The organism is Cupriavidus sp. C3SS-1, from assembly GCF_057073755.1.
The window spans coordinates 960280-1074978 of the sequence record NZ_CP172699.1 but is presented as its reverse complement, the minus strand read 5'-3'; the positions used below and the strand labels follow the sequence as shown (position 1 = coordinate 1074978).

The 114699-nt window shown below is 63.1% G+C and carries 96 protein-coding genes, 4 tRNA genes, 1 pseudogene and 1 riboswitch (1 of these 102 only partly in view); of the genes and pseudogenes, 56 read left to right on the top strand and 45 right to left on the bottom strand.

Going from position 1 to position 114699, the window contains the following annotated elements; translation table 11 throughout:
• Positions 1-245: 245 nt before the first annotated feature.
• The 7 genes from ACIGJC_RS04975 to ACIGJC_RS04945 all read right to left on the bottom strand — a co-directional run bounded on the left by ACIGJC_RS04975 (position 246) and on the right by ACIGJC_RS04945 (position 7954).
• Positions 246-1787: a 2-isopropylmalate synthase gene (locus ACIGJC_RS04975; RefSeq protein WP_483710914.1), complete on the bottom strand. Its 1542-nt coding sequence runs from the start codon at positions 1785-1787 to the stop codon at positions 246-248.
• 315 nt (positions 1788-2102) lie between these two features.
• On the bottom strand, positions 2103-2606 hold the full coding sequence (gene lysM / locus ACIGJC_RS04970; protein ID WP_483710913.1) for a peptidoglycan-binding protein LysM: 504 nt from the start codon (positions 2604-2606) through the stop codon (positions 2103-2105).
• Between the two features lie 132 nt (positions 2607-2738).
• A complete protein-coding gene (gene pssA, locus ACIGJC_RS04965; protein ID WP_483710912.1) occupies positions 2739-3629 on the bottom strand; it encodes a CDP-diacylglycerol--serine O-phosphatidyltransferase in 891 nt (296 codons plus the stop codon).
• A 25-nt stretch (positions 3630-3654) separates the two neighbouring features.
• Positions 3655-4308, bottom strand: coding sequence for a phosphatidylserine decarboxylase (locus ACIGJC_RS04960; RefSeq protein WP_483710911.1), 654 nt, complete (start codon positions 4306-4308; stop codon positions 3655-3657).
• A 250-nt stretch (positions 4309-4558) separates the two neighbouring features.
• Positions 4559-5575, bottom strand: a complete 1017-nt coding sequence (ilvC, locus tag ACIGJC_RS04955; RefSeq protein WP_483710910.1) for a ketol-acid reductoisomerase — start codon at positions 5573-5575, stop codon at positions 4559-4561.
• Positions 5576-5699: 124 nt separating this feature from the next.
• Positions 5700-6191 carry an acetolactate synthase small subunit gene (gene ilvN, locus ACIGJC_RS04950; protein WP_483710909.1) on the bottom strand — a complete coding sequence of 164 codons (492 nt, stop codon included), beginning with the start codon at positions 6189-6191 and terminating at the stop codon, positions 5700-5702.
• Positions 6191-7954: an acetolactate synthase 3 catalytic subunit gene (locus ACIGJC_RS04945; RefSeq protein WP_483710908.1), complete on the bottom strand. Its 1764-nt coding sequence runs from the start codon at positions 7952-7954 to the stop codon at positions 6191-6193. Before ACIGJC_RS04945 ends, ilvN begins: the two co-directional genes overlap by 1 nt.
• A gap of 345 nt (positions 7955-8299) precedes the next feature.
• Between ACIGJC_RS04945 and ACIGJC_RS04940 the strand changes: the two genes are divergently transcribed.
• The 10 genes from ACIGJC_RS04940 (at position 8300) to ACIGJC_RS04895 (ending at position 15772) form a co-directional block, all read left to right on the top strand.
• Positions 8300-8866, top strand: a complete 567-nt coding sequence (locus ACIGJC_RS04940) for an RNA polymerase sigma factor (RefSeq protein WP_483710907.1) — start codon at positions 8300-8302, stop codon at positions 8864-8866.
• On the top strand, positions 8863-9300 hold the full coding sequence (locus tag ACIGJC_RS04935; protein ID WP_483710906.1) for a DUF3619 family protein: 438 nt from the start codon (positions 8863-8865) through the stop codon (positions 9298-9300). Before ACIGJC_RS04940 ends, ACIGJC_RS04935 begins: the two co-directional genes overlap by 4 nt.
• Before the next feature lie 2 nt (positions 9301-9302).
• A complete protein-coding gene (locus ACIGJC_RS04930; RefSeq protein ID WP_483710905.1) occupies positions 9303-10055 on the top strand; it encodes a DUF3106 domain-containing protein in 753 nt (250 codons plus the stop codon).
• Positions 10056-10160: 105 nt separating this feature from the next.
• The gene (locus tag ACIGJC_RS04925; RefSeq protein ID WP_483710904.1) at positions 10161-10697 is read left to right on the top strand and encodes an RDD family protein; all 537 of its coding nucleotides are present in this window, start codon (positions 10161-10163) and stop codon (positions 10695-10697) included.
• Entirely contained in the window at positions 10694-11677 is a 984-nt protein-coding gene (locus ACIGJC_RS04920) for an esterase/lipase family protein (protein WP_483710903.1), read from the top strand. The genes ACIGJC_RS04925 and ACIGJC_RS04920 overlap by 4 nt, the downstream gene beginning before the upstream one ends.
• Positions 11678-11793: 116 nt before the next feature.
• Positions 11794-12792, top strand: coding sequence for a UDP-2,3-diacylglucosamine diphosphatase (locus ACIGJC_RS04915; RefSeq protein WP_483710902.1), 999 nt, complete (start codon positions 11794-11796; stop codon positions 12790-12792).
• A 58-nt stretch (positions 12793-12850) separates the two neighbouring features.
• Positions 12851-13978: a glycosyltransferase family 4 protein gene (locus tag ACIGJC_RS04910; RefSeq protein ID WP_483710901.1), complete on the top strand. Its 1128-nt coding sequence runs from the start codon at positions 12851-12853 to the stop codon at positions 13976-13978.
• On the top strand, positions 13905-14390 hold the full coding sequence (locus ACIGJC_RS04905; RefSeq protein ID WP_483710900.1) for a diacylglycerol kinase: 486 nt from the start codon (positions 13905-13907) through the stop codon (positions 14388-14390). Before ACIGJC_RS04910 ends, ACIGJC_RS04905 begins: the two co-directional genes overlap by 74 nt.
• Positions 14391-14483: 93 nt before the next feature.
• Positions 14484-15191, top strand: coding sequence for a TetR/AcrR family transcriptional regulator (locus ACIGJC_RS04900; protein WP_483710899.1), 708 nt, complete (start codon positions 14484-14486; stop codon positions 15189-15191).
• On the top strand, positions 15188-15772 hold the full coding sequence (locus ACIGJC_RS04895) for an LOG family protein (RefSeq protein ID WP_483710898.1): 585 nt from the start codon (positions 15188-15190) through the stop codon (positions 15770-15772). The genes ACIGJC_RS04900 and ACIGJC_RS04895 overlap by 4 nt, the downstream gene beginning before the upstream one ends.
• 31 nt (positions 15773-15803) lie before the next feature.
• Here the strand turns inward: ACIGJC_RS04895 and ACIGJC_RS04890 are convergent, their stop codons facing one another.
• From ACIGJC_RS04890 to ACIGJC_RS04870, 5 genes are all read right to left on the bottom strand, one after another.
• Positions 15804-16409: a DUF924 family protein gene (locus tag ACIGJC_RS04890; RefSeq protein WP_483710897.1), complete on the bottom strand. Its 606-nt coding sequence runs from the start codon at positions 16407-16409 to the stop codon at positions 15804-15806.
• A 47-nt stretch (positions 16410-16456) separates the two neighbouring features.
• Positions 16457-16876: a group II truncated hemoglobin gene (locus ACIGJC_RS04885; protein WP_483710896.1), complete on the bottom strand. Its 420-nt coding sequence runs from the start codon at positions 16874-16876 to the stop codon at positions 16457-16459.
• 37 nt (positions 16877-16913) lie between these two features.
• Complete coding sequence (locus ACIGJC_RS04880) at positions 16914-19418, bottom strand: ABC transporter permease (RefSeq protein ID WP_483711463.1); 2505 nt, start codon at positions 19416-19418, stop codon at positions 16914-16916.
• 176 nt (positions 19419-19594) lie between these two features.
• Complete coding sequence (locus tag ACIGJC_RS04875; protein ID WP_483710895.1) at positions 19595-20206, bottom strand: DUF4126 domain-containing protein; 612 nt, start codon at positions 20204-20206, stop codon at positions 19595-19597.
• A gap of 93 nt (positions 20207-20299) precedes the next feature.
• Positions 20300-21397 carry a substrate-binding domain-containing protein gene (locus tag ACIGJC_RS04870; RefSeq protein WP_483710894.1) on the bottom strand — a complete coding sequence of 366 codons (1098 nt, stop codon included), beginning with the start codon at positions 21395-21397 and terminating at the stop codon, positions 20300-20302.
• Positions 21398-21539: 142 nt separating this feature from the next.
• Between ACIGJC_RS04870 and ACIGJC_RS04865 the strand changes: the two genes are divergently transcribed.
• Positions 21540-22373, top strand: coding sequence for an ABC transporter substrate-binding protein (locus ACIGJC_RS04865; RefSeq protein ID WP_483710893.1), 834 nt, complete (start codon positions 21540-21542; stop codon positions 22371-22373).
• Between the two features lie 58 nt (positions 22374-22431).
• Here the strand turns inward: ACIGJC_RS04865 and ACIGJC_RS04860 are convergent, their stop codons facing one another.
• Positions 22432-23379 carry a LysR substrate-binding domain-containing protein gene (locus ACIGJC_RS04860; protein WP_483710892.1) on the bottom strand — a complete coding sequence of 316 codons (948 nt, stop codon included), beginning with the start codon at positions 23377-23379 and terminating at the stop codon, positions 22432-22434.
• Between the two features lie 210 nt (positions 23380-23589).
• Here ACIGJC_RS04860 and xdhA point away from each other — a divergent pair, with 210 nt between their 5' ends.
• From xdhA to ACIGJC_RS04810, 10 genes are all read left to right on the top strand, one after another.
• Positions 23590-25092: a xanthine dehydrogenase small subunit gene (gene xdhA, locus ACIGJC_RS04855; RefSeq protein ID WP_483710891.1), complete on the top strand. Its 1503-nt coding sequence runs from the start codon at positions 23590-23592 to the stop codon at positions 25090-25092.
• Between the two features lie 12 nt (positions 25093-25104).
• Positions 25105-27468 (top strand): xanthine dehydrogenase molybdopterin binding subunit, encoded by a 2364-nt coding sequence (gene xdhB / locus ACIGJC_RS04850; protein WP_483710890.1) that lies wholly within the window; start codon positions 25105-25107, stop codon positions 27466-27468.
• Between the two features lie 167 nt (positions 27469-27635).
• Positions 27636-28628 carry a xanthine dehydrogenase accessory protein XdhC gene (xdhC, locus tag ACIGJC_RS04845; RefSeq protein ID WP_483710889.1) on the top strand — a complete coding sequence of 331 codons (993 nt, stop codon included), beginning with the start codon at positions 27636-27638 and terminating at the stop codon, positions 28626-28628.
• A 20-nt stretch (positions 28629-28648) separates the two neighbouring features.
• Positions 28649-29704 (top strand): adenosine deaminase, encoded by a 1056-nt coding sequence (locus ACIGJC_RS04840; protein WP_483710888.1) that lies wholly within the window; start codon positions 28649-28651, stop codon positions 29702-29704.
• Positions 29705-29767: 63 nt separating this feature from the next.
• A complete protein-coding gene (guaD, locus tag ACIGJC_RS04835) occupies positions 29768-31090 on the top strand; it encodes a guanine deaminase (protein ID WP_483710887.1) in 1323 nt (440 codons plus the stop codon).
• A gap of 171 nt (positions 31091-31261) precedes the next feature.
• The gene (locus ACIGJC_RS04830) at positions 31262-32404 is read left to right on the top strand and encodes a fatty acid desaturase (protein WP_483710886.1); all 1143 of its coding nucleotides are present in this window, start codon (positions 31262-31264) and stop codon (positions 32402-32404) included.
• Positions 32405-32455: 51 nt separating this feature from the next.
• Positions 32456-32678, top strand: a riboswitch (yybP-ykoY riboswitch).
• 30 nt (positions 32679-32708) lie between these two features.
• On the top strand, positions 32709-33284 hold the full coding sequence (locus tag ACIGJC_RS04825; RefSeq protein WP_483710885.1) for a TMEM165/GDT1 family protein: 576 nt from the start codon (positions 32709-32711) through the stop codon (positions 33282-33284).
• A 223-nt stretch (positions 33285-33507) separates the two neighbouring features.
• Entirely contained in the window at positions 33508-35367 is a 1860-nt protein-coding gene (gene ilvD / locus ACIGJC_RS04820; protein WP_483710884.1) for a dihydroxy-acid dehydratase, read from the top strand.
• 202 nt (positions 35368-35569) lie between these two features.
• Complete coding sequence (locus tag ACIGJC_RS04815; RefSeq protein WP_483710883.1) at positions 35570-35854, top strand: Bug family tripartite tricarboxylate transporter substrate binding protein; 285 nt, start codon at positions 35570-35572, stop codon at positions 35852-35854.
• 179 nt (positions 35855-36033) lie between these two features.
• Positions 36034-36165, top strand: a complete 132-nt coding sequence (locus ACIGJC_RS04810; RefSeq protein ID WP_483710882.1) for a hypothetical protein — start codon at positions 36034-36036, stop codon at positions 36163-36165.
• A 165-nt stretch (positions 36166-36330) separates the two neighbouring features.
• On the opposite strand, the gene ACIGJC_RS04805 is transcribed toward ACIGJC_RS04810, so the two are convergent.
• Complete coding sequence (locus tag ACIGJC_RS04805; RefSeq protein WP_483710881.1) at positions 36331-37542, bottom strand: urate hydroxylase PuuD; 1212 nt, start codon at positions 37540-37542, stop codon at positions 36331-36333.
• Between the two features lie 30 nt (positions 37543-37572).
• Entirely contained in the window at positions 37573-37926 is a 354-nt protein-coding gene (gene uraH / locus ACIGJC_RS04800; protein ID WP_483710880.1) for a hydroxyisourate hydrolase, read from the bottom strand.
• A 340-nt stretch (positions 37927-38266) separates the two neighbouring features.
• Here uraH and ACIGJC_RS04795 point away from each other — a divergent pair, with 340 nt between their 5' ends.
• The 6 genes from ACIGJC_RS04795 to ACIGJC_RS04770 all read left to right on the top strand — a co-directional run bounded on the left by ACIGJC_RS04795 (position 38267) and on the right by ACIGJC_RS04770 (position 43863).
• Positions 38267-39016, top strand: coding sequence for a GntR family transcriptional regulator (locus ACIGJC_RS04795; RefSeq protein WP_483710879.1), 750 nt, complete (start codon positions 38267-38269; stop codon positions 39014-39016).
• Positions 39017-39163: 147 nt separating this feature from the next.
• The gene (locus ACIGJC_RS04790) at positions 39164-40570 is read left to right on the top strand and encodes a nucleobase:cation symporter-2 family protein (protein ID WP_483710878.1); all 1407 of its coding nucleotides are present in this window, start codon (positions 39164-39166) and stop codon (positions 40568-40570) included.
• Positions 40571-40648: 78 nt separating this feature from the next.
• Positions 40649-41599 carry an allantoinase PuuE gene (gene puuE, locus ACIGJC_RS04785; RefSeq protein WP_483710877.1) on the top strand — a complete coding sequence of 317 codons (951 nt, stop codon included), beginning with the start codon at positions 40649-40651 and terminating at the stop codon, positions 41597-41599.
• Complete coding sequence (uraD, locus tag ACIGJC_RS04780) at positions 41596-42114, top strand: 2-oxo-4-hydroxy-4-carboxy-5-ureidoimidazoline decarboxylase (RefSeq protein WP_483710876.1); 519 nt, start codon at positions 41596-41598, stop codon at positions 42112-42114. Before puuE ends, uraD begins: the two co-directional genes overlap by 4 nt.
• A gap of 200 nt (positions 42115-42314) precedes the next feature.
• Positions 42315-43382 (top strand): porin, encoded by a 1068-nt coding sequence (locus tag ACIGJC_RS04775; RefSeq protein WP_483710875.1) that lies wholly within the window; start codon positions 42315-42317, stop codon positions 43380-43382.
• Positions 43383-43617: 235 nt separating this feature from the next.
• Positions 43618-43863, top strand: a complete 246-nt coding sequence (locus ACIGJC_RS04770) for a hypothetical protein (RefSeq protein ID WP_483710874.1) — start codon at positions 43618-43620, stop codon at positions 43861-43863.
• A 99-nt stretch (positions 43864-43962) separates the two neighbouring features.
• Here ACIGJC_RS04770 and ACIGJC_RS04765 read toward each other — a convergent pair whose 3' ends face one another.
• Both ACIGJC_RS04765 and ACIGJC_RS04760 read right to left on the bottom strand, forming a co-directional pair.
• Complete coding sequence (locus tag ACIGJC_RS04765; RefSeq protein WP_483710873.1) at positions 43963-46290, bottom strand: NADP-dependent malic enzyme; 2328 nt, start codon at positions 46288-46290, stop codon at positions 43963-43965.
• A 267-nt stretch (positions 46291-46557) separates the two neighbouring features.
• Positions 46558-47232 (bottom strand): DUF4136 domain-containing protein, encoded by a 675-nt coding sequence (locus ACIGJC_RS04760; RefSeq protein WP_483710872.1) that lies wholly within the window; start codon positions 47230-47232, stop codon positions 46558-46560.
• A gap of 226 nt (positions 47233-47458) precedes the next feature.
• On the opposite strand from ACIGJC_RS04760, the gene pepN reads away from it, so the two are divergent.
• The 4 genes from pepN (at position 47459) to ACIGJC_RS04740 (ending at position 53944) form a co-directional block, all read left to right on the top strand.
• On the top strand, positions 47459-50158 hold the full coding sequence (gene pepN, locus ACIGJC_RS04755) for an aminopeptidase N (RefSeq protein WP_483710871.1): 2700 nt from the start codon (positions 47459-47461) through the stop codon (positions 50156-50158).
• 77 nt (positions 50159-50235) lie between these two features.
• On the top strand, positions 50236-51261 hold the full coding sequence (locus tag ACIGJC_RS04750) for a class 1 fructose-bisphosphatase (protein WP_483710870.1): 1026 nt from the start codon (positions 50236-50238) through the stop codon (positions 51259-51261).
• A gap of 168 nt (positions 51262-51429) precedes the next feature.
• Positions 51430-51505, top strand: a tRNA-Thr gene (locus ACIGJC_RS04745).
• 231 nt (positions 51506-51736) lie between these two features.
• On the top strand, positions 51737-53944 hold the full coding sequence (locus ACIGJC_RS04740) for an OsmC domain/YcaO domain-containing protein (protein ID WP_483710869.1): 2208 nt from the start codon (positions 51737-51739) through the stop codon (positions 53942-53944).
• 54 nt (positions 53945-53998) lie between these two features.
• Here the strand turns inward: ACIGJC_RS04740 and ACIGJC_RS04735 are convergent, their stop codons facing one another.
• The 3 genes from ACIGJC_RS04735 to ACIGJC_RS04725 form a co-directional block, all read right to left on the bottom strand.
• Positions 53999-55555 (bottom strand): methyl-accepting chemotaxis protein, encoded by a 1557-nt coding sequence (locus ACIGJC_RS04735; protein WP_483710868.1) that lies wholly within the window; start codon positions 55553-55555, stop codon positions 53999-54001.
• Between the two features lie 319 nt (positions 55556-55874).
• The gene (locus ACIGJC_RS04730) at positions 55875-56348 is read right to left on the bottom strand and encodes an SRPBCC family protein (protein ID WP_483710867.1); all 474 of its coding nucleotides are present in this window, start codon (positions 56346-56348) and stop codon (positions 55875-55877) included.
• A gap of 238 nt (positions 56349-56586) precedes the next feature.
• Positions 56587-58209: a DUF342 domain-containing protein gene (locus ACIGJC_RS04725; protein WP_483710866.1), complete on the bottom strand. Its 1623-nt coding sequence runs from the start codon at positions 58207-58209 to the stop codon at positions 56587-56589.
• 254 nt (positions 58210-58463) lie between these two features.
• Between ACIGJC_RS04725 and ACIGJC_RS04720 the strand changes: the two genes are divergently transcribed.
• Positions 58464-59309 (top strand): class I SAM-dependent methyltransferase, encoded by an 846-nt coding sequence (locus ACIGJC_RS04720; protein WP_483710865.1) that lies wholly within the window; start codon positions 58464-58466, stop codon positions 59307-59309.
• Here ACIGJC_RS04720 and ACIGJC_RS04715 read toward each other — a convergent pair.
• Positions 59306-59905 carry a DUF1415 domain-containing protein gene (locus ACIGJC_RS04715; RefSeq protein WP_483710864.1) on the bottom strand — a complete coding sequence of 200 codons (600 nt, stop codon included), beginning with the start codon at positions 59903-59905 and terminating at the stop codon, positions 59306-59308. The two genes, ACIGJC_RS04720 and ACIGJC_RS04715, sit on opposite strands and share 4 nt — an antisense overlap.
• A gap of 94 nt (positions 59906-59999) precedes the next feature.
• On the opposite strand from ACIGJC_RS04715, the gene ACIGJC_RS04710 reads away from it, so the two are divergent.
• Positions 60000-61271, top strand: a complete 1272-nt coding sequence (locus tag ACIGJC_RS04710) for a TIGR03862 family flavoprotein (protein ID WP_483710863.1) — start codon at positions 60000-60002, stop codon at positions 61269-61271.
• Here the strand turns inward: ACIGJC_RS04710 and ACIGJC_RS04705 are convergent, their stop codons facing one another.
• Both ACIGJC_RS04705 and ACIGJC_RS04700 read right to left on the bottom strand, forming a co-directional pair.
• Positions 61272-62897, bottom strand: coding sequence for an NAD(P)/FAD-dependent oxidoreductase (locus tag ACIGJC_RS04705; protein ID WP_483710862.1), 1626 nt, complete (start codon positions 62895-62897; stop codon positions 61272-61274).
• A 122-nt stretch (positions 62898-63019) separates the two neighbouring features.
• Positions 63020-63385, bottom strand: coding sequence for a hypothetical protein (locus ACIGJC_RS04700; protein WP_483710861.1), 366 nt, complete (start codon positions 63383-63385; stop codon positions 63020-63022).
• A gap of 177 nt (positions 63386-63562) precedes the next feature.
• On the opposite strand from ACIGJC_RS04700, the gene ACIGJC_RS04695 reads away from it, so the two are divergent.
• On the top strand, positions 63563-64999 hold the full coding sequence (locus tag ACIGJC_RS04695; protein WP_483710860.1) for an aminotransferase-like domain-containing protein: 1437 nt from the start codon (positions 63563-63565) through the stop codon (positions 64997-64999).
• Between the two features lie 180 nt (positions 65000-65179).
• Complete coding sequence (locus tag ACIGJC_RS04690) at positions 65180-66649, top strand: sensor domain-containing diguanylate cyclase (protein ID WP_483710859.1); 1470 nt, start codon at positions 65180-65182, stop codon at positions 66647-66649.
• Positions 66650-66695: 46 nt separating this feature from the next.
• On the opposite strand, the gene lpxO is transcribed toward ACIGJC_RS04690, so the two are convergent.
• The 3 genes from lpxO to ACIGJC_RS04675 all read right to left on the bottom strand — a co-directional run bounded on the left by lpxO (position 66696) and on the right by ACIGJC_RS04675 (position 69501).
• A complete protein-coding gene (gene lpxO / locus ACIGJC_RS04685) occupies positions 66696-67598 on the bottom strand; it encodes a lipid A hydroxylase LpxO (protein ID WP_483710858.1) in 903 nt (300 codons plus the stop codon).
• Positions 67599-67746: 148 nt separating this feature from the next.
• Entirely contained in the window at positions 67747-68052 is a 306-nt protein-coding gene (locus ACIGJC_RS04680) for a hypothetical protein (protein ID WP_483710857.1), read from the bottom strand.
• A 36-nt stretch (positions 68053-68088) separates the two neighbouring features.
• On the bottom strand, positions 68089-69501 hold the full coding sequence (locus tag ACIGJC_RS04675) for a DUF2252 domain-containing protein (protein WP_483710856.1): 1413 nt from the start codon (positions 69499-69501) through the stop codon (positions 68089-68091).
• Positions 69502-69860: 359 nt separating this feature from the next.
• Between ACIGJC_RS04675 and ACIGJC_RS04670 the strand changes: the two genes are divergently transcribed.
• A complete protein-coding gene (locus tag ACIGJC_RS04670; protein WP_483710855.1) occupies positions 69861-70163 on the top strand; it encodes a hypothetical protein in 303 nt (100 codons plus the stop codon).
• 66 nt (positions 70164-70229) lie between these two features.
• Positions 70230-70499: a hypothetical protein gene (locus tag ACIGJC_RS04665; protein WP_483710854.1), complete on the top strand. Its 270-nt coding sequence runs from the start codon at positions 70230-70232 to the stop codon at positions 70497-70499.
• Between the two features lie 147 nt (positions 70500-70646).
• Here ACIGJC_RS04665 and ACIGJC_RS04660 read toward each other — a convergent pair.
• The 4 genes from ACIGJC_RS04660 to ACIGJC_RS04645 all read right to left on the bottom strand — a co-directional run bounded on the left by ACIGJC_RS04660 (position 70647) and on the right by ACIGJC_RS04645 (position 71909).
• A tRNA-Met gene (locus ACIGJC_RS04660) sits at positions 70647-70722 on the bottom strand.
• Between the two features lie 91 nt (positions 70723-70813).
• Entirely contained in the window at positions 70814-71053 is a 240-nt protein-coding gene (locus ACIGJC_RS04655; protein ID WP_483710853.1) for a hypothetical protein, read from the bottom strand.
• Between the two features lie 213 nt (positions 71054-71266).
• The gene (locus ACIGJC_RS04650) at positions 71267-71551 is read right to left on the bottom strand and encodes a hypothetical protein (RefSeq protein ID WP_483710852.1); all 285 of its coding nucleotides are present in this window, start codon (positions 71549-71551) and stop codon (positions 71267-71269) included.
• A 281-nt stretch (positions 71552-71832) separates the two neighbouring features.
• Positions 71833-71909 (bottom strand) — tRNA-Arg (locus tag ACIGJC_RS04645).
• Between the two features lie 132 nt (positions 71910-72041).
• On the opposite strand from ACIGJC_RS04645, the gene greB reads away from it, so the two are divergent.
• Positions 72042-72608: a transcription elongation factor GreB gene (greB, locus tag ACIGJC_RS04640; protein ID WP_483710851.1), complete on the top strand. Its 567-nt coding sequence runs from the start codon at positions 72042-72044 to the stop codon at positions 72606-72608.
• A 17-nt stretch (positions 72609-72625) separates the two neighbouring features.
• Here greB and ACIGJC_RS04635 read toward each other — a convergent pair whose 3' ends face one another.
• The 4 genes from ACIGJC_RS04635 to ACIGJC_RS04620 all read right to left on the bottom strand — a co-directional run bounded on the left by ACIGJC_RS04635 (position 72626) and on the right by ACIGJC_RS04620 (position 77206).
• Positions 72626-75052: a RelA/SpoT family protein gene (locus ACIGJC_RS04635; RefSeq protein WP_483711462.1), complete on the bottom strand. Its 2427-nt coding sequence runs from the start codon at positions 75050-75052 to the stop codon at positions 72626-72628.
• Between the two features lie 211 nt (positions 75053-75263).
• Positions 75264-75467: a DNA-directed RNA polymerase subunit omega gene (rpoZ, locus tag ACIGJC_RS04630; protein WP_006578656.1), complete on the bottom strand. Its 204-nt coding sequence runs from the start codon at positions 75465-75467 to the stop codon at positions 75264-75266.
• Between the two features lie 88 nt (positions 75468-75555).
• Positions 75556-76206 carry a guanylate kinase gene (gene gmk, locus ACIGJC_RS04625; protein WP_483710850.1) on the bottom strand — a complete coding sequence of 217 codons (651 nt, stop codon included), beginning with the start codon at positions 76204-76206 and terminating at the stop codon, positions 75556-75558.
• 64 nt (positions 76207-76270) lie between these two features.
• Positions 76271-77206 (bottom strand): YicC/YloC family endoribonuclease, encoded by a 936-nt coding sequence (locus ACIGJC_RS04620; protein ID WP_483710849.1) that lies wholly within the window; start codon positions 77204-77206, stop codon positions 76271-76273.
• A 158-nt stretch (positions 77207-77364) separates the two neighbouring features.
• Between ACIGJC_RS04620 and ACIGJC_RS04615 the strand changes: the two genes are divergently transcribed.
• From ACIGJC_RS04615 to hemW, 5 genes are all read left to right on the top strand, one after another.
• Positions 77365-78429 carry a serine/threonine protein kinase gene (locus tag ACIGJC_RS04615; protein ID WP_483710848.1) on the top strand — a complete coding sequence of 355 codons (1065 nt, stop codon included), beginning with the start codon at positions 77365-77367 and terminating at the stop codon, positions 78427-78429.
• A 50-nt stretch (positions 78430-78479) separates the two neighbouring features.
• The gene (locus tag ACIGJC_RS04610; RefSeq protein WP_483710847.1) at positions 78480-79394 is read left to right on the top strand and encodes a PP2C family protein-serine/threonine phosphatase; all 915 of its coding nucleotides are present in this window, start codon (positions 78480-78482) and stop codon (positions 79392-79394) included.
• A gap of 90 nt (positions 79395-79484) precedes the next feature.
• Positions 79485-80204 (top strand): ribonuclease PH, encoded by a 720-nt coding sequence (rph, locus tag ACIGJC_RS04605; RefSeq protein ID WP_483710846.1) that lies wholly within the window; start codon positions 79485-79487, stop codon positions 80202-80204.
• Between the two features lie 15 nt (positions 80205-80219).
• A complete protein-coding gene (gene rdgB / locus ACIGJC_RS04600; RefSeq protein WP_483710845.1) occupies positions 80220-80837 on the top strand; it encodes an RdgB/HAM1 family non-canonical purine NTP pyrophosphatase in 618 nt (205 codons plus the stop codon).
• The gene (gene hemW, locus ACIGJC_RS04595) at positions 80834-82075 is read left to right on the top strand and encodes a radical SAM family heme chaperone HemW (protein ID WP_483710844.1); all 1242 of its coding nucleotides are present in this window, start codon (positions 80834-80836) and stop codon (positions 82073-82075) included. Before rdgB ends, hemW begins: the two co-directional genes overlap by 4 nt.
• A 78-nt stretch (positions 82076-82153) precedes the next feature.
• Here the strand turns inward: hemW and ACIGJC_RS04590 are convergent, their stop codons facing one another.
• A complete protein-coding gene (locus ACIGJC_RS04590) occupies positions 82154-82663 on the bottom strand; it encodes an outer membrane lipoprotein (protein WP_483710843.1) in 510 nt (169 codons plus the stop codon).
• A gap of 235 nt (positions 82664-82898) precedes the next feature.
• Between ACIGJC_RS04590 and ACIGJC_RS04585 the strand changes: the two genes are divergently transcribed.
• Together ACIGJC_RS04585 and ACIGJC_RS04580 are read left to right on the top strand one after the other, a co-directional pair.
• Positions 82899-82988 (top strand) — tRNA-Ser (locus ACIGJC_RS04585).
• A 111-nt stretch (positions 82989-83099) separates the two neighbouring features.
• Positions 83100-84950, top strand: coding sequence for a DUF6538 domain-containing protein (locus tag ACIGJC_RS04580; protein ID WP_483710842.1), 1851 nt, complete (start codon positions 83100-83102; stop codon positions 84948-84950).
• A gap of 155 nt (positions 84951-85105) precedes the next feature.
• Here ACIGJC_RS04580 and ACIGJC_RS04575 read toward each other — a convergent pair whose 3' ends face one another.
• Both ACIGJC_RS04575 and ACIGJC_RS04570 read right to left on the bottom strand, forming a co-directional pair.
• Positions 85106-86482 carry a DNA-processing protein DprA gene (locus ACIGJC_RS04575; protein ID WP_483710841.1) on the bottom strand — a complete coding sequence of 459 codons (1377 nt, stop codon included), beginning with the start codon at positions 86480-86482 and terminating at the stop codon, positions 85106-85108.
• A 12-nt stretch (positions 86483-86494) separates the two neighbouring features.
• A complete protein-coding gene (locus ACIGJC_RS04570) occupies positions 86495-88594 on the bottom strand; it encodes a RecQ family ATP-dependent DNA helicase (protein WP_483710840.1) in 2100 nt (699 codons plus the stop codon).
• A 1203-nt stretch (positions 88595-89797) separates the two neighbouring features.
• On the opposite strand from ACIGJC_RS04570, the gene ACIGJC_RS04565 reads away from it, so the two are divergent.
• Positions 89798-90343, top strand: a complete 546-nt coding sequence (locus ACIGJC_RS04565) for a hypothetical protein (protein WP_483710839.1) — start codon at positions 89798-89800, stop codon at positions 90341-90343.
• Between the two features lie 796 nt (positions 90344-91139).
• Here the strand turns inward: ACIGJC_RS04565 and ACIGJC_RS04560 are convergent.
• From ACIGJC_RS04560 to ACIGJC_RS04550, 3 genes are all read right to left on the bottom strand, one after another.
• The gene (locus ACIGJC_RS04560; protein WP_483710838.1) at positions 91140-92804 is read right to left on the bottom strand and encodes a hypothetical protein; all 1665 of its coding nucleotides are present in this window, start codon (positions 92802-92804) and stop codon (positions 91140-91142) included.
• Between the two features lie 878 nt (positions 92805-93682).
• Positions 93683-95656, bottom strand: coding sequence for a site-specific integrase (locus tag ACIGJC_RS04555; protein ID WP_483710837.1), 1974 nt, complete (start codon positions 95654-95656; stop codon positions 93683-93685).
• Positions 95657-96347: 691 nt separating this feature from the next.
• Positions 96348-96797, bottom strand: coding sequence for a helix-turn-helix domain-containing protein (locus ACIGJC_RS04550; protein WP_483710836.1), 450 nt, complete (start codon positions 96795-96797; stop codon positions 96348-96350).
• A gap of 103 nt (positions 96798-96900) precedes the next feature.
• Between ACIGJC_RS04550 and ACIGJC_RS04545 the strand changes: the two genes are divergently transcribed.
• The 3 genes from ACIGJC_RS04545 to ACIGJC_RS04535 all read left to right on the top strand — a co-directional run bounded on the left by ACIGJC_RS04545 (position 96901) and on the right by ACIGJC_RS04535 (position 98439).
• Positions 96901-97230, top strand: a complete 330-nt coding sequence (locus ACIGJC_RS04545; RefSeq protein WP_483710835.1) for a hypothetical protein — start codon at positions 96901-96903, stop codon at positions 97228-97230.
• 44 nt (positions 97231-97274) lie between these two features.
• Positions 97275-97844 (top strand): transposase, encoded by a 570-nt coding sequence (locus ACIGJC_RS04540; RefSeq protein WP_483710834.1) that lies wholly within the window; start codon positions 97275-97277, stop codon positions 97842-97844.
• Positions 97845-97935: 91 nt separating this feature from the next.
• Positions 97936-98439 (top strand): helix-turn-helix domain-containing protein, encoded by a 504-nt coding sequence (locus tag ACIGJC_RS04535; RefSeq protein WP_483710833.1) that lies wholly within the window; start codon positions 97936-97938, stop codon positions 98437-98439.
• A 991-nt stretch (positions 98440-99430) separates the two neighbouring features.
• Here ACIGJC_RS04535 and ACIGJC_RS04530 read toward each other — a convergent pair.
• On the bottom strand, positions 99431-101752 hold the full coding sequence (locus ACIGJC_RS04530) for an AAA family ATPase (RefSeq protein ID WP_483710832.1): 2322 nt from the start codon (positions 101750-101752) through the stop codon (positions 99431-99433).
• Positions 101753-102043: 291 nt separating this feature from the next.
• Between ACIGJC_RS04530 and ACIGJC_RS04525 the strand changes: the two genes are divergently transcribed.
• Together ACIGJC_RS04525 and ACIGJC_RS04520 are read left to right on the top strand one after the other, a co-directional pair.
• On the top strand, positions 102044-102364 hold the full coding sequence (locus tag ACIGJC_RS04525) for a hypothetical protein (protein WP_483710831.1): 321 nt from the start codon (positions 102044-102046) through the stop codon (positions 102362-102364).
• A gap of 274 nt (positions 102365-102638) precedes the next feature.
• Positions 102639-103439 (top strand): NYN domain-containing protein, encoded by an 801-nt coding sequence (locus ACIGJC_RS04520; RefSeq protein ID WP_483710830.1) that lies wholly within the window; start codon positions 102639-102641, stop codon positions 103437-103439.
• Between the two features lie 96 nt (positions 103440-103535).
• On the opposite strand, the gene ACIGJC_RS04515 is transcribed toward ACIGJC_RS04520, so the two are convergent.
• Positions 103536-104381, bottom strand: coding sequence for a hypothetical protein (locus ACIGJC_RS04515; RefSeq protein ID WP_483710829.1), 846 nt, complete (start codon positions 104379-104381; stop codon positions 103536-103538).
• Positions 104382-104989: 608 nt separating this feature from the next.
• On the opposite strand from ACIGJC_RS04515, the gene ACIGJC_RS04510 reads away from it, so the two are divergent.
• Genes ACIGJC_RS04510 through ACIGJC_RS04495 form a run of 4 tightly spaced genes read left to right on the top strand, consistent with a single transcriptional unit; the run spans position 104990 to position 112285 of the window.
• On the top strand, positions 104990-106831 hold the full coding sequence (locus tag ACIGJC_RS04510) for a type I restriction-modification system subunit M (protein WP_483710828.1): 1842 nt from the start codon (positions 104990-104992) through the stop codon (positions 106829-106831).
• Positions 106828-108183: a restriction endonuclease subunit S gene (locus ACIGJC_RS04505; RefSeq protein WP_483710827.1), complete on the top strand. Its 1356-nt coding sequence runs from the start codon at positions 106828-106830 to the stop codon at positions 108181-108183. Before ACIGJC_RS04510 ends, ACIGJC_RS04505 begins: the two co-directional genes overlap by 4 nt.
• Positions 108180-109112: a DUF5655 domain-containing protein gene (locus ACIGJC_RS04500; RefSeq protein ID WP_483710826.1), complete on the top strand. Its 933-nt coding sequence runs from the start codon at positions 108180-108182 to the stop codon at positions 109110-109112. The genes ACIGJC_RS04505 and ACIGJC_RS04500 overlap by 4 nt, the downstream gene beginning before the upstream one ends.
• Positions 109113-109168: 56 nt before the next feature.
• Positions 109169-112285 carry a type I restriction endonuclease subunit R gene (locus tag ACIGJC_RS04495; RefSeq protein WP_483710825.1) on the top strand — a complete coding sequence of 1039 codons (3117 nt, stop codon included), beginning with the start codon at positions 109169-109171 and terminating at the stop codon, positions 112283-112285.
• Between the two features lie 273 nt (positions 112286-112558).
• Here ACIGJC_RS04495 and ACIGJC_RS04490 read toward each other — a convergent pair whose 3' ends face one another.
• The 3 genes and pseudogenes from ACIGJC_RS04490 to ACIGJC_RS04480 all read right to left on the bottom strand — a co-directional run bounded on the left by ACIGJC_RS04490 (position 112559) and on the right by ACIGJC_RS04480 (position 114256).
• A complete protein-coding gene (locus ACIGJC_RS04490) occupies positions 112559-112984 on the bottom strand; it encodes an NUDIX domain-containing protein (RefSeq protein ID WP_483710824.1) in 426 nt (141 codons plus the stop codon).
• 194 nt (positions 112985-113178) lie between these two features.
• Positions 113179-113285, bottom strand: a pseudogene (locus ACIGJC_RS04485) (H-NS family nucleoid-associated regulatory protein); the annotation flags it as partial.
• Positions 113286-113437: 152 nt separating this feature from the next.
• Positions 113438-114256, bottom strand: a complete 819-nt coding sequence (locus ACIGJC_RS04480) for a hypothetical protein (RefSeq protein ID WP_483710823.1) — start codon at positions 114254-114256, stop codon at positions 113438-113440.
• A 243-nt stretch (positions 114257-114499) separates the two neighbouring features.
• Here ACIGJC_RS04480 and ACIGJC_RS04475 point away from each other — a divergent pair, with 243 nt between their 5' ends.
• On the top strand, positions 114500-114699 hold the start of the coding sequence (locus ACIGJC_RS04475) for a DUF6946 family protein (RefSeq protein ID WP_483710822.1). It continues 475 nt past the right edge of the window; the window shows 200 of its 675 coding nt (coding positions 1-200); it begins with the start codon at positions 114500-114502; its stop codon lies off the right edge, out of view.

Sequence of the window (114699 nt, the reverse complement as noted above, 5' to 3'; positions counted from 1 at the left end):
AATGCCGCGCCGTTCCCAGCCGAAATGCGGAGCCGATGCGCGGATTTGTCGAATGTTCTCAGCAACGATCAGTATCTTCGGCCCATGTGGCGCGAAGTCTGACCCTACGCTTGCGCCACCCCATGAAAACAGCCCGCGGACCATGCTTGATGGCCGGCGGGCTGGTTCGGGCGTTCAGGGCCGGTAGGCCCTTCGCCCCCGGCGCTGCTCCGGGTAGGAACGGCGCCAGGATGCGGGTCTGAAAATCAGATCTGCGGGTTGATCTTCTGGACGGCCTTGTCGTGCAGCTTGTTCAGCGCGGCCAGGTAGGCCTTGGCCGATGCCGCCACGATATCCGGGTCGGTACCGACACCGTTGACAATACGGCCGGCCTTGGACAGACGCACCGTCACCTCGCCCTGCGCCTCGGTACCGCCGGTGATGGCGTTCACCGAGTACAGCACCATCTCGGCGCCGCTGTTCACCTGCGATTCGATCGCGTGCAGCGTGGCATCAACCGGACCATTGCCCTCGCCTTCGCCGGCGTGCTCCTGGCCATCCATGTTGAACACCACGCGGGCACGCGGACGCTCCCCCGTTTCCGAGCGCTGCGACAGCGAGATGAAGCGATAGTGTTCGTTGGCGTCATGCTGCGCCTCGTTCGAGACGATGGCCATGATGTCTTCGTCGAAGATCTCGGCCTTCTGGTCGGCCAGTTCCTTGAAGCGGCCGAAGGCGGCATTGACCTCGGCTTCGCTTTCGAGCTCGACACCCAGCTCCTGCAGGCGTTGCTTGAACGCGTTGCGGCCCGACAGCTTGCCCAGCACGATCTTGTTGGCGGTCCAGCCCACATCTTCCGCACGCATGATCTCGTAGGTGTCGCGCGCCTTCAGCACGCCGTCCTGGTGGATGCCCGAGGCATGCGCGAACGCATTGGCGCCGACCACGGCCTTGTTCGGCTGGACCACGAAGCCGGTGATCTGCGACACCAGCTTCGAGGCCGGCACGATCTGCGAGGTATCGACGCCGACGTCGAGATTGAAGTAATCGCGGCGCGTCTTCACGGCCATCACGACTTCTTCGAGACTGGTATTGCCGGCACGCTCGCCCAGGCCGTTGATCGTGCACTCGATCTGGCGGGCGCCGCCGAGCTTCACGGCTGCCAGCGAGTTCGCCACCGCCATGCCGAGGTCATTGTGGCAATGGACCGACCACACGGCCTTGTCGGAGTTGGGGATACGCTCGCGCACCGAACGGATCAGGCCGGCATAGCCTTCCGGCACGGCATAACCCACGGTATCCGGCAGGTTGATGGTGGTCGCCCCTTCGGCAATCACGCCTTCGAGCACGCGGCACAGGAAATCCATGTCCGAGCGGCTGCCGTCTTCCGGCGAGAACTCGATATCGTCCGTGAACTGGCGCGCAAAGCGCACGGCCAGGCGGGCCTGCTCATACACCTGGTCAGGCGTCATGCGCAGCTTCTTTTCCATGTGCAGCGCCGAGGTGGCGATGAACGTGTGGATACGGAACGAATTGGCCGGCTTCAGCGCTTCGGCAGCGCGGGCGATGTCCTTGTCGTTGGCGCGGGCCAGCGAGCAGATGGTCGAATCCTTGACGACCTGGGCAATCGAACGGATGGCTTCGAAGTCGCCGTTGGAGCTTGCCGCGAAGCCAGCCTCGATCACGTCGACCTTCAGCCGCTCCAGCTGCTTCGCAATGCGGATCTTTTCCTCGCGCGTCATCGAGGCGCCGGGCGACTGCTCGCCATCGCGCAAGGTGGTGTCGAAAATGATGAGTTTGTCAGACATTGGAGCTCCTGGGCTTTATCGTGTGCGGTCCCCGCCATCGTGCCGCCGGGTATCGCCTGTTTCGCGCATCCCTGATGCGGGAATGCAAAACGCCCCGGCGTGCATCGATGCAGGCCGGGGCGTTGGAAAATTCCTTGGTGATTCCGCGCTAAGGTATGGGTAGCCTTAGCGCACGCGCGTCCCGACCTGATGGCCTAGTAGGCCACCTAGGGTGGTGCGGGCGAGTAGGGCTTGGCGCGAAATCATGGCAAGGAATATAGCGGAGTTGCCGCGCCCATGCAAGACGGGTAATCACGGGCAAGGTCGGCGCCGGTCTCAGCCCTTCGGAGGAATCCGCAGTTTCTGGCCCGGGTAGATCTTGTCGGGGTGAGACAGCATTGGCTTGTTGGCCTCGAAGATGCGGTTGTACTCGGCGCCGTTGCCGTAGGCCGCCTGCGAGATCGCCCACAGCGTGTCGCCCTTGACCACGGTGTGCCACTGCGACTCGGACGACTCGACGTTGACCGACATCTTGTCCTCGACCTTGTCCACGCCTTGAACGTTACCGCAGCACAGGACGATCTTTTCCCGCGTAGCCTGGTCGGGCGCCACGCCGAAAACGGTCACCAGCCCCTGGGAGCCATCCACCTGCACCATCAGGCCCGTGGCATCGAGACCCATCTGCTTGATGTACGCCTCGATGGCATCGCCGGCAGCGCGGTTGGCCGCATCCACGTTCTCGGCCGATGCGTCGGCCGTCGCGGCGGCCTGCGCGGCCTTGGCCTCGCCGGTGCCGAACAGCTTTTCCCCCGCTTCCTTGATGAAGTCGAACATGCCCATGACATCCTCCTGACGGTGAGTGGAAACACAGAATCCATGCCATGGTGGCTGCCATGGCAAAGCGGAACCCGTGGTGAAGCGTCCCGCTGCAAAGCACGAAGGGCGCCGCAGCGCCCTTCCCCTTCGCATCAACTAGTGATTGCCGCTATCGCGCGCCCGCCTGGCCACCCCGGGCTGGCCGTGAATGCCGCGCCAGGCCCACAGTACGTAGCCGGAAATCGCATAGGCGACAAACAGTGCAAACAGGGCGACCGGCGGATCGGTCGACACGAGCACGAAGAGCACCAGTACCAGCACCATCATGCCGAACGGCACGCGGTAGCGGACATCGAGCGCCTTGCCGCTGTAGAACGGCGCATTCGACACCATCGACAGCCCGGCATACAACGTGATGCCGAACGCCACCCACGGCATCCACAGTTCCTTGACCGGCAGCTTGTTGTCGATCACCAGCCAGACAAAACCGGCGACCAGCGCCGCGGCCGCCGGACTCGGCAGCCCCTGGAAGAAGCGCTTGTCGACCACGCCGATATTGGCATTGAAGCGCGCCAGCCGCAGGGCTGCGCACGTGCAATAGACAAAGGCCGCGATCCAGCCCCATTTGCCGAGGTCATGGAGGATCCATTCGTACATCACCAGGGCTGGCGCCACGCCGAACGAGGTCATGTCCGAGAGCGAATCGTACTGTTCGCCGAACGCGCTTTGCGTGTTGGTGATGCGCGCCACGCGCCCGTCCATGCCATCGAGCACCATCGCGGCGAAGATCGCAATGGCCGCCACGTCGAAGCGCATGTTCATGGCCTGCACGATGGCAAAGAAGCCGGCGAACAGCGCTGCCGTGGTGAACGCATTCGGCAGCAGGTAGATACCGCGGCGGCGCGGACGCTCGTAGATGATGTCCTGGTCATCCGCGACATCGTCGTCCAGCTCATCCGCGCCGCGCAGCTGGTTGTGGCGGAACGGACGCAGGTGCGTCACGTTGCCATTGGTGTTCCGCTTGTTGCGTCGATGGAAGGCAACCATTACAGCGCTCCTGTCTGGTTGTCGCTTACTTCAGTTCATCCAGCTCGGCGAGGATCGTCGACGATGCCGAGACCTTTTCACCGATGGTGACACGCGGTCGCGCATTCAGCGGCAGGTAGACGTCCACGCGGGAACCGAAACGGATAAACCCATAGCGCTGGCCGCGCGACAGGCTTTCGCCGACGCGGGTGTAGCACAGGATGCGGCGTGCCACGAGGCCTGCCACCTGCACCAGTGTCACGATCTGGCCATCGACGGCGCGGCGGATCACCAGCGCATTGCGTTCGTTCTCTGTCGATGCCTTGTCCAGGTCGGCGTTGACAAACTTGCCCGGAAAGTATTCGAGCTTTTCGACCTGACCGTCAACCGAAGCGCGGTTCGAATGCACGTTGAACACGTTCATGAACACGCTGATCTTCAGCGCTTCACGGCCGGCATACGGGTCCTGGACCTTTTCCACCGAGACGATGCGCCCGTCGGCGGGTGCCAGCACGGCATTCGGTTGCGCGGGAATCGGGCGCGGCGGATCACGGAAGAACTGGAGCACGAACAGCGTGATGATCCACAACGGCAATGCCCACCAGAAACCCGCGCTGGCATGGACCAGCAGCGAGATAAGAAAGGCGCCGGCCAGGAATGGCCAGCCTTCACGGGCGATCAGCGGATGAGGATAGTTCATGCAGTGCTTGTTTGATGGAAAAGAAAAGGCACGATCGCGCACTAAACTGCGGCAGACGCGGCCACTGGCGGGCCCGACGGCACCGAAGCAGAGCAGGATAAGGCACGCTCCGCCCATAGTCTGACAAGGATAACAAAAAGCCGTTCAGGCCCCGTGAATCCCTTCCCACTATAGAAGGCATCCACGAGACACTGAACGGCTGTGACCGCGCCAGCCATCGGGCGGCACGGTCTTCAGGCTGGCAGGCAGCTTAGTTCTTCGACTGATCGACCATCTTGTTCTTGGCGATCCACGGCATCATTGCGCGCAGCTTTTCGCCAACCACTTCGATCTGGTGCTCGGCGTTCAGGCGGCGGCGCGACGACAGGGTCGGGGCGCCAGCCTTGTTTTCCAGCAGGAAGCTCTTGGCGTACTCGCCGGTCTGGATGTCCTTCAGGCACTGCTTCATGGCCTTCTTGGTCTCTTCGGTCACGACGCGCGGGCCAGTGACGTATTCGCCGTATTCGGCGTTGTTCGAGATCGAGTAGTTCATGTTGGCGATGCCGCCTTCGTAGATCAGGTCGACGATCAGCTTCAGCTCGTGCAGGCACTCGAAGTAGGCCATTTCCGGCGCGTAGCCGGCTTCCACCAGCGTTTCGAAGCCTGCCTTGATCAGCTCGACGGTACCGCCGCACAGCACGGCTTGTTCGCCGAACAGGTCGGTTTCGGTTTCTTCGCGGAAGTTGGTCTCGATGATGCCGGCACGGCCGCCGCCATTGGCGGTGGCGTATGACAGGGCGATGTCACGGGCGGCGCCGGACTTGTCCTGGTGCACGGCGATCAGGTGCGGCACGCCGCCACCCTGGCTGTACGTGGCACGCACGGTGTGGCCCGGGGCCTTCGGCGCGATCATGATCACGTCCAGGTCGGCGCGCGGCACCACGGCACCGTAGTGCACGTTGAAGCCGTGGGCGAAGGCCAGCGCGGCGCCTTCCTTGATGTTGGCGTGCACTTCGTTCTTGTACACGTCGGCGATCTGCTCGTCCGGCAGCAGGATCATGACCACGTCGGCGCCCTTCACGGCCTCGGCCACTTCCTTCACCTGCAGGCCGGCGTTGACGGCCTTGTTCCACGACGCGCCGCTCTTGCGCAGGCCGACCGTCACGTTCACGCCCGAATCCTTCAGGTTCAGCGCGTGGGCATGGCCTTGCGAGCCGTAGCCGATGATGGTGACGTTCTTGCCCTTGATGAGGGAGAGGTCGGCGTCCTTGTCGTAAAACACTTTCATGATAATTCCTTCAGTCTCTATCTTTGTATGAGGAGGCGGCATCATCAGGCGCATCGTGTGCGTCCGGATCGCGCCGCCCGGGGGGATACTGCGAAAACTTTCAGCGTGCGTGCGGGACGTCCGTTCAGACCTTCAGGATGCGCTCGCCGCGGCCAATGCCCGAGCCGCCGGTACGGACGGTCTCGAGGATGGCGGTGCGGTCGATGGCATCGAGAAACGCATCGAGCTTGACGCCGGCGCCGGTCAGCTCGATGGTGTAAGTCTTCTCGGTAACGTCGATGATGCGGCCACGGAAGATGTCGGCGGTGCGCTTCATTTCCTCGCGCTCCTTGCCGACCGCGCGCACTTTCACGAGCATCAGCTCGCGTTCGATGTGCGCGCCTTCGGTCAGGTCGACCACCTTCACCACTTCCACGAGGCGGTTCAGGTGCTTGGTGATCTGTTCGATCACGTCATCCGAACCAGTCGTGACGATCGTCATGCGCGACAGCGATGCGTCTTCGGTGGGTGCCACCGTCAGCGTCTCGATGTTGTAGCCGCGGGCCGAGAACAGGCCGACCACGCGCGACAGCGCGCCCGGTTCGTTTTCCAGCAGGACCGAAATGATGTGTCGCATTACAGGTCCTCCGCGCCGAGCAGCATTTCGGAAATGCCCTTGCCCGCCTGGACCATCGGCCAGACGTTTTCGGTGGGATCGGTCTGGAAGTCCAGGAACACGGTTCGGTCCTTCAGGCGGAAGGCCTCGCGCAGCGCCGGCTCGACGTCGGACGTCTTTTCCACGCGCATGCCGATATGGCCATAGGCCTCGGCCAGTTTCACGAAGTCAGGCAGTGCATCCATGTAGGAATGCGAGTAGCGGTTGTCGTACTCGATTTCCTGCCATTGGCGCACCATGCCCAGGTAGCCGTTGTTGAGCGAGCAGATCTTGACCGGGGTGTCGTACTGCAGGCAGGTCGACAATTCCTGGATACACATCTGGATCGAGCCCTCACCGGTGATGGTGACGACTTCCTTCTCCGGGAACGCCTTCTTGATGCCCATGGCGTACGGCAAGCCCACGCCCATCGTGCCCAGGCCACCGGAGTTGATCCAGCGGCGCGGCTCGTTGAACTTGTAGAACTGCGCGGCCCACATCTGGTGCTGGCCGACGTCGGAGCAGATGAAGGCATCGCCCTTGGTCAGTTCCCAGATCTTCTCGACCACGTACTGCGGCTTGATGATCTCGGAGCTGCGGTCGTATTTGAGGCAGTCCACCGAACGCCATTGCTCGATGCGCTCCCACCACTTGGCCAGGGCCTCGCGCTTGGGCTTGACGTCGCTGGCCTGGAGCTGGGCAATCAGTTCCTGCAGCACGTCCTTGACGTTGCCAACGATGGGGATGTCCACCTTCACGCGCTTCGAGATCGACGACGGGTCGATGTCGATATGGATGATCTTGCGCGCCTGCGAGGCGAAGTGTCCCGGATTGCCGATCACGCGGTCATCGAAACGCGCGCCAATGGCAATCAGCACGTCACAATCCTGCATGGCCATATTGGCTTCATACGTGCCGTGCATGCCCAGCATGCCGACGAACTGCTTGCTGCTGCCCGGGAACGCGCCCAGGGCCATCAGCGTGTTGGTGACCGGGTGGCCCGTGAGAGCAGCCAGCTGGCGCAGTTCCTCGCTGGCATTGGCCAGCACCACGCCGCCGCCGGCGTAGATGTACGGACGCTCTGCGCCCTGCAGCAGCGCGACGGCCTTGCGGATCTGGCCCGAATGCCCCTTGTTCACCGGGCTGTACGAGCGCATGTCGATCGACTTGGGGTACTCGTACTTGCAGGTGTTCCGGGAGACATCCTTGGGGATGTCCACGACCACCGGGCCCGGACGGCCGGTGGAGGCAATATAGAAAGCCTTCTTGATGGTCGATGCGAGGTCGCGCACGTCCTTCACGAGGAAGTTGTGCTTGACGATCGGCCGGGTGATCCCGACGGTATCGCATTCCTGGAAGGCATCCTGGCCGATCGCGTGGGTCGGCACGTTGCCGGTGATCACCACCATCGGGATCGAGTCGAGATACGCGGTGGCAATGCCCGTGACGGCATTGGTCACGCCGGGACCGGAGGTCACCAGGGCGACGCCCACCTTGCCGGTTGCCCGCGCGTAGCCGTCTGCGGCATGGACCGCGGCCTGCTCGTGGCGCACCAGGATGTGCTCGAATTTCGTTTGCTTGTGAAGCTCGTCGTAGATATACAGCACTGCGCCGCCGGGATAACCCCAGACGTACTCAACGCCTTCTTCGGCTAGTGCGTGAACGAGAATTTCCGCACCGATCATTTCGGGTGCGGCAGATGAATTGCTGTCTGCGTGGGAGAATTCCGCGCTGGGCATGTTCATTTCAGTCCTTTGCAATTTTCGGCAAAAAATTGTTTGGATGCTCTCTGCCGGGCTTGTGGCACGGGTTCAAGCGGTGCGCGTCTGCATGGAAGACCGCCTCATAAGCGGCCGGATGAGACAACCACTGATGTCGTGTGAACCGTCGATGATACTGCAATGCATCAGCGCGGTCTACGATCTTTTCGTGTCGCCCCGCCGCCATTTTGCAGACGGGTTCTTGTATTAGGGACAATACAGAAGTGGTCATGGCCACTTGTTTTTTGCTAGCATCGCACCACTCCGGCTACGCCGCGAGCCGTTCGCAGCACATCCGCCAGCACAGAGATATCGTTTTCACCCGCCTGCATGGCTACCGACCAGGAACTGTCCGACTTTCTCGCCAGCGTCGAGCGGCGCGCCTTCAAGCAGGCGGTCTTTGCCGTGCGCGACGACGAAGCGGCGCTGGACATCGTCCAGGACGCCATGATCAAGCTGGCGGAAAAATACGGCGACAAGAGCGCCGCGGAATTGCCCCCGCTGTTCCAGCGCATTCTGCAGAACACGATCCACGACCATTTCCGCCGCCAGAAGGTGCGCAATACCTGGGTGTCGCTCTTCTCGAGCCTGCGCGACGAACGCGACGGCGACGACAACGACCTGCTCGATACACTCGAAGCCCAGCCCGGATCAGAGCTGGCCGAGAGCAGCGCCGACAAGGTCGAGCGGGCACAGGTGATGCATATCATCGAGCAGGAAATCCAGCGTCTGCCCACGCGTCAACGCGAGGCATTCCTGATGCGTTACTGGGAGGATATGGACGTCGCCGAAACCGCCGCGGTCATGGGGTGCTCAGAAGGCAGCGTCAAGACGCACTGTTCCCGTGCCACGCATACCCTGGCGCAAGCATTGCGCGCACGGGGGGTTCGACTATGAGCAGAAACGACAGAGAAATTCAGGAACTACGCTTCGCGCATGAGGTTCGCGCTGCACTTGACGCATCGGCCGACAATTTGCCGGCCGATGTGAGCGAGCGGCTGGCGGCTGCGCGCCGTATGGCGCTGGCCCACAAGAAGGCCGAGGCGCCGGTGCGCGCACCGCAATTCGCCATGCCGACCGGCCATCACGCGCCATCGTTCGACGACGAAGACGATTCTGCCTTGCACCGGGTCGGCAGTTGGCTGAAGCGGGGGGCGCTGGTCTGGGCCCTGGTCGCGCTCGGCGCCGGCCTGATCGGCATCTATCACTGGCAGCAACAGAAGCGTGTCGAGGAACTGGCGGACATCGATGCCGCCATGCTGCTCGACGACCTTCCCCCCACGGCATACGCCGACCAGGGCTTCCACGTGTTCCTGAAGCGCGGGCAATAGACATGGCCCGTGCGACTTCCCGCCCCGACGCAATCCGCCGCCGGCTGGAAACCCTGCTGCTGTCGGGTTTCTGTGCCGCCGCCGTCTGGTGCCTGACACCGCCCGCCGCCTATGCGCAGGGCCCGGTGTCGGCGCCGCAGGCCACCCCGGCTGTCAATGCACGCCCGGCCTGGTCGGAACTGACGCCGGTCCAGCAGCGCATCCTGGGGCCGCTGCAGCCGCTGTGGGACACGCTGCCCGAACTCAACCGGCGCAAGTGGCTGCGTATTGCCGAACGCTATCCGAGATTTTCGCCGGATGAACAGGCACGGCTGCAGACGCGGATGGCCGAGTGGGTCAAGATGACGCCGCAGCAACGCCGCCTGGCGCGCGAAAACTACCAGATCACGCGAGCCCTGCCGGCGGAGAAGAAAGCCGAGGCCTGGGACAAGTACCAGCAGTTGCCCGAAGAGCAGAAGAAGAAGCTGGCGGCCGCCGAGCGCGTGCCGCGCAGGCCCGGCGCGGTCAGTGCGCTGCCCAGCGGCAAACGCCTGCCCAGCGACACCAGCCACCAGATTCGCCAGGACAAGAAGGCTGCGGCACTGACGGCAAAGCCGGCCTCGGCGGCGGCTGCCAGGGCCGGCACCGCCGACGCACCGGCCGCCCCGGCGGCGGCAACGCCGCCGGCAAACGCTCCGGCAGCCCCCGCGTCCGCACCGGAAGGCGGGTCCGAAGCCGCTGCCGCCACCCAGGCCGACAGCACAATCCGGCAGTAAAGCGTCCCACGGACGGCCATTTGGCATAATCGCCGGATTCCGCCCATGCCCGGGCCAGGCCCGGTCACGCCGGAACGCTTGTCCAAGGTCATCCGATTCCGTGCCATGCCTGCCGCCACCCTCGCTCCGTCGCCCGCCGTCTCCTCGCATCCGTCCGCCCCGCCGCTGCGTCGACGCATCGCCTGCATGCTGTACGAGGGCGTACTGCTGTTCGGCGTGTTGAGCGCCTCGACGGCGTTATTCCTGCTAGCCCGCCCGATGCTGCAGCAGCTTGGGCTGGACAGCCCCTATGCCATCCAGGGTTGGAGCTTTGTGGTCATGGGACTCTATTTCACCTGGTTCTGGCAGCGCAGCGGCCAAACCCTGGCCATGCAGACCTGGCGCATGCGGATCGAGACCGCCCAGGGTGAGCCGCCGCGCTGGCCGCAGGCCGCCCTGCGCTATGTGCTGGCGTGGCTGTGGCTGCCGCCTTCGGCAGCGCTCGGGCATTGGCTCGGCCTGGTGAAAGGCCCGTTCGTCGGCGTGCTCTGCGGCGGGCTCTTCGTGTGGATCCTGCTGGCCTTGCTCGATCCGCGCCGCCAGTTCCTGCACGACCGCCTGGCGCGAACGCGCGTGACCGACCTGCGGCCACCGCGCCCATGACCCTGAGCGCCGCCGGCGCGCGCCGCGTGGCGGTAACGCTGCAGGCGGCCACTGCGGCCGGAATCGGCTGGCTACTGACGCAATACGCTGGCTGGAACTGGCCGGCGGCACTGCTCGCCGGTATCGCGGCAGTACTGGCCGGACTGGCCTTGGGCATCGGACTGGCCTTCGCCATGACGCTGCGCGGCACCGGCGTGGCGCGCCACCAGCGCCCTCCTGCCGCGCCGGCCGGGCTTGCCAGCGGCAGGTTTCCGCTGCGGCCCCTCGAGGCTGTCCGGTGCTTCGCCAATGAGTACATTGCGGTCTTCCGCATGTTCAACTGGCTGCAGCCGTTCTGCTCTCACCGCCGATACGCGCAGCCCGCGGAAACGTTTGCCACCCGCCCGATGCCTACCGTGCTGCTGGTGCATGGCTACGCTTGCAATCATGCCGTCTGGCTGGACCTGCAACCCGCGCTGGCGGCATCCGGCTATCCCTGCGAAGCCATCGACCTCGAGCCAGTTCTGGGCGATCTCGACGACTATGCCGACGCCCTGCGCCGGCATGTCGGCCAGGTCAATGCGCGTACGGGCCAGCCCCCGCTGCTGGTCTGCCATAGCATGGGCGGGCTGGTCGCGCGGGCGGCACTGGCGCGCTCCGGCGAGAACCTTTGCGCCGGGGTCGTCACGCTTGGCACCCCGCACCACGGCTGCGCGCTGGCCCGCTTCGGCGCCGGCCGCAACAGTTGGCAGATGCGCTGCGGCAGCCCCTGGCTGAGGGCGCTGGCCCGGATCGAAGCCCAGGCACCCGGCTTGCGCGCGCGCCTCGTGTCGATCTTCAGCTGGCACGATTCCATCGCCGGCCCGCCTTGCACCAGCTGGCTGGACGGCGCGCAGAACAAGACGCTGACGGGCATCGGCCATGTATCGCTGCTGCGCGATCCGCGCGCCATCACGGCGGTGCTCGACGCACTGGCCTCGTTGCGCACGGCAGCACCCTGACGCCTCCGCGCGGCGCTGTCGGATGGCGGCAACGTTTCATATGTCATTCATGTTTCCGTCACCGCTCCGTCACGGCGTACTGGCTGAATGCAGCCATCGCCGTCATCGGGGCCGCCATGGTTCAAGCAATCCGGTCTGCACTCGGAATTCTGTCGGGAGTCTCGCACAGGCTGCGTGGCAGCCCTGATCCCGAACTCTCGCAGGTCCTGTCGCGCATCGCCGCGCTCGCGGCCTTCGTGCCGCCGCCGGCCGAGCCCCCCGCCCTGCCGGCGCTGGCACCGCCGTCCGATGCCAGCCAGCATTTCCCGCCCGAGCCGCACCCGATCCAGCAGTACCGCGCGATCTGGCTGTCCGACATCCACCTGGGCACCGCCGGCTGCCAGGCCGACTACCTGCTCGATTTCCTCAAGCACAACGAATCCGAACGGCTCTACCTGGTCGGCGACATCATCGACGGGTGGCAGCTCCGGCGCGGCTGGTACTGGCCGCAGAGCCACAACGACGTGGTGCAGAAGCTGCTGCGCAAGGCGCGCAAGGGCACCGAGGTCATCTACGTCCCCGGCAATCACGACGAAGTCGCCCGGCAGTTCGACGGCCTGGCGTTCGGCGACATCACGGTGCGCGAAGACGCCGTCCACGTGACGGCTACCGGCAAGCGCCTGTGGGTCGTGCACGGCGACCTGTTCGACGGCGTAGTGCAGCACGCGCGCTGGCTCGCGTACCTCGGCGATTCGCTGTACACGGTGATCCTGGCGATGAACCGCCACTTCAACCGCATCCGCGCACGGCTCGGCTTCCCGTACTGGTCGCTGTCGCAGTACCTGAAGCACCAGGTCAAGAACGCGGTGAACTACATCAGCTCGTTCGAACACGCGATGGTCGACGAGGCGCGCCGGCGCGGCTGCGACGGCGTGGTCTGCGGCCATATCCACAAGGCCGAGATCCGCGACGTGAACGGCCAGCTCTACTGCAACGACGGCGACTGGGTCGAAAGCCTGTCGGCGCTGGTCGAAACCATGGAAGGCGAGCTCAAGATCGTCTACTGGACCACGCTGCTCGACGCGCCGCAAGCCATGCCGCGCAAGCGCCGTCGCGCGGCCGCCATCACGGGCTAAACCGCCGGCCCGATCCCCCGATTTTTCAAGAACGCGGCCACACCATCGAGGAGTCCGCATGAAGATCCTGATCGTCACCGATGCCTGGGAACCGCAGGTCAATGGCGTGGTGCGCACGCTCAAGTCGACCCGCCGCGAGCTGGAGGCCATGGGCCACACGGTGGACATGATCACGCCACTGGAATTCCGCACAGTGCCGTGTCCGACTTATCCCGAGATCCGCCTGTCGCTGCTGCCGTCGGCGCGCGTGGCGCAGCGCATCCGCGACTTTGCGCCGGACGCCCTGCATATCGCCACCGAGGGCCCGCTCGGCATGGCCGCGCGCCGCTACGCGCTGCGCCGCGAAATGCCGTACACGACGGCCTACCACACGCGCTTCCCGGAGTACGTGCAGGCCCGCTTCGGCATTCCGCTGTCGTGGACGTACCGCTTCCTGCGCTGGTTCCACGGCCCCGCGCAGGCCGTGATGGCGCCGACGCCCGTGGTGCTGGACGATCTGCGGCGCTACGGCATCGGACACTGCGTGCTGTGGACCCGCGGCGTGGACCTGGAGGTGTTCAAGACGCAGCGTGTCAACGTGCTCAACACCGCGCATCCGATCTTCCTCTATGTCGGCCGCGTGGCCGTGGAAAAGAACGTGGAGGCCTTCCTGGCGCTGGACCTGCCGGGCTCCAAATGGGTGGTGGGCGACGGGCCCGCGCTGGGCTCGCTGCGCGCGCGGTATCCGGGAGCCAACTACCTCGGCGTGCTGAGCCAGCCAGAATTGGCCAGGGTGTATGCTTCGGCTGACGTGTTCGTGTTTCCCAGCCGCACCGATACCTTCGGACTGGTGCTGCTCGAAGCGCTGGCCAGCGGCCTGCCGGTGGCGGCCTATCCCGTGACCGGCCCGATCGACGTGCTTGGCGAGAGCCCGGCCGGCGTGATGCACGAAGACTTGCGCGAAGCCTGCCTGGAAGCGCTGCGCATCGACCGCGCGTCCGCCCGCGCGCATGCCGAGCGGTTCTCGTGGCGTGCCGCGTCCGAGCAGTTCCTGGCGCACCTGCGTCCGCTTTCGGCCGGCGGGAGTACCGGCAGCGCGGACGATGTGCCTGTCCAACCCGCCCCACAGACCCATGCCGAAACCACCTCAGCCGCTGCCGTCCGACCCGTCGCTGCGGGGGCAGGCACCTCGCCCGCCCAGCAGTGATTACTCGATCGAGCAGAACCCGCACAAGGGCAACCGCGGCCTGGCCCGTGCCTGGCATGCCGCGATCAATTCCTTTTCCGGGCTGCGCTACGCCGTACTCGAGGAAAGCGCGTTCCGCCAGGAGCTGACGCTGGTGGCGATCCTGGCGCCGTGCGCTTTCGTGCTGCCGGTCGGCACGGTCGAGCGCATCATGCTGCTGGGCACGTTGCTGGTGGTGCTGATGGTGGAACTGCTGAACTCGAGCGTCGAGGCGGCGATCGACCGCATCTCGCTGGAGCGCCACAGCCTGTCCAAGCGCGCCAAGGATTTCGGCAGCGCCGCGGTCATGCTGGCGCTGATTCTCTGCGGCGGCACGTGGATCGCGATTGCCGGGCCGCACGTCGTGCACTGGTTGCGACAGCTGGCAGGCTGAGCCGCCGCGCGGGATGCCGCAAGGGCGAAGGCAGGCCGGGCCGATTGCTTATAATCGCTACCCTGCCCCGATTCACCGATCGCCCGGACGCCCATGGAACCCAAACCGCAAACCGGTCCCCGCCGCACCAGGGACCGCATCCTCGACGTCTCGCTGCGCCTGTTCAACGAAGTCGGCGAACCCAACGTCACCACCACCACCATTGCGGACGCCATGGAGATCAGCCCCGGCAATCTCTACTACCACTTCCGCAACAAGGACGACATCATCAATTCCATCTTCGTGCGCTTCGAGCAGGAGATGGAACGGCGCCTGAAGCTGCCCGAGGACCACAAGGCCACGCTTGACGAGAGTTGGGGCTACCTCCAGTACATGTCGGAGTTCCTGTGGAACTACCGTTTCCTGTACCGGGACATCAACGACCTGCTGGCTCGCAACCGCATGCTGGAGACCAACTTCAAGCGCATCGTCGGGCAGAAGAAACGCTTTGCGCTGGAGATCTGCACCCAGTTCATCGAAGATGGCGAGATGGAAGCGACCCCGGAGCAGGTCGAAGCGATCTGCACCAACATGGTCGTGCTCGCCACTTACTGGCTGTCGTTCCAGTTCGTGCAGCATCCGCGCCAGTACAACGACCCCGCGCAGATCCGCGGCTACCTGCACGGCTCCAGCTATCACATTTTTTCGATCCTGGCGCCGTACCTGCGCGGCCGCGCGCGCGAGGCGTTCGAGCAGCGCGCGCGCGAATACGCCGCGTCCGGCGCGCCCCAGGAAAACCCGTCAGACAAGGACAAGAAGTGAAATCCGTTTGCGTGTATTGCGGCTCCAGCCCCGGCACCCGCCCCGAGTATGCCCAGGCCGCCCGAGCGCTCGGCAAGGCGCTGGTGGAAAACGACATGTCGCTGGTCTATGGCGGCGGCAAGGTCGGACTGATGGGCATCGTTGCCGATGCCGTACTGGATCAAGGCGGCACCGCGATCGGCATCATCCCCGACGCGCTGATGCAGAAGGAAGTGGGCCACCGCGGCCTGACCGAACTGCACGTGGTGCGCAATATGCACGAACGCAAGCAGATGATGGCCGACCGCGCCGATGCCTTTATCGCCATGCCCGGCGGCGTGGGCACGTTCGAGGAGCTGTTCGAGACCTTCACGTGGCTACAGCTCGGCTACCATGCCAAGCCGGTCGGGCTGCTCAACGTGGCGGGCTTCTATGACGGCATGCTGGGATTCCTGTCGCACGCGGTGCAGGAAGGATTCCTCAAGCAGGTTCATGCCGACCTGCTGCATGTAGCCGACACGCCGGCAGCGCTGCTGGGCAAGCTGGGCAACGCCCCGCGCGAGATCGTCGACAAGTGGCAGGAACGCCGCGACGAAACCTGACGCAGGGCCCGGTGCCGGGCAGGCCGCGACATCAGAACCGCGAGCCCGGCTCCTTGAGGAAAGCCAGTTCCTCCGGCGTGCTCTGCCGGCCCAGGATGGCATTGCGGTGCGGAAAACGCCCGAAGCGCGCGATGATCACGCGATGCTTTTCCGCCCACTCCACCACATCCACCTTCCCGGCAGTCTCTTCACGCAGCTGCGTCGTCAGCCGGACGCTTTCGTCCTGGTCCTGCAGCGACTCCGAGTGCTCGAACGGCAGGTAGCAGAACATGCGGTGAAAGCCGGTCGGCAATTCACGGTCCATCCCGCCCTCGACCATGCGCCGCGCCAGCGCCAGTGCCTGGGCATCGGTCGCAAAGCTGCGCGGGTCGTTGCGGAACAGGTTGCGCGGGAACTGGTCGAGCAACACCACGCGGGCGCAGGCGCCTTCATGCGTGGCGCACCAGTCCTCGCCGTCGTCGGGGTCGCCGGAGTGCGCCGTCTCCCACAACGTCAGGAAGCGTGAGCGGATCACGTCGTCGAACGCGGCGGACTTGGTGAACCATTCCCGCCGCTCGGTGTTCCAGACCGGCGAGCCGTGGTGGCCGAACCAGAACTCCAGCAGTTCGTGGGCGGCTTCAGGCAACTTGTCTTGCATCGCCCTACCCCTTTCTAGAAAAGATTCTCGAAGCGATCCGGGCCGCTTCAGCGGGCCACGTTGCGCATCCAGTCAGCGGTCTGGAAGAAGGCCTGCATCAGGCGCAGTTGCAGGTCCTCGGACAGTCCGATGTCCTGCATCGCCAGCGCCATGCAACGCATCCACTGGTCACGCTCGCTGACGCCGATTTCAAACGGCATATGGCGCGCGCGCAGGCGCGGATGGCCGAAGCGCTCGATGAAATGATTTGGGCCGCCCAGCCAGCCGCACAGGAACCAGAACAGCTTGTCGCGCGACCCGTCGAGCGAAGGCGGATGGATCGCGCGCAGGCCGGCGAACTCCGGTTCCAGGTCCATCAGGTCGTAGAAGCGGTCCACCAGCTCGCGCACGCGCGCTTCGCCGCCGACCAGGTCGAAGGCCGTGACTTCGGTGCCGGCCTTGCCGGTGGATTCGGGTTCGGTACTCATTCAGATACTCGCAAACTGTGGACGGCGAGCCGGGGCATCATGCATCACGCAATGTCGCCAGCGCCGGCTGGCGCAGCACATCGCGCAGGCCCAGCCAACCGCCCGCAAAAGCGCACAGCATGCCAGAAACCACGCCGGTCGGCACGATCCACGGATTGAAGCGATAGGGGAAATCGAAGACATACTGGGACAACGCCCAGCCGACCGCAATCGCACCGAGACTGGCCAGCAGGCCGGCCAGCCCGCCGACCACCAGGAATTCCGCGTACTGCGTTTGCCTGACCTGCGCGGCCGAAGCGCCCAGTGCCTTGAGCAGGCCGGCATCGCGCATGCGTTCGTCGCGCGCGCCCGACAGTGCCGCGTACAGCACCGTGATGCCCGCCGCCAGCGTGAAGACGAAGAGGAATTCCACGGCGGCAATGACCTGGTCCACCACTGCCTGGATCTGCCGCAGGATCAGGTCGGTGTTGACCATGGTGATGTTGGGAAACGCTGCGACCAGCCGGTTGCCAAGCGCCGCGCTCGCGGCCGGCAGGTGGAAGGCGGTGATATAGGTCTCGGGCAGCCCGTGCATGGCGGAAGGCGAAAGGATCACGAAGAAATTGACCCGCATCGATCCCCAGTCGAGCTTGCGCAGCGAGGTCACAGTTGCCTGTACGTTCTGGCCCGCGACGTCGAAGTGCAAGGTATCGCCGAGGCGGATGCCAAGGGTCTTGGCGATCCCTTCCTCGACCGATGCCCCCGCGCCGGTACCATGGAGCCAGTGCCCGGCAACCACCTGATTGCCTTCCGGCAGCGCGTCGGTATAGGACAGGTTGAATTCGCGCTCCACCAGGTTGCGCGCGCGGCCTTCGGCGTAGCTGTCCGCACGGATCGGGCGCGCGCCGATTTGCGTCAGGCGTCCGCGCACCATGGGATACAGCAGGTCGTGGATGCCGGCCGTGGCCAGCATGCCGCGCAACGGCTCGCGCTGGTCCGGCTGGATGTTGATGATGAAGCGGTTGGGCGCGTCGGCGGGTGTCGCGTTGCGCCATGAATCGACCAGGTCGTTGCGCGTCATGCCGAGCAGAAGCAGCGCCATCAGGCCCACCGCAAGCGCCACGGTCTGCAGCACGGTCACGGCGCGGCGCCGCTCCAGCACGGCCAGCGCAAAGCGCCAGCCCACGGCAGTCCGGCCCGACAGCCGGCCGCGCAGCGCGCGCGACAGCAGCATCAGCAGCCCGAGCGCCAGCAGCGCGAATACGGCACCAGCCGCGGCAAACCCGCCAGCAGTGGTCAGCCCGAGCCGCAGGTCGCGCGCCGCCACCAGCAACAACGCGACGAAGGCGCCAAGCCCCAGCGCATAAGCCGCCCACGCCGACACGGGCGGCGGCCCGATGTCACGGCGCAGCACGCGCAACGGCGCGATGCGCGTCAGCGCGAGCAACGGTGGCAGCGCAAAGCCCGCCAGCAGCACGAGCCCGGCCAGCACACCCACGATCGCCGGCAACAACGACGGCTGCGGCAGCGAGACCTGCAGCAGCCCCCCCAGCGACATCAGCAACCCGTAGTGGGCCAGATAGCCCAGCACCACGCCCACCGTGGCCCCGGCCGCGCCAAGCAACAGGAACTCCAGGCCGAAGGCCGCCAGGATCTGGCGGCGCGACAGCCCCATGCACTTGTAGACCGCGCACGCGTCGGTATGCCGCTGCATATAACGACGCGCCGACATCGCGATCGCCACCGCGGCGATCATCGACGAGAGCACCGCGACCAGCGACAGGAAGCGCTCGGCGCGGTCCAGCGTCGCGCGCATCTGCGGCTGCCCCGATTCGAGCGATTCCACGCGCGTGTTGCGCAGCTTGAGGCGGTCGATCTCCCCCGCGGCCCAGCGCTGGTAGGCACGGCCCGCGGCGTCGGGCCCCGCCACCAGCAGGCGGTAGCTCACGCGGCTGCCCCAGCCGATCAGGCCGGTGCTGTCGAGATCGGACAGCGGCATCAGCACGCGCGGCGCGAAGTTCATGAAGCCCGCGCCGCGATCGAGTTCCTGCGTGACGATACGTTCGATGCGGAACGTGCGGCTTCCCAGCTGCAGCGCGTCGCCCACGCGCACGCCCAGCGCACCCAGCAGCGCCTCGTCCACCCACACCGTGCCGGGCGCCGGAATGCCTTCAACGGCCTGCTCCGGACCGCCGGGCACGGCGGCCACCTTCAGCTTGCCCCGCAACGGATAGGCAGGGCTGACCGCCTTGAGCGCGGCGAGCTGGCTCGGCGCTTCCGCGCCGGCCGGGGCATCGGCGCGGCGTGCCGTCGCCATGCTCGGAAAGGTTACCGTGTGTGCCACCGTCATCCCCGTCTCGGCAGCATGGTTGGCGAACGCTGCATCGAACGGGTGGTCGGACACCAGCAGCACATCCGCCGCAATCATCTGCCGCGCGTCGCGCTCCAGGCCCAGGCGCATGCGGTCGGCCAGGAAGCCGACGCTGGTCAGCGCGGCGACCGCCAGCACCAGCGCAAACAACAGCAGGTAAAGCTCGCCGGCCAGCCAGTCGCGCCGCGCCATGCGCAGGGCCTGTCGCCACGCGGAGAATCGATGCCCCCGCAGCACTTCAGGAGGAACGGAAGCGGAAACGGAGGTGTCGGGCACGGAAGCGGGTTCGGTTGGCATCAATGTTGGATCAAGTCATTTTGACGGCGCCGCCAGACGGGCAATCAAGCGGCGCGGGACCGGACAGCCGGTCAGGTTCGTCTTGCGGGCGGTCGCGGGCTATCCGTGCGGTTGCGCAAGGTGGCATGCAGGCGGCGCACGCCGCGCCAGAGCTTGGGCAGCAGCCAGACGGCAATCACCAGGAAAACTACCAGCAGGACCAGGAACAGCACCGGCTGGAAAAAGGCCAGCAGCAGGCTGCCGGTTGCCGTGACATCCTCGGTAAATGAGGCCGCCCAGTTCGAGAAAGGCTCCGGCGAGACATTGATCAGCGCGCGCGTGCCGGCCTTGGCGACGTGGGCCGTGCCGGCAAGGGTTCCGCCGACCAGCCCGGCCGCGACCATCCACTGCGGGTCCAACTGGCCGAATGCCGCCGCCGCAAGGATGGCACCGGCAGGAATGCGGATGAAGGTATGGATGCTGTCCCAGACCGAATCAAAGCCGGGGACCTTGTCGGCGATGAACTCCGCCAGCGCGAGCACCGCCGCCACGCCGATCACCCACCATGACTCCAGCGCGTGCAACCCCGGCGGCAGGTGCAGCCAGCCCAGCCGCGACAGCGCGCCTGCGGTCAGGATTGCGAGATAGAGTCGGAAGCCGCTGGCCCAGGACATGCCTGCGGCCAGCGCGGCGGTTTCCAGCATGGGGCTCCTTGCAATGGCGGAACGATGGCTCAGGCCACTGCAAGGAGTGTAGCGCGAACCCCGCGCCTGCAATCAGGCCCGGCCGCCAGCGGATCAGCCGCCCTCCTTGCCGTCGGGGCCGAACCACGGCAACGCTTCCTGCGGCGTGAGGATGCCGGCGGGCTCTGCCATCGCGTAGCCCGGCAATGCCTCGATGCGCCGCGCGAACGCGGGATCGGCGAGCAAACCCAGCAGGCCTGGCATCCAGCCCGCGGTCTGGTCGTTCTTGCGCAGCGCCAGGTAGTACGCCTCGCGCGTGAGCGGCACAAAACCCAGGCCCAGCGCCTCGGCATTCATGCGCAACCCGAAGCCGACCTGCGCGCGCCCGGCATGCACGGCTTCCGCCACCTTTTCGTTGCTGAATTCCGGCTCGTCGTAGCCGGTGATCTGATCAGGATAGAGCCCGTCGGCGGCCAGGAGCTGGTCAAACAGCATGCGCGTGCCGGAACTGCGCTGCCGGTTGATGAAGCGCGCCCGGGTGTTGACCAGGTCACGCAACCCATGGATCTGGCCAACCATGTCGGGCGCCACGATCAGGCCCTGTTCACGCCACGCCAGGCGCAGCAGGCGCACCGAGGCGGGCCGCAGCCACTTGCGCAGGGTCAGGTGCGCGACGGACCCCGCGGTCTGCACGGGCGACACATAGAAACCGGCCAGTTCCGATTGCCGTTCCTGCAGACAGATCAGTCCCTCGACACTGCCGCAGAACACCGTGTCGATCTGGAGTCCGGCCGTCTGTTCCCGGATGGCGCCGGATAGCACCTCGATGGCGGGATCGTGGCTGCCGGAAAAATGCACGCAGGTCTGGGGCTGGGACGCCTCTTCAAGTTCAGCGGAAAACTCGGCCATGGCGCGTTGCACGGCCGGGTCGATGGTTTCTCTCAGACGCAGTTCGGCGCGCAGCAGGCGTTCGCCGAAACGTGTCAGCGACGCGCCGCGGCCACGTTCCATGTCAAGCACGGGGCGTCCGAACATGTCCTCCCACGTCCGCATCACGCCCCAGGCGTGGCGATAGGACAGGCCGATCTCACGCGCGGCGCGATGCAGCGAACCGGTCTCGCGCACGGCCTTGAGCAACTGGAAGACCTTGGCATTGGCGCGCGGATTGTCATCTTCCGCAATCACTGGAAATAGCTCAAAACGGAATGTCATATGTTCCGCCTTGCATATTTACATCGTGGATGGGCGTCGACCACAATGAATCACCCCGTTTTTCATTTAGTTTTGTGAATTCTCCATGACCTGCCAAGGCATGGCAATTATGTTTTTAAAGACATAACCCAAGGAACCCTATATGTCACGGACTGCATTCCGGAAGCATCCCGTCGTAGTCGGCGTCCTTTTCCTGGTCGCCTTTTCCGCGGCGCAGGCCGGAGAGCTCAAACTGGCCACGACCACCAGCACGGAGAACTCGGGCCTGCTCAAGTACCTGCTGCCGAAGTTCGAGCAGAAGTCAGGTGTGAACATCAAGGTCATCGCCGTGGGCTCCGGCAAGGCCATGAAGATGGGCGAAATGGGCGACGTGGACGTGCTGCTCGTGCACGCGCGCAAGATGGAAGATGAATTCGTGGCGGCCGGCTACGGCGTCAACCGCCGCGACGTCATGTACAACGACTTCATCGTGGTAGGTCCGGCCAGCGATCCGGCGGGCATCAAGGGCGGCAAGGATGTGCTCGCGGGCTTCCGCAAGCTGGCGGGCAGCGGCAGCAAGTTCATCTCGCGCGGCGACAATTCCGGCACCGACGTGATGGAAAAGGACTACTGGAAGCAGATCGGCGTTGAGCCGAAGGGACAGCCCTGGTACGTCAATGCAGGCCTCGGCATGGGCGAGGTCCTGACCATGGCCGCCCAGATGCCCGCCTATACGCTGTCGGACCGCGCCACCTACGGCGCCTACCGCGCCAAGACGGGGCTGGCCATCGCCGTGCAGGGCGACCCGAAGATGTTCAACCCGTACGGGATCATCGCGGTCAACCCGGCCAGGCACGCGGGCACCAACTACACCGACGCGATGAAACTGGTGGAATGGATTACCTCGCCCGAAGGACAGCAGGCCATTGCGGGCTACAAGGTGGATGGCGAGCAGCTGTTCTTCCCGGACTACAAGGCTACGCAAGCCAGCAACTAAGCCGGCCACGCCGTTTTATCGCGAAGACAGGGCAGCCCGGCGCGCTGCCCTTTTCGTTTCAGCCCGCCTCCGCCTCCAGCCGCGGCAATTGCGGCAGGTCGGCGGCCACCTCGGCAATCATCCGACGCATCCACATCACATCCGGCGCGGCATGGCAGCGCTCGTGCCAGAGCTGGTAGAAGCGCATGCGTGGAAATGTCACCGGCGAAGGCACCATCCGGATCGGCAGGTACTGCGCATAGTGCGCGGCAAACTGGCGCCCGGTGGTGAACACCATATCGGTCTTCATCAGCACATACGGCACCAGCCCGAAATACGGCAGCGTCACCTGGATATTGCGCTTGTAGCCCTGTTCGGCGAGCGCCTGGTCGATCATGCTGCGCTGCATCGATGCGTAGGGCGCCGGCGCCAGATGGGGCATCTCCAGGTAGTGCTTCAGCGTCAGCCCCTTGCGCGCGAGCGGGTGCTGGCCGCCCAGCATGCAGACCACCTCGTCGTCGAACAGTGGCGAGATATGCAGGTGTTCGGGCGGCGACAGCCAGTTGCCCACGACAATGTCCAGTTGCCCCTGCTCCAGGTCTTCGAGAAAGTCGCCCGACGAGGTCATCGGATGCACGAACAGCTTGGCTCCCGGGGCCAGGCGGCGCATGCGCTCGACGATATTGGGCAGGAAGAACGCATCCAGGTAATCCGGCGCACCAAGGTGGAACGTGCGCGTGGTGGTGGCCGGGTCGAACTGCTGCGGCGGCCGGGCGATGCGGTCCATCGCCGCCAGGCTCTGCTCGGCCAGCTCGAGCAGTTCGCGCCCGCGCTCGGTCGCCACCATGCCGTTTTTGCCGCGCACCAAAATAGCGTCGCCGGTGATGTCGCGCAGCCGCTTGAGCGTATTGCTGATGGCCGGCTGCGACTGGCCCAGGCGCACGGCCGTGCGGGTCACGCTCTGCTCGGTCAGCAGGGTGTGGAGCACCCGCAGCAAATAGGTATCGAGATGGTCGCGTCCGTGCATGGCGATAAGGGGCGTGCCGGGGGCTGGCCGGCAGGCTGGCGTGGGGTAAGGGAACGGCGCATAGTGTATGTCACGCAACCCGCCATCGGTCAATTCGCGTGGCGGGCGAGCCGATGGGCGGGCATTCTGATGGGGCATATCACCTGGACGGAATATTGCATGAATTAAGCCAATGCTATGTTTCCGCCATCACAGAACGAGATAAAGACCATGGAGACGCAAACCATCCGCTTTTTCCATCGCGGCCAGGTCAGGGAAGTATCCGACGCCCCCGTTACCCGCACCGTGCTGCAGTACCTGCGCGAGGACGTGCGCTGCACCGGCACCAAGGAAGGCTGCGCCGAAGGCGACTGCGGCGCCTGCACCGTCGTGATCGGCGAGCTGCAGGACGGCGGCGATGTCGAATTCAAGGCCGTCAACGCCTGCATCCAGTTCCTGCCGACGCTCGACGGCAAGGCGCTGATCACCGTCGAGGACCTGCGCCAGGCCGACGGCACCCTGCATCCGGTGCAGGAAGCCATGGTCGAATGCCACGGTTCGCAATGCGGCTTCTGCACGCCCGGTTTCGTCATGTCGCTGTGGGCGCTGTACCAGCAGCACACCCCGGGCGGCGAAGCGCCGGCGCGCCAGACCATCTGCGACGCGCTGACCGGCAACCTGTGCCGCTGCACCGGCTACCGCCCGATCATCGACGCCGGCGAACGCATGATGGCCATGCCCGCCCCGCACGCCAGCAAGCTCGATCCGAAGCAGATCGCCGAGAATCTGCGCAAGCTCAAGCGCGGCGAAACCTTCCGCTACAGCGCCAAGGGCCAGAATTTCTACGCCCCGCGCACGGCGGCGGAATTCGGCGCGATCAAGGCCGCCGAACCGGACATCCGCATCCTGGCGGGCAGCACCGACGTGGGCCTGTGGGTCACCAAGCAGTTCCGCGAACTGGGCAACCTGCTCTATATCGGCCAGGTGGAAGACCTGCAGTCGCTCACCGAGCGCGACGGCGCGATCGAGATCGGCGCAGGCGTGACGCTCGAAAAGGCCTACGCCGCACTGACCGCCGCGCACCCGGAACTCGAAGAGATGTGGAAGCGCTTCGCCTCGCTGCCGATCCGCAATGCCGGCACGCTCGGCGGCAACATCGCCAACGGCTCGCCGATCGGCGACTCGATGCCGGCGCTGATCGCGCTCGGCACAGAAGTGGTCCTGCAACACGGCGAGACCCGCCGCACGCTGCCGCTCGAAGACCTTTACCTGGCCTACCAGAAGACGGCCATGACCGAGGGCGAGTTCGTCGCCGCGCTGCGCGTGCCGGTCAAGGGACCGCAGCACTTCAGGACCTACAAGTTGTCCAAACGCTTTGACGAGGATATTTCCGCCGTGTGCGCTGCATTCGGCATCACGGTCGAGCAAGGTGTGGTGACGCAGGCGCGCGTCGCGTTTGGCGGCATGGCCGCCACGCCCAAGCGCGGCGCGGCGACTGAAGCCGCACTGATGGGCCAGCCCTGGAACGAGGCGACCGTGCGCGCCGGCATGGCGGCCCTGTCGCAGGACTACACACCGCTGTCCGACATGCGTTCGACTGCCTCGTACCGCACACGCGGTGCCGCCAACCTGCTGTACCGCTTCTGGCTGGAGACGCGCGCCGATGCGCTGCCCGCAGCCGCCGTCAACGTCCGCGCGCTCGGCGCCGGCACCACCGCAACCGTCACGGCCTGAGGAGAGATCGGCATGAACAAGCAAACCGAACCCTTCCTGCTCGACGCCAGCGTGGCCGACGAGACCGTGCCGCAGGTCGGCATCTCGCGCCCGCATGAATCGGCGCACCTGCACGTGGCGGGCACCGCCACCTATACCGACGACATTCCCGAGCTGGCCGGCACGCTGCATGCGGCGCTCGGCATGAGCAGCCGCGCCCATGCCCGCATCAAGTCGATTTCGCTCGACAAGGTGCGCGCCGCGCCGGGGGTGATCGATGTGCTGACCGTGGACGACATTCCGGGCGTCAACGACTGCGGCCCGATCATCCACGATGACCCCATCCTGGTGCGCGACGTGGTGCAGTTCATCGGCCAGCCGATCTTCGTGGTGGTGGCCACGTCGCACGATGCGGCGCGCCGCGCCGCGCGCCTGGGCGTGATCGAATACGAAGACCTGCCGCCAGTGCTGTCGCCCGAGGCCGCGCACGCGGCAGGCAGCTACGTGCTGCCGCCGATGCACCTGACGCGCGGCGAGCCGCAGCAGCATATCGCCGCCGCCGCGCAGCGCGACGCTGGCAATATCCGCCTGGGCGGGCAGGAACAGTTCTACCTCGAAGGCCAGATTGCCTACGCCGCGCCGCGCGAGAACGACGGCATGCATGTGTGGTGCTCGACCCAGCACCCGACCGAAATGCAGCACGCCGTGGCCCATATGCTGGGCTGGCACGCGCACCAGGTGCTGGTGGAATGCCGGCGCATGGGCGGCGGCTTTGGCGGCAAGGAATCGCAGTCGGCGATGTTCGCGTGCTGCGCCGCGCTGGCGGCCTGGAAGCTGTTGTGCCCGGTCAAGCTGCGCCCGGACCGCGACGACGACATGATGATCACCGGCAAGCGCCATGACTTCGTGTTCGACTACGAAGTCGGCCACGACACGGAAGGCCGCATCGAGGGCGTGAAGATCGACATGGTGTCGCGCGCCGGTTTCTCGGCCGACCTGTCCGGCCCGGTGATGACACGCGCGATCTGCCACTTCGACAACGCCTACTGGCTGCCGAACGTGCAGATCGACGGCTACTGCGGCAAGACCAACACGCAGAGCAATACCGCGTTCCGCGGCTTCGGCGGCCCGCAGGGCGCGTTCGCGATCGAGTACATCCTCGACAACGTGGCGCGCAATGTCGGCAAGGATTCGCTGGACGTGCGCCGCGCCAACTTCTACGGCAAGACCGAGCGCAATGTCACGCCGTATGGCCAGACGGTCGAAGACAACGTCATCCACGAACTGATCGACGAACTGGTGGCCACCAGCGAATATCGCGCGCGCCGCGAGGCTACGCGAGCGTTCAACGCAACCAGCCCGATCCTGAAGAAGGGCATTGCGATCACGCCGGTGAAGTTCGGCATCTCGTTCAACGTGGCGCACTACAACCAGGCTGGCGCGCTCGTGCACGTTTACAACGACGGCTCGGTGCTGGTGAATCACGGCGGCACCGAGATGGGCCAGGGCCTGAACACCAAGGTGGCGATGGTGGTGGCGCATGAACTGGGCATCCGCCTGGAACGCGTGCGCGTGACCGCGACCGACACCAGCAAGGTGGCCAATACCTCGGCCACCGCGGCATCGACCGGCGCCGACCTGAACGGCAAGGCCGCGCAGGACGCCGCGCGCCAGATCCGCGAGCGCCTGGCCGAGTTCGCCGCCCGCAAGGCTGGCGTAACGCCGGAGAGCGTGCGCTTCAACGATGGCCTGATCGTGGCGGGCGAGTTGCGCCTGTCATTCGGCGACCTGGCCCGCGAAGCCTACGTGGCGCGCGTGCAGCTGTGGTCGGACGGTTTCTACACCACGCCCAAGCTGCATTGGGACCAGAAGAAGCTGAATGGCCGGCCGTTCTATTATTTTGCCTATGGCGCGGCCTGCTCCGAGGTGCTGGTGGACACGCTGACCGGCGAATGGAAGCTGCTGCGCGCCGACGCGCTGCACGATGCGGGCCAGTCGCTGAACCCCGCCATCGACATCGGCCAGGTGGAAGGCGCCTTCATCCAGGGCATGGGCTGGCTGACGACCGAGGAACTGTGGTGGAACAAGGATGGCAAGCTGATGACGCACGCCCCGTCCACCTACAAGATCCCGACGATCAACGACTGCCCCGAAAATTTCAACGTGCGCCTGTTCCAGAACCGCAACGTGGAAGACAGCATCCATCGCTCCAAGGCTGTGGGCGAGCCGCCGCTGCTGCTGCCGTTCTCGGTGTTCTTCGCAATCCGCGATGCCATCGCGGCCGTGGGTGACTATGAAGCCAACCCGCCGCTGCGCGCGCCGGCCACCAGCGAAGCCATCCTGGACGCCGTGGAAGCGGTGCGCGCCGTGCGCGAAAGCGCCGCACAGCCGGCCTGACGCGCGCGCCTGCCGGGCCCGCCGGACTTTCCCCCCTTGCCTGCTTTCGGGTGGGCAAGGGGCCGGCCGCCCGCGCAGGCACGCGCCACTGCGCTGGCACGCAAACCATCGACCACAGCATTGACCACAGACCGGCACCAGCCGGCAGTCACGACCAAGGCCCCGACATGCAGGACGCACCGCTCAAACCCTTCCGCTTCGCCGACGCCGCGCGCATGGTGCGCACCGGCGTGCCGGTGGCGATGGTCACCATCGTCGAAGTCAAGGGCTCGGCGCCGCGCGAGCCGGGCATACGGATGCTGGTCAGCGCCAACGACCTGGTCGGCACCATCGGCGGCGGACACCTGGAATGGCGCGGCATGGATATCGCGCGTGCCATGCTGGCGGACGGCAAGGAGCAGCGCCGCATCGAGCGCATTCCGCTGGGCCCGGCACTGGGCCAGTGCTGCGGCGGCGTGGTCCAGCTGGGCTTCGAAGTCCTCGGCCAGGATGACTTGCGCTGGCTGGACGCAGTGGAAGCCGCTTTCGCCGCGGGCAGATCACTGCAACGCACGGTTCCGGCATCAGGTGCAGTAACCGCCGCAGAATGCCGCGCGGCGGTGCCGTCGGTCACGCTCGAAGCGGGCGGCTCCTGGATCGACACGCTCGTCCCCGATGAGATGCACGTCGTCCTGTTCGGCGCCGGCCACGTCGGTCATGCGCTGGTCAAGGTGCTGGCCAACCTGCCGTGCCGCGTGCACTGGGTCGATGAACGCGACACGCTGTTCCCGGCCGGCCTGCCCGACAACGTCGAGGCCGAGGCCAGCGACACGCCTGAAGCCGTGGTCGCGCAGGCGCCCGCGGGCAGCTACTTCCTGGTCATGACGCACAGCCACGCGCTGGACCAGACCTTGTGCGAGGAGATCTTCCGGCGCACCGACTTCGCGTATTTCGGGCTGATCGGCTCCAAGACCAAGCGCGCGCGCTTCGAGCACCGGCTGGCGGACTACGGTGTCGACCCGGCCCGCTTCCCCGAAATGACATGCCCGATGGGCGTATCGGGGATCACCGACAAGGCACCGGCTATGATTGCGGTAGCCATCGTCGCCCAGTTGCTGCAGGTCCGCGACCAGCGTCTCGCCGCGCTGCACGCGAGCCACGGGGAGACGGTGCATCCGTAACCATAAGACCGAGGCCCCACATGACCATCGATGCCGCGCTGGCGGACAAGATCCGCCGTACTCCCAAGGCTGAACTGCACGTGCATATCGAAGGCACGCTCGAACCCGAGCTGATCTTCCGGCTGGCCCAGCGCAACCAGGTGAGCCTGCCCTACCCTAGCGTCGAAGCCCTGCGCGCGGCGTACGCGTTCACCGACCTGCAATCGTTCCTGGACATCTACTACGCCGGCGCCAGCGTGCTGCTGACGGAAGAGGATTTCTTCGACATGACGATGGACTACGTCAAGCGCGCCGTCGCCGACAACGTCCGCCACGCCGAGATCTTCTTCGATCCGCAGACCCACACCGCGCGCGGCGTGCCGATCGGCACCGTAATCGACGGCATCGCCGACGCACTGGCCCAGGCGCGTACCGAATACGATTTCTCGAGCAGCCTGATTCTCTGCTTCCTGCGGCACCTGTCCGAGGAAGACGCATTCGCCACGCTGGAAGCCGCAATGCCCTACCGCGACCGCTTTGTCGGCGTCGGGCTGGATTCGTCCGAGCAGGGCAACCCGCCCGAGAAGTTCGCGCGCGTGTTCGCGCGTGCCCGCGAACTCGGCCTGCGACTGGTGGCCCACGCCGGCGAGGAAGGCCCCGCGCAATATGTCATCGACGCGCTGGACATCCTCAAGGTCGAGCGCATCGACCACGGCGTGCGGTCGATCGACGATGCCGCGCTGATCGAGCGCCTGGCGCGCGAACGCGTGGCGCTGACGGTGTGCCCACTGTCGAACCAGAAGCTCAAGGTGCATCCGGACCTGCGCGAACACCCGCTCAAGCGCATGCTCGATGCCGGCGTCATGGTCACGCTGCATTCGGACGATCCGGCCTACTTTGGCGGCTACATGAACGCCAACTGGGAAGCCACGTTCGAAGCGCTGCCGCTCGATGCCGCGGATGCGCACCAGCTCGCGCGCAATAGTTTTGAAGCGGCATTCCTGCCTCCGATGCAGAAGGCCGAGTTCCTGGCGGAGGTCGACCACTTCTGGTCGGCCACGCCGACGTCCCCGCCCGCCACGGTCCCAGCGGCCTGAGCGCGGCGCATAGCAATAGCCCGGCCCTGCGCGTGCGCGCAGGCCGGTCCCGAGAGACAGACCATGACGACCACTCCCCCGACCCCGTCCATTACCCGCGCGATCCGCGGCCGCGTGCTGCATTTCCTGCACGATCCGCAATTCCACGAGGACGCCTATCAGTATTGGGAAGATGGTCTGCTGATCGTCACCGCCGGGCGCATCGTCGCAGCGGGCGACTACAAGGGGCTGGCCGCGCGCATCCCGGCCGGCGCCGAGGTGGTGGACCACCGCGGCAAGCTGATCGTGCCGGGCTTTATCGACACGCACGTGCACTACCCGCAGACCGACATCATCGCGTCGCCGTCGCCCGGGCTGCTGCACTGGCTGGACACCTACACCTTCCCCGAGGAACGCCGCTTTGCCGAGCCCGAATACGCGCGCGCGGTGGCCGGCTTCTTCACCGACGAACTGCTGCGCAACGGCACCACCAGCGCCGTGGTCTGGAGCACCGTGCACAAGGCTTCGGCCGAGGCACTGTTTGCCGAGAGCGAGCAGCGCAACCTGCGCATGATCACCGGCAAGGTGATGATGGACCGCAACTGCCCCGATTTCCTGCGCGACACCGCCGAAACCGGCGCGCGCGATTCGGCCGACCTGATGTCGCGCTGGCATAACAAGGGCCGCCTGGCCTACGCCATCACGCCGCGTTTCGCCCCGACCTCGACCGAAGCGCAGCTGGCCGCCTGCGGCGAACTGGCAAAGGCCTACCCTGACGCGTTCATCCAGACCCACGTCGCCGAGAACCGCGACGAGGTGAAATGGGTTGCCGAGCTGTTCCCGGACGCGCGCAGCTACCTGGACGTCTACGACCGCTATGGCCTGCTGCGCCCGGGCGCGTTCTACGGCCACGCGATCTACCTGGACCAGGATGACCGCCGGCGCCTGGCCGACAGCGGCGCCGCGGTCGCGCACTGCCCGACGTCGAACCTGTTCCTGGGCAGCGGCTTCTACGACTTCCACCAGTCCGACGCCAACCGCCTGAACGTGACGCTGGCCACCGATGTCGGCGGCGGCACCTCGTTCTCGATGTTCCGCACCATGAACGCCGCGCACAAGGTCGCGCGCATGGGCGGCTACCACCTGACGGCGCTGCGCATGTTCTACCTGGCCACGCGCGCCGCGGCCGAGGCGCTGGGCTGGTCCGACCGCATCGGCAGCTTCAGCGAGGGCTGCGAAGCCGACTTCATCGTGCTGGATCCGCAAGCGACGCCGCTGATCGCCCGCCGCAGCGGCCGTTCCGGGACGCTGGAAGAGCAGCTGTTCGCCTTTGCCATGCTCGGCGACGACCGTGTGATCGACAGCGTCTATGTGATGGGCGAGGCAGTACAGACGCCCGTCGTGTGATGACTGACCGACCTTCGGCCGCAATGCGCGGCCGAAGGTCGCTATTACCCGGGACCGCTCCGGCACGAATTGACGGTGATCAAGACTCGGACCGTCGAACCCCTCTAACCTTTATGGTTCCGTTGCCGGCCATACCAGGCCTTCAGCAACGCCAGCAACCTGAAGGTTTACATGACCCCCACCGCTGCCACGCATCCCGAGGTAACGTTTGAAGCACCGGCCGCCAAAGACCGACCGTTCCCCGATCCGATTGCCCCCGACCAGCCGCTGCCGTCGCGCAAGATCATCCGCGGCTGGCTGATTCCGCTGGGCCAGCGCAGCACACCGCGCGCGCTGATGCTGTTTGCCTTTGATTATCTGCTGTTCGCGGCCACGCTGGCCGGCATCGTGCTGGCGCCGCACTGGGCCGCCAAGCTGGGCCTGGGCGCACTGGCCGGGCTGATCATCGCGCGGCTGTTCATCATCGGCCATGACGCCTGCCACCAGAGCCTGACGCCGCGCCGCGGCCTGAACAAGTGGCTGGGCCGACTGACCTTCCTGCCGTCGCTCACGCCTTACAGCCTGTGGGAAGTCGGCCACAACGTCGTGCACCACGGCTACACCAACCTGAAGGGCTTCGACTTCGTCTGGGCGCCCTATTCGCTCGAAGAATTCCAGGCGCTGCCGCGCTGGCGCCGCATGATGGAGCGCATCTACCGCAATGGCTTCGGCGCCGGGCTGTACTACCTGATCGAGATCTGGTGGTTCAAGCTGTTCTTCCCGAGCAAGCGCCAGATGGCGACGCGCCGGCCCATCTTCATGGCCGACTGCACGCTCGTGGCTGCCTTCGGCGCCGCGTGGATCGGCGCGCTGGTGTGGGCCGCACTGGCCACGGATCAATCGGCCTGGATGATGGTCGGCGCTGGTTTCGTGCTGCCTTTCCTGGTCTGGAACCTGACGGTCGGCTTCGTGCTGTACGTCCACCACACCCACACCAGCGTGGCGTGGTACGACACCAAGGCCATGTGGGCCAAGGCCCAGCCCTTTGTCTCGACCACCGTGCACTTGCGATTCCGCCACGGCATCGGCGCGGCGCTGCACCACATCATGGAACACACCGCGCACCACGTGGACATGAGCGTGCCGCTGTACCGCCTGAAGCGAGCGCAGGCGCTGCTCGAACATGCGCTGCCGGGCCGCATCATCATCGAGAATTTCTCGTGGCGCTGGTACTTCCGGACCGCGCGCCGTTGCAAGCTGTACGACTTCAAGGCCCTGTGCTGGACCGATTTCCGCGGCCGCCGCACCAGCGAGCAGTCGCCGGTTCCCGCCTGACAGGGCACATTTTCCCGGCGGTGGACGATCCCCGCCGGCGCCGCTATAATCGCGGCTTCCATTGGGGAGTAGCCGCCCTGCTCTCACCGCTCCGCGCAATGCGGAACCCGGCAGACAGGGGCGTACGTCAACAGACTTGACCGCTTGCGGTTATGGCGTGCGCAGCTCCGGACTGGCTGGCCACAGGCCCAGCCCGATCCAAGGCCTGGCGAGACCGATGACCATACCTTTCTGGCCGGGCCGGGAAAGGTGTGCGTCATTGGCATCTCGCGATGCATTGCGGCCCGGTTACTCACATAACAACATGGAAGCCTTCCTCGTCTCCACAGGCATCGTCGCGCTCGCTGAAATGGGCGACAAGACGCAGCTGCTCTCGCTTGTCCTGGCCGCGCGCTACCGCAAGCCGCTCCCCATCATCCTTGGCATCCTGATTGCCACGCTGGTCAACCACGGCTTTGCCGGGGCGCTGGGCGGCTGGATCACGCACGTGCTCGGCGAAACGCTGCTGCGCTGGATCCTGGGCCTGGGCTTCATCGCCATGGCCGGCTGGATGCTGATCCCCGACAAGTTCGACGACGAGGAAAACGCCAAGCCGGTGAAAGGCACGGTCGGCATCCTGCTCGCCACCATCGTCGCGTTCTTCTTTGCCGAGATGGGCGACAAGACCCAGATCGCCACGATCGCGCTGGCCGCCCGCTTCAACGGCGCGGTGCTCGCCGTGGTGGCCGGCACCACGTTCGGCATGATGCTGGCCAATGCGCCGGCCGTGCTGCTCGGCGACAAGTTCGCCAACAAGATGCCGATCGGCCTGGTGCACAAGATCGCCGCATGCATCTTCCTGGTGCTGGGCGTGCTTGCGCTGCTGAATATCGGCGGCTGACCACCGCAAGAGACGCGTCAGAGCATCCGGGCCGCGAAGCCTGGATGCCCTGCCTGCGGCGCGCGCGATCACCGGCCCTGCCGGCTACGCGCTGCCGGCGGTGTGGGATAATCACGGGTTCTGCCCAGGGCGCAGCTCAAGAGGTTGTACGCACGGGCGCGCGAGGGGCTCCTATTCCCGTGGCCCCGCATCCTTTCTGCGATTTAGATTCCACAACCCCACAATGCCCGCATACCGTTCCAAGACTTCCACCGCCGGCCGCAACATGGCTGGGGCCCGCTCCCTGTGGCGCGCCACCGGCATGAAAGACGACGACTTCAACAAGCCGATCATCGCGGTGGTGAACTCGTTCACCCAGTTCGTACCCGGCCACGTCCACCTGAAGGACCTGGGCCAGCTGGTCGCGCGCGAGATCGAGGCTGCCGGTGGCGTGGCCAAGGAATTCAACACGATTGCCGTCGATGACGGCATCGCCATGGGCCACGACGGCATGCTGTATTCGCTGCCGAGCCGCGACATCATCGCCGACTCCGTCGAGTACATGGTCAACGCGCACTGCGCCGACGCCATGGTCTGCATCTCGAACTGCGACAAGATCACCCCGGGCATGCTGATGGCCGCGATGCGCCTGAACATTCCGGTGATCTTCGTTTCCGGCGGCCCCATGGAAGCCGGCAAGACGCGCCTGGCCAACCCTGTCACCAAGGCCGTCGAATTCAAGAAGCTCGACCTCGTCGACGCCATGGTGATCGCGGCCGATCCGGCCTATTCCGACGCCGACGTGGCCGAGGTGGAGCGTTCCGCCTGCCCGACCTGCGGTTCGTGCTCGGGCATGTTCACGGCCAACTCGATGAACTGCCTGACCGAGGCGCTGGGCCTGTCGCTGCCCGGCAACGGCACGGTGGTTGCCACGCACGCCGACCGCGAGCAGCTGTTCAAGCGCGCCGGCAGCCGCATCGTCGAACTGGCCCGCCAGTACTACGAGCAGGAAGACGCGCGCGTGCTGCCGCGCTCGGTCGGCTTCAAGGCCTTCGAGAATGCGATGACGCTGGACATCGCCATGGGCGGCTCGACCAACACCATCCTGCACCTGCTGGCGATTGCGCAGGAAGCCGGCATCGATTTCTCGATGGACGACATTGACCGCCTGTCGCGCGTCGTGCCTCAGCTGTGCAAGGTCGCACCGAACACCAACAAGTACCACATCGAAGACGTGCACCGCGCGGGCGGCATCATGGCCATCCTGGGCGAACTCGAGCGTGCCGGCAAGCTGCACACCGATGTGCCGACCGTGCACGCCCCGACGCTCGGCGATGCGCTGAACCAGTGGGACATCGTCCGCACGCAGGACGACGCCGTCCGCAACTTCTACATGGCCGGCCCGGCCGGCATCCCGACGCAGGTCGCGTTCAGCCAGAATACGCGCTGGCCGAGCCTGGACCTGGATCGCGCCGAGGGTTGCATCCGCTCGTACGAGCATGCGTTCTCGAAGGAAGGCGGCCTGGCCGTGCTGCGCGGCAATATCGCGGTGGACGGCTGCGTGGTGAAGACCGCTGGTGTGGACGAGAGCATCCTGGTGTTCGAAGGCAATGCCCACGTCACGGAATCGCAGGACGAGGCCGTCGAGAACGTCCTCAATGACAAGGTCAAGGCCGGCGACGTGGTGATCGTGCGCTACGAAGGCCCGAAGGGCGGCCCCGGCATGCAGGAAATGCTCTACCCGACCAGCTACATCAAGTCCAAGGGCCTGGGCAAGGCCTGCGCGCTGCTGACCGATGGCCGCTTCTCGGGTGGCACCTCGGGCTTGTCGATCGGCCACTGCTCGCCGGAAGCCGCAGCCGGCGGCGCGATCGGCCTGGTGCGCGACGGCGACAGGATCCGCATCGACATCCCTAACCGCACCATCGACGTGCTGGTCTCCGACGAAGAGCTCGCACGCCGCCGCGAAGAGCAGAACGCCAAGGGCTGGAAGCCCGCCAAGGCGCGTCCGCGCAAGGTGTCGGCGGCGCTCAAGGCGTATGCCAAGCTGGTCATGTCGGCGGACAAGGGCGCGGTGCGGGATCTGTCGTTGCTGGATGACTGATCTTGCCATGGGCCTGACGCCCGCCTGAAATGCGAGCCGCTCTTCGGAGCGGCTTTTTTTTTGGTTCAACGATGAATTGCGGGCGTCGTTCTTGGCATGCGCTGCTGTTTCGCCGGCGTAGCCGGCGAGTCACTTTTGTCTCGCGACAAAAGTAACCAAAAACGCGTTTTCGTGGTCGACCGCGGTGTCGAGCGAAAAACGCATGCCGACGCTGCCCAGCGTGCCGGCGATTGCCGAGACGTTTCCGGGACACGAGGTGGATACCTGGAACGGACTGGTCGGGCCCGCGCGGATGCCGCCGGAAATCGTCGAGCGCATCGCCACCGAAGGGAAGAAGATCATCGCCGATCCGGATTTCCGGGCGCGGCTCGAGAAGGCGGGGATTGTTCCGTTGAACGAGGCGCGCGAGGCGTTTGCGCAGAGGATTCAGCGGGACCGGGCCAAGTGGAAGCCGGTGATCGAGGCGGCGGGGATCCAGCCGGAGTAGCCGCTGGATTCCGGCTTCCGCATGGGCTGATTTGCCGGTGCCAGCCCCCTCATTGGTTCCGATGACGCGGCGCATCGAACCAGCTTGTACCCTTGACGGGCAACACGAAACAACCAGGGGTTCCACGACAGGCCGCATCCGGCATGCCGGCCCCATGTCGGCTGCGGCGAGGGGCCATCATGAAAAATGCCATCGGCTTCGCCATTGCCTGCTGGTTGTCGGGTGCAATCCTCCTTCTGACGGATTCCACGGCCGCAATCGCCTTGAGCGGCGCGGTGGCACTGGCAGGTCTGGATCTCTTTATTCCCTAGAGAGCATCCCGCTCAAAGCACAAAAAAAAACGGAGCCGAAGCTCCGTCTAAACCCTCGCCGGTCCGGTACTGACGGCCGCCAGACTGCGCGGCCTCCGAACCGTCGATCACCGATGCTCAGTGTTCATGGGCCGCTCGCCGGCGAGCCCTCATGCTGGAAAACAATCAGTTGGTCGTCTTGGCGCCGCCTTCAAACCACTGTCCCAGCAGCGCGCGTTCGTCGTCCGTAATCTGCGTCACATTGCCCAGCGGCATGGCCTTCTGCTGGACCGCCTGCTGGTAGATCAGCTGGGCGTGCGCCTTGATCTCGTCGGCGGAGTCGAGCTTGATGCCCTTGGCCGCGGTCGGCATCATCTTCGGCGCTTCGGCGTGGCACTGCACGCAACGCGTATTGATGACTTCCTGGACCTTCGTGAAGCTCACCGCAGTGGCTGCCGCTTCCGCACCGCCATTGCTCGCCACCACCGGACGCGGTTGCGGCGCGATCAGCACGGCCACCAAGCCGAGCGCGGCCACGCCGGCCGCAGGCCACAGCACATTGATCTTGCCCTTGTGCTTCAGGATGAAGAACTGGCGGATCAGCACGCCGGCCAGCATGATCAGGATCAGCACCAGCCAGTTGTTCTTGGCGGCGTAGGTCATGCTGTAGTGGTTCGACAGCATGGCGAACAGCACCGGCAGCGTGAAGTAGGTGTTGTGCACGCTGCGCTGCTTGCCGCGCTTGCCGTGGATCGGGTCCACCGGCTGGCCGGCCTTGAGTGCCGCCACCACCTTGCGCTGGCCCGGGATGATCCACACCAGCACGTTGGCGCTCATGATCGTCGCCACCATCGCGCCGGTCAGCAGGAACGCCGCGCGGCCCGAGAAGATGTGGCAGGCGACGAAGGCCGCGGCCATGATGTAGACCGCCACCAGAATGCCGACGAGACGGTCGTTCTTGCCGAACAGGCGGCAGATGCTGTCATAGACGATCCAGCCGATCAGCAGGTACGACACCGCAAAGCCCACCGCCGCGCCAGGCGACATGTCGAATACGTTCTTGTCGATCAGGAACGTGCTGGCGTTGAACAGGTACAGCACCACCAGCAGCGCGAAGCCGCTCATCCAGGTCGAATACGACTCCCAGTAGAACCAGTGCAGGTTCTCGGGCAGTGACTTGGGTGCGGTCAGGTATTTCTGCGGGTTGTAGAAGCCGCCGCCGTGCACGGCCCACAGTTCGCCGTCCACGCCCTTGTCCTTCAGGTCGGTGGCGAGCGGCTTGGTCAGGCTGTTGTCCAGCCAGACGAAATAGAACGAGGAACCGATCCATGCAATGGCGGTGATGACGTGCACCCACCGCAGCAGCATATTGGCCCAGTCGAGGATATAGCCTTCCATGTCTTGTCTCCTGTTTCCCTAGACCACCGATCAGCTGCCACGGTAGGTCGAGTACGACCACGGCGAAACCAGGAGCGGCACATGGTAATGCGCGTTGGTGTCGGCAATGCCGAAACGCAGCGGCACCACGTTCAGGAACGCGGGCTCGGGCAGCTTCACGCCTTGCGCGCGGAAGTAGTCGCCGGCGGCGAATTCCAGCTCGTACTCGCCAACGGCCAGGTCGGCGCCTTCCAGCAGCGGCTGGTCGCAACGGCCGTCGTGGTTGGTCACCACGGTTTTCAGCGTTTCGCGGCGATTGTCGACAATTTTATGGAGAGTAATCGACATGCCTTGCCCCGGGGTGCCGGCGGCGGTGTCGAGTACATGGGTGGTCAAGCGTCCCATCGTATTGGTCCTTGTGCGATTGGGTTGTGAGGGGCGCCGCTGCCTTCACTAGCACCATATGTGGGGTATGGTGCCCGCTCGGTACGTCATGTAACGCATCCCGGCGCTGGGTTGGTGCGTGGCGACAATGCGCCTGCCCCCACCCGGTTGACAACTGGGGACTAACCCTTAGTTGTCGAAAACCTGATTCGGTTTTGTTGACAATATTGAATGCTTAACCAAATAATTGTCAACAATTTTCGGATCGCCGCTTACTGACAGCCGGGATTTCCGGCACCGCAGACGGTGGTCCCGCAGTGGGTCCCGGCCCGCTGTTTCCGTCCTACCGCTTGGTGCCAAGATGTCCAAGAGCCTGAAGCTGATTGCCGGTGTCGCCGACGCCACCCTGACCGAACAGAAATCCGAGAAACCCGCACGCAAGGGTTCGGTCGAGGAGCGCATGTACCACGAGATCTACGACGCGATCATGGAGCACCGGCTGCCGCCGCGCACCAAGCTGACCGAGCATTCGCTTTGCGAGATCTATGCCACGGCACGCCACACGGTCCGCAAGGTGCTGTCGCACCTGGCCACTGACGGCATGGTGGACCTGGAACCCAACCGCGGTGCCTTTATTGCCAGCCCGTCCACCGACGAGGCGCACGATATGTTCGAGCTGCGCCAGATGATGGAACGCGCCGTGCTAGACAAGCTCGCCGCCATGCCCGACGTGAAGACCGTGATCGCGCCGCTGCGCAAGATGGTGGCCAGCGAGCGCCAGGCCTTCCTCACGCACGACCGCCCTACCTGGATCCGCCTGTCGGCCGAGTTCCATACCGCGCTGGCCGAGTTGTCCGGCAACGCGTTGCTGGTCAACATGATGCGCCGGCTGGTCTCGCGCACCACGCTGATGATCGCCAGCGTGGAAGCGCCGGGCAACAACGCGTGCTCGTTCGACGAGCACGAGGAAATCCTCGATGCACTGGAACAGGGCGATGCCGCGCTGGCCCAGTCGCGCATGGCGCACCACCTCGGCGCCTGTGCCGACCGCGTACAGCCCGACGATCCGGGCGCCTTCGATCTTCGCAGCGTGCTGGGCCGCTCCACCTAGCACGGTGTTCCCGCCGGCATCACGCCGAACGAGGCCTGGCTGCGCCATCCATGACAGCGTCCTGAAGGACGCGGCGGAAGCGCTGTTCCATAAAGGAGGCCTTGGACGCCGGTGTTCCCATCAAACCCAAGGAGAGGAGACGCATCAATGACTTCCGCAAGCACCACGGTCCCCACGGACCTGACCAACGAGCGTCTGCCCTCCGGGCGCCTGCTCGCGCTCGGGCTGCAGCATGTGCTGGTGATGTATGCCGGCACCGTCGCCGTCCCCCTGATCGTCGGGGGCGCCCTGAAGCTGCCCAAGGACCAGCTCGCCTTCCTGATCAATGCCGACCTGTTCGCCGCGGGCCTGGCCACGCTGATCCAGGCAATCGGCTTCTGGAAGTTCGGTATCCGCCTGCCCGTGATGATGGGCGTGACCTTCGCCTCGGTGGCGCCCATGATCGCCATCGGCACCGACCCGAACATCGGCCTGCTCGGCATCTATGGTGCGGTGATTGCCTCAGGGGTGTTCGGCATCCTGATTGCGCCGATGATGGGCCGCATGCTCGGCCTGTTCCCGCCTGTGGTGACGGGCACGGTGATCACGCTGATCGGCGTGTCGCTGATGCGCGTGGGCATCAACTGGGCGGCCGGCGGCCAGCCCACCACGCGCGCCGTGATCGACGGCGTGGTGAAGGAAGTCCCGAACCTCGCCTACGGTGACCTGACCAATCTCGGCATCGCCGGGCTCACGCTTGCGATCATCCTGCTGCTGACCAAATTCGGCCGCGGCCTGGTGGCGAACTGCGCGGTGCTGCTCGGCATCATCGCCGGCACCTTCGTGGCCATGGCCATGGGCAAGGTGTCGTTCGAAGGCCTGAACGAAGCCAGCTTCGTCGCTGTCATCACGCCGCTGCACTTCGGCATCCCGACCTTCGAAATCAGCGCGATCCTGTCGATGTGCATCGTCATGCTGATCACGCTGGTGGAATCGACCGGCATGTTCCTGGCGCTGTCGGACATCACCGGCAAGAAGCTCAGCAACGAAGAACTGACCCGCGGCCTGCGCGCCGACGGCCTCGGCACGGTGATCGGCGGCCTGTTCAACACCTTCCCGTACACCTCGTTCTCGCAGAACGTCGGCCTGGTGACCGTCACCGGCGTGCGCTCGCGATATGTGGCGGCGGCCGGCGGCATCATCCTGATCGCGTTCGGCCTGTTCCCGAAGATGGCCCACGTGGTGGCCTCGGTGCCGCAGTTCGTGCTCGGCGGCGCCGGCATCGTGATGTTCGGCATGGTGGCCGCGACCGGCATCCGCATCCTGGGCAGCTGCGATTTCAACCGCAACCGCCACAACCTGTTCATCGTCGCCATCGCGATCGGCTTCGGCATGATCCCGACGCTGGCGCCGACGTTCTTCCAGTACCTGCCGAAGTGGACGGTGCCGTTCACCCACAGCGGGATCGTGCTCGGCACCATCGTTGCCGTGGCGCTGAACCTCTTCTACAACGGCATCCAGTCGCGTGAAGAAGCGATGCGCAGCGCCGCCGCGAACTCGCACGGCACGGAGTAATCGCAGTAACCGGGACCGCGGTCCCGGGCCGACCCTCCGCAAGGAAGGCCGGCCGGTTCCCTGAAGCAGAAACAAACCATGACCAAGCAGAACTATCCTCGCGATCTCATCGGCTACGGCGCCCGGCCGCCGCACGCCCGCTGGCCCGGCGGCGCGCGCGTCGCCCTGCAGTTCGTCCTCAACTACGAAGAGGGCGGCGAGAACTGCGTCCTGCACGGCGATGCCGCATCGGAGCAGTTCCTCTCCGAAATCGTCGGCGCCGCGGCCTACCCCGACCGCCATATGAGCATGGAGGGCATCTACGAATACGGCTCGCGCGCGGGTGCCTGGCGCATCCTGCGCGAGTTCGAGCGCCGCGGCCTGCCGCTGACCGTCTTCGGCGTGTCGATGGCACTGCAGCGCCATCCGGAACTCACGCGCGCGTTTGTCGAGCTGGGCCATGAGATCGCCTGCCACGGCTGGCGCTGGATCCACTACCAGAACATCGATGAAGCCACCGAGCGCGAGCATATGCGCATCGGCATGGAGATCATCAGGGAAATGACGGGCTCGATGCCGCTTGGCTGGTACACCGGCCGCGACAGCCCCAATACGCGCCGCCTGGTGGTGGAGCACGGCGGGCTGCTTTACGACTCGGACTACTACGGCGACGACCTGCCGTTCTGGACCGAAGTGGAAGTCACCGGCGGCGAGAAAAAGCCCCACCTGGTGGTGCCGTACACGCTCGACTCCAACGACATGCGCTTCGCCACGCCGCAAGGCTTCAATACCGGCGAACAGTTCTTCCAGTACCTGAAGGATTCGTTCGACGTGCTGTACGACGAAGGCGACCCAAGCGGGCTGGACCAGCCGAAGATGCTGTCGATCGGCATGCATTGCCGCCTGCTCGGCCGGCCGGGCCGCTTCCGCGCGCTGCAGCGCTTTCTCGACTATGTGCAGGGCCACGACAAGGTGTGGATCTGCCGGCGTGTCGATATCGCCCGCCACTGGGTCGAGACCCACCCCTACACTCCCCGCCATCAAGCATGAGCCAGACATACTCCATCGCCCAACTCAACGCCATGCCCACCGCCGAATTCGTGACGGTGCTGGGTGGCCTGTATGAACACTCGCCGTGGTTCGCGGAAACCGCCGCGGCGCAGCGCCCGTTCGCGAACGTGGCCGAGCTTGCCGGCGCCCTGCGCAAGGCCGTGGACGACGCCGGCACCGAGGCGCAGGTCAAGCTGGTGCGTGCCCACCCGGAGCTGGCCGGCAAGGCCGCAGTGCGTGGCGAGCTGACGGCCGAGTCCACGCGCGAGCAGAGCGGCGCGGGCCTGAACCTGTGCACACCCGAGGAATTCGAGCGCCTGCAGTCGCTCAACGCCAACTACAACCAGAAGTTCGGCTTCCCGTTCATCCTGGCCGTGCGCGGCTATGACCGCGCCGGCATCATCGACGAGTTTGCCCGCCGCATCGACAACACGCCCGACGTGGAGTTGCAAACTTGCATCAACCAGATCCATCGCATTGCGCAGTTCCGCCTTGACGACTTAGTATCCGGCTGAGCAAAAAAAGCAACACCTGTATAACAAAAACGCTGTACCCGATGCCGCCGGCACCCCGGCCCGCGATCTCGATGAATGCGGGCCCGTCAACCGAGCCCAGACCAGGCGGCACGAACAGAAGCGTAAAGACCAGAACAAGAACCCGACAGGGACCCAGTACACAACGTTCCAAGCAGGATAAAACCACGGAGGTCTTAAACATGCAGAAGCAGTACAAGCCGGCAATGAAGCTGGCGGCCGTAGCAGCTACCCTTCTTTCCGGCACGGCCATGGCCCAGTCCAGCGTGACGCTGTACGGCCAGGCCGACATGTTCGTCGGCGGCGTGAAGAGCCCGGGCGTCGGCGAGCGCGCCTGGGTCGCCAACTCGGGCGGGATGCAGACGTCCTACTGGGGCATCAAGGGCACTGAAGACCTGGGCGGTGGCACCAAGGCCGTATTCGACCTGAACGGCTTCTTCCGCACCGACAGCGGCAGCATGGGCCGCTTCAACGGCGACTCGATGTTCAGCCGCAATGCCTATGTCGGCCTGCAGAACGACAAGGCCGGCGCCGTCAAGCTGGGCCGCAACACCACGCCGTACTTTATCTCGACCATCCTGTTCAATCCGCTGGTCGACTCGTACGTGTTCTCGCCGGCAATCTTCCATACCTACTTCGGCGCTGCCAGCGGAGGCGTGGTCGACCCGGGCATCATCGGCGATTCGGGCTGGAACAACTCGATTCTGTACTCCACACCGAACTTCGGTGGCCTGACCGCGAACTTCATCTACGCCATGGGCGAGCAGCCGGGCGCAGGCGGCAAGAACAAGTGGGGCGGCAACCTGATGTACTTCAATGGCCCGTTCGCCGCCACCGTTGCCTACCAGCAGGTCCGGTTCGACAACGTGGCGACTGACCTGGCCAACGCCGGCCTTTCGCGCCAGGACGCGGCCCAGCTGGGCCTGTCGTATGACTTCAAGGTGGTCAAGCTGTTTGCCCAGGGCCAGTACATCAAGACCCGCGCCACCACGGCGCCGTCCGGCGACATCAAGCACGTCAACGGCCAGTTCGGCGCATCGGTGCCCATCGGCGCCGGCAGCCTGCTGGCTTCGTACGCCTACGACAAGACCGATAACTCGATCGGCGATTTCAAGCGCAATACCTTTGCGGTCGCCTACGATTACAACTTGTCCAAGCGCACTGACGTGTACGCGGCCTATTACTACGACAAGATCACCGGCATCGAGCACGGCGATACGTTTGGCGTGGGTGTGCGTCACAAGTTCTGACGCCCGCGCGTTCTGAAAGCAGCACTGAGCCCGCCATCCGGCGGGCTTTTTTGTTGCCGCGCCAGCATCACATCCTGCATTCGGCCAGCGCCGCCATGCTGCGGCGCAGCATTATCTGCCAAGCACCCGCGGATCGGCAGCCACTGCTCCATAGGCCGATTCAATTGGAAGCGGGGGGGCACGCTGCCTAGATTGATTGTCCGGACTACGAAAACCACAGCGAGACAGGTGACTCATGCGGCGATATGCGAAGACCCGTTCCGAACTGATGACCATCCTGAACCAGTGCCTGGATAACAACCCCGAATGCGGTGAATGTGAGCTTCACGCGGTGCGAATGCACCAGCCGGACCATACTGGCTGCAACTGGAGCGCGGAAGTGAATTTTCCGCAGGAGTATGTCGAGAACCTGGATAACCAGCTTGCAGCCGCCAGGTCGATCATCGTGGTCATGCGCGAGCAGTACAACGTACTGCAATAAAACCGGTGCGGCGCGATTTTGGCGCGCCACAGCAAAAAAGTAAGGCCGGGTCGTTGACCCGGCCTTTTTCATGCATGGATGGCTGTATGACGACAGCGCTTAGCGCACGGCGTTGGCGTTAGCCTCGGCGACAGCGACGGCGGTCATGTTGACGATGCGGCGCGTGGTCGCCTGCGGGTTCAGGATGTGCACTGGCTTGGCCGCGCCCAGCAGGATCGGGCCGACCGTGACACCCTGCCCGCCTGTCATCTTGAGCAGGTTGAACGCGATATTGGCCGCGTCCAGCGTCGGCATCACCAGCAGGTTGGCGCTGCCGGCCAGCTTGGTCGACGGCAGGAAGTGGCGGCGCACGTCCTCGTCCAGCGCGGCGTCGCCCTGCATCTCGCCTTCGACTTCCAGTTCAGGCGCCACACGCGCCAGGATCTCTGCCGCTTCGCGCATCTTGCGCGCGGACGGACGCGTCGACGAACCGAACATCGAATGCGACATCAGCGCCACCTTCGGATGCAGCCCGAAGCGGCGGATCTCTTCCGCTGCCAGTTGCGTGATCGCGGCCAGTTCCTCAGCGGTCGGGTCGTCATTGACGAAGGCGTCGGTGATGAACAGCGTGTGTTTCTCGAGCATCAGCGCGTTCAGCGCGGCAAACACCTTGGCGCCCGGGGCCAGGCCGATCACGTCGCGCACGTGTTCCAGGTGTGCCTCGAAACGGCCCACCGTGCCGCACAGCAGCGCATCGGCGTCGCCCATGTGCATCAGCATCGTGCCGATCAGCGTGTTCGAGCGGCGCAGCGCCACCTTGGCCATGTCGGGCGTGACGCCGTCACGGCCGCGCAGCGCGTGGTAGGCCTCGTGGTAGGCGCGGTAGCGCGGATCGTCTTCCGGGTTGATCAGCTCGAAGTCGACACCGGCGCGCAGGCGCAGGCCGGCCTTCTCGATGCGCATCTGGATCACGTGCGGGCGGCCGATCAGGATCGGTCGCGCCAGGCCTTCATCGACCACGCCCTGCACCGCGCGCAGCACGCGCTCTTCCTCGCCCTCGGCATAGGCGACGCGCTTGGGCGACGCCTTGGCGGCCGAGAACACCGGCTTCATGATCATGCCGGTGTGGTAGACGTAGGTCGACAGCTGCTGGCGATAGGCATCCAGGTCCTGGATCGGGCGCGTGGCCACGCCGGACTCTTCCGCGGCCTTGGCCACGGCCGGCGCGATCTTCTCGATCAGGCGCTGGTCGAACGGCGTCGGGATGATGTAGTCGGGGCCGAACTTCAGTTCGCGGCCACCGTAGGCCGCGGCAACCGCGTCGTTCAGTTCCGCTTCGGCCAGCTCGGCGATGGCCTTCACGCATGCCAGCTTCATCGCTTCCGTGATCTTGGTCGCGCCGCAATCGAGCGCGCCGCGGAAGATGTATGGGAAGCACAGCACGTTGTTGACCTGGTTCGGATAGTCCGAACGGCCCGTGGCGATGATGCAGTCCGGGCGCGCGGCCTTGGCCACTTCCGGGCGGATTTCCGGCTCGGGGTTGGCCAGCGCCAGGATGATCGGCTTGTCCGCCATGGTCTTCACCATCTCGGCGGTCAGCACGCCGGCGGTGGAGCAGCCCAGGAACACGTCCGCGTCCTTGACGATGTCGGCCAGCGTGCGGGACGAGGTGTCCTGGGCGTAGCGGGCCTTGTTGGCTTCCATGTTGGCGTCGCGGCCGACATAGATCACGCCCTTCGAGTCCACCACCGAAATGTTCTCGCGCTTCACGCCCAGGCTCACCATGGTGTCCAGGCAGGCGATGGCTGCCGCGCCGGCGCCCGACACGGCCAGCTTCACCTTGGCGACGTCCTTGCCGACCACCTTCAGGCCGTTGAGCAGCGCCGCGGTCGAGATGATGGCCGTGCCGTGCTGGTCATCATGGAAGACGGGGATATTCATGCGCTCGCGCAGCTTCTGCTCGATGTAGAAGCATTCCGGCGCCTTGATGTCTTCGAGGTTCACGCCGCCCAGCGTGGGTTCCAGCGCGGCGACGATCTCGACGATCTTGTCCGGGTCGCGCGCGTCGAGCTCGATGTCGAACACGTCGATGCCGGCGAACTTCTTGAACAGGCAGCCCTTGCCTTCCATCACCGGCTTGCCGGCCAGCGGACCGATGTCGCCCAGGCCCAGCACGGCGGTACCGTTGGTGACCACGGCCACCAGGTTGGCGCGCGAGGTGTATTCGGCAGCAGTCGACGGATCCTTGGCAATTTCCTCGCAGGCGTAGGCCACGCCCGGCGAGTACGCCAGCGACAGGTCGCGCTGGTTGGACAGCGCCTTGGTGGCGGTTACCTGGATCTTGCCCTTGGTCGGGCTGCGGTGGTATTCCAGCGCAGCCAGGCGCAATTGCGCTTCAGGACTGTTCGGGGCATGTTGCGGTGCGTCACCGCTGGTCTTGCTGCTCATTGGCTCGTCCGGAAAATGGCCTTCTGCCGGCGCCCGTGCGCATTCCACCCTTTAGGCAGCAGGCACGATGGCCGGCAGCGAGGGGCAGCATCCTGACGGGCTTCGGTTGTGTGGGCCGGAAAAATCGAGCGCTTATTCTAGCCCACGGTGGCAGCCGTTAACTCACCTCTTTCAAGGGGCGAAATGGGTTTTCGGCCGAATATCGCAGCAAAACAGCTTTTACCCAGCCGTATGCAATGGCACGCCAATGTATATGATTCGCCGACATTACTTGGGGGCCGTTTTTGCGTCGGCAGGCGCCGGCTGGGCCGGACCCTCATCCACCGGCAACGTTACGCGCCGGGGCCTGCCGCTCTCGGCCGGAAACTCGGTGAACGCGCTGCGGATCAGGTACGGCATCATCGCCGCCGGGTTGCCGTTCTCGGTCTGGTTCTGGGCGCTTACCTGATAGACGCGCTGCCCGGTGGCCGCATCCTTGAAATAGACGCTCAGGGTGGCGAAGGTCACCGGTACGTCGCGGACGACGGTCTGGGGCGGCGGCCAGTAGCCGGGCCAGCCCCACGGACCCCAGGGCCGGTAGGCACCGTACGGCCCCCAGTACGGTCCCCACGGACCGTACCAAGGGTCCGGGTAGACCGTTTCCGCCACGCGCACCATGCCAGGCGCCGCGTTGTATTCCATGCTGACCCGGTAGCGCGCCTGCTTCTGGGGCACCTGCTCGAAGCCGACCCCGGCCAGCGCACTGGCCAGCCACTGCTCGTAGGTCTGACGCTCCAGCTGCGCCGCCTGCTCAGCCGTGTGCTCGAAGCTGTAGGTGCGCGGCGCATCGTTCTGCCAGCCCGGCTGCCGGAACGCCGTGACATCAGTCACCACCGTGCTAGCACATCCTGTCACCACCATGGCGGCTGCCAGCGCGAGCCATACGGCAAGCCTGCGCCACATCCCGCTTCCGTGAATACAGTGGCCGCCCGTGCCACGGCCTGCCCATTGCCACATGTCGATGCCTCTCTTGTTGTTGACTGACGTGTCTCTGAGACCACGCCGCCGAGCCGGAATTCCCGTCAGCAGTGCGGCCTACCCCTTGGCTACAATGGTTACTTCAGAGCCGTGCTGCGCCCCGCAGGCCGGCACGCCCCGCTTTCACGGTCTTCCGAAGACAGGATTCCCCATGTTGCGCACCGATACGCCCGTTACCGTCTATCGCAAGGACTATACGCCGCCGGCCTTCACCATCGACCACGTCGAACTGGTGCTGGACCTGGACCCGCAACGCACCGTCGTGACCAGCACGCTGCGCTTCACGCGCCATGCAGGCGCGGCCGCCGACGCGCCGCTGGTGCTGGCCGGCGAAGACCTCGAACTGATCGGCGTGAGCGTGGATGGCAAACCCGTGGCCAACGCCACCCAGCAGGCGGGCACGCTGACGCTGCCCGGGCTGCCCGCGCAGGGCACGCTTGAAATCACCGCGGCCTGCCAGCCGGCGGCCAATACCTCGCTGTCGGGGCTCTATGTCTCGAACGGCAACTTCTTCACGCAGTGCGAGGCCGAGGGCTTCCGCCGCATCACGTATTTCCTCGACCGGCCCGACGTGATGGCCACCTACCGCGTGACGCTGCGCGCCGACCGCGCGGCCTGTCCGGTGCTGCTGTCCAACGGCAACCTCGTCAGCGAACGCGAACTGCCGGGCGGCCGTCATGAGGCGGTGTGGGAAGACCCGTTCCGCAAGCCTTCGTACCTGTTCGCGCTGGTGGCGGGCAAGCTCGAATGCATCGAGGAAACCATCCAGTCGGCATCCGGCAAGGACAAGCTGCTGCAGGTGTGGGTCGAAGCGCGCGACCTCGACAAGACCCGCCACGCGATGGATTCGCTGATCCACGCGATCCGCTGGGACGAGCGGCGCTTCGGGCTGGAACTGGACCTGGACCGCTTCATGATCGTCGCCGTCGGCGACTTCAACATGGGCGCGATGGAAAACAAGGGCCTGAACATCTTCAACACGAAGTACGTGCTGGCCAACGCGCAGACCGCCACCGATGTCGACTTCGCCAACATCGAAGCCGTGGTCGGCCACGAGTACTTCCACAACTGGACCGGCAACCGCGTGACCTGCCGCGACTGGTTCCAGCTCTCGCTCAAGGAAGGCCTGACGGTGTTCCGCGACCAGGAGTTCTCGGCCGACATGATGGGCTCGGAATCGGGCCGCGCGGTCAAGCGCATCGAAGACGTGCGCGTGCTGCGCCAGGTGCAATTCCCGGAAGATGCCGGCCCCATGGCGCATCCGGTACGCCCGGACAGCTACGAGGAAATCAACAACTTCTACACCGTCACGGTGTACGAAAAAGGCGCCGAGGTCGTGCGCATGTACCAGACCCTGCTGGGCCGCGACGGCTTCCGCCAGGGCATGGACCTGTACTTCCAGCGCCACGATGGCCAGGCCGTTGCCTGCGACGATTTCCGCGCCGCGATGGCGGATGCCAACGGGCGCGACCTCACGCAGTTTGGCCTCTGGTACAGCCAGGCCGGCACGCCGGTAGTCACCGCGCGCACGGCCTGGGACGCCGCCGATGGCAGCCTGACGCTGACCCTGTCGCAACGCTGCCCGAAGGTCGGCATCGAAACGCGCGCCGGCTCGCCCGAGAAGCAGCCCTTCCATATTCCGTTCGCGATCGGCCTGCTCGGCGCCGACGGCCACGACCTGCCGCTGCAGCTCGAAGGCGAAGCCACGGCCGGCGGCACCACGCGCGTGCTGGATTTCACGCAGGCCGAACAGACCTTCCGCTTCATCAACCTGCCGCGCGGCGCCGCGGCACCGCTGCCCTCCCTGCTGCGCAACTTCTCGGCGCCGGTGATCGTCGATGCCGAATACTCCGACGCCCAGCTCACGTTCCTGCTGGCCCACGACAGCGATGCGTTCAACCGCTGGGAAGCCGGCCAGCGCCTGGCCACGCGCGCGCTGCTGCAGCTCGTGGCCGACGTGCAGGCCGGCCGCGACCTGAAGCTCGACCCGGCGCTGGTCAGTGCCATGCGCACCGTGCTCAACGACGACCGCCTGAGCCCCGCGTTCCGCGAGCAGGCGCTGGTGCTGCCGGCCGAGGCTTACCTGGCCGAGCGCATGGGCGTGGCCGATCCGGCCGCCATCCACCAGGCGCGCCAGTTCATGCGCGCGGGCCTGGCTCATGCGCTGCAGGCCGACTGGCTGGCGGCCTACGAATCCAACGCCACGCCCGGCGCGTACAGCCCGGACGCCGAATCGGCCTCGCGCCGCGCGCTGCGCAACCTGGCGCTGGGCTACCTGGTCGAGAGCGGCAGCGACGCCATGCTCCAGCTTGCCGGCGAGCAGTACCTGAAAGCGGACAACATGACCGACCGCTTTGCCGCGCTGGCGGCGCTGGTCAACAGCTTCGCCCCGGGCCGCGAGGCGGCGCTCGCCGACTTCTACGAACGCTTCGAGGACGATGCGCTGGTCATCGACAAGTGGTTCTCGCTGCAGGGCATGCAGCGCGGCGAGGTCGGCCCGCACGCCGGCAAGCGCACCATCGACACGGTTCGCGCGCTGATGGAGCACCCGGCCTTCAACCTGCGCAACCCGAACCGCGCCCGCTCGCTGATCTTCAGCTTCTGCTCGGGCAACCCCGCGCAGTTCCACGCGGCGGATGGCTCCGGCTACCGCTTCTGGGCCGACCAGGTGCTGGCGCTCGATACCATCAACCCGCAGGTCGCGGCGCGCCTGGCGCGTGTCATGGACCGCTGGCAGAAGTACGAGCCGGCCTTGCGCGAGCGCATGCGCGCCGAGCTGGAGCGCGTGTCGGCATCGGCCTCGCTGTCGCGCGACGTGCGCGAGATCGTCGGCAAGTCGCTGGCCGCCTGACGCTCGCGGGGCCAGCGCCGGCGCGGCGCTGGCCCTCGCGGCACATGTAGAATTGCGGCCATCCAAGGAGAACCATCATGACTCGCATCAGCCTGACCCGCTACCTGGTCGAAGAGCAGCGCAAGCACAACACGATCCAGCCCGAACTGCGGCTGCTGATCGAAGTGGTGGCGCGCGCCTGCAAGGCCATTTCCAACGCCGTCAACAAGGGCGCGCTGGCCGGCGTGCTCGGCTCCGCCGGCACCGGCAACGTGCAGGGCGAAACCCAGCAGAAGCTGGACGTGATCGCCAACGAAGTGCTGCTCGACGCCAACGAATGGGGCGGCCATCTCGCCGCCATGGCCTCGGAAGAGATGGAATCGTTCTACGAGATTCCCAACCGCTATCCGAAGGGCGAATACCTGCTGATGTTCGACCCGCTCGACGGCTCGTCCAATATTGACGTCAACGTGTCGATCGGCACCATTTTCTCGGTGCTGCACATGCCCAAGCCGGGCCAGACCGTGACCGAGGCCGACTTCCTGCAGCCAGGCACGCACCAGGTGGCCGCCGGCTACGCCGTGTACGGCCCGCAGACCACGCTGGTGCTGACCGTCGGCAACGGCGTGCATGTATTCACGCTGGACCGCGAAGCCGGCAGCTTCATCCTGACGCAGTCCGATGTGCAGATTCCCGAGGACACCAAGGAATTCGCCATCAACATGTCCAATATGCGCCACTGGGCCCCGCCGGTGCGCAAGTACATCGACGAATGCCTGGCCGGCGAGGAAGGCCCGCGCGGCAAGAACTTCAACATGCGCTGGATCGCCTCGATGGTCGCGGACGTGCACCGCATCCTCACGCGCGGCGGCGTCTTCATGTACCCGTGGGACAAGCGCGAGCCGCAGAAGGCCGGCAAGCTGCGCCTGATGTATGAAGCCAACCCGATGGCAATGCTGGTCGAGCAGGCCGGTGGCGCCGCCACCAATGGCGACATCCGCATCCTGGACGTGCAGCCCGAAAAACTGCACCAGCGCGTGTCGGTGATCCTCGGGTCGAAGAACGAAGTGGAGCGCGTCACGCGCTATCACCACGAAGCAGCGGCGGCCCAGCAGCAAGGCTGACGCTGGGGCGTCCACACCCTTCCCCAGACAGGGCGCCTTCGGGCGCCCTGTCTGCTTTCCGGCGCCGCCCCACCCCGTCATGGATAGCCAGCACGACACAAAAAATATTTGCAGTGCGGCAAGAGCGCTGCTATGATTGCGGGCTGTTCCAGTTCAACGGAACGTGTTGCCGAAGTAGCTCAGTCGGTAGAGCAGCTCATTCGTAATGAGAAGGTCGGGGGTTCGATTCCTCTCTTCGGCACCATTCAAAACAAGCACTTAGCCCAGCCACACCGGTTGGGCTTTGTTGTTTCTGGACATTGTGTAGGGGCTTCATCCGCTCCACAGGCGCCCTCCTCGCGCGATCCTTACCCCCAACGCTCCCGGACAAATCAGTCCCCCGGCGCTCCGGGCGTGCAGCCTGCTTCGGCCGGGTTGCCGTCTGGGTAGAATGCGAGCGGCCGCATCATATTGAGCACCGTTTTTGGAGTACCCCATGGAAATCAAGGTCAACTTTCTCGACAAGCTCCGTCTTGAAGCCAAGTTCGATGACTTCACGGTAATCGCCGACCAGCCTATCCGCTATAAAGGAGACGGCTCGGCACCTGGTCCGTTCGATTATTTCCTGGCTTCGTCGGCCTTGTGCGCGGCTTATTTTGTCAAGTTGTACTGCGCGACCCGCAACATTCCGACCGATAATATCCGCCTGTCGCAGAATAATATTGTTGACCCGGAAAATCGTTACCAGCAGATTTTCAAGATCCAGGTCGAGTTGCCGACCGATATTTCCGAGAAAGACCGCCAGGGCATTTTGCGCTCCATCGATCGTTGCACGGTGAAGAAGGTGGTGCAGGCTGGGCCCGAGTTCGTGATTGAAGAGGTCGAGAACCTGGATGCCGATGCCCAGTCGCTGCTGACGTTGAAGCCGGCTGCTGACGCCAGCACCTATATTGCGGGCAAGGATCTGCCACTGGAGCAAACCATCGCCAATATGTCGGGTATTTTGGCGGGCCTGGGCATGAAGATTGAAATCGCTTCGTGGCGCAATATCGTTCCCAATGTGTGGTCGCTGCATATCCGCGATGCGCACTCGCCGATGTGCTTTACCAATGGCAAGGGAGCAACCAAGGAAAGCGCGTTGGCATCGGCGCTGGGAGAATTTATCGAACGCCTCAATTGCAACCATTTCTATGGCGGCACGTTCTGGGGCGAAGACATCGCCAATGCGGCGTTTGTGCATTATCCGAACGAGCGCTGGTTCAAGCCCGGACGCAAAGATGCGTTGCCGGCCGAAATTCTCGATGAATACTGCCGGTCCATCTACAACCCCGATGGCGAGTTGCGTGGATCGCATCTGTACGACACCAATTCGGGCAATACGCAGCGCGGCATTTGTTCACTGCCGTTTGTGCGGCAGTCTGATGGCGAAGTGGTGTATTTCCCGTCGAACCTGGTCGAAAACCTGTACGTCAGCAATGGCATGAGCGCTGGCAATACCCTGGCTGAAGCGCAAGTCCAATGCCTGTCCGAAATTTTCGAACGCGCGGTAAAGCGCGAAATTCTGGAAGGTGAAATGGCACTGCCGGATGTGCCGCAAGAAGTGCTGGCGAAATATCCAGGCATTCTGGCTGGCATCCAGGCGCTGGAAGAGCAAGGCTTTCCCGTGCTGGTGAAGGATGCGTCGCTCGGCGGAACCTACCCGGTGATGTGCGTCACCTTGATGAACCCGCGAACCGGCGGTGTCTTTGCTTCCTTCGGTGCGCATCCGAGCTTCGAAGTGGCGCTGGAACGGAGTCTGACGGAATTGCTGCAGGGGCGCAGTTTTGAAGGCCTGAACGATTTGCCTCAGCCCAGCTTTGTCAGCAACGCCGTGACCGAGCCAAATAACTTCGTCGAACATTTCATTGATTCCAGCGGTGTGGTGTCTTGGCGCTTCTTCAGCGCCAGAGCGAATTTCGATTTCGTCGAATGGGATTTTTCCGGCCAGGGCGAGAACTCCAACGCCGAGGAAGCCGCGACCTTGCTCGGCATTCTCGGAGACATGGGCAAGGAGGTGTACATGGCGGTGTATGACCAGCTCGGCGCCGTGGCTTGCCGGATCCTGGTGCCGGGCTATTCGGAGATTTATCCCGTCGATGACCTGGTCTGGGATAACACCAACAAGGCGCTGTTGTTCCGCGCGGATATCCTGAACCTGCATCGGCTGGACGACGCCAGCCTGGAAGCGCTGCTCGAGCGCCTGGATAGCAATGAGCTCGATGAATACTCCGACATCGCCACGTTGATCGGCATCGAATTTGACGAGAACACGGACTGGGGCCAGCTGACAGTGATCGAGCTGAAGCTGCTCATTCATCTCGCCCTGCATCAACTCGAAGAGGCGCACGAGCTGGTGGGCGCCTTCCTGCAGTACAACGACAACTCGGTCGAGCGCGGATTGTTTTACCAGGCCTTGAATGTCGTGCTGGAAGTGCTGCTCGACGACGACCTGGAACTGGACGACTACGAGGTCAATTTCCGCCGGATGTATGGCAACGCGCGGATGGACGCGGCGCTGGGCTCGGTGGACGGCAGCGTGCGCTTCTTTGGCCTGACACCCACCAGCATGAAACTGGAGGGCCTCGACAGGCACCAGCGCGTGATCGACAGCTACAACAAGTTGCATACGGCGCGGGCCAAGGCAGCGGCTTCAGCCAAGGGTTGAAGAGGCATGGCGGGGGAGGCGTTCCCCCTTGCTTTCTCCGTGCGCACTCAGCACCTAGCTCGCCAGCACATTCACCGCATCCTCCAGCGCCTGCGCCTGCTGCTTCAGCCCCATCGCCGCCGCGGCCGATTCCTCGACCAGTGCCGCGTTCATCTGCGTGATCTGCGTCATCTGCTCGACCGCCGCGCTGGTCTGCTCGATCTCCACGCTCTGCCCGCGGCTGGCACTGGCAATGGCCGAAATCGTCCGCGTCAGCGCCGATACCGATTGCTCGACGCGGTCCATCTCGCCGCCGGCGCTGATGGCCGCCTCGCTGCTCGCCTGCACGACTTCGAGCGAGTTTTCGATCAGTGCCTTGATCTGCTTCGCGGCCGCTTCGGCGCGCTGGGCCAGAGACCGCACCTCTCCCGCCACCACGGCAAAGCCTCGACCATGCTGGCCGGCGCGCGCGGCCTCGACCGCGGCGTTCAGGGCGAGCAGGTTGGTCTGGATGGCGATGTCATCGATCACGGACGTGATCTCGGCGATCTTGCGCGATTGCGTCGTCAGCCGCTCCATCAGCGACGCCGAGCGGCGCACGCCGCCCGCTGCCGCGGAGGCCGCCTCGGCCGTGCGGCGCCCTTCCTGATGGGCCTGTTCGGCGTCGCTGGCATTCTGCCGCGCGGTTTCGGTGATCTGCGCCAGCGTGGCCGTGGTTTCCTCGATGGCGCTGGCCTGTTGCTCGGTGCGCTCCGACAGGTCGGCGTTGCCGCTGGCCAGGCCTGCCGACGACTGCCACACGCTCTCGATCGAGTTGCGCGTATCGAGCAGCACGCCCACCAGCCGCGCATTCATCTGGTTCAGGAAACGGCCGAGCAGGCGCGTCTGCGCGTCGCCGCACTCGGGAAAACGATGCCGCAACTGGCCGGACAGCACCGCCAGCGCGCTGCGGTTCAGGCGCATCACGGGCCGCAGGATATTGAGCGCCAGGTAGCAGGCTGCGGCTCCGCACATGGCCACCGCCGCGCCAGCCAGCGCCCAGGTGATGGCCGGGGGTGCCGCCCACACCGTGGCGCTCGCCGCCGCCAGCGCGATCAGCACGACCTGCACGGACTGGACGACAAGCAGCCGCGCCACCACCGGCAGCCGCAACAGGCGCTGCACCACACCGGCCGCGCCCTTGCGAAATGCCTCGCCACCGGAGAGTCGCCAGCGTGACCGGACCCCGCGCTTGAGGTCGGCATAGAGCCTGGTTGCCGCGGCGATCTGCGCCGCCGTCGGCGCGGTTCTCACCGACAGGTAGCCGGCAAGTTCGCCATCACTGAACACTGGCGTGACGTTGGCAAGCACCCAGTAGAAGCCGCCGTCCTTGCGCCGGTTCTTGACCACGCCCGTCCAGGGCGTACCGGCACGGACCGTCGCCCAGAGGTCGGCGAAGGCGGCGGCCGGCATATCGGGGTGGCGGATGAGGTTCTGCGGCTGGCCCATGACCTCGTCACGCCCATACCCGCTGCTGCGAAAGAACGCCTGGTTGGCGTATTGGATATTGCCCTGCGCATCGGTCCTCGTGATGATGACCTCGTCCGATGGCAATTGGTATTCGTGATCGGTGACCGGTAGATTCAATCTCATGATGCTGGTTGTCTGTGTCGTTGCAACCTTGCCCTCGACTTCTCGCGCGAAGCCGATCCATCCCGCCTACCCCCGGTGGCGGGGCCGCGAGGAGTATTCACGATCGGCCGTGACAGCACGATGCGGCGCATGCCCAACATCGCTCCGGCTTGACGGCGCGCAAGCGCGGGCCATGCCTACCCCTTCCGGTGGATTGCAATCGCGCAGCCAATACCCCGCCTGGGGCGCCGGCACGCGGAAAAGAAGAAGGCCCCGGAAGCGCGGTGCTTCCGGGGCCTTTTGCTGTCTGCGCCAACCAACACCGGCGCCGCGATGAACCTTATTTCAGTGACTGCGCATACGCCTCGAGCTGCGCGATGCAAGTCCCCCAGCCTTCGAAGAATCCCATCTCCTCATGCTGGTCGCGCGTCGCCTTGTCCTTGTGCAGGACGGTGGCCACGTAGCGCGTGCCGTCGCCCTCGTCGTCCATGGTGATATAGGCGGTCATCGGCAGCCACGGGTTGTTGGCCGGGCGCCATTGCGCCACTAGCCCGGTGGTCCAGACGATGCGCGAGTGCGGCACCATGTCGAGGAAGACGCCAGGATTGTCGCTGGTTTCGCCGCCAGGGCCGTGCATCAGCGTGTGGAAGCCCCCCCCGGGCACGAAATCGAAAGCGAGGACTTCGGTGGTCCACGGCTTCGGGCACCACCATTCCTTCAGGTGGTTCGGGTCGGTCCAGGCTTTCCAGACGAGATCGCGCGGCGCCTTCAGCACGCGGGAAATCGCCAGGTCGAGGTCCTGCTTACTGCTCATCTGGTTCTCCTTGGCATGCACGGGCGGCGTGCAGTAACAGAAAGGCCAGCGCGCGCGCTGGCCTTCGGGAATTCAGTGCCACGTGAGTCGGTTCCGTGTAACGCTTCTACGGATTGCTGATCCGCTTCTGCATTCACTGCCCAACACTAGCCATCGCCTATCCTGCGGCACCCCAGGACACCTCTGCAGCTTAGTACAAATTCCGCCGGACGCCAGCCGCAGGCCGCGGCCATGCCGCTCAGGTCACCGCAATGCGGTCATCGATCAGGCGGATCTGTGCGCCAGGCTTGTCTTCCATCACCTTGAGCACGCGGTTGCCCACCTGCAGCGTCACGCCGCCATGAATGCGGCGGGCGGCGTCGATCACCGCCCCCGCCGCGGGTTGCATCTGCTCGCCCAGCCTGGCGATCTTCTCCTCGAGCTCGAACAGGTCGCGCGACGATTTGAACAGCGTGGCCCGCGCCTTTTCGCGCACGTCGTCCACCGCGCGTTCCGGGTTCTTGGCAAAGAAGGCCACGAGTTGCTTGACCTTGTTCTGCTCCTCGAGCAGACGCCGGCGCCCAGCCTCGAGCGCCGCGCGCTGGGCATCCGCGTACGGGTTCACGCCGACCTGCACGATTGTGGCGGTGCCCGCGGGCGCGCCGAACACCGCCGCACGCACCGCCAGCAGCGCACGGCTGCGGCCGCCGCTGATGCTGCCTGTGCCGCTGGTCCCGCCCACGACGATGCGCTCGCCCGCAGCCACATCGCTCTGGCGGATGCCGCTTTCGACGTTGACCTCCGTACCTGCCTCGACCACCGCGTTTTCGATGAAACGCGCCTGCACCGCACCCTGGCAGCGCACGCTGGCGCGGCTGATGGTGCCGCCCGGGTCCGCATGTCCGTGTCCGGTCTCGGCCTTGCCGATGATGCCGCCCTTGACCACGATGCTGCCGCCCGCCTCGATCGTCGCGGCTTCGATGACACCGTCCACGACCACGTCGCCGGTAACCTTCACCGACATGCCGGTGCGGATGTCGCCCGACACCCGCAGCGTGCCATCGAACGCCACATTGCCCGAGTGCAGGTCGACGGATTCCACCTGCACCACCGGGCTGACCGCGATGCCGTGCATGCCCACCACCGGCGAGCCAGCGAGGACGGCGATCAGCAGGTCGGGATCGTTGGGATCGGCCGCGGCACCGGTCAGTCCTTCGGCAAACGGCGTGTCTTCGACGGGGTCGGCGGCCAGCGCCTTGCCAAAAACATCAACGCCGTCGCTGCCGGGCTCGGCCGGAACGCGGCGCATCAGCGGCGTACCGGGGCTGACCAGCATCAGGTTGCCGAGTTCGCGCAGGTCCATGGGGGCGTCGTCGTCGGCCTGCGCGGGCTTGCGGGGTTGCAGCAAGTTAACGAAGCGCGCCGGCTGGCCTTGCCGCGGGGCGATGCCCGCCGCGATCTCGCGCAGTTCGCAGGCACCCTCCGCAAGGGTGGCTTCCAGGACCAGCGACTGGACTTGGGCCGTCACGCCCCGTTCGGCGACGGCACGCCGGATTTCCACCCCGGTCACGGCGCGGCCGCCTTCGGGACGCATCAGCGTCAGGCGCACGGACAGGCGATCGTCGCTGATGTCGAGTTCGAACGCACCGTCGATCAGCGCGCCGACCGTGGCATCGATCTCGCGATCGGCTTGCTGGCACTGGCCGAGGAATTTCGCAATGGCGCGCGGGTCCAGCCGCGCCTGCTCCCAGCCATGGCTGGCCAGGCATTCCCGGAACGCGGTGTGGTCCGGAGGCAACCGGCCCGTCTCGGGTACGTAGCGTGCGCGCACCTGCTCGCCCGGCTCACTGAGCTCCAGGCGCAAACCCGACTCGTGACTCATGAGTCCCCCAAATTCGCTTTGTACGGCGGCGCCCACGCGCTGCACCTGATCCAGGCACAGTCAGTCCGGGCCGGTGCGCTCGAGCGCACGTCCGCTTGTTGTCAATCGAATACCTACGGCATCTGGAGACAAAACTTGAGGCAGGGCAAATCGGGGCTTCCATTGACGTCCCGGATGGTATGGCAGACGGGCGCTGCGTTTTCGGTAAACTGTTGGCTTCCGAGGCGTCCGCCGCCTCCCGAATCCCCGCAGTCATGGCAAATACCCACGAAATCCGTCCCGGCCAGTCGATCGAGCTGCTCAAGGAGCTCCATATCCTGACGCGCGACGGCAAGATGAACCAGGACAGCCGGCGCAAGCTCAAGCAGGTCTACCACCTGTTCCAGTTCATCGAACCGCTGCTGCAGGAGGTCAAGTCCGAGCGCGATGCCGTCACGCTGGTCGACCACGGCGCCGGCAAGTCGTACCTGGGCTTTATCCTGTACGACCTGTTCTTCAAGAGCCTGCACGACCAGTCGCACATTTTCGGCATCGAAACGCGTGAAGAACTGGTGCAGAACTCGCAGGCACTGGCCACGCGCCTTGGATTTCCAGGCATGTCGTTCCTGAACCTGTCGGTGGCCGACTCCATCACCTCGCCGGCGCTGCCGGAGACGGTCGACGTGGTCACGGCGCTGCACGCCTGCAACACGGCCACCGACGACGCCATTCGCTTCGCGCTGGCCAAGCGTGCCCGGCACATCGTGCTGGTGCCGTGCTGCCAGGCCGAGGTCGCGAGCGTGCTGCGCAAGAACAAGGGACGCCTGCTGGCCGGCAACCCGCTGACCGAGATCTGGCGCCATCCGCTGCACACGCGTGAATTCGGAAGCCAGGTGACCAATGTGCTGCGCTGCCTGCAGCTGGAGGCGCACGGCTACCAGGTCAGCGTGACCGAACTGGTCGGCTGGGAACACTCAATGAAGAACGAGCTGATCATCGCCCAGTTCAAGGACTTGCCGCGCCGCCGTCCCGCCGAGCGGCTGGACAACGTGCTCGCCACGCTGGGGCTTGAAGAAATGCGCGAGCGGTTCTTCGCCGCGCCCGAGCCAGCGACGAACTAAGCGTCCGCCTGGCGCGGCGCCGAGCCATCGTCGCCGGCGTCGTCACCGTCCATCCAGCGCTGCCAACCTTCATGGCCCAGGCGGCGCATGGTCTCCATGTTGCGCTCGTAGATATCGGCCGCGTCGGGAAACGCCGCGGCGGCGCGGGCAATGCTGTCCTCGCGCAGCAGATGCAGGATCGGATACGGCGCGCGGTTGGTGTAGTTCTCGATATCGTCCGGCTCCGTCCCTTCGAACTGGTACTGCGGGTGGAAGCTCGCGATCTGCAGCATGCCTTCCAGGCGCAGGCTTTTGAGCAGGCGCTCGGCGAAGAACAGCAGGTCGTTGAAGTCGAGAAAGTCGGGCACCGCACGGAGCATGATCAGCAGCGTGGTGTCGACCTGTGCGGGGTCGGTCTCCGCCAGGAGCGTCAGCTCGCGCTCCAGCACGTCGAGCACGTCGGGGGCTTCGGTAGCTTCGCAGACCACGTAGCGGACCTGCTCCTTCACATACACGCTCTTGGCAAACGGGCAGAGATTGAGCCCGATGACCGCGCGCGCCAGCCAGTGGCGCGTGGCGGCAATGACGGCATCTTGATCGGTGACGGAAGACGGCATGGCGGCAAGACCGGGACAAAGCACCATTTTAGCGCTGCCGCAGGCTCTATAATCCGCGGCGTAGCACGCCCCTGCCATTCATTCCCGCCTTGCCATGCCGCCCACCGATACGCTTGCCGCCACGCCCACCATCCTGCCGGTTGAAGCCGCGGTGATTGGCGGCGGTCCCGCGGGGCTGATGGCGGCCGAGGTACTGGCTGCACGTGGCGTCCAGGTACACGTATTTGATGCCATGGCATCGGTGGGACGCAAATTCCTGATGGCTGGCAAGAGCGGCATGAACCTCACGCATGCCGAACCGGAACCGGCATTCCTGTCGCGCTACGGCGAACGCACCGCGCAAATCACGCCGATGCTGGCGGACTTTGGCGCGCAAGCCTTGCGCGACTGGGTACACGAACTGGGTATCGAGACCTTCGTCGGCAGCTCCGGCCGCGTCTTTCCCACCGACATGAAGGCTGCCCCGCTGCTGCGCGCGTGGCTGCACCGGCTGCGTGAAGCCGGCGTGCAGTTCCATATGCGACACCGCTGGCTCGGCTGGACTGACGATGCGGCGCGCGCGCTGCGCTTTGCCACGCCGCAAGGCGAGCAGCAAGTGCGCGCCGATGCCGTACTCCTGGCGCTGGGCGGCGCCAGCTGGGCACGGCTTGGCTCCGATGGCGCGTGGGTGCAGTTGCTCGCCCGCCATGGCGTGGATATCGCCGCGCTGCGGCCGGCGAACTGCGGTTTCGATGCCAACTGGAGCACGATGTTTGCCGAGCGCCATGCCGGCCATCCGGTCAAGCCGGTTGCGCTGGCGGTGACCGATACGCAGGGCAACGCGCACTATCGCCAGGGCGAGTTCGTGATCAGCGCGGGCGGCATCGAAGGCAGCCTGGTGTACGCGCTGTCCGCGCCCATCCGCGACCGGATCGAGCGCGACGGCGAAGCCATCGTCCACCTGGACCTGCTGCCCGATCATGATGCGCAGCGCGTGCTGGCCGAGGTATCGCACCCGCGTGGCTCGCGCTCGCTGTCAAGCCACCTGCAGAGCCGGCTTGGCATTACCGGTGTGAAAGCCAGCCTGCTGCGCGAGTGCCTGTCGAAGGAAGCCATGCAGGACACCGCGACGCTGGCGGCATCGATCAAGGCACTGCCGCTGCGCCTGTTGCGCGCACGGCCGATCGACGAGGTCATCAGCTGCGCGGGCGGCGTGCGTTTTGAAGCGATGAACGCCAGCCTGATGCTGGACGCGCTGCCCGGCGTGTTCTGCGCGGGCGAGATGCTGGATTGGGAAGCCCCGACCGGCGGCTACCTGCTGACAGCGTGCTTCGCGAGCGGCCGCACCGCTGGCCAGGGCGCGGCGCAGTGGCTCGCCGCGCGCTGATCAGCGCCCGTTGACGATGGCCAGCGCCACGGCCTCGGCCACTTCGATGCCGTCGATCGCGGCCGAGTAGATCCCGCCCGCATAGCCGGCGCCCTCGCCGGCCGGATACAGGCCTTCCACATTCACGCTCTGATAGTCCGCCTTGCGCTCGATGCGCAGCGGCGACGACGTGCGCGTTTCCACGCCCGTCAGCACCGCATCGTGCATGGCAAAGCCGGCAATCTTCTTGTCGAGTTCCGGCAGCGCTTCGCGAATGGCGTCGATAACGTAGTCGGGCAGCGCGGTGCTGAGGTCGGTCGGGGTCACACCCGGCTTGTAGGACGGCTCGACCGAACCGAGCGAAGTCGATGCCCGGCGCGCGATGAAGTCGCCCACCAGCTGGCCCGGCGCGTTGTAGTTGCGTCCGCCCAGTTCAAAGGCGCGCTCTTCCCACTTGCGCTGGAACTCGACGCCGGCCAGCGGACCGCCGGGGTAATCCTGCGGCGTGATGCCCACCACGATGCCCGCGTTCGCGTTGCGCTCCGCGCGCTTGTACTGGCTCATGCCATTGGTCACCACGCGGCCCGGCTCCGAGGCGGCGGCCACCACGGTGCCGCCCGGGCACATGCAGAAGCTGTACACCGAACGGCCGTTGCTGCAGTGGTGCACCACCTTGTAGTCGGCCGCGCCGAGCAGCTTGTTGCCGGCGAACTTGCCGAAGCGGCTGCGGTTGATCAGTCCCTGCGGATGCTCGATGCGGAAGCCGAGCGAGAACGGCTTGGCCTCCATGAACACGCCACGCTTGTGCAGCACCTCGAAGGTGTCGCGCGCGCTGTGCCCCACCGCGAGGATGACGTGCTCTGCGGCCAGGTACTCGCCCGTGGACAGTTTCAGGCCACGCAGCTTGCCCTGATCGATATCGAGATCGTCGACGCGGGTCTCGAAGCGGACCTCGCCGCCCAGCTCGCGGATCTCGGCGCGCATCTTCTCGACCATGCTCACCAGCCGGAACGTGCCGATGTGCGGACGCGCCTTGTACAGGATGTCTTCCGGCGCGCCGGCGCGCACGAACTCGTTGAGCACCTTGCGGCCGTAATGCTTCGGATCCTTGATCTGGCTGTACAGCTTGCCATCCGAGAACGTGCCCGCACCGCCTTCGCCGAACTGCACGTTCGACTCCGGGTTCAGCACGCTCTTGCGCCACAGGCCGAAGGTGTCGCGGGTGCGCTCGCGCACTTCCTTGCCACGTTCCAGGATGATCGGGCGGAAGCCCATCTGCGCCAGGAGCAGACCGGCCAGCAGGCCGCACGGCCCCATGCCGATCACTACCGGACGCGGCGTATTGCCGGCATTGCCGCCCTGCGGCGCCTGCGCAACGAAGTGGTACGCCATGTCGGGCGCCACGCTCCAGTTGGGCTTGCCGGCCATGCGCTTGATGGCGGCGGGCTCGTCCTTCACCTCGATGTCGATGATGTAGGTGAGCTTGATGTCGGAGCGCTTGCGCGCGTCGTGCGCGCGGCGGAACACGGTGTATTGCACAAGCCCGTCGCCCTTCACGCCGATCTGCGCCAGCGCCCCGCGCACGGCGTGGTCGAGATCGTCTTCGGTGTGTTCGAGGGAGAGCTTGAGTTCGGAAAGGCGGAGCATGGAAACCTGCGAGGATGCGGCCACAGTCGTAGCCGGAACGGCCGCGCTATCCGTGCCACGGGGCATCAGGAGCGGACCAGAAAAGGGCAACCGGCCGGGCAAGGCCGGCCGGGTGCGCCATTCTATCGGGTTTCCGCCTTGAAGGGGCCGGTGGTGGCCGCCCAGGCGCGCCGGCGCAGCCATCCGGCCAATCCACGACAGGCGCGTTGCCAGCGTCCCGGCGCGGGCTCCCGCCACATCACCTCGGCCGCGCCGGTGGCCGATACCGTCAGCCAGCCGCGCTCACCGAGCACAAGCACTCCTCCGGGACTGAGCCGGTGACGCAGGCCCAGTGTGCCGACAGCAGCCCATTGCGGCGGCAGCGCCACCTCGACATGGCCCTCCGCCACGTGGATGACAGTGCCGCGCGAGGCGTGACGCCTGAGGGCCTGACCGGGCCCGAGCGCATAGCGGATCGGAGAAATCGGTGTGGGGATCGAGGCTGGCATGAGCGGCTCCTGGCGTGATTCGGACAGGCACCCAGCGTATCGGCGCCCGTTCATCCCACACAGCCACAGCGACACCGGCCCGGTACCACAACAGTGCAGTTTTTCTTGCTCTGTTACGATGCAGAACCCCACCTTCTGTATCTGTTCGCGCCCCCGCCAGCGGGGCGATCATGCCGTATGGAATCCGCCCCGCTCTACCAGCAGCTCGCAGATCACTACCGCCACGCCATCCATGCGGGCTCGCTGGCGCCGGGGCGCCGCATGCCGTCGGTGCGGGCGTTGATGACCGCTCATGACGTGAGCCTGTCGACCGCGCTGCAGGCATGCCGGCAGCTCGAGAGCGACGGCCTGGTGGAAGCGCGCCCGCGCTCGGGCTACTTCGTGCGAGCAACCACGCCCCTGCGCCTTGCGCCGATCACCGAGCCGGCGGCGACGCTGCCCGATCCGGCCCAGTACATCGGCATGCACCAGCGCATCTCGTCCGTGCTCGCGCGCAGCCAGCAGGACCCGTCCACCTTCAGCCTGGGCGGCGCCCGCGGCGCGCCGTCGCTGTACCCGCTCGCAGCGCTCCAGCAGGCGGCCGGGCGTATCCTGCGGCGCGACGCCACGCTCTTTGGCGAAGCTGCCGTGCCGCGCGGCCACCCGGCCTTGCGCGCGGCGCTGGCCCGGCTGGCACTGCGCAGCCGCTTCACGCTATCGCCGGACGAGGTACTCATCACCCACGGCTGCACCGAAGCGCTGCAACTGGCGCTGCGCGCCGTGGCCGGACCGGGCGACGTGATTGCGGTGGAATCGCCCACCTACTACGGCCTGCTGCAGATCCTGGAAAGCCTGGGCATGCGCGCGCTGGAGATCCCCTGCAGCGCGCAGACCGGCCTCTCGATGGAAGCACTGGAACTGGCCGTGCGCACCTACGACAACATCCGCGCCGTGGTCGCCATGCCCAACCTGCAGAACCCGCTCGGTTCGGTCATGCCCGACGCCCACAAGATCCGGCTGGTGCAATGGTGCGAGAACCACGGCGTGCCGCTGATCGAGGACGACTGCCTGTCCGCAACCGCCGACCTCGACACGCCGCTGGCCGCCGCGAAGGCATGGGATCGCACCGGCAACGTGATCTACTGCTCGTCGGTGCACAAGACGCTGGCGCCCGGCGTACGGCTCGGCTGGATCGCCGGAGGCAAATGGCATGCACGCGTGGAAATGCTGAAGTTCGCGCTGTCGCGCCCCAACGAAATGCTGTCTCAGGCGGTCGTGGCCGAATTCATGGCGACGGGCGCGTATGAGCGCCACCTGCGCCGGCTGCGCCTGGCGCTGCGCCAGCAGCGCGAGTGGACGGCGCAGGTAATCGCCGCGACCTTCCCTGCCGGCACACGGTTGACGCTGCCGCGCGGCGGCTTCCATCTGTGGGTCGAACTGCCGGAAGGCGTGTCATCCGAAGCCGTGTTCCAGCAGGCCTTGCGCGAAGGCGTCTACGTGGCACCGGGCCTGATGTTCTCCAACTCCCCGCGCTGCGATGGCTTTGTGCGCATCAACTGTGGCACGCCCCGCTCGGCGCAACTGGAGCGCGCGCTCGGCACCGTGGCGTCGGTCGTTCACCGGCTCGCGGCATAGCCATCGCCGCGCCACCGCGTGCGGTACTCCCCTTTTTGCAACACCGTTCCCCTTTTTCGTTTGCGCTGGCCTATCCTTGCCGCTGGCTTGGCCGACCGGTCCCTGGCGAGTCCGGGACCGTTGGCCATTGCCGCTGCACCCTGCCGATCATCGGGACAACAAGAAGAAGGGAGAATGGCCTTGCGCAGTGCATCCGCGGTGTCGCGCGTCGACGACGACTACCAGAACCTGTTTCAACTGGCGCCGGTCTCGCTCTGGCTGGAAGACTTCAGCGCCGTGCGCGAGCACTTCGAGCGGCTGCGCGCCGAAGGGGTGACGGACTTGCGGGCCTACCTGCGGGCCAACCCGGACGAAGTGGCGCAATGCTCGTCGCGGATCCGCGTGATCGCGGTGAACCGGCGCACGCTGGACCTGTTTCGCGCCGCCGATCTCGCCGACCTCGTCGGCAATCTCGACACCGTCTTCCGCGACGACATGTTCGACCAGCATGTCGAAGAACTCGGCCAGCTCTGGGATGGCGGGAACCGTTTCGCCAGCCAGACCGTGAACTACACCCTCGACGGCGAGCGCCTCGATATCCGCCTGGAAGCCACCGTCATGCCCGGCCATGAGGCCGACTGGGAGCGCGTGCTGCTGTCGATCGAGGACATCACCGCGCGCGTGCGTACCGAGCGCAACCTGCGCCGCAGCGAGCAATACGCGCTGGGCCTGTTCGAGCATTCGCCGGTGTCGCTCTGGGTCGAAGATTTCAGCGCCGTGAAGATGCTGCTCGACGAAGTCCGCGCGGCTGGCATCACGGATTTCCGCACCTTCCTCAACGTGCATCCGGATTTCGTGTCGCGCTGCATGCAGGAAATCCGCGTGCTGGACGTCAACCAGCAGACGTTGCAGATGTTCGGCGCGGCCTCCAAGGAAATCCTGCTCTCGCGCCTGGGCGATGTGTTCCGCGACGACATGCGCATTCACTTTGCCGAGCAGCTGGTCGACCTGTGGCACGAAAAGCTCTGGCAACAGCGCGAGGTCATCAACTACGCGCTGGACGGCCGCTCCGTCGACGTCTTCATGCAATGGTCGGTGTTCCCGGGCTGCGAACAGGACTGGGACCAGGTGCTGGTGTCGCTCACCGACATCACGGCCCGCAAGAAGGCCGAAGCCTATGTGGAGTTCCTGGGCAAGCACGACGTGCTGACCAAGCTCTACAACCGCGCCTTCTACGAAGACGAACTCGCACGCCTGGGCCGCAAGGGCCCGTGGCCGGTCAGCGTCATCGCCGTCGATCTGAACGGGCTGAAAACGGTCAACGACCAGTTCGGGCATGGCGACGGCGACGCGCTGCTGCGGCGCACCGGCGAAGTCCTGAAGAAGGCCGTGGGCGAACAGGCCTGCGTGGCCCGCACCGGCGGAGATGAATTCATGGTGCTGCTGCCCGGCCGCGACGAGCGCGGCGCGGCCACCGTGGTCGAGCAGATCGAACAGGTCGTGGAGCTGAACAACCAGTTCTATCCGGGCACCGGACTGAGCTTCTCGATTGGCGCGGCCACCTGCCTGCAGGGCGAGCGCCTGAGCGACGTCGTGAAGGTTGCCGACAGCCGCATGTATGACGCCAAGCGCGCCTACTACGAAGGCCGGGGGGACCGCCGGCAGGACTAGGCTGGTTCACCATGACAAAAGAGCCGGCGTTTTGCCGGCTCTTTGCTTACAGGTAGATGATCAGCGCGATGCCCGCGATGATCAGGCCGAACTTCGTCACGTAGTACAGCTTGCGGTTCCACGCCTTGTAGCGGCGGCGATATTGCCCGGCCAGCCAGACAAAGCGAAACAGCTTGTTGATCGTGCCGGTCTGGTCGTTCTCGTCATTGGGCGAGCTTGCCGCGGTCATGACCTTGCGGCCCAGCCAGTGATTGATCTTGCTGGCCCAGCCAAAGCGCATCGGGCGCTCGATGTCGCAGAACAGGATCAGCCGGTTGGCGTCGCTCTTGTTCTCGGCCCAGTGCAGGTAGGTTTCGTCGAACACCACGCCCTGCCCGTCGCGCCAGCTGTGGCGCTCGCCGTCGACCTCGATGAAGCAGCGGTCGTCGTTCGGCGTGGCCAGGCCCAGGTGGTAGCGCAACGAACCGGCGAACGGGTCGCGGTGCGGATTGAGCTTGCCGCCCGGCGGCAGTTCCGCGAACATCGCGGCCTTCACGCTCGGAATGCCTTGCAGCAACGCCACCGTCTTCGGGCACAGCGCCTCGGCCGACGGATGCTGGGCTTCATACCACTTCAGGTAGAAGCGCTTCCAGCCGTTCTTGAAGAACGAATTGAAGCCAGCGTCGTCGTTCTTCTCCGCGGCCTTGATCTTGCGCATCGCGGCCAGGGCCAGGCCCTCGTCACGGATCTCCGGCCACGCGGCGCGGATGCGTTCCAGGTCCGGGAAGTTGTCGACCGGGATGTAGGGCGTGCGCGGCACCCCCGAGAACGCGTACATGAAGCAATTGACCGGCGCGACCAGCGCCGAATGGTCGAGCAGCTGTCGCCAGATGCGCAATCTCGCCTTGCCGCGAAAGTGCACATACAGGATGGCGCCGAGATACGCGGCGACGATAATCCACTTGATCACCCGAATTTCTCCCAGGCGGCTATGGGCCCGCGCGCACGGAACGTGCGCAGCCGGGGCCGGGAGCCAAAGCGCGTATTTTAAGCGAAATGCGGGGCTTGCCGCACCGTGATAAGGCGGCGGCACATGGCCGTCCCGGACTAGGCGCGGACTAGCCGCGCGACTGGCGCGAAATGCGCTCGATCAGCGCGCGCGCATCGTCGGGCATGCCCTGCAGAGTCAGCAGCCTGGCGTTGAGGACGATGTTCTCAAGCACCAGCTTGGCGGTGGACGCCCACAACGTCGCCAGCTGGGCTTCAGCGGGCATGCCGGAGGCTTCGAGTTCGTTCGAGCGCTCGGCGATGAGCCTGCACGCAAGCTGGCGCAGCGCCGCATCGTCGAACGGCAGGTTGGCGTAGTCGATCGGGTCTTCCTTCTCCGCCTCGACCATGAGTTGCATCAGGATGTCTTCGGTCATCGGCAAGCGCTCCTGGCAATCCGCTTCACATCCGCGTCAGACGCGGAAATCCGCAGCCATGTCGACTTCGGTGCGCGCTTCGAGCCGGCCCGAACGGCAGGCGGCCGCGAAGCACTCGTAATCCTTTTCGACCTGGTCGGCATAGCTGTTCGAATAGCCTACCATCACTTCGGCCATGCGGTCGCCGGTGCCGAGATAGCCGCTGATCTCCGCGGCAAGTCCCCCGGACTTGGCATGGGCCCGCGCCAGCACCCAGCCGCAGAGTGCGGCGTATCGGCCGAGGGTCTCGACATCCATCAACTCGAACTGCGGTGCCAGTTTCATGTCGCGCAGTTGCCGGACATAAAAGTGGCGCCCGTAGGGTCCCTTGGTCCACCCCAGGAAGAGGTCGCTGGCGGCCTGCATCAGCCGCTGCCCCTCCACGACACGCCGGCCTTCATGCGACGCCGCCGGACACTTGAAATAGCGCGCCACTACCGAGCGCGTGGCTTCCTTCACTTGCAGGAAGATCGGTTTGCCATGGCTGTCGATCATCAGCTGGATCAGGCACCGCGTGCCGACGCTGCCCACGCCAACCACCTTGAACGCACGGTCGTGGAGCGTGAAATGGCTTAGCAGCCGCCGCCGGTCTGGGGCGAGTGTGCTCAGGTATTCCTGGTAGACCTTCACGGCGACGTCATCGACATTCGTTGCCGTCATCCAGTCGTCGTCGGGGTCGAACAGCGTCTGCTGGCCGCGCACGTGGAAAACCGCCGGCGGGGCATCGAGGATCGTCCACTTGTCGCCGACCAGTTCGGCCAGCTTGGGCAGCAGCGCCTCGCTGGTGCGGTCGGCCGCGCGTTCGATGCCGCGCCGGATACGCTTCTGGATGTCGGGCGACGTCTCCTGTTCCAGCAGGCGATCAAAGGTAATGCGGTCGTACCAGGTCTCGAGGATGCCCATTTCGGAATAGGCCTGCATGCGGTCCTGGTAGCTGCGCACGAGCTGGTAGACCAGATCGTCGGCCACACCCGGCTTGTGCCGAAGATGCCGGGCAGCCACGACAAAGCTGGCGGCCAGGCGCTTGAGATCCCATTCCCATGGACCGATGCTGGTTTCGTCGAAATCGTTCACATCGAACAGCAGCGCGCGTTCGGGCGTGGCAAAGCCGCCGAAGTTGGCGACGTGGCAGTCGCCGCAGATCTGCATGTGCAAGCCGGAATTGGGCGTCCCCGCGAGATCATGGGCCTGCACGATCGCGCTGCCGCGGTAGAACGCAAACGGGGATTCCATCATGCGGCCGTAGCGCAAGGGCACCAGTTGCCGCACGCGGCCTTCGCTGCTGATCTTCAGCAACGCGACCGGATCCCGGTCCACATTGCCGATCGACAAATGCGCGCCGCGCGGCACCTTGCTGCGCACGGACTTGCCGCTCTCGCGCCGATCGCCCAACTCTTCCGTTGTCGCCACGATGCCTCCATGCCGGCAGCACCGGCGATTGCAATTTGTGCAGCATCTGCAACACAAACTAGTGCACGGTCAGGTGCTTGTCAATTTCAGGAGACGTGGAACGCACAGCGCTACGGGTACGGGCAGTTTATGCAGAGCGTCTCAGGGATATCACTCTCTTCCCCGAGCGGCAACAGATGCTACGCTCCCCGCTGCTCCTGGAACCGCCAGGCTAGCAGGTGATGCAACCCGCACGATCTCGATCGCGGTGTTGCCTATCATGAGTTTTCGCGCCTTTCGCGAGCGCATCGCAAGATGCACTGAACAAAGCGAGTGACATGCAGTCTCACTCACTCGCAATCCAACGAAGAGTCGCGTTCATGACCAAGCGTTTGTTGTCCGCCATGCGTCAGTACGTATGGTTTGCCGGTGTCAAACACCATGTGGTCCAGGGCGTCGAAGCCTTGGCCGAACTGCTCAAATCCCCTTCCGCGGCGGCCCGCGCGGTAGCTGCCGTCATTGCCGAGACCGAACATGGCGTTCAGGTCTGGGTGTCGTACTTCGGCAAGCCGCTGGACCCGCATACGAACTATGTCCTCTGGCCCGCCCGGGCCTTGCGTCCCGCGCGCCGTCGCGTCCAGCCCATTCCGCTCGAACCTATGCGGCGCAGGCGCGACGACTGAGTACTGGAAGGGGCTTGCCCCTTCACTACAATGACTTTGTGTCCCCGTCGTCGACAAGGAGCAGACATGCCCGAACCGAAACATGACGAAGCGCTGGTCAACGTTTATCTCGAACGCATTTCGGCGCTTTCAGTCAGCGCATTCGACGGCGCCGATGTCAGCGGCGAACTCGATGAAGTCCTGCGCGAAGCCGCATCGCGCAGCGGCGCGGACAACGGCACGCTGAGCGTGCTGGCGAGTCGCCTGCGCGAGCGCGCGGAGGCCGCCGATCGCGAAGGTCAGCCGCTGGTGCGGGATACCTTTGCGCGCGCCGCCAGCCTGCTTGCATCGAAATAGGACGATGCCTCAGGCATTCACGAGGTACGACCGATTAAGCGCGAACGCGAACGCAAATTGACCGCGCCGTGCTTGACGGTCGAAGCTTTTGAATTGCTTTGGGAAATTTGGCCGAGCGGCCTAAGAAACCAGGAACCTGAAGGGTGTTGGTTGCGGGGGCAGGACTTGAACCTGCGACCTTCGGGTTATGAGCCCGACGAGCTGCCAACTGCTCCACCCCGCGTCTGAGAAGAAAGATTATGCAAGACCCGCGCGTGATTGGCAAGCTTTATTTCTGCTCACGCGCGAATTGCCGCTCTCTATAGCGTGCATCATCATGCGCTGCGGCGCAGCTTGCCTGCGGGTTCTGCTTCGGCAAGCATGGCTTCGATGTATTGATTTACCTGGTCCAGCGCTTCAAGTTTCGTATCAAACGGATGATTGGGAAACGGATTGTGCCGTGGCGCCAGGATCTCGCCGTCCTCTCTCCGGATGATCTCCACCACGATCGACCACTTGCCCTTGGGCAGGCCCGTCACTTCGTAGACGATCTTGTAGCCTTCAAATTCCGGCATGGCATGTACTCCTTTACTGCGTGGCGGACGGGATATCGCCGCCTCCACGTCCAGAGTAGGAGTGCACTGCCAGGTCAAAAATGATCTGCGTCAATGGCCGCCAATCCACGAAGATAGGCACCGGTTATATGCCATTGCGCGCATCGGAATAATTTGAATAGGTGTCGCGCCCGACGCCTGCGGCTGCTTATTCAGCCCACATGCGTCGCGCCGCTATTTGGCCGGTCCGACAATCCTATCCACCAGCGAGTAACCGGCACTGAATGCCGCGACTTCCGCCGCGTGCCGGGTGACGAAAGGCTGCGCGCCGCTAGAGAGCAGCTCCGTGTCGCCCGCATCGGCCGGGTCCATGCCCTCCTGGCAGACACGGACCTCGTAGGCCCAGCGCGGCGATGGCCCCATGCTGACCACGCCTTCACCCCCTTCATGCTGCGGCGTCACGAGCACATAAACATCCATGCCGCGATACGCCTCCACACGCCATTCCGGTTGTGCCATGCCGATCTCCTTGCGCGAAACCATCGCACCTTGTGTCGAGCCTAGGTGCGCGATCGAGCGATCGCAAGGCGGGCGCGGCGATCAGCATGCAGCCATGCCGGTTGCATGGAAGGAAATCTGGATGAAAGGGATTTGTCGCGCGCGAGAGGCGCGCGCGGATAAGACAGGCCGCGACAGCGCGAAAATCAAAGACACGTGAAAATAGCGCAATGAGGGAAACGTGGAACGGCGGAAATGGAAAAGGGCTTCCGTTTCCGGAAGCCCTTTTCGTACTACATAGGTGGCGCGGCTGGCAGGATTCGAACCCACGACCCCTTGGTTCGTAGCCAAGTACTCTATCCAACTGAGCTACAGCCGCACTCGAGAAAAGAGATTATATCTGAATATTCTTTTTTGGGAACCCCCTCCTGCACTTTTTTTCGTTTTTCTTTCAAGCACGGGTTGCCTGAGTGGTTTTCTATAATGGCAGACCGAAGATGTGATCCCGACCATGAACAAAGCATTTGTCAAAGAATCGTCGGATGACGACGAGGACGATCTCCCCGAAGGCGCTACCCCGCTGCCTGCCGGCGCCAAGAACTACATCACCGAGGAAGGCTACAACCGCCTGCGCAACGAGCTGATGCAGCTGATCGACGTCGAGCGTCCCGATGTCGTGCAGATCGTGTCGTGGGCCGCCTCCAATGGCGACCGCTCCGAGAACGGCGATTACCTCTATGGCAAGAAGCGCCTGCGCGAGATCGATCGCCGCATCCGCTTCCTTACCCGCCGACTGGACAAAGCCGAGGTGGTCGACGCATCCCTGCAGGGTGATAACGACCAGATCTTCTTCGGCGCGACGGTCACCTACGCCACCCAGTCCGGCGAGGAAACGACCATCACCATCGTCGGCATGGACGAGGTGGATCTCGACATGAACCACGTGAGCTGGATCTCGCCGATCGCCAAGGCGCTGATCAAGGCGCGCGAGGGCGACACCGTGGCGCTGCGCACGCCGGCCGGCGTGGAACAGATCGATATCCTGGAAGTCAGCTACCCGCCGCGCAAGGCGGGTTGATCGCTGGCCGGCGGCGCTCAGCCATCGTTGCGATCGCGGAAGATGCGGATCACGTCCGGGTTGCGCCGCAGGGCCCGCATCACATTGGCCAGGTGCAGGCGATTCTGTACCTGGATGATGAACTGCATGTACGTGGCTTCCTGGTGGCCAGCGTCCTGCTGCTCCATCGACACGTGCGCCACGTTGGCGTCGGCCGAAGTCAGGTCCGCGGCCACACGGGCGACGATGCCCTTGACGTTGCGCACCATCACCTTGATCGACACGTCGAATGCGCGCGTGGTCTTCTTCGCCCACATGACGTCGATCCAGTGTTCCGGATCCTTGCTGTGCAAGCGCTTGGCCACCTTGCAATCCTGCACGTGGATTTGCAGGCCTTCACCCTTGCCCAGGTAGCCGACGATCGGGTCGCCCGGGATTGCGCGGCAGCATGCCGGGAACAGGATCGACATGCCTTCGTCGCCCGTGATCGGCACGGCCGGCGCTTCTTCTCCGGAGAAGGTCTGCACGGCCGCCAGCAGCGCGCTGTCGACATCGCCGGACAGTTCCTGCAGCAGAATCTCCATGCGCTTGGCCACCACGGCGGGCACGCGCCGGCCCAGCGCCAGGTCGGCGAAAATGTCCTCGCGGTGCTTGTTGCCGGTCCACTGGATCATGCGGTCCCAGACCGACTGCGGCACGGCTTTCAGCTCGATGCCGAGCTGGCGCGCCGACTGTTCGAGCAGTCGCTCGCCGAGCTGGATCGCCTCGTCGAGCTTGGTGGTCTTCAGGAAGTGGCGGATGGCCGCGCGCGCCTTGCCGGTGCGCACGAACGACAGCCATGCAGGGTTCGGCTTGGAATACGGGGCCGTCACCACTTCGACGATATCGCCGCTCTTGAGCTCCGTGCGCAGCGGCAGCAGTTCGTTGTTGATTTTCACGGCGACGCACTGGTTGCCCAGGTCGCTGTGCACTGCATAGGCAAAGTCCAGTGCGGTGGCGCCGCGCGGCAGCGCGCGGATATGGCCCTTGGGCGTGAACACGTAGACCGCGTCGGGGAACAGGTCGATCTTGACGTGTTCCAGGAACTCCTGCGAATCGCCGGTCTGGCTCTGGATATCGAGCAGCGACTGCAGCCACTGGTGCGCCTGCTGCTGGATATCGTTGGCATGGTCCGCCTGCGTCTTGTACATCCAGTGCGCGGCCACGCCGGCCTCGGCAATCTGGTGCATCTCGCGCGTGCGGATCTGGAATTCCACCGGCGTGCCGAACGGACCGACCAGCGTCGTATGCAGCGACTGGTAGCCGTTGATCTTCGGGATCGCGATGTAGTCCTTGAACTTGCCCGGCATCGGCTTGTACAGGCCGTGCAGCGCACCCATCGCCATGTAGCAGTGCATCTGCGTTTCCACGACCACGCGGAAACCGTAGACATCCAGCACCTGCGAGAACGACAACTGCTTGTCGTGCATCTTGCGGTAGATGCTGTAAAGCGTCTTTTCGCGGCCGGACAGTTCCGCGACGATGCCAGCATCGGCCAGCCCTTTCTGCGCGGCCTCCAGGATGCGCTTGACCACTTCGCGCCGGTTGCCGCGCGCGGCCTTCACCGCCTTTTCGAGCGTGGCATAGCGGAACGGCGAGCCGACCTTGAACGACAGTTCCTGCAGCTCGCGGTAGATGGTATTGAGACCGAGCCTGTGCGCGATCGGCGCATAGATCTCCATGGTCTCCAGCGCGATGCGGCGGCGCTTCTCCGGCGGCACGAAGTCGAGCGTGCGCATATTGTGCGTACGGTCGGCCAGCTTCACCAGGATCACGCGCACGTCGCGCGCCATCGCCAGCAGCATCTTGCGGAAGCTTTCCGCCTGCGCCTGCTCGCGGCTCTGGAATTCGAGCTTGTCCAGCTTGGTCAGGCCATCGACCAGTTCGGCGACCTTGGGACCGAATCGCTCGGCCAGTTCGCTCTTGGTGATGCCCTGGTCTTCCATCACGTCGTGCAGCAGCGCCGCCATGATGGACTGCACATCGAGCCGCCAGTCCGCGCACAGCTCCGCCACCGCCACCGGGTGGGTGATGTACGGTTCGCCGCTCTGGCGGTACTGGCCGAGGTGGGCCTCGTCGGAGAACTGGAAGGCTTCGCGTACGCGTGCCTGGTCCGGCGCCTTCAGGTAGGCCAGCTTCTCCATCAGCCGCGTGATGGAAATGACCTGCTGGCGCGGCGGGACCGCTGGTTGCGACGTCGGCCCGAAGAAGTGCCGGTAGGACTGCGCCAGCACGGCATCGATGAACAGGCTGTCGCCCGCCAGTGCCGCGGGCGCCTCTTCCATGGCCATCACGTCATCGTGCGAATCCGACGCGGGCGCCAGGCGCGCCTTGCCCTGTGCCATCGGCGGCACGGCGGCACGCTCGCCGACAACATCGTTGCCAAGCGGGTCAGGAAGATTGGGAGCGCCGGTGCGCGCGGTCACGGATGCCTGGCCGGACGAAGAGCGCTTACGCGCGGACGCCGCTCCGGCATCGCTGCCCGTCTCGCCGCGCGCGGGCGCGGCGCCGGCCGGCTGGCCGGGAGAGACGGTTGACGAGGAGGGGTGTGACGAAGGCATGGGGGCGGCCCCTGGAATCCGGTTGCTGGATGCGCGCGCATACGATGCAAGGATGAACCACTGGCCGCCCGGGGAATCAGGTCGGTACCTTCTTGAGCATTTCGATGCCGACCTGGCCCGAGGCGATTTCGCGCAGGGCAACCACAGTGGGCTTGTCCTTCGCTTCCACCTTCGGAGTATGGCCCTGCACCAGCTGGCGCGCACGGTACGTGGCTGCCAGGGCGAGCTCGAAGCGGTTCGGGATGTGTTTCAGACAATCTTCGACGGTAATACGCGCCATATCAAATCCACCTTGGGACAAAACCTGTTGGGTTGCTATTTTACAGCACCGCGCGCGAATCGCCCGGCGACGACCCGCGCGCGCATGCTCAGTGAATGCCAAGCTCGATGAAGAGCTCGCTGTGGCGCGCCTTTTGCGAGGAAAAGCGCAGGCGTGTGGCACGCACCACGTTGCGCAGTTCTTCGAGCGCGTTGTCGAATACCTCGTTGATGATGACGTAGTCCGACTCCGACGCATGCGACATTTCGCTGCCCGCTGCCAGCAGGCGCCGCACGATCACGTTCGGCTCGTCCTGTCCGCGTTTTTTCAGGCGATCTTCCAGAGCCGTCAGCGACGGCGGCAGGATGAAAATCTCCATCGCGTTGGAGAAGCGCTTGTGCACCTGCTGCGCGCCCTGCCAGTCGATTTCGAGCAGCACGTCGTTGCCCTGCGCCATCTGTTCCTCGATCCACACGCGCGAGGTCGCATAGTAGTTGCCGTGGACCTCTGCCCACTCGAGGAATTCACCACGGTCACGCGCGGCACGGAACTGATCCACGGAACAGAAGTGGTACTCGCGCCCGTCCTGCTCGCCAGGACGCGGCGCACGCGTGGTGTGGGAAATCGACAACCGGATCGCCGGGTCCTGCGCAAGCAGCGCGTTGACCAGCGTCGACTTGCCGGCTCCGGAAGGTGCCACCACCATGAACAGGTTGCCGGGGTAGACGGTATCGATGGCAGTGTGAGGCGTATCGCTCATGTGATTGTTTTGGATCTTCTGGCGTCGTGGCGCCGGGTGAAACGGAATGCGTCGGGCTGGCGCGTTATTCGAGGTTCTGGATTTGCTCGCGCATCTGCTCGATCAGCAGCTTGAGCTCCATCGACGCATCGGCCAGTTCCTTGGCGGCCGCCTTGGAGCCGAGCGTGTTGGCCTCGCGGTTGAGTTCCTGCATCATGAAATCGAGCCGTTTGCCGGCCTGCCCGCCCTTCTTCAGGATATGACGGGTTTCGTTCAGGTGTGCCTGCAGGCGCGACAGCTCTTCCGCGATATCGATGCGGATGCCGTAGACCGTGGCCTCCTGGCGGATGCGCTCGGCGACCTCGTCGCGGCTCATCGACGGCATGCCTGCCGGCGCCGCCAGGTTGAACGCTTCCCGCAGGCGTTCGGTCAGCTTTTCCTGATGATGGGCGATCAGCTGCGGAATGGTGGGCGTGAGGCGTTCGACGATGGCCAGCATCGTGTCGATGCGCTCCATCAGCGTGGCCTTGAGCGCCTCGCCCTCGCGGCGGCGCGCCTCGCGCAACTGGTCCAGCGCTTCGCGCGCGGCGCCCATCACAGCCTCGCGCAGCGCGTCCTGCGACAACTCGGGCTCGACCAGCACGCCAGGCCAGCGCAGAATCTCGCCCATGCGCAGCGTGCCCGCCATCGGGAAGGTGTTCGCGACCGTCGACTCCAGCGCGCGGATCTGGCCCAGCAGGCCTTCATTGAGCGCCAGCGTGGCGCCGCCGGTATCGGTGCGCTGCAGGTTGATGCGGCATTCCAGCTTGCCGCGCGACAGCTCGGCCATCAGCATCTCGCGCAGCGCCGGCTCGAACGCGCGGCACTCTTCGGGGGCGCGGAACAACAGGTCGAGAAAACGCGAATTGACAGTCCGGAATTCCACCGAAACGGAGGCCGTCCTGCCGCTGGGCTCACCCTGCGCGTTTGTCAGCGGTGCCTGGCGGGTTGCCAGGCCATAACCTGTCATGCTGTGGATCATTGAGTGTTCTCGCGAAATGGCGCTGCCCCGGGGGTAGGCTGGGGCCGCAGCAAAGGCGTCTTGTATCCGCCGAAATGGGGCAACAATGCCCGCTATTGTGTTCTTTACAAGTGACCGATTAGCCGTGACAATCCCGAGGCAAATCCGGTCCGATTCCTATGACAGAGCCCAAGGGCGCTACACAACCCAAGAGTGCACCGCTGCCCGTCGGCACGCTGCTGTCCAACTATCGTATTGTAAAGAAGTTGGCCAGCGGGGGGTTCAGTTTCGTATACCTGGCCACGGACGAGACCGGGGCGCCGGTTGCCATCAAGGAATACCTGCCCTCATCGCTGGCGCGCCGCAACCCCGGCGAACTGATCCCGATGGTGCCCGAGGAAAACGCGGCATCGTTCCGCCTGGGCCTGAAGTACTTCTTCGAGGAAGGGCGTTCGCTGGCCCGCATCTCGCACCACAGCGTCGTGCGCGTGGTGAACTTCTTCCGCGAGAACTCTACCGTCTACATGGTCATGAACTATGAGATGGGCAAGACGCTGCAGGAGCATATCCTGGCCGCGCGCCAGCAGGGCCGCGCCAAGGTGCTGCGCGAGCATTTCATCCGCAAGGTCTTCCATGACCTGATGAGCGGGCTGCGCGAAGTCCATATCCACAAGCTGCTGCACCTGGATATCAAACCCGGCAACATCTACCTGCGCGAGGACGAATCGCCGATCCTGCTCGATTTCGGCGCCGCGCGGCAGACGCTCACCATGGAAGCCAAGCGCTTCCAGCCGATGTACACGCCCGGCTTCGCCGCGCCCGAGCTCTACGGCAAGCACAACGAACTGGGCCCCTGGACCGACGTCTACAGCCTGGGCGCGACGCTCTACGCTTGCATGGCCGGCATGCCGCCGCAGGAAGCCAACCAGCGCGAAAAGGACGACCGCATGGGCGATGCCATCGCGCGCCTGCGCAGCAGCTACACCAATGGCCTCGTCGACCTGGTCGAATGGTGCCTGCGGCTGCCTCCGGCAGAACGCCCGCAGAGCGTCTTCCGCCTGCAGAAGGAGTTGCGCGAGCAGACCAACGCGCTCGGCGAGCAGGCCGCTCAGGCGCCGCCGCCCGCCCCCGCCGAACGTTCCGAGCGAACCGGCCCGTCCAGCCGCTTCCTGACCTTGCTGCGCCGCCGCGACGACACGGTGGCCGCGACCACGCGCCAACCCGCGGACACAAGCGGCGACTGAATCACCCCCGGTCGCGCATTTCCGAACCGAATTCTCCCCAAACAGCCAACATGCGATTCTCCGTCTATCAGGAAAGCAGGAAAGGCGGCCGCCGCATCAACCAGGACCGCATGGGCTACTGCTTCACGCGCGATGCCCTGCTGATGGTGCTGGCGGACGGCCTGGGCGGCCATGCATTGGGCGAAGTCGCCGCGCAGCAGGCGCTGCAGACGCTGGCGCGCCAGTTCCAGACGCAGGCCCGGCCGACGATCCGCAACCCGGCGGATTTCCTGCAGGACACCATCATGCTGGCCCACCGCGAGATCCACCGCTACGCGGAGGCTCACCGGCTGTCCGACGTGCCGCGCACGACGGTGGTCTGCTGCCTGGTGCAGCAGGGCCAGATCCATTGGGCGCACGCCGGCGATTCGCGCTTCTACCTGGTCCGCAAGGGCCGGCTGCTGACGCGCACGCGCGATCACTCGAAAATCGAGAACCTGCTGCAGCAGGAACGCGTGCTGCCCATGGAAGTCGCCAACCATCCCGAGCGCAACAAGCTCTACAACTGCCTGGGCTCGCCCAACCTGCCGCTGATCGACATCGGCGGCCCGCTGCGGCTCGATCCGGGCGATGTTGCGCTGCTGGGATCCGACGGCCTCTGGGGACCGCTCGAAGAGCCGGAGATCGTCGACCGCCTGACCCGGCTATCGGTGGTTCAGGCGGTCCCCGAACTGATTTCACGCGCGCTCGAAAAAGCCGGCGAAGGTGCCGATAACACCACCGGCATCGCCATGATGTGGGAGCTGGATGCCAGCGCCACGGGTGACGAATCCGTCATGACGGACACCCTGCCGCTGAACGCCTTCACGACCTCCATCCTGGAGCGTCCCGGCAACGAGGCAGATCTCCTGTCAGAAGAGGAAATCGAGCGCTCCATCGCCGAAATCCGCGCGGCCATCGACAAGACCAGCAACCTGATGCGCTGAGCGCAGCCAACCGGCAACGGCGGGAAGGCGGGCACGCCAGGCCCGCCGGCGTTAGAATCGCGGTCTCCACCGATTCGAGCGAACCATTCCATGCGACCCAGCGGACGCGCAGCCGATGCGCTGCGTTCTATCAGCCTGACCCGTCACTACACCCGCCATGCCGAGGGCTCCGTGCTGTGTGCGTTCGGCGACACCAAGGTGCTGTGCACCGCCAGCGTGCTGTCCAAGGTGCCGCCGCACAAGAAAGGCAGCGGCGAGGGCTGGGTCACGGCCGAATACGGCATGCTGCCCCGCGCCACGCATACGCGCTCGGACCGCGAAGCCGCGCGCGGCAAGCAGACCGGGCGCACCCAGGAAATCCAGCGGCTGATCGGCCGCGCCATGCGTACGGTGTTCGACCTGGCGGCGCTGGGCGAATACACGCTGCACCTCGACTGCGACGTGCTGCAGGCCGACGGCGGCACCCGTACCGCCGCGATTACCGGCGCGTTCGTGGCCGCGCATGACGCGGTCTCGTCCATGCTGCGCAACGGCCAGATCAGCGCCAGCCCGATCCGCGACTTCGTCGCGGCCGTCTCGGTCGGCATGGTCGACGGCGTGCCGGTGCTGGACCTGGACTATGCCGAGGACAGCAACTGCGATACCGACATGAACGTGGTCATGACCGGCAGCGGCGGCTTTGTCGAGGTACAGGGCACGGCCGAGGGCGCCCCGTTCAGCCGCACCGAGCTCGACGCCATGACGCGCCTGGCCGAGGCCGGCATCGCGCAACTGGTGCAGCACCAGCGCCAGGCGCTGGGCCTGGCCTGAAGGACGCCGCACGCCATGCAACGCCTGGTACTGGCCTCCAACAACCCCGGCAAGCTGCGCGAATTCGGCGCGCTGCTGGCCCCGCTCGGTTTTGACGTAGTGCCGCAAGGCCAACTGGGCGTGCCTGAAGCCGAAGAGCCGTTCTGCACCTTCGTCGAGAACGCCCTGGCCAAGGCCAGGCATGCAAGCCGGCTGGCCGGGATGCCCGCGCTGGCGGACGATTCGGGCATCTGCGTGCAGGCACTGGACGGCGCCCCCGGCGTCTACTCGGCGCGCTACGCGCAGATGGCCGGCCAGGCCAAGTCCGATGCCGCCAACAATGCGCACCTGATCTCGCAGCTCGCCGGCAAGCCCAACCGCCGCGCGCATTATTACTGCGTGCTCGTCTTCGTCCGGCATGCCGCGGATCCGTGCCCGATCATCGCCGAAGGCGTGTGGCATGGCGAAGTCGTCGACGCCCCGCGTGGTGCCGGCGGCTTCGGCTACGACGCGCACTTCCTGCTGCCCGATCTGGGCAAGACCGCCGCCGAGCTGCCCGCCGACGAAAAGAACGCCGTCAGCCATCGTGCGCTGGCACTGCGTTCGCTGGCGGCGCGCCTGCAAACCGAAGGCCGCGGGCAGGCTGCGCGATGATCCCGATCGTACCGGCGGGCACACCGCCCGCCGCGCCTGCCGACAACACGCAGCTCTGGCTCAAGCCGGGCCAGATCGCGCTGCCCGGCTCGCCGCCGCTATCGCTCTACGTGCATGTACCGTGGTGCGTGCGCAAATGCCCCTATTGCGATTTCAACTCGCACGCGGTGCCCGGCAAGGACGGCAGCCACGACATTCCGGAAGACGCCTACCTGGACGCCTTGCGCGCCGACCTGGAGCAATCGCTGCCTCTGGTATGGGGCCGCGCGGTCCATACCGTGTTCATCGGCGGCGGTACGCCGAGCCTGCTGTCCGCGGCCGGCATGGACCGGCTGCTGTCCGATATCCGCGCGCTGCTGCCGCTCGACGCCGATGCCGAGATCACGATGGAGGCCAACCCGGGCACCTTCGAGGCCGAACGCTTCGCCAGCTACCGCGCGAGCGGCGTGAACCGGCTGTCGATCGGCATCCAGAGCTTCAACGACAGCCACCTGCAGTCGCTCGGCCGCATCCATGGCGAGCGCGAGGCACGCGCGGCCATCGACATCGCGCAGCGCAGCTTCGACAACATCAACCTGGACCTGATGTACGCGCTGCCCGGCCAGACCATGGAGCAGTGCCGCAGCGACCTGGAGGTGGCGCTGTCGTACGGCACCACGCACCTGTCGCTCTACCACCTCACGCTGGAGCCGAACACGCTGTTCGCCAAGTACCCGCCCGCGCTGCCGGACGATGACCTGGCCTACGAGATGCAGGACCTGATCGAGGCGCGCACATCAGAGGCCGGCTACCGGCACTATGAGACCTCGGCCTACTCACGCCCGCATCGCGAAGCGCGGCACAACCTGAACTACTGGCGCTTTGGCGACTACCTTGGCATTGGCGCGGGCGCGCATGGCAAGCTGTCGTTTCCCAACCGCATCCTGCGCCAGATGCGCCACAAGCACCCGGCCACCTACATGGCGCAGGCCATGGCCGGCAACGCCGTGCAGGAAGCGCGCGAAGTCGGCGCGGACGAACTGCCGTTCGAATTCATGCTCAATGCGCTGCGCCTGACCGACGGCGTGCCGGCCTCCAGCTTCCACGACATGACGGGGCTGCCGCTGCATACCATCAGCCGGCAGCTCGCGGCGGCGGAGAAGAAGGGATTGCTCGATGCCGACCCCACGGTGATTCGTCCGACCGAACTCGGCAGACGCTTCCTCAACGACCTGCAGGAGATGTTCCTGAAGGACTGAGGAACGCGGCGCATCTGACCCGAAAGCGAGAAGGCCACGGCAATGCCGTGGCCTTCTCGCCTTGCGAGCGATACCCGGTCAGTACGGCACGGCCATGTCATTGGCCACGCGGGCGCGCATGCCGACCTGCAGGTTGCCCAGGTTGCTCTGCGTCACCGTGGCGACGCGGCCATCATCGAGCCGGACGTTCACGCGATAGGCGGTCTGCGTGCTGCTGCCGGCGCGTTTTTCAACCTGGTTGCCGGCTACCGCGCCGACCACCGCTCCCCCGATCGTCGCCGCGGTCTGCCCGCGGCCACCGCCCACCTGGTGACCCAGCAGGCCGCCCGCGGCGCCGCCGATCACGGTGCCCAACAGGCCGGAACTGCTCTGCGTGTTGGTAATCGGTTCGATGGATTCCACGCGCCCGTAGTACACCGAGCCTGCCGGCGCCTGCGAGGCATAGCCACCGTTGCTGGTCTGCGGCGGAGGTGGCGCGTTGTAGCCGGTGTTGTTGTACCCGTTGTTGTAAGGCGCCGCGCAACCGGCCAGTCCGATTGCAGCCAGCACGGCCCCAAGCGCCATTCGATTTTTCGATTTGCTTTGCATCTGAAATTCTCCTCTGTTGCCAGGTGAAGCCGGGAACGCGGCACTTGCGCAGTGCCCGACACACCGATATGAGCCGCATGACAGCGTGAAGGTTCCGCCATGTCAGACAGGCTCCGACAACAGGATCACAGGATTCACCAAGGAAGCGCCCCGGCCTTGTATAATGCGCGGCCTGTACACTGGCCCTTGCGCCAGCGGCATGTCGCGCAATCGCGCTACAATGCCGGCACTTTACGGAAGCGTGGCCGAGTGGTTTAAGGCAGCAGTCTTGAAAACTGCCGATGGGGTGACCCATCCGTGAGTTCGAATCTCACCGCTTCCGCCAGTTCAAGCCAAGTCATTGATTTGCCGATATTAGGGGGGTTTTTAGCCCCGATTGGTACAAATGACTGGTACAAGTACGAAGCGAGGTACGGCGTCGACTGACGAGGTCGACATGCTCCCTAACCTTCGCAGGACTCCCCATGGCTACACCTACCTGAAGACGGTGCCGACTGACCTGCGCCAGGTCATTGGCTGCACGGTCATCAAGAAGGCACTGGGTCGCGACTTCAAGCGCGCCAAGGTGCAATGGGCGGAGCTCGAGGCCGAAACCACAAAGTTGTTCGAAGATAGCCGGCGCAGCCTGGCGCAAGGGCGCACCGTCGAGGACGCACTCGAGGCGTTCTCCCAAAAAAACCCTCGTACACGACTAAAAGCCCTCCCGGCTGGGCGTGAGGGACTGGCCGAGCAGTTGTCAGCCCTGTTTCTCGCGGGCCTGTCGTCCGACTACGCGGCACGAAAAGCGGGAGAGCGGTGGCTCGATGCCGAGGAGCCCGCCGCGCTGACTCAGGACCTGGATGCGGTGCTAGACCGCATTAAGGATGCGGTCATCACCGGGGATGTGTCGCTGTTCGTGCCGACCGTAACGCAACTGGTGGAGTGGCGCGGTTATCGATTGGTCGATAAAACAGGGGACGAGCTTCAGGCCTTGACCTATGAATTTCTGCGCGCTGCTCAGCTGGGCTGCCAGGTACTGGCAGCTCGCCAGCGCGGAGAGATTACCGAGCCAGGCGTGTCACACGCGGCCCAGCCCCTGCCAGCGGCCTGGGAACTGGACATCCAACCCAAGGCCAGCTCACCGCGGGCGCAGCCCAAGCTCTCGGATGTCACGCCCCTCTATGTCGAGCGACTTTCGATTGCACACCCCAAGACGCAAACCACCAGCCTGTCCTGGTGGCAGAAATTTGTTGGCTTTTGCCACGACAAGCCGCTGGCCAACGTTTCGTCCACCGATGTCTACAACTTCCTTGAATGGCGTCTGCACGCCGAGACCCGGCCGTGGAGCATGTCATATTGCAGCGTCGTAGCCAGAGGATTGAGCGAGGCCTTTGCCCTGGCCAAAACCAAGGGGCTATGCGGGCACAATCCGGCAGCGGACTTGGATGCGATGCCTAAAATTTCAGCATCAGAGGAGAAGAAGCGAAAAAAGCCGCGTTTCCCCTACTCCATCCGACAGCTGAACGCTATCTTCGCTTCCGACTGGTATAACCCGCTGGCGCAACATTGGGTCGGTCGGATGAGATGGGATTTGGGCGCTCGCTATTGGACACCGCTCCTTTGCCTATATCATGGCCTGCGCATTCGCGAAGTACTTCAACTCCACGTCCAAGATATTGAGGTTGGAATGCTCGCCTTGTTGAGAATCCAGGTCGAAGACGAGCAGGATGGGGACGCAAACGCATTGCCAGCCCGGAGCCTGAAGAATGAGGCGACCAAGCGTGCTGTGCCGGTGCACCCCGTGCTGCTGCGGCTCGGCTTCCTTGAGTTTGTTTCGGAGGCGGCAGAGCGCGGTTCCAATTCCCCTCTATTCCCGTCTGCAATACCGGAACCGGGCGGCAAGAATCCTATGTGGGGACGGGCATACGAACAGCGTTTTGTGCCCTTCGTCCGGGACACGCTCGCCTTCGGCCGCGGCTTCGGCAACCACAGCTTTCGACATACGCTGGAAGATTGCCTGCGCAACATTCAGCTGGACGAAGTTTGGCCTGCAGGCTTGCCTCAGTTTTATTCGGGCCGCACCTTGCCGAGTGACAAGGACAAGGAATTCTTCAGACAGTTGGGGAGCGAGCGTCTATATGGCGACGGTTTCGACCCCAACCGCATCCTACGGTACGTCGAGAAGGTCGACTACGACGGCATCATGCTTCCTAAACCGTTTGCGCAATGGCTCCGCGGCCAGCCTACGGTAGATAGACGCCTCGTTGCCCTTCTGGACGAGGAATGGGGGAATGGTTGGCGAACGTAGCGCCTCCAGTAGCGGCCTTCCGCCGCAGCATGGCTGCCGCCGGTGGACCCACGGCTGGGATTTACGCAATCGTCAGGCCGCTTGAAAAACACCGCCTGTCGCGATTTAGTGAAAAGCCCGGGACACCACTTACTGGGTGTCCCGGGGCACTTATTTCAACCTAACAGCGACAACGGTACCAGCGAATAACGTGCAGGCTTCTTCTGTTTCTCTATTCGCCCCTCGGCCACGGCCCTCGTGAGCCACGTCTTTGCCTGAACCTTCTCAATCCCGAGGCTGGTGGCAATCTGCTCATCAGTCAAAGGGACTGCTGCCAAGACCTGAGAGACCTTAATGAGGAAGTCTTGGTACATATCCAAACTTGGCGCTGGCGTAGGCTCAACAACCGAGGTGATTGCTGGCACCGATTCAGACGACGCCGATGCGTCCGTCACAACCTCCACACTACCGCCCACATCCTGATTCGCCCTTGGCATGCCCCACTCCGGACTATCCGGATGAATCGGCTCCTGAGTGATGACGGCGTCTTCCGAAGCGGTCAACAACGATGGCTGCGAAGGGTCAGACTCCACATGGTTCGAACCCAAAGACTCCTGACTGGCAAAAACCTCTGACAACGACCCGCCATGATGGGGAGCATAAGTGAATGGAATACCCCCTTTCTCGACCAAGGCCGCATTGCCCGGCCCTTGTCCTGGCGTGCGGACATACAGCGGAACCCACTTCGAGTTGAGGTCCTCGACGGCGCCTTCCCAAGTGCCGCCGCTGGCCAAGGCGGAATCAATCACCAACGCGCGGTCGGACAGCGCATAGATGTATTTATTCCGCCCCATGGCATTGCCAGCATTAAAGGCAACCTCTGGATAGAAGGGGGAGACGAGGAGCAAGCGTCCCTCCTGTAATCCCAGCCGGTTCTGACGGTGAAGGCTGGCTTTTAGCAAGTCGTTCGCGAGTACGCCTAGAGCGCAACCGCCCGCAACGACTGCACCCTGCATGGCCGCAGTATCCACGCCGCGAGCCCCGCCGGAGACCACGCCCAGTCCTTCCTGGGCACACTGTGCCGCGACACTTTTGGTGAACTCGAGTGCTGATTCGGAGGCGTCCCGTGAACCAATGATAGCGACGCCTCCCCTATTCAATAGGTCCATATTTCCCGCCCCATACAACAGCGGCGGAGCCACGTGCCTCAAGTGGTGCTTTAATCGTTTAGGAAATTCGACATCACCGCGTGAAATGACCCAGATTCCACTGCGGTTCCATCGCTCAAGCGCCAGCGCCATGGCAGTACCCCGCCCCAACAGGAACTCCAGCCGCTTGCGCTCCAGCTTGGCCTCATGAACTTGCTCTAGTTGCGTCCGTCCTGCTTCCGACATCAGGTCGGCAGGACGCAGGCCTCGTCCATTCAGCCATTTGGCGAACTCACCGTAGTCACGTGTGGACAGGGGCTGATACGGCTCCTGACGCTCGCCACCAAATCGCCCGCACAACAGCAGCACTACTTCGGTATCTAAGCTTAACGAGGTTTGGCTCATATCCTTATCGCTTTACTTTGCAGCCGTTGTTGCAAGCGCAAAGGGAAACACTGCGGTCGCTCCAGCTTGGCGGAGTAACGCAGTAGCGAGCGTTAACGTCCATGCCGAATCAACCACGTCGTCGACCAACAAAACCGGTGAATCGGCACCGGCACACAGCGAAATCTCAAGCGCTCCGTCTAGGTTTTGACACTGATGGAAGCGATTCTCCATGCTTTTTTGCGGTTCAGTTTCTCTTGCTTTCTGTATCGCTTGCACGAAGGGGACACCTAGCGATTGCGCCAAGCGCGCTGAAAAATCGGGGACTAAATTTGGGTTTCGCCGCGACGGGATACAGGTCACCCACCTAACGGCCATCGCGCCATGCCATCGATTCCGAATCATGTCTGCAGCTGCAGCGACCAGCTCGTCATCAAAGCGGCCTCTTGCCTTCCCAAGTGCCACTAGCTCGCCCCATACCGGCTCACCCCAACGGGATAGAACGCGGCCCTCTTCCCCTCGCAAGTGCTGGGGAATGTTCTGCCTGGACCATCCGAATGCAGCTTGATACCTTGGAAGAGCCTTCAGCTCCCATTGCTTCTTAAGTTCAAGCGGCATCTCGCTGTGTCTTACAAACCTTTGAGCAGAAATTTGCGCCGCACGCTGGATTTCAACAGGAAGTACAGGGCGCCCTAAACAAACAGCGCATCGTCCGCAGTTGTCTGCAGTGGAGTCATCCAACGCGTCAGCCAAGAATTTCATTAGACAACGCGTATCCGCCAGATATTCCTTCATCTGTGCCCACTCTGTTTCCCGCTGGTGGGTGAGATGTTGAATACGACGAGCGTCGAGCTGGAAGCGGTTTGCGGTTCGGAACCATGTTCCGTCGATGCGCACCACCGGCGACTGAGGCTCAACAACCAGAAGCTTTAGCACTTTTTCAATCTGCGATTGACGCAGATTTACTGCGCGCTCAATTTCCCGCACTCCCATACCGTCGTCAGCATTTTCGAGCGCACCCAGAATCCGGTTTATCTGCCATTCCGGTGGGAAGGCGGAGTTCCGGAAGTACTCGTTGATGTCCTCCTCTTCCTCGCCGGACAACAACACGCCATAGGCCGCTGGAATTGCACGCCCAGCCCGTCCCACCTGCTGGTAGTAAGCGACGACATTGCCGGGCGTCTGATAGTGGATGACAAAAGTCAAGTCAGGCTTGTCATATCCCATACCGAGCGCGCTCGTCGCGACCAGGCACTTAATGGCGTTTGCCAACAGGGCCTGCTCCAAAGCCTGTCGCTCCTCGTCCGATTTGTCGGAGTGGTAAGCGTGCGCGTCGATACCGTTCTGTCTGAGCCAGTCTGTGACGCGGTCTGCGTCACGAGTCGTCAGCGTGTAGATGATGCCGCTGCCAGGAAGTCTGGGGATATTCTCTGCAAGCCAAGCCAAACGGTCGGCAGGACTTGGCATTCTTATGTTCTGCAGCGCGAGGCTGTCACGAAGCAAAGGACCTCGTTGCACAGCAACCGGCCCACCGAGCTGGGCCGCAACGTCCTCTGTGACACGTCCGTTGGCCGTCGCCGTGGTTGCCAGAACCGCAATATTTCCAGGCAATCGAGCCAGCACTTGTCCGATACGGCGATAGTCTGGGCGGAAGTCGTGCCCCCAATCGGAGATGCAATGCGCCTCATCAATCACTAACAGACCAATCCTGGCCGCAATCGGCTGCAGGGTCTCTGCCACGAATTCGTCGTTGGCCAGACGCTCTGGTGAAATCAATAGCAAATCAACGCGGTCAGCAAGCAACTCGTCTCGCACACGGTCCCAGTCTTCTCGATTAGTTGAGTTTACCGTGCGTGCGCGAAGGCCGAGTCGGTTTGCCGCTTCAATCTGGTTGCGCATTAGAGCCAGCAAGGGCGAAATGATGAGAGTGACGCCACCTCCTTGGGCACGCATCAGCTTGGCTGATACGAAATACACCATGCTCTTACCCCAGCCCGTTCGCTGGACACACAGCATCTTCCCTCGCTGATTGACGATGTGGTCAATGGCCTCCCATTGGCCATGTCGAAAGTCGACCCGCCCAATGCCCATGGCTAACTGGAGGTACTGCTGCGCTTCGGCTCTAGTTGTCATTTTGTGATTCTCTACGCTTAGCAAATTGCCTCTATCCTCTAAAGAGGCATTCCATCATCGCAATGCATCGACCATAGCAGTCATGCGTGCAGATGCGCGACCGGCTGCGTTGCAGGCTTCACGCTTTCCCAACGCGTACGTCTGCCGGTGCGCGAATCCACCATGTCGTCCGGGTATTGCGCGACGCTCCGGCTCTGTATCTCCTGGGTTGCTGCGCCACACCAGATTTGCACCAGCCCGGCTGGTATTCGCGCGGCCCCCGCAGGTTACCGGCCGCACCTAGAATCGCCTTGACGAGACAGGGTTCTTGGCAAGCTTTTTGCTTCCGCAAGCCTATGTTACCGCATGGACCAAATCGCCCCACCTTTTCGCTGGTCTCCTCAGACGGTACGCAAGCGCAGTCGAGGACCGTGCAAGAACACTCATCTCTCTACCCACCCATCTATCTACCTATCTACCTTTCTACCTATGCAGCCATCTTCAACACGAATGGCTTCATTAGAAGGAACTCCGGCCGGCATGAGCAACCAGCAAAGAATGCCGCCCGCTCCTCGCCGCGCAGGAACAATAAAGTCGTTACTTAGACAAGAAGTCGTAACCAAAGCGAACATCGTGATTGCTTTTTTCCTCTCAGCAACCCGTCCCGAACGGGTCTGCGGTAGCCGGTGTCGCCGCTACTACACCGGCTAGTCGCTTTGAGCGCTCGGCCGGTAACGACTTTGTGCGCGCACCTCCGAATTCCCGGAACAGTAAAGTCGTTACCCGGCTGCCACCGCGGCCTATGTCTTCCTCTTGTCCGGAAACAAGAAAGTCGATACGCTCGGTCCGCCCTGGCGGCGACTGCTCCTGGTCCCAGTAGTCCTTCCCATTTCACGCGCCGACACTGCGAGCGTGTAGCGCAACCCAAAGCTAGTAGCGATGAACCTAGACCCTCACGTTTCCACTGCGCTTGAGCGCTTCTGTCGTACTGTCACGATTCCTCTATTGGTCGAGAGCGAATATGGAACCGCCCTACTCGGGACGGGAACGCTGTTCCGGCTAGCGGACCGGCACTTCATAGTTACGGCCGCTCATCTCTTTGATGAGGTGCCTGTGGACTATCGCAAAAACTTGGCATATCCCGCGGACTCTAGCGTTGTCCGGACAGACTTGCATACTTTTGGCTCGTACGAGCTTTACCGGCCCACCGACGAAACCCTAGACGTGGCAGTCCTCGAGCTGAAAGATTCAGAAACCATTGACCGGCTCCTGAAGGCGTACGACTTCCTGTCGCTTTCCAATGTGGCCCTGCCCTCACTGGCCTTGCGTGACGGCGCCTTCTTCATGACGGGTTTCCCTCGCGTGGACAAGACACCAGAAGGTGGCTGGTTTAAGGGGCATGTAGTCGGCAAGGTCGTCACAGCGTTCACCCAGCAGATTCCGACCATTCCTACAGGTGCAACACAGCCTGTTGTTCCCGGGCTGGACCTATTCTTCGACTATAGCGAGACAGCGACCGGGATAGATGGCCGGACAATGGCGTCGCCAGAACTGCCAGGGACCAGCGGGGCATCATTCTGGGAACTCCAGGAGGAGATGCCATTAATTTGGGCGCCGGAGCTAGTAGCCAAGGTTGTTGCAGTGCAATCCAGCTACAAACATGGTGAATACACGCGAGCAAAGAGTTGGCTGGCGGTGGCGAAAGTTTTTGAACAGGTGTCGTCGGATATTGCCGCGGAGGTCCGTCAGCACCTGGGCGCCCATCTCTGAGAAAGGCCGCCGGCGCGCCTGACGTTATCGCTGAGCCGGGGCCTGGCGTAGTTCGCCTGCCAACTCGAGCGTAACTGGCGCTCCGCACGAGTCGCAGAAGGCCCGACTGCCCTCATGCGAGACATCGTCGAGATGCGCTTGGCCCCCAAAGCGAGCTTGAAGCCGGCATAAACACGCGTACTCACCACACCCCATTCTTGAATTTGAGCCTGCTCGGTATAGGGTGGATGCGGGGCGGTCTGTGGATAACTAGCTGTCGTGGTACGTTTCGGCCAGCAACCAAACTGAGGAGCAGCTATGCAGTTAGTGTTTGAGCCCGGAACCTACTCCATCGTTACCGCGAATGGCTCCGCACACCTGGTCAGCATCGATGCGACTCACCTGGTCGTGTTCGACCACACCCCTCCAGCGGTTCCGGTCAAAGGGACCCTTCGCGCCACGGTATTGAGCAGCGATAGCGCTCAGCGCAAGCACCAGTTTGAGCCGGCACTTGATGAGCACACGCGACACCGCCTCGAGGGACCTGTGTTGCACTACGAAACTACTAGCGGAAGAGTCATCCAAGTGGAGCTTACTCGAGACACCAAGATGTAGGCTGTCGGACACTGCCATGAATAAAGCCGGCGAGGAGCCGGCTTTTGAATTAGCCCGCGAAGATTATTCGTAATAATCGCGTTTACGCGGGTCTCCTCTCCAATACGCAGCCCATGACGAATAAAACCCGCCGGGAGGCGGGATGAGCTTGACGGCTAGAGAACAGGCCAGGCCTCGTCGTTAACTGTCCGTCCGTGTGCAATCAAAAAATGCGACCGAGGGGCCCGAGTACTGTGCGAATTGCGTCCGATTTCGAGATATGCACGTCCCCATCGACCTTACCGAGCCAATCTCGGGTTGCTTGGCCGGTAGTTTCAGTCGGCTGCCCTTCCTTGACCATGACGAAGTTCGGCGCATAGACCTCGGTGACCTTTGGTACCTCGCTTACCTCCTCAGCCACCGAGGCCACAATATCGTCAAGCATCTCGCGAACCTTCTCTGCAACAGGAAGTACAACGGGCTTGCGTTCACGCGCGATGCGCTCACAGCTCGGCTCGAAGCAGACCCTCACGAACAGCTCCCGCGAATCAGTTGCATACATCTCACGCAGGAAGTCCGTAGTGCAGGACTCGAGGACCTCCTTCATGAGCGTATCGAATTCAGCTTGAGTCAGGAGGTACTCATCGGCCAATACAGGCAGCACATCCTGGACAATCTTTAGCATCTCCTGGCCATCGTCTTCGATGACAAAGTCGAGAGCCTTCTTTGCCAGAATGGAGCCACCTGACCCCGCGGCGACCGAGCCAATGACGGCGCCAATTACCGCACCAGCAGCGGTGCCAACGACGGGGACTGCACTGCCGATTGCGGCCCCAGCCGCGGCTCCTCCCATCCATCCTGCGGTACCCGCCGCCACACCGGCGCCGTTGACGACCAGGTTCTTACCGGCCTGTGCCCACGAGGCATTCTTTGAGATAGCAGCCCGGTAAAAATCTGGCCCAGTAAGAACCACTGTCGTTACGACTCCAGTGATGACGTTTGAGCGCAAAACCTTGGAAACGTGATTTGTCGCCGCTGCGCCTGACAGGGGCTTGCCTGCCGAGGCAGATGCAACTTTATCTACCAGGATTCGGCCCCAGTCCGTGCTTGCCACTTTTCGAACGCCTTCGCGTACAACAACGGTTGCCTTGCGCGCGAACTCCATGCGCAGCAGTTGGGAGGTGGCGACCCCTGCGACAAACGATGTACCCGCTGAAAGCAGGCCCATGTTGACGGACTCTTTCAGCGCCTCGGTGTTGGACTTCCCTTCCCACTTCGCCCTGGCAAAGCTGATGCCAAAGCCAATGGCAAACGCATAGCCACTCGTGACCGCGTTGTTCTTCGCGTCGTACTTCAGACTGTCGATATTGCCGGCGCGAGCGATGTTCTTCGCCTGTTGGTACGTGACGCTTCCTTGCTTGACGATTTTCGTTGCGTCGTCAGGGTTAGTGACATTTGGCACCTTTCCTTCGGAAATCTTCTGCCGCATGAGTTCCACGGCTTTCTCGTACTGGTCGCTGGGGACCTCGAGTTGCATGCCGGGATAACGGAAGTTGCCGGTGGTCGCGTCGAACGCATCATTCACCGTCTTCGTCGCAGAGTCGAAGTACTTCGTCTGGATGTGGATTCCGTCGGCAATCCGGTCGGCTCCGTTCTTCGCGTTGTTGGTGCCGACCTGGTCGACCTTCACGCCGCGAAACTTGTCATTCAATGCGTTCGCATCCTCAGCGGCAAAGCCCGTACCGCCCTTGGTGCCAAACTTATTGAGCTGGGTAGTCTCCAGGTAATCAACCGCGTTAGCGCCCACCCCGTAGTTGAACAGGTTGTCTTGTATGCTGCTTTGTTCAGGAGTGTTGTCCTGCAGTTTGTTCTTTTCGTCTCGACCCATACCGAAATCTCCCGTCGTGAAAGGTGCTATATCGGCATCTGGATTATAGCCATGAGTGGAGAATTCGGCACACCAGCAGTGCAAACATATACACCATCGTTATACGACGGCACTTTGTACGGATAGGGCTGGCCAGGGTCAGATGGTCGGATGATGCTCCCACCACGCATAGCAGAGTCAGAGGGACTAACCCGCCAACCTGAAGCACCACCAACGATGAGCCCCCACAAGGGAGGGTGCGGCGGACGAACGAAGAGCGCCCAGTACTACAGCGCGGACAGCCAGCTCGTACCGGCGCGGCAACTCAGCTCATCTGCCGAAGGGCTAGGGAGCGTCTCGACAGCTCTGGATGGTGATGTCCATACCAAGGGGAGCACCGTGCCGAATGGCCTACTACGAGTTGTTGAGCGAACAGTCGAGGCATAGGCTCGCAGCGCACTGGGCACTGGGCACTGGGCACTGGGCACTGGGCACTGGGCACTGGGCACTGGGCACTGGGCACTGGGCGACGCAGGACTTGCTTCAATCACCCCCAGTGAAGCGCCAAAAGCCCCGAACTTAGGTCATAAAATCTTTACTGATAATAGAAATTATCAGTAAAGAAGGGAGGGGTCGGCTCGGACTGGACGCTGAAATAAAGTCGGGTTCTTCTGCACCTGACAAGAGAAATGACACCATGCAAGCCATCGCCGATTCCAATCAACTGGGACCGGCGATGGCTTCACAAATGCTTTGACCCGCCGCAGCCGCCAGCCCACCACTGCCAGTCGCAAGTCCACATGCTTAGCCACCCATCGCCATGCAGAGTGGCTTCCGATGTCGCTTGCCCTCGGAGCAACGAAGTGGGAAGCCGGCGCACGCAATGCTGAATATGGCTCCTATCGCGACTGAGCGATGTGCTGCTCGTAGCGGACGAATGAATCATCCCGCCGCAGATGAGCATAGTTTGAAAGGACCGTCGCCAGGGTGTCATTCAGCAGTTCCGCGACGGTCAAGAAATCTCCCGGGTTCCTGCGCAACCAGTCGGTTGCAACCAAATGTCGAACCGCATGCGGCCCGAACCCTGGCGAACCGGGAATGTAGCGCCTCGTCAACTGCAGTACAGTGTCCGAAAGTCCCTCCCAAATTTTTCCCTCCTTGTCTCCGACGAGTAGGTAGGGGCTACTCTTGCCGGCTAGCAATGTATCTCGGTACTCACCAATGTACTCGTCCAGCAACGGCTTAACCCAGTCAGCGACCTTGACGTTGTAATTGCGCGACTGCTGGCTGCTCCCATTCTTCAGATGCAGCGGTTGCAACTGGATACGCCACCCTTGGCTTGGATTGCCGCGAACGGTACCGTTTCCATTTGGCAGCCACGTCAGTGAAATAAGCGTCCGCATTCGCAATGGATTGGAGAGTAGTAGAGCAAGGACGAGCGCGTTTCTCTTGTGTCGGGCTTCCGTAATGCTTCCCGGCGGAGAGGCTGCTGCATCGGCTTCGATGCGGTCAATGGCTTCGAGAAGCGGTTTGAGAGGACTCGGCAAGGCGAGAAGGTCTCCAATTGGCTCCTCAGGATTGCGACTGACGCCTGTCGCAGTGCGGATATAGTCCCGCAGCATTTTGTGGCTTGTTGAGCACATAGCTTGCCATGCTTCTGGACTTGGGGGTTGTAGCTCCATCGGCAATCGCTCGCGGAAAACTTCTGCCTGTTGCCACAAATATCCAGTCTGGGGGCGAAGCAAACTAGCAATAGCACGGGCAAATACCTTCTGCCCGTTGTGGCGGATTCCGGCCGATTGGTCACTCATCCATTGGAGATAGCACTCAAGCGCGCGAGGATGTGCACACAACGCCAGCGTCTGAGCGGGAACCGTACTCCACGAAATGCCTCCCTGCTCCGGGCCCAGATTGGAGACCACGCCAAGGAAGGAGCGAATGTTTGAAATAAACATGTCGGCAGTGGGACAAACCATTGCACCCCGCTGCGCCAGTTTGCTAACGCTCGTGGACATCGCCGCCGGGATAAGGCGCCACTGCCCTCGTGGCTGGCGTTCAAGCGTTGGAAAATGGGCAACCTTGTAGTCAAAGAGCCCTCGCCACTCCTGCAAGAGGGATTCGCTCAACGCGGATTCCGGAAGCTTCAGGCCATGTTGCCGGCGCTGAGCCATGCGCAAGCGATGAGAAGGTACAGTACCGGACGAAGCCGCCTTTTCAGCCGGCTTTTCGACAAGGCTCACGAGCGCCTCGCGCTCTAGCCCGAGTTGAACCTCAAGGCGCCTCAATCCGGGATAGGCGCCTGGACTCGGATTCACTCCTTTGAGCCACCGACCAAGTTTGTCGGGTTCGAGACCAGCCTGTTTGGCCAATTTAGGCGGGGCAATACCTGAATTCGCGATGCATTGGCGAAGGACCGCAGCGAGGCTACTCGGTTTGACAGCCGCCTGGCGGCCAGGGGACAGCGTTTGTTGGAAAAGCCTTTGAATTGCCTTGAGCTGAAGTGCGCGGTCACGACGAGTCCGCGGTGCGACGGTGATGGCTTCAAGATACCCGCGCAGCTTTACCTCAAACTGCCCCGAGAGTTCCACTCCGACGTTCGACTCCAACGTCTTACCGCAAAAAGCGAGATACCCATTCAAGGCACTCAAGTGGTTGCGATATTGCTGCAATGCGGAAGGACTTGGACCATTATCGAGAGAAAAGTGTTGCTTCAGTTTGGTTACGAGGTCGGTGTAAGGGACTGCCATGAGTAGCTCCGGTGGGTTGGAGCCCGCAACGACGCCGCAGAACCTGACCTGTATTGCGTTATCTGCCGTAACGGTGAAATAACGTTGGTTTCCCAAGTAGTTGAAGCTAAGGTGTTTTTCCTTCATTTCTTTCCTCTCTGCTTAGCAGGCAGGAGGACTGCATAACGTTATCGCGAGCACATACCCCCGTATAGCTCGGCATGAGGGGGATGATTCGTGCAATGCGCGACCGCCATAGGCAGACGCGACAAACGACCGTGTCCAACCTCGGAACAAGGCGAATGCCGCCCAGGGACCAGGCAAAGTTAGTTGAGCAATTGAATCACGAGATGAAGCGACCGGCGGAGTGCTACGCAGCTTTCAGGCTGGATTGGATTTCTTAGCCGAAGCCCACCATCCGAGTCATGCATACCCCGGCCCGTGCAGCAGTGAGTAGCCGAACCCCAGCGGGAATAGCAGGAATTCTTGGGGCTCCCGGCCTCCTTGGCCGCCCTTGGAGCATGCTGCGGGACGCCACAACTCGTCGAAGACCGGCCCAGTGGCAACACTAATATGAAGGGTGTGTCGACGGATACGACACGGGGGTCAGGCCCTGCCCCCCAAGGGCGAGGAGCGGCGCGCAAATGGGGCTAATCCCGAGAATGCCGCCACTGCCAGGTAGAAGTCGGGTACCTGATGCTGGCGAATGGTTAGTTTTCTCTTTGGCTACCTGTTTCTTGCAGGCGGACTTCCAAGGTAGCTCGCCCGCCATGAGGAATTCAGCATGCTAGCGTCAGAAGTTAGGTGACACGACATGTCGGGACGTCGCCCTTCCCCCTCAGGACTTCTTCCCCAGAACGCCTTTCGAGAACAATCTGTTCTCGATGATGTACGCAATCTCCTTCTTGTCGACCCTAATCAGGTACGGCCAGGCGAGGAGAAATTCCGCGAGTTCGTCGTTGTCGCAATAGAGGTATGCCGTCGGGACCTTGAGCACCTTCGCCAGCTTCTGCGCGATTTCGACTGGAGGTTCGTGAACTCCACTCTCGTATCGGCTGATGCGTGTGCTGGCGATAGTTTCGTCCAGGCCAATTGCCACACCTAGTTTGTCTTGGGGAATGCCGGCTCGCCGCCTTGCCTGTCGCAAGCGACGTCCGAATACAGTAACCGGCTCTTTTCTTCCCATTCTGCGAATATCGTAGATTTCGCATTGCGTTTCCCTACGAAATTCGTAGAATCGAGAACCAGCCACGAACGGTGAAAATTGCTTGACAAATCGCCATTTCATGGTTCGCTCTAGGCGAAAAGCACTATGAACCCCACGGGAACGATGCTCTCGCACAAGAGGGAACACTCCCGACATGCCCGCACAAGCGGCAGGAGCTCAAGAGATGAATCTCGATGACGTACCCGACGACTTCCCACGGCCCACGCTTCCAGCCGTAGTTCCTGGCGGGCAGCCAAAAGTGGGCGCCACCTTGTCATGGAATGTCTACGTTGGCGGCCAGACGCCTGAAGGGAGATTCGAGCGCTGGTTCATATGCGAGGACCTGGCTCAGCAACTACTTCTGGTGGCTCAAGCTGACGCTGCGAAGCATCCCCATCATTCGCCAGACGAGACGCTTGGACGCGTACGCGTATCCGTTGCGCGCAAAGGGTGGGTATCGCCTGCAGAACTGGATTGGCTCGTTCACCGACTGAAGACCCTGCTGCAATGGTAGGAGCCGAGGTTCTGGCGTGGAACCATGTATCTGGAGAGCGCAACATGTCATGCCGCGATGACGAAAGCGGAGCGGCGTCTTCTCGCTACGTGCCTAAGCCCGCCCTTCACCTCGGACGCATCGTCCAGGACATTCCGCCGGTGGTTCTCGCCTTGGGAAAGGCAACGTGCCGCACCCCGGACGAGCTCCTGGCCAGCCGAACGCGCTTTGGCTATCCCACCTATGCAATCGAAGACCCCGACGATAGTGTGACCTGGTACTTCTCAAACGACTTGCAGGAGGCAGTTGCCATCGGGCTGAAGTGGCTCGAGAAGGACTGCGCTCTGATACAGATACCCGAAGACCAGAACGGCGAGGTTGTCTATGCCTACGAAGCACGAGGCCTCGAAGATGACCCAGACCTCGAGTACCTTTTATATCGCCAAGGCTTATGGGGCGCTGCGGGAGGGGACATGAATGAAGCGGCGACACCGGAAATCATGACTCGGTTGCGTATTGAACTCTTCAAGTTCCTAGCCCGATTGGGGGGAGGACAATTCATCTTGCTCGACTTCTCAAATCCGGCTTCGGTTACAAGGTACCTAGAGCATTGGGAGAATGACCTTGAGCCGTAGCACAAATCGGCTGCAGGCCATCTTGCGCAGGTCACAGCCATGACCTCGCGACTCAAATGCGTTATGGCCGCGCTCTACCGGCGACCAGAGGATGGCATCCGTCAAGTATTCGCACTATCGCGCGGCGAAGCAGAAAGGCGCGACCAAGTATGAGTTCTGGCGCTCGACATCGCATGCAGTGGACTCACTCATGGCTCGCCGGAGCCTGGGCCAAGCGATGACACGCAGGCACCTTACACTAGACGAAATGGAGGCCGAGATAGGAAGCTATCTGAGGACCTACCGCATCCATCGCAACATCGACCAGGCTACCCTCTCAAAGCGCGCTGGCATCAGCGTGCGGGCCCTGCGGAATCTCGAGGCGGGCAACGGTTCGTCATTGCGCACCCTCTGCACAGTGCTTAGAGCTTTGGGCCGCGAAGGATGGCTCGACATGATTGCGCCTGTCCCTACCATCAACCCGTTGATGCTTACAAGGCAGGCAAAGCCACGACAGCGGGCAAGCAAGCCCAGGAAGAAGAAGCCGACATTCAAGGAAGCGTTGGCAGCAATGCCGGACGTGGGTGGGGACGATGACTTCCATCGCAATGGATAGCTGCGAGCAGACCTAACACCATGGCCGCTTGTGAGATGGAGGCCCGTGGCCTCGGATACTGGGGCAACTCGAATCTCCCATTACTACTGTTCGTTGGAGCTCATCATGCTAAGAGTCACTGTAGAAGTTGTCGGCCAGAACGGCTCGGCCAGGGGGATAGCAACCGCTTACATAGGCAGGCTCGAGCGCAGTGCCACTCCCGACTACGTGGTGCAGCTGCGCGAAGACCAGCGCGAGCACGGCGAGAAACGAACCCTGCATGCCTACCCGCGGCACGCAGCGTCCATCTTTGACCTCGTCGCGCGCTCTTGCAGTCGGATTGACCGGGACCGAGGAACTCCCACCTCGCCCCGAGCCCCTCAGTGTTCCTATCCACCGTTCAGGTAACACCGACGGTAACACCGACTACGTTCACCTGTGCGAAATACCTGAGCCAGCAGCAACGCTCTTCCGCAAACGCATTGAGTATTCAGGGTGCCCCGTCATTGAGGAAGACCCCACGCCGATGGACTGTGCTTACGCATCCGACTGGCAGGACTTTTTGACCGGCCGGAGATGGCGCAGGAGGTGCTCTCTGCGGTTCCGACGGACTGCGGAGTTGGGCCATTAGTGTTGCACCCGTCACGTCGCTAGCACTTCTGAGCCAGGCTCCCACAACCAGCAAATTGCCCGTTGTGCGGCGCGGCCGCTGAGCGGGTACGGTCGTCCCAGCTACGCGGGTCCAGGTACACCTGCCCCTCGTGCGGCTCGTACGTACGGAGTGGAGTCGGCCGCTTTGGCCGGACTGGTTGCCCCCCCCCACTTCGACTCGGCAAGTCCTCGCTCGGTTGCAAGCGTATGAGCTTCTCCCGCTCATCCAGCGCGATAAACAAAGGGGCGGGAGGCCTTGGACGGGCGAGTCGCTACGCCGCTAGGTGTTCGCAACCTCTTGCCTATCGGGTGTCCGCGAGGAGAACTTGCGCTGAAGTCGTAGCGCTGTCTCAACTTCGCTTTAGTTCGGGCCCTTTACGACAGATTCCATTTCGGCGAGGTGTACCGGGTCAAGCTCTCCCATCCATTCGAAGATTAGGGCGATGACGTTTCGGCTCTCTCCGTGAAGGTTCTCGGATGCATCCGAGTCAATTTCAATGTAGTCGCTGTGCGAGTACTTGTTGATGAACCTGTAGATGCGCTCTTTGGTTTCTACAGTCGTCGTCTTGCAACCTTGAATCGCCGCGGCCATCAAGCTCGCAATGTCGCCGCGCTGACGTGGGAACTTGAACGATAGGAATGCTTCCAGGAGCTTCCGGGCGAGATTCGCCGAGAGGAACGAGTCTTCAATCGACAAGGACTCATGTTCTCGGAACTGGTGCAGCCGGGAAAAGATGTAGTGATACTCGGAATGGTATCTGACCAGTGTTTCGTTCGCGTTCGTGAGCTGCGAGCATCGCGGTAGGGCGTTGTCGGTCTCGAGCACATAGAAAAAGGCGGCTGGGTCCTTGCCCTTTTGCACTCGATTGCTGTTGGCCTTGGCGTACCAGTCGCGGACCAGTTTGTAGAAGTTGAAATTGTGGGTTAGGACGAAGAGCTGCTTTGCCTTCTCACAGTTTGCACGCAGGTATGAGTAGGCATGGAAAAGGTAATTCGAGTCGAAGCTTGAGATGGGGTCGTCGACGACGATGATGGAGTCCTCGACGCGGTTGTCATTCTCAGTCAACTTCGTGATGAAGTAGACGAAGGCGATGGCTGTCTTCTCGCCTTCGCTCAGGTTACCGTCGTGCTTAGACCCGTTGTGACGAACGATTTCGTATCCGCCGGTCTCAGGCTTAAATTGCAGTGAGATTTCGGAGCGACCGAGGAAGCGGTGGAGAGCCGCATTGAACTGCTCGGCGCCAATGCCAGCACTCGACAGAGATTGCTCGAGCTGCCTGACCTGCTGCTCCAGCTTTCGGCGGACGGTAGCAGACTCTTCTCGCTTCTTGTTCTCGGCGTCGCGCTCATTGCACCTGTCAACATAGCCGAAGTCTCTCGCCTCAACAGCCGCATAGTGCAGCTCGAGGCGTTCCTTGCTCTTCTTGGTTTCTGCTTGGAAGTTCGCTGTCTTTTTGTTATGCGCGTTGACCTGCGCGGCGACGGCATTCATGCCTGCCTGGACGGATTCAATCAGGTCGTGAGGTAAGGGGGAAACCTGGAGATTCGTATTGAACTGGTTGGAAATCTTCTCGCGCAGGGCGTCGTGCCACTCACCGATGCAATTGTTGAGTTTCTGCACTGCAGTCCGCAAGCTGGTGGCCGCGCCCTGGTAGGGGCCGCGAAACTCGTCATAGAAGTCGGATTCCGACGGCAATGCGGAAACGTCGACATACTTGCCATGCAACCAAGAGTCTGCTGAGCTGAGGCGTTCCTGGAACTTCTTATACTCCTCGTTGAAGTGCGCCTGCAACTCTTGCAATCTTGACGGGTGGAGAGCGCCGCCGCAGAACTCACAGGCTTCGCTGGAAAGCTCCTGATGCAGTTCAATGCCGCTCGCAACCCACGTCTGCAACCCAGAGTGCTGGGTGAGGCGAGGGATGGCGGTATTGACTGCACTTGCTCCAAGGAGGTCTGTCAGTCGTTCATATGCCTTGGTAAAGCTTTCGAACTGCACCTGATTGAACGATACCCCTATGTTTGGACGATGTTCGGGCCTCGCCGCTTGAGTTTGAGCTGCCAGGTCCTTTGTCGAGAGGATGGAAGCAACGTCTTTCACTGCAGAGGCATGACTGCCCAGGAAATCCTCGAGCTTTGTCTTGTTGTAGTTGAAGTAACGGTTGTCGCTTACATCGATGACCTGAAGGCTCGTCTTGGTCCGCTTCGCGCTGTCGGTGAGGAACTTGGAGATGGCGGCGTCGAGCTCACCGGCCTTCTTGACGTGTTGCTGTTCCTGAGTGGTGACCTGTTCAAGCTCCTTGCGCAGGGCGTCCAGAGCCTTCTTTTCTTCAATCTTCTCCTTGGCTACCAGGAGAATTCCCTTCACTGACTTGTCCCAATCAATGTTCTTCTTGATGAAGCCTTGATTGAAGGTGTGAATATTGAGGGTACAGTTGGAGACCGTTGCTCCAGTAATCGGGCCACCTTCCGCCAGGTCAATTTGAATCTCAGCGTTGGGAAACCTTGTTTGCGACAATGGAGTTCGAAGCTGCAGTGCTTCGAACACCGTCGAGAGCGTGGACTTGCCGCTGCCGTTCCATCCGTAGATGAGATTGAGCTTTCCAAACGGCTGCGTTTTCGTGCCATCGAAATTTCGAAAGATGCCGTAGTTTGTGAGCCTTCGAATCGATGTGATTGTGGACATGGAAAAGGCAGACTGCTTGCATCGTGACAGGAGCAGCCATTATGCCCACGAATAGATGCGGTGCTCACCCCACTGCTGGCGGGGCGGCACCGACAAAGCGCGTCAATGCAATCCGTTGCAGTCTCATGTCCGTGCTGGACCGATGCGAATCTCTTGTTCCCCCGCTGAAATGCGGGGCGCATGACCGTACACCCGCAGTCGAAGGGGCTTAGCAAGGGCAACCAGAGGGAAATGGGGAAATTTGTGCGACTCATGCCACTCCGAGCCCGGGGGACTTCACCCCATCGGGTGATGCGTGACCTTACCCTTGCCATCATGTTCTTCATTTACCTACCAGTCATTTTGCTGGTTGCCCTCATGTCAGTGTCAGGCCTGGGCCACTACGCTGGTACGCGGGCGGCAGCAGAAAAAAGCGCCGTCAACAAACGAGGGGGTGAAGCCGCCGCGGAAAAGAAGGAGTTCTGCTACGTGTTGATGGACAAAGGTAGTGAGGTCGCTCGTGGCTTCCCGATTGTTCGCAGCGAAAAGACCATCGCTCTTTGGTGGAATGGCAAAGTAAGAATCGAAGAGACTGACGGCCGTTCCTTGCAGACGCTGACCGAAGACCGTTAGGTCGTGCTTCGGCTCGTTATGTGCTTCTCGGCAGCCACCCTAGAGACCGTCGCGCAACGTTATTCTCACGCTGGTTGAAGGAAGAATGCGTAAGCCGAACGATGCCGGGCATTCGGAATCTGGGGAGCTCTATGGCGGACCGCACCATGTTCGCCTTCATCTTGGAGCGCAGCCAAGAGGATGGTAGGCTCGGCTCTCACAACTCCTGAACACTTTGTGGTCAGTCGCTCAAATGCATTATGCTTGAGCCTTCGTGGACTCTTCGAATCATGTGATGGTATCCCCCAGAATCGTCGCAAAAATCGAAACCGAGGAACCGACCTCACGTCTGGCTGTCCTCATAGATGCCGACAACGCCCAAGCGGCCGTTATCGAAGGAATTCTTGCTGAAATCGCGCGATTTGGCGAAGCGTCCGTGAAGCGCATCTATGGTGACTTCACCTCCCCAAATAGTTCGTCCTGGAAGAAGGTACTCCAGAAGTACGCTATCAAACCGGTGCAGCAGTTCGCCTACACCACCGGAAAGAATGCGACAGATAGCACCCTCATCATCGATGCTATGGACTTGCTATATACCCGACGGTTCGATGGTTTTTGCTTGGTGACCAGCGACAGTGATTTTACAGGTCTGGCAACACGCATACGGGAAGAGGGGCTCATGGTATTGGGCTTCGGGGAACAGAAAACTCCTGATGCCTTTCGTAACGCGTGTCACAAGTTCATACTCACCGAGGTGCTTCGCCCCTCCCAAGTAGAACCCGAAGGAGTCGCCGCGTCGAAGCAGGAAGCTATCCCAGCTACTCCGCCTCAGCCGACCGCTGCAGCTCCGCAGACTTCCGCCTACCCTCGGGAATTCATGCTCTCTGCCCTCGAACAATCGTCCGACGAGAGTGGCTGGGCACATTTGGGAACCTTCGGCAGCTACCTGACAAAATTACAGCCCGACTTCGACTCCCGGGTCTACGGTTTCAAAAAGCTGTCGGATTTGGTCAAGGCAAGGGGAGACATTTTCGTCACGGAAGAGCGTGCTGTACCTGGTCAGTCCCAAAAACAGCTCTACCTGAAGCCGAGGTAGCCATCCGCATGCAGCGCAGTGCGAGCCGTGTCCACATACGGGGATAGGGCCGGCAGGCATTGTGGTGCACGCCAGCAGGTTCGCGGAGGTCCATTACTAGCGCTCCTCAGGTGCCTTCCACGAGCGAAAGCGCTCTAGTGCATCGACGCTGCCAACTAACTCTTGAGCTCGTCTTAGGCGTTCACGCATCTTGTTCTGTTCATCGGTGCCCAGGCCTTTCAATCCACGTTCGGCATCGGAGAAGAAGTCGGCCAATCGCCTCGACTGAGCCCAGCCGTCAGTGATTTGAAGGAGCTCCTCCGTACTGTCCTTCAATGCCTTCGCCGCTCGCTTTTCCGCTTCCTCTCGGCGCCATTGCTCGCGCTGGGCTTCCCAGCGCTGATGTTCAAGTTCAGCTTGCCGCTCGCCCTCCGCAGCTAACCTAGCGACCTCGGGAGCCGACTGTCTCAGTTCCTTCACAATGACTGGAATGAGACCCGTAATGTCACGGCCCGGCTTCTCCCGCCACTGCCGACTCCACTCCGCACGCCAGTATGGAGAGTAAGCCTGCAAGCAAAGGCGGCCGGTTGGCAAATCTTGTTTGCTGGTCCATCCATGGTCAGAAACGTAACGTCGCCGCTTCGGAGGAACGTACTCACTGAGTCGCACGTATTCACCGTTTACGTACCTCACTTCTGCCTCTTCTGACATCTCAAAAATCGTGAGTCCGATGGCGACCGTACCGACGTAGACAACCGTGCAGCGGCCGGGTGACCATCTGTCACGGTAGCGATTATCCTTCCGAGGGACTTCGCGCTCATCGAAATCACTTCGCGTGAGATGCTCTCCACGAGGTGCGATGACAACCCGATAGCCACCTGCCTCCAAGGCGAGGAACAACTCATTTGCAAACGACAGCGCCTTATCAAGGCCTGTCTTGGTGGCGAGTATGTCGACAAGCAACCTCTTTCTTGGCTTGAGGTACCCGACGCCGTAGGTGACCCGGCCTTCTTCAAAAAGTACCCTGGCGCCGGTAACTAGGGCGTGCTCGGTGTTTGTCCGTTTGATGCGCTGGGTCCGCCGGCTGGGCTCGTCTGAGGGCGGTTGTGGGAGTAGGCGCCTAGTTCCCCACTGAGCGTCGCCCCGAGCCCACACGAGCTCATCCCCAGGACGAGCGTCGGGCAGACTCGGCTTCGGGTGCGCCTTCCCAACGGCCAACTTCGCCCAATATCCACGCTCGGGACGGGGAACATTGAGCAATGTACATACCCTGGCCATATAGCTGGACGAGACCTCGAACCGGGCGGCCACTTTTAGCATCGGTTCAGACCAGACAAGTTCGTAGAGCGATTCGCGACTGACAACGCCTGAGGGCGACTCGATGCTTCCGCCCTGGGATTGATTGCCATCGGAGGTGTCTCTTTTGTGCATACGTCAAATTCGTAAGGAGCTTTCCACCCGGGTCTTTGGCCCTCGCTCAAACCGATTGCCCCCCCGCAAGGTAAAATCCATGGCGCATCCGCGCCCCATAAATCGGCTGCGAGACCCCGAAGCCCAACGTCCTAGAATAAATGAACCACCAAGCACTATCCTCATTCATCTGGTCCGTTGCTGACCTATTGCGTGGCGACTACAAACAATCGGAGTATGGTCGCGTCATCCTACCGTTTACGGTGCTTCGACGGTTGGACTGCGTACTGGAATCGACCAAGGCGGCAGTGCTCGCCGAATTCGCCGCCAAGTCCAAGGCCGGCCTCAACCCTGAGCCTTTCCTTTTGCGGCTGGTCGGCGACTCCAAGTTCTACAACACCTCGCCCCTCGACCTGGTCAAGCTGCTGGGGGACCAGGACCATATCCGCCAGAACCTGTACGCCTACATCCAGGGTTTTTCACCGGCGGCGCGCGACATCTTTGAGCGGTTCGATTTCCACAGCCAGATTGAGCGCCTCGCCAAGGCCAACTTGCTTTATCTGGTGACGGAAAAGTTCGCCAATATCGACCTCCTTCCGTCCACCGTGGATAACGCCCAAATGGGGCTGGTCTTCGAGGAGCTGATTCGCAAATTCGCCGAAATCTCGAACGAAACTGCCGGGGAGCACTTCACCCCGCGCGAGGTCATCCGGCTGATGGTCAACCTGCTGTTCATTGAGGACGACGATGTGCTCACGCCTGGGAATGCCGTGGTGCGTACCATCTACGACCCCACGGCAGGCACTGGCGGCATGTTGTCGGTGGCGGGCGAATACCTGCTGGAGCACAACCCCGCGGCCCGCCTGACCATGTTTGGCCAGGAGCTCAACGACGAGTCCTATGCCATCTGCAAGGCGGACATGCTCATCAAGGGCCAGGACGTCGCCAACATCGTCGCGGGCAACACGCTGTCGGACGATGGCCACGGCGGCCGCAAGTTCGACTACATGCTCTCCAATCCCCCGTTTGGTGTCGAGTGGAAGAAGGTTGAGAAAGCGGTGCGCCAAGAGCATGAGCAGAAAGGCTTCGACGGGCGCTTTGGGCCCGGCCTGCCACGCGTGTCCGATGGCTCAATGCTATTCCTGATGCACCTGCTTTCCAAGATGCGTTCCGCGCAAGAGGGTGGCAGCCGCTTCGGCATCGTGCTGAACGGCTCCCCGTTGTTCACTGGCGGGGCCGGCAGCGGGGAGAGCGAAATCCGCCGCTATGTGTTGGAAAACGACCTGGTAGAAGCCATTGTCGGTCTGCCGACCGATATGTTCTACAACACGGGAATTTCCACCTACGTATGGATTCTGTCGAACAAGAAACCGGATGACCGCAAGGGCTACGTCCAGCTCATCGACGCCTCGAGCTTCTGGCAGAAGATGCGCAAAAGTCTGGGCAGCAAGCGCAAGGAAATGAGCGACGAGCATATCGCCATGGTGACTCGGCTTTTTGGCGGTTTCCTTGAGGCGGAGCTCGCCACAGTGCTAGACGCTGAAGGCAAAGAAGTCGGTCGTTATGTAGTGGCCGCCACAGCAAACATGCCTGATGCGCCTGCGGGCGGCCAGGTCAAGCTGTCGCCTATCTCTCGCATCTTCAAAAACGAAGAATTCGGCTATACCACCATCACTGTCGAGCGCCCGCTGCGAGACGAGCAGGGCCAGTTGGTACTGGGTGTCAAAGGCAAGAAAAAGGGCAAGCCGCAGGCGGATAGCGCATTGCGCGATACTGAGAATGTGCCACTCACCGATAACATCGCCGCCTACTTCAAGCGCGAGGTGCTGCCGCACGTGCCGGATGCCTGGATAGATGACGAGAAAAGCAAGGTTGGCTATGAAATCCCGTTCAATCGGCACTTCTACGTGTTTGAACCGCCGCGAGACTTGCACACGATTGATGAGGAATTGAAGACCGTGTCCATCAACATCATGAAGATGCTTGAGGAGTTGGCGGAATGAGCCTGCTGCGTTATCCACACTACAAAGACAGCGGCGTAACGTGGCTCGGCGACGTCCCAGCTCATTGGGAGCTTAAACGACTTCGCTATGTTGCACGCCTGAATCCGTCGAAGAGCGAGGTTGCGCAGTTGGACCGGGAGACTGAAGTGTCGTTTCTTCCTATGGAAGCGATTGGAGACGACGGCACTATCATCATCGAGCAAAGCCGGCCACTGGCGCAAGTAGAGGTCGGCTACACCTACTTTCGCGACGATGATATTGTCCTAGCGAAGATTACGCCCTGTTTCGAAAACGGTAAAGGTGCCGTTATGCGAGGACTGCTCGGCGGAATTGGCTTTGGCACGACAGAATTGATTGTCGCACGCCCCCAGCACGAAAGCACCCTGAGTGACTACCTGCACTGGATATTCGTTTCTTCCGTATTCAGAAAGCAGGGAGAAGGTGCAATGTACGGGGCTGGCGGGCAAAAGCGTGTGCCAGATGATTTCGTTCGCGATTTCGCGATGGCGTTCCCGCCCGTACACGAGCAAAGAGCAATCGCCGCCTTCCTTTTACGCGAAACTGGCAAGATTGATGCGCTGATTGCCGAGCAGATAAAGCTCCTCACCCTGCTGGCAGAAAAGCGCCAGGCTACCATCTTCCACGCCGTCACCCGCGGCCTTAACCCCGACGCGCCGAAGAAGGATTCCGGCGTCGCATGGCTTGGAGAAGTGCCGGCGCATTGGCGCATCACTCGACTTAAGTACGCAGCCAATCTGATTGTGGACTGTCCGCACGAGACACCTGTCTATGACGATGACGGCTCATACAAAGTTATCCGAACGGCTGACACCAGCGATGGGTCTCTCGACACTAGCCAGATGTACTTGGTGAATGAGGTCGAATATCAGAATCGAATCAGGCGGCAGTCCCTTGCCAAGGACGACATTGTGTATGGAAGGGAAGGCGAACGGTGGGGCTTCGCGGCACAAGTACCGGAGGACGACTTGTTTTGCCTCGGACAACGCATGATGCAATTTCGGGCAGCCCCTTCAACGTGTCCACGCTATCTGATGTGGCAACTCAACTCTCTGAGTACCTATCGTCAAGGCCAGATGGATACCGTCGGGGCAACGTCGCCTCACGTGAATGTCGGGACCATCAGGAACTACATTCTTGCTGAGCCGCCGTCAACAGAGGAGATGGAAATCTCCGCCTTTCTCGACGCCGAGACCGCCAAACTCGACGTCCTCAGAGCTGAAGTCGAACGTACAATCGACCTAATCAAAGAACGCCGCAGTGCCCTGATTGCTGCCGCCGTTACCGGCAAAATCGATGTGCGCGACGCAGTGCCGCAGGAGCTGGCCGCATGAGCGACATCCAGTTGTTCCGCCTATTCAATGGCACCGCAGACGAGCTATCAAGCCAAGCAGCGAAGCTGGAAAAGCAACTGCAAGCTCTCATCGAGGCGAACATGCCGACTTTTCTCGGCGTGCGTTTTCTGGCCAGCGAATACGCTACAGGCAAGACGCACAAGGGTCGCATCGATTCGCTAGGCCTCGATGAGAACGGTTGCCCCGTCATCATCGAGTACAAGCGCCACAGCAACGAGAACGTCATCAATCAGGGCCTGTTCTATCTGGACTGGCTACTGGACCATCAGGCGGAGTTCCGCTGGTTGGTGATGGAAAAGCTCGGAAAAACTGTGGCTGAGCAAATCGAGTGGGCTGGCACCCGTCTGCTGTGCATTGCCGCCGATTTCACGCGCTATGACCAGCACGCTGTGCAGCAGATTCCGCGCAATATCGAACTGATTCGCTACAAGCTATTCGGTGAGGACCTGCTGTTGCTGGAACTGGTGAACGCCCAAACCATTCCCGACGCCACGGTGGTCAAGCCGGTCCCTGTCGGAGTACCCGCCGAGCCGGACAAGCCGAAACCGACAGGCAAAGATAAGTCCTTGGAAGAGCAGCTTGCGCTGGCCACGCCAGAGATTTGCGAGTTGTACGCACAAACGACTAGCTTCCTGACTGCCCTGGGCGACGACGTGCAGGAAAAGCGCCTGAAACTCTATACCGCCTTCCGGCGCTTGAAGAACTTTGCCTGCGTAATTGCCTACCCGAATCGCGTACTCATCACGCTCAAGCTCGACCCGGCGTCGGTTGCGCTTGAGGAAGGCTTCAGTCGCGATGTTAGCCAGGTCGGTCACTGGGGCACCGGCGACCTCGAATTGACCCTCCATAAGCTGGCCGACCTCGAACGAGCCAAGCCGCTGTTAGAGCGCAGTTACGCAGAAGGCTAGGCGGCACTCCCCGCCTGCCCCATCGAAGAAGAACATCGAACGCATACGGGTCAACCATGAGCAACCTGCACCAGGAACACCACTTCGAAGCAGAACTCTGCCAGTCCCTGGCGGACAACGGTTGGCTGTATGCCGAAGCTGATGCCACCCACTATGACCGCGCCAACGCACTCTTCTTGCCTGACCTGCTGGCGTGGATTGAGGCGACCCAGCTAGATACGTGGCAGCGCCTGACCAAGACCCATGGCCCTGCCCTCAAGGAGCGTCTGGCCGAGCGGGTGCGTAAGAGTCTGAACGAGCGTGGCACGCTGGACGTTCTACGCCGTGGGGTGGAAATGCTCGGACTGAAGGAGCCGCTCTCGCTGGTGCAGTTCAAACCTGCGCTGGCCATCAATCCAGTCATTCAGCAGCACTACGCCGCGAACCGGCTGCGCGTGATACGCCAGGTGCGGCATTCGCCGAACCATCCGCAGGATGCGCTGGATTTGGTGCTCTTCGTCAACGGCGTTCCGGTGGCCACTGCCGAGCTGAAGTCGGACTTCACGCAGTGCGTGCAGGATGCGGTGGACCAATACCGCTTCGACCGGCATCCCCTGCCCAGGGGCGGGCAAGCAGAGCCGCTGCTGAGCTTCCCAGGCGGGGCGCTGGTGCACTTCGCCGTGAGCCAGACGGAGGTCATGATGACCACCCGTCTGGCTGGTCCGGCCACGCATTTCCTGCCGTTCAACCGAGGCAAAGCAGGCGCAGCTGGCAACGCACCGAACCCCGATGGCTTCGCCACCGCCTACCTGTGGGAAGAGGTATGGGCGCGCGAGAGCTGGCTCGACATCCTGCACCGCTACCTGATTGGCAAGCGCGACGACAAGAAACAACTGAAAAGCGTCATCTTTCCTCGCTATCACCAGCTCGACGCAACACGCAAGTTGGTGGCCGATGTGTTGGCGCAAGGCGCTGGTCAACGGTACCTGATTCAGCACTCGGCGGGCTCGGGCAAGACCAACTCGATTGCCTGGACTGCCCACTTCCTTGCCGACCTGCACGACGCCGAACACCAGAAAATGTTCGACAGCGTGCTGGTCGTATCCGACCGCACGGTGCTCGACGCACAGTTGCAGGAAGCTATCTTCGATTTCGAACGCACCACGGGCGTGGTGGCCACCGTCACCAACGAGCACGGCAGCAAGAGCGCCCAATTGGGCCAGGCGCTTAAGGATGGCAAGAAAATCATCGTCTGCACCATCCAGACCTTCCCGTTCGCCCTGCAGGCGGTGCAGGACCTAGCTGCGACCGAAGGCAAGCGCTTCGCCGTCATCGCCGACGAGGCCCACAGCTCGCAGACTGGTGAGGCGGCGGCCAAGCTCAAGCAATTATTGTCGGCTGAAGAGTGGGCCGAGCTGCAGGATGGCGGCGAAATCGACACCGAAGCGCTGCTTGCGGCCCAAATGGAAGCACGCGCCGGCGCCAAGGGCCTGACCTACGTGGCTTTCACGGCCACCCCCAAGCAGAAGACGCTGGAGCTCTTTGGCCGGCTCGGGGCGGACGGGCTGCCGCAGCCCTTCCACGTATATTCGATGCGCCAGGCCATCGAGGAGGGCTTCATTCTCGATGTCCTGAAGAACTACACGACCTACAAGCTCGCGTTCAAGCTGGCCCATGATGGACAGGAATACGACGAGAAGGAGGTCGAGCGCAGTGCCGCGATGAAGGGAATCATGCAATGGGTCCGGCTGCACCCGTATAACATCGCGCAGAAGGTGCAAATCGTCGTCGAACACTACCGAGAGAACGTTCAGCCTCTGCTGGAGGGCAAGGCTAAAGCAATGGTCGTGGTAGGCAGCCGTAAGGAAGCCGTGCGTTGGCAGAAGGCGATTCGCGCCTATATCCAGAAACAGAACTATCCACTGGGCGTGCTGGTGGCCTTCTCCGGTGAAATTGACGACCCTGAGAGCTACCCGGCACCGGTCACCGAGTCCAGCAAAGACCTGAATCCAGACCTCAAGGGGCGCGACATCCGTGACGCATTCGCCGAGCCCGAGTATCACCTGCTCCTGGTTGCCAACAAGTTCCAGACCGGCTTTGACCAGCCTTTGCTGTGCGGCATGTACGTCGACAAGATGCTCGGGGGCATCCAGGCCGTGCAGACGTTGTCTCGGCTAAACCGCGCCCATCTTGGCAAGGACACTACCTACATCCTCGACTTCGTTAACGGGGCCGGCGACATCTTGAAGGCGTTCAAGACTTACTATGAGACCGCCGAATTGGAGGCCACCACCGACCCGCATCATGTCTACGACCTGCGCGCCAAGCTTGATGCCGCTGGTTACTACGATGACTTTGAGGTCGACCGTGTGGCGAAGGTTGAATTGGACCCGAAAGGCACGCAGGCGCAGTTGAGCACTGCCATAGCGCCAGTGGCCGACCGTCTGCTCAAGCGTTACAAGGCAGCGCAGGAGGACAAGGCAACCGCCGAAGCCAAGCAGGAGGATAAGGCCGCGCACGCGGCTGAGGACACACTCGATGCACTGGTCCTGTTCAAGAACGATATGGGCGCCTTTGTGCGCTTGTATGCCTTCCTGTCGCAGATTTTCGATTACGGGAACACGGACATTGAGAAGCGCTTCCTGTTTTACAAGCGACTTATTCCGCTGCTGGAGTTCGGCCGAGAACGCGATACCGTTGACCTGTCCAAGGTCGTGTTAACCCACCACAGCCTCAGGAATACAGGCCGCCAGCCGTTGAGCCTGAATCATGGCGAAGCTCCCAAGCTACCCCCGATGGACGCCGTCGGCAGCGGAGCGGTTCAGGACAAGCAGAAGGCTTTCCTCGACGAAATCATTCAGAAGGTCAACGGTCTGTTCGAAGGTGACCTCACCGATGACGACCAACTTGTGTATGTCAACGGCGTACTCAAGGGCAAGCTGCTTGAAAACGAGACGCTTGTTCAGCAGGCCATGAGCAATAGCAAAGAGCAGTTCGCCAACTCACCGGACCTCAAAGACGCGCTATTGCACGCCATCATGGATGCGCTCGACGCTCACAATACAATGAGCACACAGGCTCTCGGCTCGGAGAGGGTGCGGGAAGGGCTCAAAGAGATTCTGCTCGGGCCCGCGCAGCTATATGAGGCACTAAGAGCAAGGTCCGCAAACCACCTCGGGGCAGCACGAACGTAGGATGTTCAGCGGCATACGCGCTATCGGAAACCGTGCACCCGAGGAGCCAAGGGAGCCGTTAGCTCCAAAAAATCACGCCCTGAGACCGGCAAGACCAGGTCAGGACGCGGCCGCATCTGCGTGCCTCGGCGAACGACCAGGCCGCCTCCTCATTGCAGAAGAAGAGTACGGAAGCCGGGCTCTCTTCTACCCGACCAGACTGCACTATCTCCAGCGTCCTGAACGCCAGGTTCCACGGACATCTGGCTACTGGGATGACAGCCGCGGGCCAAGTCAAACGCTCGTGGTACCCACGACACCCTGTGCCCAACGCAGCATCGGCCAGAACCGTGGTGGCAACAGCTCTTGGGCTCTATCAAGTGGTACCCACCGAAACTCGTGATGTTCCGGGCGACCAAGCTCGGCACTGACCGGGAGACTCACATCACCCTGGCTCGACAGCGCGAGATAGAGGCGTGCGACCTTGCCTTTCGAGTATGGCTCGGTCTCCCGATAGTCCTCGCCCCAAGGAAATTCCAGGTGAGACAGCCCGGTTTCCTCCGTGGTCTCGCGCAGTGCCGTCTGCAACAGTTCTTCGCCGGGCTCGGGCTGCCCTTTCGGGAAGTCCCAGTTCCGATACGCGCGTAGGATGAGGCAGTGCCACTGGTCATCAACGTTACGCATCACAACTAGACCCGCCGAACGCTTGATTGCTGACATACTCGGTCGCTTTATACCCGGTCACTACAAGGCGGACCACAAGCATAGGAGGAACTGGCCAAGACGAAGCGTGCCAGCCTCCGAGTTTCCGCATTAAGCGGCAAGATTCTACCTGCTATGACCAATTTCTGGCTTTACGGGCAAAGTATTGCCTGCAGATGCAACCGGGTCACGTAGGAGGGAGCCCGCCTTCCTTACGCTTCCTCCGCAATGAGGAAGCTCTCGGGTCGCTTGCCAAGCCAAGCGGGTGTGCGGCCACGCCTGACCAGGTCTTGCCGGTTTCGGGGTCGCGATAACTTGGGTGGCGGCGGCTCTTCCGGGCCAGGATTCAAATCCCTTCAAGGGAGTCGGGCCTCGACGTTAGCGAAGACCGAAGGGGCTGCAATGGTCTCATCATTGGGTTCTGCCTTCAGGTGGGGGCTTCGATAGCGCCCCACCATGCGTAAGAATCACCTACTCTTTTAGCACGCCCTCGTCGTCAGCAAACTCATCTGTGGCTCGCTCGATGGCAAGACGGGCCTCGCGGACGAAGAAGTCTTCTGATTCCTTATTGCTTATGGCCTCAAGTGTCTTTTCCTTGAATTCATCGAAACTTTTGCTCGTTCTCATCGCCATCATCATTTCAATGACATGCATTTGCAGATAACGGAGATAACCATTCGCATGTTTCTCGAATTCGAATAGCATATCTGGCATCTGCGAGTAGCTCGCATTCCGCCACTCGTCACGTCTTCGTTGCTCTGCCTCGATGTTATTGGTTGCAAATTGCACCGCATGTTTGTCGAGAACGTCCATTGCAGTTCGCTCTCGCTGGGGTGAGCGAGTTGCTTCGTATTCTCGGCGCGCACGAAGCCGCTCCGCGTTCTCTGGCTTGGACTGATAGTCAATGAGTGCCTTTAGCGCCCACTCCGGGCACCGTCGGCTGCTCGGCTTCCCGGATTCAATGAGCCACGCCTGCACGGTACGAGCTGACACCTTCTTCGCCGTCATCTCTGAAATCACCGAAGCCACTAGATGCCTATCCCCAGTGAAGTCATTCTCTATAAGCATACGCATTTCGCATCTGCGCTGCTCACTGACGAAGTGAACCCAGAAGTCATCCTTCAACGCCGCTAGTTCTGCCGCCGTGTATGTTTTCTTCGAGCCTGCTCGCGGACGCATTGTTATGTCCGCCGCGGACTGGACGCTCCGGTTGATGAATTCAATGTCAAAAACCGCCTGAGTGTCCGCGTGCGTCGCGCGCGACGCCGGATATGAGTACAACCACGCCATGGCACAGTCTCCCGGTCTTTATGTAGACGCACATTGTGCGCGCACAATGTGCGTCAGTCAAGAGCGCGTGTAAGTAACTGTTGCTGCACAAACAGATAGGGAGGTCAGCGTTGCTGTACACGCTTTCCTCTACGTAGTCAGCACGATTGGACAAGCCTATGTGGACGACCCAACTTACCTCGCAGCACGGCGATGCATGCTGGGTGTATGTTGCTCTCATGCTCGCCCCAGAACCGCCAATCAATGAAGAGAATCTATATCCCGGCAAATGGCGCCGATGACTGGGCTCAATTTCTTGGCGACCCCATAAAGCATTGGCGAACTGGATATTCGGCTCGAAGTCTTGCCCACTGTTGGCAAGAGGCCGAAGGCTTTCCGCCAGAGGTTTCCGAAGTCTTGAACACTAGCGAAAGTCTCCGCGGAACATCCATGCTGCTCGGCAT

Bases quoted from the DNA above. Each gene is read 5' to 3' on its own strand.
- ACIGJC_RS04975 (WP_483710914.1), bottom strand. From the start codon at position 1,787: ATGTCTGACAAACTCATCATTTTCGACACCACCTTGCGCGATGGCGAG.
- lysM (WP_483710913.1), bottom strand. From the start codon at position 2,606: ATGGGCATGTTCGACTTCATCAAGGAAGCGGGGGAAAAGCTGTTCGGC.
- pssA (WP_483710912.1), bottom strand. From the start codon at position 3,629: ATGGTTGCCTTCCATCGACGCAACAAGCGGAACACCAATGGCAACGTG.
- ACIGJC_RS04960 (WP_483710911.1), bottom strand. From the start codon at position 4,308: ATGAACTATCCTCATCCGCTGATCGCCCGTGAAGGCTGGCCATTCCTG.
- ilvC (WP_483710910.1), bottom strand. From the start codon at position 5,575: ATGAAAGTGTTTTACGACAAGGACGCCGACCTCTCCCTCATCAAGGGC.
- ilvN (WP_483710909.1), bottom strand. From the start codon at position 6,191: ATGCGACACATCATTTCGGTCCTGCTGGAAAACGAACCGGGCGCGCTG.
- ACIGJC_RS04945 (WP_483710908.1), bottom strand. From the start codon at position 7,954: ATGAACATGCCCAGCGCGGAATTCTCCCACGCAGACAGCAATTCATCT.
- ACIGJC_RS04940 (WP_483710907.1), top strand. From the start codon at position 8,300: ATGGCTACCGACCAGGAACTGTCCGACTTTCTCGCCAGCGTCGAGCGG.
- ACIGJC_RS04935 (WP_483710906.1), top strand. From the start codon at position 8,863: ATGAGCAGAAACGACAGAGAAATTCAGGAACTACGCTTCGCGCATGAG.
- ACIGJC_RS04930 (WP_483710905.1), top strand. From the start codon at position 9,303: ATGGCCCGTGCGACTTCCCGCCCCGACGCAATCCGCCGCCGGCTGGAA.
- ACIGJC_RS04925 (WP_483710904.1), top strand. From the start codon at position 10,161: ATGCCTGCCGCCACCCTCGCTCCGTCGCCCGCCGTCTCCTCGCATCCG.
- ACIGJC_RS04920 (WP_483710903.1), top strand. From the start codon at position 10,694: ATGACCCTGAGCGCCGCCGGCGCGCGCCGCGTGGCGGTAACGCTGCAG.
- ACIGJC_RS04915 (WP_483710902.1), top strand. From the start codon at position 11,794: ATGGTTCAAGCAATCCGGTCTGCACTCGGAATTCTGTCGGGAGTCTCG.
- ACIGJC_RS04910 (WP_483710901.1), top strand. From the start codon at position 12,851: ATGAAGATCCTGATCGTCACCGATGCCTGGGAACCGCAGGTCAATGGC.
- ACIGJC_RS04905 (WP_483710900.1), top strand. From the start codon at position 13,905: ATGCCGAAACCACCTCAGCCGCTGCCGTCCGACCCGTCGCTGCGGGGG.
- ACIGJC_RS04900 (WP_483710899.1), top strand. From the start codon at position 14,484: ATGGAACCCAAACCGCAAACCGGTCCCCGCCGCACCAGGGACCGCATC.
- ACIGJC_RS04890 (WP_483710897.1), bottom strand. From the start codon at position 16,409: ATGCAAGACAAGTTGCCTGAAGCCGCCCACGAACTGCTGGAGTTCTGG.
- ACIGJC_RS04885 (WP_483710896.1), bottom strand. From the start codon at position 16,876: ATGAGTACCGAACCCGAATCCACCGGCAAGGCCGGCACCGAAGTCACG.
- ACIGJC_RS04880 (WP_483711463.1), bottom strand. From the start codon at position 19,418: ATGGCGCGGCGCGACTGGCTGGCCGGCGAGCTTTACCTGCTGTTGTTT.
- ACIGJC_RS04875 (WP_483710895.1), bottom strand. From the start codon at position 20,206: ATGCTGGAAACCGCCGCGCTGGCCGCAGGCATGTCCTGGGCCAGCGGC.
- ACIGJC_RS04870 (WP_483710894.1), bottom strand. From the start codon at position 21,397: ATGACATTCCGTTTTGAGCTATTTCCAGTGATTGCGGAAGATGACAAT.
- ACIGJC_RS04865 (WP_483710893.1), top strand. From the start codon at position 21,540: ATGTCACGGACTGCATTCCGGAAGCATCCCGTCGTAGTCGGCGTCCTT.
- ACIGJC_RS04860 (WP_483710892.1), bottom strand. From the start codon at position 23,379: ATGCACGGACGCGACCATCTCGATACCTATTTGCTGCGGGTGCTCCAC.
- xdhA (WP_483710891.1), top strand. From the start codon at position 23,590: ATGGAGACGCAAACCATCCGCTTTTTCCATCGCGGCCAGGTCAGGGAA.
- xdhB (WP_483710890.1), top strand. From the start codon at position 25,105: ATGAACAAGCAAACCGAACCCTTCCTGCTCGACGCCAGCGTGGCCGAC.
- xdhC (WP_483710889.1), top strand. From the start codon at position 27,636: ATGCAGGACGCACCGCTCAAACCCTTCCGCTTCGCCGACGCCGCGCGC.
- ACIGJC_RS04840 (WP_483710888.1), top strand. From the start codon at position 28,649: ATGACCATCGATGCCGCGCTGGCGGACAAGATCCGCCGTACTCCCAAG.
- guaD (WP_483710887.1), top strand. From the start codon at position 29,768: ATGACGACCACTCCCCCGACCCCGTCCATTACCCGCGCGATCCGCGGC.
- ACIGJC_RS04830 (WP_483710886.1), top strand. From the start codon at position 31,262: ATGACCCCCACCGCTGCCACGCATCCCGAGGTAACGTTTGAAGCACCG.
- ACIGJC_RS04825 (WP_483710885.1), top strand. From the start codon at position 32,709: ATGGAAGCCTTCCTCGTCTCCACAGGCATCGTCGCGCTCGCTGAAATG.
- ilvD (WP_483710884.1), top strand. From the start codon at position 33,508: ATGCCCGCATACCGTTCCAAGACTTCCACCGCCGGCCGCAACATGGCT.
- ACIGJC_RS04815 (WP_483710883.1), top strand. From the start codon at position 35,570: ATGCCGACGCTGCCCAGCGTGCCGGCGATTGCCGAGACGTTTCCGGGA.
- ACIGJC_RS04810 (WP_483710882.1), top strand. From the start codon at position 36,034: ATGAAAAATGCCATCGGCTTCGCCATTGCCTGCTGGTTGTCGGGTGCA.
- ACIGJC_RS04805 (WP_483710881.1), bottom strand. From the start codon at position 37,542: ATGGAAGGCTATATCCTCGACTGGGCCAATATGCTGCTGCGGTGGGTG.
- uraH (WP_483710880.1), bottom strand. From the start codon at position 37,926: ATGGGACGCTTGACCACCCATGTACTCGACACCGCCGCCGGCACCCCG.
- ACIGJC_RS04795 (WP_483710879.1), top strand. From the start codon at position 38,267: ATGTCCAAGAGCCTGAAGCTGATTGCCGGTGTCGCCGACGCCACCCTG.
- ACIGJC_RS04790 (WP_483710878.1), top strand. From the start codon at position 39,164: ATGACTTCCGCAAGCACCACGGTCCCCACGGACCTGACCAACGAGCGT.
- puuE (WP_483710877.1), top strand. From the start codon at position 40,649: ATGACCAAGCAGAACTATCCTCGCGATCTCATCGGCTACGGCGCCCGG.
- uraD (WP_483710876.1), top strand. From the start codon at position 41,596: ATGAGCCAGACATACTCCATCGCCCAACTCAACGCCATGCCCACCGCC.
- ACIGJC_RS04775 (WP_483710875.1), top strand. From the start codon at position 42,315: ATGCAGAAGCAGTACAAGCCGGCAATGAAGCTGGCGGCCGTAGCAGCT.
- ACIGJC_RS04770 (WP_483710874.1), top strand. From the start codon at position 43,618: ATGCGGCGATATGCGAAGACCCGTTCCGAACTGATGACCATCCTGAAC.
- ACIGJC_RS04765 (WP_483710873.1), bottom strand. From the start codon at position 46,290: ATGAGCAGCAAGACCAGCGGTGACGCACCGCAACATGCCCCGAACAGT.
- ACIGJC_RS04760 (WP_483710872.1), bottom strand. From the start codon at position 47,232: ATGTGGCGCAGGCTTGCCGTATGGCTCGCGCTGGCAGCCGCCATGGTG.
- pepN (WP_483710871.1), top strand. From the start codon at position 47,459: ATGTTGCGCACCGATACGCCCGTTACCGTCTATCGCAAGGACTATACG.
- ACIGJC_RS04750 (WP_483710870.1), top strand. From the start codon at position 50,236: ATGACTCGCATCAGCCTGACCCGCTACCTGGTCGAAGAGCAGCGCAAG.
- ACIGJC_RS04740 (WP_483710869.1), top strand. From the start codon at position 51,737: ATGGAAATCAAGGTCAACTTTCTCGACAAGCTCCGTCTTGAAGCCAAG.
- ACIGJC_RS04735 (WP_483710868.1), bottom strand. From the start codon at position 55,555: ATGAGATTGAATCTACCGGTCACCGATCACGAATACCAATTGCCATCG.
- ACIGJC_RS04730 (WP_483710867.1), bottom strand. From the start codon at position 56,348: ATGAGCAGTAAGCAGGACCTCGACCTGGCGATTTCCCGCGTGCTGAAG.
- ACIGJC_RS04725 (WP_483710866.1), bottom strand. From the start codon at position 58,209: ATGAGTCACGAGTCGGGTTTGCGCCTGGAGCTCAGTGAGCCGGGCGAG.
- ACIGJC_RS04720 (WP_483710865.1), top strand. From the start codon at position 58,464: ATGGCAAATACCCACGAAATCCGTCCCGGCCAGTCGATCGAGCTGCTC.
- ACIGJC_RS04715 (WP_483710864.1), bottom strand. From the start codon at position 59,905: ATGCCGTCTTCCGTCACCGATCAAGATGCCGTCATTGCCGCCACGCGC.
- ACIGJC_RS04710 (WP_483710863.1), top strand. From the start codon at position 60,000: ATGCCGCCCACCGATACGCTTGCCGCCACGCCCACCATCCTGCCGGTT.
- ACIGJC_RS04705 (WP_483710862.1), bottom strand. From the start codon at position 62,897: ATGCTCCGCCTTTCCGAACTCAAGCTCTCCCTCGAACACACCGAAGAC.
- ACIGJC_RS04700 (WP_483710861.1), bottom strand. From the start codon at position 63,385: ATGCCAGCCTCGATCCCCACACCGATTTCTCCGATCCGCTATGCGCTC.
- ACIGJC_RS04695 (WP_483710860.1), top strand. From the start codon at position 63,563: ATGGAATCCGCCCCGCTCTACCAGCAGCTCGCAGATCACTACCGCCAC.
- ACIGJC_RS04680 (WP_483710857.1), bottom strand. From the start codon at position 68,052: ATGACCGAAGACATCCTGATGCAACTCATGGTCGAGGCGGAGAAGGAA.
- ACIGJC_RS04670 (WP_483710855.1), top strand. From the start codon at position 69,861: ATGACCAAGCGTTTGTTGTCCGCCATGCGTCAGTACGTATGGTTTGCC.
- ACIGJC_RS04665 (WP_483710854.1), top strand. From the start codon at position 70,230: ATGCCCGAACCGAAACATGACGAAGCGCTGGTCAACGTTTATCTCGAA.
- ACIGJC_RS04655 (WP_483710853.1), bottom strand. From the start codon at position 71,053: ATGCCGGAATTTGAAGGCTACAAGATCGTCTACGAAGTGACGGGCCTG.
- ACIGJC_RS04650 (WP_483710852.1), bottom strand. From the start codon at position 71,551: ATGGCACAACCGGAATGGCGTGTGGAGGCGTATCGCGGCATGGATGTT.
- greB (WP_483710851.1), top strand. From the start codon at position 72,042: ATGAACAAAGCATTTGTCAAAGAATCGTCGGATGACGACGAGGACGAT.
- rpoZ (WP_006578656.1), bottom strand. From the start codon at position 75,467: ATGGCGCGTATTACCGTCGAAGATTGTCTGAAACACATCCCGAACCGC.
- gmk (WP_483710850.1), bottom strand. From the start codon at position 76,206: ATGAGCGATACGCCTCACACTGCCATCGATACCGTCTACCCCGGCAAC.
- ACIGJC_RS04620 (WP_483710849.1), bottom strand. From the start codon at position 77,206: ATGATCCACAGCATGACAGGTTATGGCCTGGCAACCCGCCAGGCACCG.
- ACIGJC_RS04615 (WP_483710848.1), top strand. From the start codon at position 77,365: ATGACAGAGCCCAAGGGCGCTACACAACCCAAGAGTGCACCGCTGCCC.
- ACIGJC_RS04610 (WP_483710847.1), top strand. From the start codon at position 78,480: ATGCGATTCTCCGTCTATCAGGAAAGCAGGAAAGGCGGCCGCCGCATC.
- rph (WP_483710846.1), top strand. From the start codon at position 79,485: ATGCGACCCAGCGGACGCGCAGCCGATGCGCTGCGTTCTATCAGCCTG.
- rdgB (WP_483710845.1), top strand. From the start codon at position 80,220: ATGCAACGCCTGGTACTGGCCTCCAACAACCCCGGCAAGCTGCGCGAA.
- hemW (WP_483710844.1), top strand. From the start codon at position 80,834: ATGATCCCGATCGTACCGGCGGGCACACCGCCCGCCGCGCCTGCCGAC.
- ACIGJC_RS04590 (WP_483710843.1), bottom strand. From the start codon at position 82,663: ATGCAAAGCAAATCGAAAAATCGAATGGCGCTTGGGGCCGTGCTGGCT.
- ACIGJC_RS04580 (WP_483710842.1), top strand. From the start codon at position 83,100: ATGCTCCCTAACCTTCGCAGGACTCCCCATGGCTACACCTACCTGAAG.
- ACIGJC_RS04575 (WP_483710841.1), bottom strand. From the start codon at position 86,482: ATGAGCCAAACCTCGTTAAGCTTAGATACCGAAGTAGTGCTGCTGTTG.
- ACIGJC_RS04570 (WP_483710840.1), bottom strand. From the start codon at position 88,594: ATGACAACTAGAGCCGAAGCGCAGCAGTACCTCCAGTTAGCCATGGGC.
- ACIGJC_RS04560 (WP_483710838.1), bottom strand. From the start codon at position 92,804: ATGGGTCGAGACGAAAAGAACAAACTGCAGGACAACACTCCTGAACAA.
- ACIGJC_RS04555 (WP_483710837.1), bottom strand. From the start codon at position 95,656: ATGAAGGAAAAACACCTTAGCTTCAACTACTTGGGAAACCAACGTTAT.
- ACIGJC_RS04550 (WP_483710836.1), bottom strand. From the start codon at position 96,797: ATGAAATGGCGATTTGTCAAGCAATTTTCACCGTTCGTGGCTGGTTCT.
- ACIGJC_RS04545 (WP_483710835.1), top strand. From the start codon at position 96,901: ATGAATCTCGATGACGTACCCGACGACTTCCCACGGCCCACGCTTCCA.
- ACIGJC_RS04540 (WP_483710834.1), top strand. From the start codon at position 97,275: ATGTCATGCCGCGATGACGAAAGCGGAGCGGCGTCTTCTCGCTACGTG.
- ACIGJC_RS04535 (WP_483710833.1), top strand. From the start codon at position 97,936: ATGGCATCCGTCAAGTATTCGCACTATCGCGCGGCGAAGCAGAAAGGC.
- ACIGJC_RS04530 (WP_483710832.1), bottom strand. From the start codon at position 101,752: ATGTCCACAATCACATCGATTCGAAGGCTCACAAACTACGGCATCTTT.
- ACIGJC_RS04525 (WP_483710831.1), top strand. From the start codon at position 102,044: ATGCGTGACCTTACCCTTGCCATCATGTTCTTCATTTACCTACCAGTC.
- ACIGJC_RS04520 (WP_483710830.1), top strand. From the start codon at position 102,639: ATGGTATCCCCCAGAATCGTCGCAAAAATCGAAACCGAGGAACCGACC.
- ACIGJC_RS04510 (WP_483710828.1), top strand. From the start codon at position 104,990: ATGAACCACCAAGCACTATCCTCATTCATCTGGTCCGTTGCTGACCTA.
- ACIGJC_RS04505 (WP_483710827.1), top strand. From the start codon at position 106,828: ATGAGCCTGCTGCGTTATCCACACTACAAAGACAGCGGCGTAACGTGG.
- ACIGJC_RS04500 (WP_483710826.1), top strand. From the start codon at position 108,180: ATGAGCGACATCCAGTTGTTCCGCCTATTCAATGGCACCGCAGACGAG.
- ACIGJC_RS04495 (WP_483710825.1), top strand. From the start codon at position 109,169: ATGAGCAACCTGCACCAGGAACACCACTTCGAAGCAGAACTCTGCCAG.
- ACIGJC_RS04490 (WP_483710824.1), bottom strand. From the start codon at position 112,984: ATGTCAGCAATCAAGCGTTCGGCGGGTCTAGTTGTGATGCGTAACGTT.
- ACIGJC_RS04480 (WP_483710823.1), bottom strand. From the start codon at position 114,256: ATGGCGTGGTTGTACTCATATCCGGCGTCGCGCGCGACGCACGCGGAC.